Consider the following 115343-nt stretch of genomic DNA (forward strand, 5'->3'; position numbering starts at 1 on the left):
CGCTAAAGATTGATAATCATGAAGGTTCACATTTTGTAATTAAAGTGAAAAATAAGTCAATTGTTTTAACAGATAATGATCGTTTAATTGATCACCAAATAACAGATGGAGATATTTTGCAAGTTTTATAAAGAATATTTTTTACTTTTAGTTATTTGAAAATAAGTTATTACGGGTTATAAAGAAAAGGAGAAGAGGATAAACATGACGGAAAAAATAATTCAAATTGATGCAATGAACTATCAATTTCAAATAGAAAAAGAAAATTGGAAATTGGAGATGACCAAATCTCAAACACGTATAAAAGACTTCCGTCAATTCGATATAATTACGGGCGAATCATCTGAATTTGTACCATTAACAATAGAAGAAACGGATGATATGTTTACGTTTCTATATCAAGTAGATAAAAAATTATATAAGTGGGACGATCTTAGCCGTTTTGGAAGAAATGAGAAATTAAGACTACTTCGGAATGTTGCGCAGTTTCGTAAATATTTAAATAAACGAATCACGTTCTTTTTACATCCAGACAATATAGTTTTTAATGCTAATTTAATACCAAGTATTATACATAGAGGAATTCGAGATATTGTTCCGCCAACCCCGTTATTAGAAGAGCAATTTTTAACACAATATAAGTGTCTAATTATTGCTTTATTCTCCCAAAAACATAACTTTGATGATTTGTATGCTGGGTTACTAAAAGATGCAAAAGAAACAACATTTGAACAGACCGTTGCTCAAATGGAAAGCTTAGATGCATTACTGCAGTTTCTTGATGACAGCTTTGAGAAGGAACAAACAAAAACAGAAAAAAATATGCAGTTAGTACCTAAAAAAAGCTACAAATCATTTAAATACTTAGCTTTTTCCTTCATAGCGGCGACAGTTATTTTAGCTGCTCCTTTAATATATTTCACTTTTATAAAATTTCCTTATCAAAATAAATTGTTAGAAGCAAATGCAAGTTTCATAGCAACTGATTATGACAAAGTCATTACGCAATTGAATGAAGAGGAGTTTGAATCATTACCGATTGCATCTAAATATGAGTTAGCATTTGCATACATTACAGCTGAAAAACTAGGTGAAGCTCAAAAGAAATCGATTATGAAAAATATTAGTTTGAAAAGTGATGAAAAGTATTTGCTGTATTGGATGTATAACGGAAAAGGTAATTTTGATAAATCATTAGATTTAGCTAAGACACTTGATGATCCTCAGCTTATTATGTACGGCCTTGTTAAACAAATTGAATCACTGAAAAATAATCCAGATTTATCAGGGGAAGAACGTGATCAAAAGTTAAAAACATATGAGCAACAATTAGATGAATATAAAAAGAAATATGGCAATTCATCAAACGATAAAAATTTGTCGGACACAGAGAAAAAAGAGTAAGCACTTGATGAGACAGTTGAAAAGGAGCAGTGAACACGGATGGAGCAACTATTAGTATTGACTTATGGAGACAAAATATATAAGTGCACATTACATCCAAATGAGCAATCAATAGTGTCGATTGGAAAAGAGTGGACAAATGATATTACGAATCCAAGTTTAGAACAAGAAGTAGAGTTAAAGTGGAATAATGAAGTAAATGCTTGGATGGTACAGGATCAATTAATAGAATTCAATAAGGAAATTGAGATTGGGAAAACAAGAGATATGAGCTTGAAAATCTTTATATCTATTGTTGGCACAACTAAAGTGTTTGATATTGGAACGAAACATTCTCTTACAGTGAGTCAAAACGATTACGATGATATTTCTATTACCGGGACTAGTGTAGATTTAATGCTATCTCGCGAAACGTTGTACGATTCTTTTAAAGTGAACGTGTATGGCGGGGATGTATTTCATAATTATACGAAGTTAAAAGATAGCGTTATGTTGGAATCAGGAGACGTATTATATTTTGATGGTATTTTATTGGAGATTGGTAGTGAAGACATTCAAGTACTTTCTTCAGAAGATAAAGTGAAATCTGCGTTACCTATTTTAGTAGAATCAGAAACGAATTATCAAAGTGGTTATCCAGACTATCATCGTTCACCACGTATTATTTACCGTGAACCAGAAGAGAAAATGACAATTGCAAAGCCTTCAAGTATGCCATCAAAACCAACGGAGCATTTAGCAAGAATCATTGCACCTTCACTTGTCATGATTGTCGTAACCGTATTACTTGCAATTTTCATGAAATATGGAATGTTTATTATCGCATCGATTGCGATGACCTTAGTAACAATCATTGTTTCTGTCACATCGTATATAAAAAATTTAAAGCAATATAAAGTCGACATTGTTGAACGAGATAAAAGCTATAGAGAGTATATAAAACAAAAAACGAAAGATTTACATGCAGAAAGTGAAAAACAGCGTCACGCATTACATTATCACAATCCAAATGTAGAAGTAATACGTAATATGGCAGTTCAAGTAAATCCTAGAATTTATGAAAAAACAATGTTACATCATGATTTCTTAACATTTAGCGTTGGAACAGGACAAGCTAATACGAGTTTTGAAATTCAATTTAATGAAGAAGAATTTAGTCAAACGAAAGATGAGTTAATTGATATAGCGCGTGAACTAAGACAGCGTTATCTATCATTAGAAGATGTACCAGTTGTAACAGATTTAATGAATGGACCAGTCGGTTATATTGGCCAACGCTCTTTAGTGTTAGAGCAATTACAATTATTAGTTGCACAAACGGCTTTATTCCATAGTTATTATGACTTGCAGTTTATTACTATTTTTCCGGAAGAAGAAAAAGAAAAATGGGATTGGATGCGCTGGTTACCTCATGGAAGTGTTCGCGATATAAATGTACGTGGATTTGTATACCATGATCGTAGCCGTGATCAAGTGTTAAATAGTTTGTATCAAATATTGAAAGAACGAAAATTAAAACTAGATGAAAAAAGTTCTACTAATGAAAAAATGTACTTTGCACCGCACTATGTCGTTCTCATTACAGATGAAAAACTAATATTAGACCATGTTGTTATGGAATTCTTTAATGATGATCCGAGTCAATTAGGTGTATCACTTGTATTTGTACAAGATGTTATGCAAAGTTTACCGGAGCATGTGAAAACGGTAATAGATATAAGAGATGCAAAACAAGGGAACATCATCTTAGAGCAAGGAGAGCTTGTTAACCGTCAATTTAAACTAAATCACGTACCGAAAGGGTTTAATTTAGAAGATATTTCACGGGCATTAGCACCATTAAATCATTTGCAAAACTTAAAAAATAGTATTCCAGAAAGCGTAACATTTTTAGAAATGTACGGCGTTGAAAAAGTAAAAGAACTGAATATCACAAGTCGTTGGGAGAAAAATGCAGCGCATAAATCTTTAGCTGTACCACTTGGATTACGTGGTAAAGAAGATATCGTAAACTTAAACTTACACGAAAAAGCACACGGACCACACGGATTAATAGCAGGTACAACCGGTTCAGGTAAATCAGAAATTATACAATCGTACATTTTATCTCTAGCAGTTAATTTCCATCCGTACGAAGTAGCCTTTTTACTAATTGACTATAAAGGCGGCGGTATGGCGAATTTATTCAAAAACTTACCGCATTTATTAGGAACAATTACGAACTTAGATGGAGCACAAAGTATGAGAGCGCTCGCATCAATTAAAGCTGAATTACAAAAAAGACAACGATTATTTGGGGAAAATGATGTAAACCATATTAATCAGTATCAAAAACTGTATAAAGAAGGCTTAGTAAGTGAACCGATGCCACATCTATTTTTAATTAGTGATGAATTCGCGGAACTGAAGTCAGAACAACCAGAATTTATGAAAGAGTTAGTTTCAACAGCGCGTATCGGTCGTTCACTCGGGATCCATTTAATATTAGCTACGCAAAAACCGAGTGGTGTTGTAGATGATCAAATTTGGAGTAACTCGAAATTCAAACTAGCACTAAAAGTTCAAAATACGTCAGATAGTAATGAAATCTTAAAAACGCCAGATGCCGCTGAAATTACATTACCAGGACGTGCTTACTTACAAGTTGGGAATAATGAAATTTATGAACTATTCCAATCAGCTTGGAGCGGAGCAGACTATGTAGAAAACAAAGAGGATAAAGAACATTTAGACGCAACAATCTATGCAATAAATGATCTAGGACAATATGAAATATTAAGTGAAGATTTAAGTGGCCTTGGTAGCAGTAAAGAAGTAATAAGCGTACCATCTGAACTGGATGCTGTTATTGACTACATTCACGATTACGCAGAAATAAATGAAATTGAAGCGTTAGCAAGACCGTGGTTACCACCACTTCCAGAAAGCGTATATTTACAAGACTTACATGCTATTCAGTTCACAGAAGCATGGACGAAAGAAAAGAAACCATTACAAGCAACAGTTGGTCTACTAGATCAGCCAGAATTACAATCACAAACACCATTAACACTAGATATTAGTAAAGACGGACACGTAGCGGTCTTCTCAAGTCCAGGCTACGGAAAATCCACATTCTTACAATCAGTCATTATGGATGTAGCTCGTCAGCATAGTCCGGAGCATTTGCATGTGTATTTAGTGGACCTTGGAACAAATGGTCTTCTACCTTTGAAAGGATTACCTCATGTAGCGGATACGATTACGATTGATGAATCTGAAAAATGTTTAAAGTTTGTTGAAAGATTAACTCAAGAAATGAAAAATCGTAAACGATTATTAAGTGAATATGACGTTGCAAATATTGAAATGTATGAAAAGGCAAGCGGGAAAGAAATACCACATATTATTATTGCAATCGACAATTATGATGCAGTAAAAGAAGCGAAGTTCTATGAAAGCTTTGAAATGCTAATTATGCAAATTGTCCGAGATGGTGCAAGTTTAGGAATTCATACCTTAATTAGTGCAGGGCGACAAAATGCACTTAGAATTCAATTGTACAATAATATTAAAATCCAAACTTGCCTATATATGATTGATCAAAGTGAAGTAGCTAGTATTGTAGGGAGATCTGATATAAAAGTGGAAGAAACAGCAGGAAGAGCGTTAATAAAACTAGAATCTCCTACATTATTCCAGGTTGCACTACCTACGAAAGCAGAAGATGAATTACAGCAAATTCAATTATTACAACAAGAAGCAAATGATATGGATCGAGAATGGGATGGAGAACGTCCGAAGGCAATTCCAATGATGCCAGAAGTGATTGATATTGCTACTTATCGTAAAAATAAAGACGTTACAAAAGCTCTACAAGCAGCAAGAATTCCAATGGGGCTTGATTTTGCAAACGTAGAAGTTGTAGCTCATGATATTGCAGTGAATGATCATTTAATGATTTATAGTGTAGATGATAGTATGAGAAAGCAAATTGTATCTAGCATCCTATCTCAATTGAATAAAGATTATTTTGAAAGTGTGACGTTGGTGGATACAGCAGAGTATAGTTTCGTTCAATATAAAGACGATGTGACGCACTACATTGTAGACGAAAATGAAATCAATATGCATGCGAAGTATTGGATGGAAGTAATTCGTGAACGAGCTTTTGAATTAGCACAAGCAAGACAAGAAGGTAGAGAAATTCCTGCATTCACAAAACAACTCATTATCATGACAAATGTTGAAGAGTTTAGTAAATTTGTTTATTTAGAAATGGAGGATGCAGCGACTTTAATTGATTTATCTCGTACAGTAGGTATTTACTTTGTATTAGCAGGTCACCACGACTACATGGACCGAAATCGTGAAGCTCTACCTATGAAAATGAGAAGTAAACTAACAGCAGCAATTATCGCAATGCCATTAAATGATCAAAGTATCTTCAATATAAAATATATAAGCAACGAAGCACCATTAGGTAAAGATGAAGTGTATTACTATCAAAAAGGGAACATAATGAAACTAAAAATGCCTAGAGTAACTAACGAGGTGACAGTATGAAATTAAAAAAGAAAGCTAAGGTGATGATAGTCGTGTCAATAGTGGCAAGTTTATTAAGTGGATGTGGTTTTGGAGAAAAGCAAATAGATTATAAGCCATTTGTCAAAGCTTTGGATGAAGGGGATATGGGGAAGGTAATGTCTGCTAGTGATGATGGATACGCGTATGTGAAACAGAGAGGTATATATAGTACATATGAACAAAAGGAAGATGGAGAGCACAGTAAAACAATCTATCAGACTTCGAAAGGTATATATAATACGAAAGATAAAAGTTTATATGGAAATACAACACAAGAAATTACCTCAGAAGTAGACAATAAAAATTATAAAGAAGAAGTTAATTATAGTACAAATATTAGTTATAAAAATGGACGGGTACAAAGTCCGGAATCGAATCTGGACGTTTCATATGTGAACTTAATTGTAGATCGTTTAAAAGGAATAGGGAAACTAAAGATGAAGCCCAAAGGTGATATAAAAAAGTTTGATCAACCTAGTACTGTTGGATACAAATTAACTGAATCAGATTTTCAGAGCATTATTAATGATAACTTGAAAATACAATATGATGAATATGGTGGTGGATCAATTGTACTGCATATTGATTCTAAAAATGGCTTAGAGCAGATATTACAAGTAAGTATCGTAATGAATTATAAGAAGAGAAATGATGAAGGCAAGTTAGTAAAATATATATCACAGATACACACATATTTTGATAGTCAGCAAGGTAATAATCAAGATGCAAAAAAAGAGTATATAAATTACAAAGAACAGTATAAAAACTATAAGTGATTAGGAGGGAAGAATATGAGTAAGGATGTGGAGCTAGATAAAAAACTAAAGATAAGTTCTGATTGGGGAAAATTGGAGCTAGCTGGAAAGGATATTTATCTATTTAAAGCTGGGGAATATCCTTATGACCAATCAAGTGAAACAAATAAAGAAACATTAAAAAAGAACTTTAACGCAGAACTTATAGATGATAAAGTTGATGAAAATACAGGATTTGCTGCATATGCTTTTAAAGATAGGTCTACAGGAGAAATTATAATAACATATGTAGGAACGGAAGATGCAACGGATGCAATAACAGATGGTGAAATTGGGGGACATAATATAACGGGTGCAAATAAAATGGTGTTAGGTAATTGGGAACACGATTTTACAGTTAGACAGTATGATCAAGGAGAAGAATTTTATTTGAAGGTTAAACATGATAACCCTTCTGCCAAAATTAGTGTAACAGGGCATTCATTAGGTGGTGGTTTGGCTAATACGGTATCGTTAAGGCACCAAGAAGATAATATTGAATCATTAACATTAAATCCAGCACCTGTATTAAACCGAGATATTGATAAATTTGGTAATGGATTTGATATGAATAATATTAGGAATGTTATTAACGAAAAGGATCCATTACATCTCGGAATAAAAGTGGCAGACTTTACAATCCCTGGGAGAATGTATATAATTCCAAACCAAGCATGGCATTCTTACGTTTTTTCTGAGAAAGATTATGATAATAATGGCAAGTTAATATGGTTTGATAAATTAACCAGTACTAATGATACTGGAGGGGATATAATTCCAGGTTTTGTAGAGTTTACCCAATCGGCAGGTGCTTTTTATACAGGACTTATAAATAAAAAGTTTGGAAGAAAAGTTTCTTTAGCGGAAGAACAAGTCGCAGGTATAGGAATAAACTTTATCATACAAGGAACACCGATTTCACCGATTTTATGGGCGGTACTTACTTATTCAGATGCTGTACAAGCTGAGAGAGAGTATAGAAAAATAAAGGATCAAGTGACAGAAAGTATTTATAACCTCAATAAAAAGTATGAAGGACTAAAATCTCAAATTACAGGAGAAGCAATCCAATTTAGTATAATGGCTACAATTGAAATAAAAGGAGCGGTAGATATCGCTGTAGAATGGATTGAAACAACTTTAGCGAAATGTAAGGAAAAAGTTTTAGAAGTATTAGAGTCTGTATTTAATACTGCTATAAATTTTTTAGCTGGAAGTGTTGTAGTATATTTAGCTACAAGTGAAATTTTAGAAATTGCAAAAGAAGTTGCAGCTTCTTACGTGCAAGATTTACTAGATTTGTTTAAAGGAGATTTTGTAGTTGATACAAATGTAGCTGCAATTGTATCTGAACATATATTAAGTCATCGTCACTCATTGTTAAATCTCTTTATGAATGACAACAGCAGGGGGATAAACCGTTCTTTATTAGGTGAAATTGCTAAAGATGTAAAGGAGTTATCAAAAGATTTAAAGCAATTAAACGACGATGTTTCAGAAGCGGTATTTTCTATGTTTGCAAAAGACGAAGAATTAGGAGCAGTTTCATATTATTAAAACTCCAAGTTTATAAATTTAAAAGAGAGGGGAATGAAGGTGGATTTACATACAATAATGTCAAGAGTTCATAGTACATTTCCAGCTAGTGGTGGACGAGAACAAATTATAAACGTTGTAGTGCAATTGGAAAAAGCAGCTGCATCTTTAACGGGGGATATTAGAAGGTTAGAGAGTAGTATTGATAGCACATTACAAGGAAAAACACGTGAGGCATTTATTGATCGTATCCGTCAATTAGAGAAAAAAAGACAAAAAATAGAAGAGAAAATTAGCGTACTAAAAGGGACAGTGAATTAATATGAAAGACTATATGGATAAAGTATTACCTTTAGGCAGTGTTGTAAGATTGGGTCTTAAAGAAGAGGAAGATGCGGAGTATGTAATCACTACGAGAGGTTTATTACTTGATGAAAACACATTCTATGATTATGGTGGAGTGTTGCATCCAGTGGGTTTAACCGAAGAAACGTATAAATTATTTAACCACACGGATATTGCAGAGGTTAAATTTGAAGGGTATCGAAATAAAATTGAAGGTCAATTCGCAGCTAAGTTTAAAATGTGGCGGAATGAGTTTGTTGAAAAAGTAATTGAAAAAAATAAAAAGCAACAACAAGCACAAGAGTTAGAAATAAAGGGAAAAAAATAAATTTAAAAGGAAATAAGCTTTCCTCTTCCAAAATGGAAAGAGGAAAGCTTATTTTGATTGAATAAGGGTGTCAGTATGAAGTTCAAGAAGAAAGCTAAGATGATGATAGTACTGTCAATAGTAGCAAGTTTATTAAGTGGATGTGATTTTTGGGGAAATCAAATAGATTATAAGTCATTTGTCAAAGCTTTGGATGAAGGTGACATGAGAAAGGTTATGTCTGCGAGTGATGATGGGTATGCGTATGTGAAGGAACGGGTTATTGATTTTACGACAGAAAAAAATGGTGATGACAGAATTCATAATACACTATATCAAACTACTGAAGGTATATATAATTTGAAAGAAAATTTATTGTATGGAGAGACCACTCAAAAAATAACAAGTGATATTAAGAACATAAAAGATAGACATAAGGATAATAAATATAAAGAAGAAGAAAAATATAGCACTAGGTTCATGTATAAAGATAGAAAGGGTTACAGTACTGATTCGAGCTTGGATGTTTCACATGTAAAACTAATTTTTAATAGATTGCAAGGTGTTGGGAGTTTACAACTGAAAGTAGATGGAAATAAAAAGAAATTTAATGAACCAAATACAGTTGGTTTTACGTTAACGGAATCACAATTTCAAGAAATAATTAACGATAAATTGAATTTGCAATATGATAGTTTTGAAACAGCATCAATTGTATTTAATTTTAACGATTTTAAAGATACGAAACAGCATCCAATGCAAATAATACAATTAATAATTTCAATTGTATATGAAAAGAAAAATAGTGAGGGGAAATTATTCACACATACTCAGCAAATATCTGTGAATTTTAGTAGTAAAAAGGATAATGATCAGGAAGCTAAGCAAGATTATATGAATTATGAAAAGTCTTTTCAAAATAATAAATCATTCTAAGGGATCTGATTTGTTTTGAAGAATTGAAGGTCAATTTGCAGCTAAGTTTAAAATGTGGCGGAATGAGTTTGTTAAAAAATAAAATAGATGTTTTGAAAAATGGTATTAATGAGAATTTATACCTTTTATCCTGTACGATGAAAATGGGGATATTTCGGTATTTTTATAGTTAGGAAAAAGTTATTCTAAAAGGAGTAAGTTGGGTGAATCATAGACGCAAGAAAAAGAAACCGAAACAAATAAGAAAAGAAGCTGTTCAGATAAAACCGATAGTAGAAGAAAAACCACTAAAGAAGAGTAGCAACAAGTTAGTTGATATTCTCCTAGGTATTCTTCTTTTTCCAATTCTTATATGGGCTGTCTTGGAAGGTTGTACAACACAAGTAAGCAAAGGGAAGACTTTCCTTATTATCGTTTTCTTTCTCTTAATTGCAATAGGGTTATCTATGATAGGAAACAAATAAGGGGGAGTGCAGATGTTTAAGAAGAAGGAGAAAAAAAACATTTACGTTAGATTGGTAAACACACAAGGGGAAATCATTCGAGAGTTTAATTGTACAGAAAAAGACTTGCGAAAAGTAAAAGAAAATGGTACTGAAATTCGTTTGGTTGGAGATAACTCATATGAGATGGTAGCAACCGATGAACAATTACAAAAACTAGCAAGAGCTGAAGCAGAAATCGAAGCGGAAATTAAGGCATGGGAAGATGCTTTAAATGAGAGTTTGGATGAACGCGAAGAAAGAGAAGCGAGACAGAAAGAATTGAAAGAAAAGAATAAATGGAGTACAAAGAAGAAAGTAATCGTATTTGGACTGATATTTTTTGTATTTATTGGATTACCTATTATCGAAGGGTATCAAAATAGTAAATTAGTTGAAGAAGGTACATCATTAAATGCAGAAATTGTAGGTAGGCATGTAGAGAAGGAATTCATGTTTACACACCCCACATTAGTAGTTGAGGTAGATGGTAAAAAGCATAATGTATGGGTAAGTGAAGAGACATATAACGGAGCAGAGTGGTTAGGTAGACTAAAAGTCATCAAAACAAAAGATGGTAAAGTTGAGAAAGACCCTAGATATGAGGGGAAAGACTTAATTACGAGTTATTAAGCAGTATGTTTTTAGTATTCGCTTCTCTCAAATTAAATAACATTATTATTTGCAAAAATCGAATCCATTAAAATAAAAATCAAATTTTAAATAACTGTAATAACCTCCTAGCATATTGTCGATGGGAGGTGATCAACTTTCTGAAGATACAATTGTGATAACAGTAACGTTTTTACTAAGTGAGTGCAATTTCAGAGAAACAAAAATAGAGTATGAGGGATATGGTTAAGTGAAAGAGAGAAGAATATTTAGAGCTTTTGAGGAGAAAGAAGGCTATTTGTACTATCAAAAGCATTTGGATTATGTACGGTAATTAATGTAGTGATGATATACATAAAAGATTATCTAAATTTAGTTACACAAAGATGAATGTACTTAAAAAATTAGGAATGTAATGGGATTTTAGTGCCTGGAAATTATTTAAACTGTATAGAAGGTGAAAAACTGAATGTGGAACATAAAAGAAGAAGATTTAGATGAATTTAAAATAACATGTAGAAATCGTTTAAGTCCAGAACGCTCCATGGTGTTTATACTTGGCGCAACTGTTTATAGTTCATTATTCATGCTTTTTATTTTTGGAGCATTAGTTAAATTTGGCTGGGGTTATTATCCAAATCTCTTTGACAAAATAATTGTTTGTATTGAATTAGTTTTATATACCTTGCAAGTAATCTTTTTAATTCTATATCTATTTCCAAAAGTTCGTTTTAAATGTCAAAAGTTGCAAGCGCTTGTGATATTATTATGTACATTTCAGCTGGGAACTATAGGATTCACATTGTTTATACTTCCAGCAATTTCAAATTATTCGATTGATCAAATTACATTATTGTATGTGGGTTTATTGTTTCTAGGAGCAGTTTTTGTTCATCTGGTGACCACAATTGATACCTTTAAACAAGCAGAGAGTGGAGTATTTAGTATGGATGAAAGAGCAGCTTCATTTTTTAGTAAAACAAAAAACAACGTAATGATTGGTGTTACGGTATATGCACTAATCCTTCTTATTTTAATTTATTTTCATAATGATTATGAAACAGAGATATTAGTAGGGTATATAGCAGGAACTCTTGTAATGTACGCGGTAGCCATAGGTGCAGCAGAGTTCCAATTATTAGCCTATTGCAGATTTAAATTTCCATCATTTTATATTTCGTGGGAGGAACATGAAAGAGAGCGTCAGAAAAGACTAAAGCTTTATGAAGAGAAGGAAAAAAAGAAAACTAAAGAAATAAAATAAGTTTTGCGTCGAAATGGGGAAAGATGAATGCTTAAAATAAAGGAAGAAGATTTAGGTTTTTTTCAAATTACAAATAAAAACCGATTAAGTCCGGATTATATAAGAATCTTTTATGGGGGAGTTTTTGCATATACTTCTATACCAATGCTCATCATGTTTTTAGGTGTTTTGCTGAACGGTGATAAGATTTCTCTAACTCCTTTTGAAAAGATAGTTGTACAAACTGAGGTTAAGTTGTATGTTTTGGAGTTCGTTTTTTTAATATTATTCATGTCTAAAAAGATTGCTTTTAAATTACAGAAACTACAAACAATCGTAACTGTATTTTATGCTTTTCAGTTAGCGACATTACCTTTCATAGTTATGGTTGTTGAAGGAATATATGATTTTCCATGTGACAATAAAACATTGGTTTATATCGGTTTAATACTATTAGGAGCAATCTGTACCCACATTGTAGCAACGATCGATGTTTTTAGAAAAGCAAAGCATGGAGGATATAAATTAGAAGGACCGGCTGTCTCATTTTTTACTAACACGAAATTATATTTATTGATCGGAATAACGATCGGTGTAATAGTTCTACTTGTATTAATTTTTTTAAACCTTAATTATACATTTGATGAAATGGCAATTTATGTGACACAAACAATAATATTATATATATTCGCTGTAGTATCAGCAGAATTCGTCCTATTGGTGTATTGTCGCTTTAAATTTCCATCATTTAATATTACGTGGGAACAACATGAAAAGGAACGCCAAGAATTTATAGCAAATAGAAAAAGAATAAGAGAGAAAGAACAAAAGCGAAACAAAAACTGAAAAGAAAGTTATAAATGATACTCGTAAACTTATATTGAAGATAGAATGAATACATTATTCATAAATTAACTAGTAAAGGGAGGAATGTAATATCTTGAATAAAGATTCTAAAGCTGTAAAAAAAGAAAAAGGTTTATTTGAAAGTGTAATAGCACCTATTATTGTCGGATTATGTTTATTTTTTTATACCAGAAAGAATATGGAGGTGTATTGGTTTGTGGAATAGGCTTAATACTAATGCTATCGCTGTATTTTGTGTTTGTTAAAAAAAGTAAAAAAGGTTAGTTTAATATGAAATACCAAAAACATTTATTTACTCTCAGTTTGTCTACAAAAATAGAGTTATTACATGATTTTAGAAAAGATGGTGTAATTATATGTGGAATATAAAAGAAAAAGATTTAGATGAATTTAAAATAACATGTAGAAATCGCTTAAGCCCAGAAGATTCTATGGTGTTTATGTTTGGAGGAATAGTTTATAGTTCATTATTCATGCTTTTTATTTTGGTAGCATTAATTAAGATTGGCTGGGGTTACTATCCAACTCTCTTTGACAAAATAATTGTTAGTATTGAATTAGTGTTATATGGTTTGCAAGTAATCTTTTTCATTCTATATCTAATTCCAAAAGCTCGTTTCAAATATCAAAAGTTGCAAGCATTTGTGATATTATTATTTGCATTTCAGCTAGGAACTATAGGATTCACATTATTTATACTTCCAGCAATTTCAAATTATTCAATTGATCAAATTACATTATTGTATGTGGGTTTATTATTCCTAGGAGCAGTTTTTGTTCATCTGGTGACAACGATTGATACCTTTAAACAAGCAGAGAGTGGAGCATTTAGTATGGATGAAAGAGCAACTTCATTTTTTAGTAAAATAAAAAACAATACAATGATTGGTATTAGGATATATGTACTAACCCTTCTTATTTTAATTTATTTTCATAATAATTATGAAACAGGGGTTTTAGTGGGGTATATGGCAGGAACCCTTGTAATGTACACAGTAGCCATAGGTGCAGCAGAGTTCCAATTATTAGCCTATTGTAGATTTAAATTTCCATCATTTTATATTTCGTGGGAGGAGCATGAAAGGGAACGTCAGGAATTCTTAAAACGTTATAAAGAGAGGGAGGAAAAGAAAGCGAAAGAAATAAAATAAGTTTTGGTTTCTGAAAATTCGAATAGAATATATAAGCAATTAAGGATTGTATATAAATCAATGCTATTAAAAATTAAAGTATCTTCAATATAATCTGTACGAGTAAGTAAATATCAGTAAGTAAAGGTGAGATGTATTACTTTCCAAAAAGGAACATAATGAACTTAAAAATGCCTAGAGAAATCAACGGGGTGTCAGTATGAAGTTAAAGAAGAAAGCCAAGATGATGATAGTTCTGTCAATAATAGCAAATTTATTAAGTGGATGTGGTTTTGGGGAGACGAAGATAGAGTATGAGAGATTAGTAAAGGCATTGGATGAAGGTGATATGAAGACGGTTATGTCTGCGAGTGATGATGGATATGCATATGTGAAAGAAGAGACTAGCGACAGTACTTATGAAGAAAAAGAAGATGGTGAACATAGCAGGATAATATATCAAACAACCCATGGAGTATATAATGTGAAAGAAGACGACTTATATGGGAAAACAACTCAAAAGGTTGTTACTGATATAAAAAATGATAAAAACGTTGGTAGTAATCAAAATTACAAAAAAGAAACGGTCTATAGTACAAATTTAAAAAATGAAAAATCCCGTTCAGTAGCCCAGGATCAAGCTATGAATGTTTCATATGTAAAATTAATGTTTAGAGGATTAAATGAACTTAGTAAATTGAAACCGAGTGAAGATAAAAAAAGATCTAGTGAACCGAGCATAATAAGCTATGATTTAACTGAATTACAGTTTAAAAGCATAATGAATGATAAGTTAAATTTAAAATATGATAAATTTGATTCTGCAATATTGATGATTGAGTTTAATACGCCTAATGATACAAAAGAAAATCAAATGAGAATAACACAAATAACAATATCGGTAAATTATGAAGAAAAAAAGAAGATAAGCTTATAAAATGCAATCAAGAGATTTCAACATATTATCATACCAGGGAAGATAATAATCAAAGTTCCAAAAAAGAATATGTAAATTATGAAAAAGAGTATATAAATCAAAAATAATATATTTTAATTGAATTTTGAGAACGATAAATGTTGTGAAGATATGAGTAAAGGGGTAGTAAAAAATAGTTATTGTGATAACAGTTATGTTTTACTGAGCGCGTATAGTTCTGGTAAATCAAAATAGAGTATGAGAGTCTAATAAAGGCATTGGATGAAGGTGACATGAAAACGGTTATACTTAATCGAAAGAAGAATATTTGGAACTTTTGAGGAAAAAGAACACTACTTGAACCATCAAAAGGCATTCTGGTTAGATGATTATGGTAATTAATATGGTAATGATATACCTAAAAGATTATCTGAATTTAGTTGTACAAAAATCTATGTACTTAAAAATATTAAGAATGTAATAGAATTTTAGTGAATGAAAATTATTTAAACTGTATAGAAGGTGAAATGTCAGGGTGTGGAATATAAAAGAAGAAGATTTAAATGAATTTAAAAGTACTTGCAACAATCGCTTAAGCCCCGATTGGGCTACAGGGTTTATGTTTGGAACGATGTTTTTTATTTCATTAATAATGTTTTTTCTTATTGGAGGGTTAATAAGGTTTGGTTGGAGTTATTACCCGACTCTCTTTGATAAAATAATTGTTAGCCTTGAGTTAGTGCTTTATAGTCTTCAAGTAATTTTTTTAATTATTTATCTGTTTCCTAAGATGCCATTTAAATTTCAGAAACTACAAACACTTGTGGTACTGTTATATGCGTTTCAGCTAGGTACTATTACATTTACAATGTTGATAATCCCGGGAATGTCAAATTATTCAATTGATCAAATTACATTAATGTATGTTGGGTTATTATTTTTAGGTGCAGTCATATTACATATTTTAGCGACTATTGATACTTTTAGACAGGCAAGTAAAGGGGCATTTAATACGGGAGAAGAATCCTCATCATTTTTTAGTAAAACAAAGAGGATTGCAATTAAGTGTGCTCTAATTTATGTGTTAACTCTTCTCATTTTAATTTATGTGCATAATGATTATACACTGAAGATTTTTGGATTGTATGCGGGAGGAACTTTAATAATGTACGCAGTAGCCATAGGTGCAGCAGAGTTCCAATTATTAGCCTATTGTAGATTCAAATTTCCATCATTTTATATTTCGTGGGAGGAGCATGAAAGGGAACGTCAGGAATTCTTAAAACGTTATAAAGAGAGGGAGGAAAAGAAAGCGAAAGAAATAAAATAAGTTTTGGTTTCTGAAAATTCGAATAGAATATATAAGCAATTAAGGATTGTATATAAATCAATGCTATTAAAAATTAAAGTATCTTCAATATAATCTGTACGAGTAAGTAAATATCAGTAAGTAAAGGTGAGATGTATTACTTTCCAAAAAGGAACATAATGAACTTAAAAATGCCTAGAGAAATCAACGGGGTGTCAGTATGAAGTTAAAGAAGAAAGCCAAGATGATGATAGTTCTGTCAATAATAGCAAATTTATTAAGTGGATGTGGTTTTGGGGAGACGAAGATAGAGTATGAGAGATTAGTAAAGGCATTGGATGAAGGTGATATGAAGACGGCTATGTCTGCGAGTGATGATGGGTATGCTTATGTGAAAGAAGAGGTTAGGGATAGCACGTTTGGGGCGGAAAATGATAATCGCATTAGCGTTGTATATCAAACAACAGGAGGAGTATACAATATTAAAGAAAAAAAGTTCTATGGAACAACTTTGCAAGAAATTGCTAGTTCATTAAATAGTGAGCAAAAAAAAGAAGAGATTGTATATAGAACTAATATTAAATATGAAGATAATCAATCAAAAAGTCCAGATCAAAATTTGGATGTTTCAAATGTCCAATTTATATTTAATAGATTAAAGGGAATAGATAGTTTAAGACCCAAAAAAGATAAAAAAAGATTTAGTGAGTCATCCAAGGTAACATATTACTTAACTGAATCGGAATTTCAAGAAATAATTAATAATAAGTTAAAGGTGGACTACGATAAATTTAATGAAGCAATATTATTAATGGAGTTTAGTTCGGCGAAAGATTCAAAAGAAAATCCACTGGAATTCACTACAATAAGCATCACAATGGGATATGAAAAAAAGAATAAAGAAGGCCGATTAATAAGGCATGATCAAAAAATAGCAATCTATTTAAATAGTAAAGAAGATAACGATAAAGCTTCTAAAACCCGATATGAGAAGTATGAAAAACAATATTCGAATAGCAAGTAATGTATAAAATAAGGGGAAAGGTGTAGTCATGGTATGAGTAAAAGGTTAGTTGAAAAAATAGTTATTGTAATGACTGTAACGTTTTTACTAAGCGCGTGCAGTTTCGGGGAAACAAAAATAGAGTATGAGAGATTAGTAAAGGCATTGGATGAAGGTGATATGAAGACGGTTATGTCTGCGAGTGATGATGGGTATGCTTTTGTGGAACAAAGAGGTATTTATAGTACGTTTGAGCAAAAAGAAGATGGAGAGCACAGTAAGACAATTCGTCAAACTACGGAAGGTGTATATAATACAAAAGATAAAAGTTTATATGGAGAGGCGATACAAACAGTTGCGACTGATATAGAAAAAGACAAGGGAAAAAGGACAAATGAGAATTATAAAAAAGAAACTATTTATAGTACTCATGTTAAGTATGAAAATGGACAGGTGAAAAGTTCGGATTCAAATCTAGATGTTTCATACGTAAACTTAATTGTAGATCGTTTAAAAGGGATAGGGAAACTAAAGATGAAGCCCGGGGATGATATAAAAAAGTTTGATCAGCCTAATTCAGTAGGATATCGACTAACTGAATCCGAATTCCAAAGTATTATTAATGATAAGTTAAAAATTAACTATGATGAATATGATGGATCAACAATTTCACTTAGTTTTGACTCTGCAAAAAATCCAAAACAGATATTACAATTAAGTATTGATATAGATTATAAGAAAAAGAATGGGGATGGAAAATTAGTAGAAAATATGTTCCAAATTATAACTTATTTTAATAGGAAACAGGATAATAACAAAGATGCGAAACAGGAATATATTGATTTTAAAGCAAAGTATAATAAGACGCAGTAATATTTAGAAGGGCATTTGTACGTAAAGATAATAGCGACATAAGTGTGATAAATGTTTCATAAATATAGTGGAAAGAATTTGAGGATAAACGCCCCAATTGCTGGAGTAGATGCAACAACTGGGGCGTTTATCTGTCTAAATTTAGCTTGAATACATGACATGTTTTAGTTAGGGGCACGGCTTTACAAGTAGTTTCTCCATCTTCATAATAACGGTGTGAGTTATTTTGTAATTTGCTTGTATTACTAAGTTACGACTATTTCCTCTTATAGAGTTACTTCTTATTATCGATACATCGTCCACATTCCAATGTCTTTAAATCCTAGTCGTTTATAAATTCGTCCAGCAACTGGATTGTTATAAAATAAACAAAGTGTTCGGCTTTCTTTCGTAAAGTCTTGAATCATTTTTTGTAATATGAGTGAAGCAAATCCATTTCCACGATAATTCGGGTGTGTACATACACCAACTACCATAGCGGATAATGAATTTTCAGCGGAAGTAGAGGTGGATGCGATGATCACGCCGTCTTTTTCAATATAGTATGTGCGTCCTGTATTCGTTTCGATAGCCTGCCTTAATATTTTCTCTGATTCATTGGTAGTCGGAAATTCAGCAATGTCACTTCGTAATTTCATAATTCGTTCTATATCATCGAGTGACGCAAGTTTAATCGTTTCATGAATAGGCGTGTCAGGTAAGTTGTTGTCATTTAGACATTCACAAAAATACATTTCATTTTTGACGCCTAATTGTAGACTTGGAGCAGTTTCAAACTTTTCTACAATGGTGTTGACTTACCAGAGAGTTTAAGTGGCTTATATGCGGAAAGAAGTGCCTCATAATCAGTGGTAACAAAGTCTTCTTTACTATATGGTATAAATGAATCGTGGAATCGGAGTAAAATTGATTTTAATGTTCCATTCTCTTTAAATACTCCCCATAGTTCTTGAAAATCTGTGTCATAACCGAAAGCTTCAATATCTCCAATAATAAACAAGTTAAGGGCTGCTTCTTCTTTTAGATAAGCGAATACTTGTTCATGATCTTTCTTTGTTAATTTTCGCATCATAACGAATCGACCTCTTTTTTATTTTTCTAAATATTACAACTTAAGTTTTTTGAAATCAATATAAAATTTTATGTTTAGTTCACAAACTTTCGGAAAAACTAGGAAAGATATGACAAAGGAGGTTATGAACGGTGGATCATCCAATTCAAGGGTTAATGAAAGCAGCAATGGAAAATTTAAAAGAAATGGTTGATGTAAATACGATTGTTGGAGAGCCTGTTCAAACGGCTGACGGTGGTGTGGTGTTAACGGTTTCTAAAGTAGCGTTCGGTTTTGGAGCAGGAGGTTCTGATTTCCAAACGAATGATGGACAAAGAGCAAACGGTAACGCTGCATTTGGTGGCGGTAGCGCGGGTGGTGTTTCTATTACACCAGTAGCATTTCTTGTGGTGAATAAAGATGGAGTAAATATTCTTCATTTACAAAATGCGACACATTTAGCAGAAAAAATGATTGAATTAGCTCCACAAACAATTGATAAAATTCAATCGATGTTCCAAAAAGAAGAAAAGAAAGAGGGAAATCATCATCCTCAAAACCCTGATGAAATCCTTTAAAAACGCCTGCTTATGAGCAGGCGTTTTTTCTTGTAATCACTATGTAATAAAACACATGAAATTGTAAATAGTTTTTGAAGTTTTTTCTATGTTTCTAAAATTTTTCATGTTAAAATATGCTATAGAATTGAAACATATAAAACGAAGGTGGCTAGGTGCTTTGTCTGGAGGATCTGACCAAGTAAAGAATATGATATATATTAATGGTAATCGTCGAGGTCATTGTTTTATTACATCAGGAATTACGTTTAAAGAGTTTGCGAGTAACATCCCTTCACCGCTTCATCAAGTGTTGCTTTTGAAGCACAACTTTGAATGGACGGATTTTCATTATCATACTTTATTTGAATATGTTGAGGAAGAAAATATACATAAGTTAATTCAAGCAGAGATTGATGAATTTGATGAATTTTGTTGGGTAGATTTTGATGATGCAAGCGATTTAGATGAATTAGAGCCGAAAGAAATTGCAGAATTATTATATTTGGCTCACAAAAAAGAACCACTTGCAAGAACATTCTTTCCGCTGTTGAAAAATCGATTTGTTTATTTTTCACATGATGACGGATGGTACAACAAAGTGTATTATCGTAGAATTGCTGATTTTGTAGGAATGTTAAGTAAAGTCATTCCGTATAAACTCGGTGCTTTCGGTAAGAAACGTTTTTCTTTCTTCCAAAAATCAAAAATTTTCCCAGCAATTTCAAAAGAATTGATCATGGGACTGATTCCACTAATGGAAGATGGTCTTTACATAGATCTAGCAGGGAAGATTGAGTCAAGAAGAGGTCTTGAAATTCCGGTATATGTAGTTGGTTCGTATGAAAGTACGGATGAGGTGTTAGATAATATCGATGAATTGAAAGAGGAAGCAACAGAAACAGGTTGGCTCATTTTTGATAAGAAAGAACAAGAGTGGCAATGGGTTGTTGACTAAGAAAACTTGGCGTATGAAGTCAAGTTTTCTTGTCATTTGAAAGGAGTACAAATGAAGAAATATTATACAATTGTGGGTATTATAAGTATTATTCTCGTGGCAATATTACTTATAACTTGTCCGAAAGAATCAGATTTTAAAGTGTATGTAGAGGATAAGTATGCGTTGAATTGTAATGAGAGTAGTTTTGAATGCACGCAAAATGTAGATGGTAAAAAAGAAAAACTACAATTTGAAAGTACAGATGCACGAAATGGTGTATTCTTTATGACTGTAAAGCAAACATTTAAAACAGAAGCTGGTGTTTCAAAAGAATATAGCGGAGTAGGAATGTTTGGTACATTTCTTTTTGTTTCAGAGAAGACTTTCTAGTAATAGAAGGTCTTTTTTTTATGCTTATGTTCATATAGATGAAGTAAGACAAGCATAGGAGGGGTAGCGATGAAGAACACATGTATCGTTTGCGGTGGTGAGGAGTTTTTTTCCTCAACGTTATATGCACGTACGAAACAAGATTGGGCATATGCACCAAACATGTATCGATTTGAAAAAGTATTTATTGAGCATCGAGATGAAGAAAATTATCCAGTGTTTCAAGAAATTACAGCGAAACATTGTTGTGGATGCGGTCATATTATGTTGTATCATGAATGAACACACCAAGTATAACTTGGTGTGTTTTTTTAAAACGCTGACAAAGCAAGCGGATAAAGTAAAGTAAATAAAACAGAAAAACTACCAAAACCAATTGCTGTATATCCAAGTGTTCTTGCTCCGAAATTGACAGCTAATAGGCCAACTAAAATTGCTAGGGAGCCGAGCGTAACTGGATAAAAAGCAATGGAGAATAACGAAAGAAATAAAGCGACATAGCCTACCATTGTGCCGGTATTTGTACCTTCTATCTCATTTGCAATTTCTTTACGCTTATGTCTAATTGGAATGCCAGCTGGTGATATTTCAGCAGCATACTCTTCGTTTTTTTCACCACTTTTAAAATGATGATTTCTCTTTCTTCGCATGTACATCCCTCTCTTTCAATTGGGTGTATCTATAGTATCTTTCAAAATGAGAAGAGCATGAGTATGAGTTAAACCCAAGTAAAGCAAAAATTGGAGAATACGCATTCCATCGTTAACATATCCATCTCCTATTGAAGATAAAGTGTGGGATTTTTTCCACTAGGACTGATTATCAGCCAGCAACAATTGGATTTTTATGAGCAGTTCTCTCCCATTAACTGATCCGCATCCATTGAATTTTGAGGTAGGTGTCTTACTGCAAGCGGGATAAAACAGGAATTTTGGAAAATGATGTAGAATGAAATGAATGATAATACGTGAAGGTAGGGGAATGTATGACGAAATTTAATTGGCACGAGTCAGCGGAGAAGAAATGGGATAGTAGCGCAGAGTTTTGGAATCAAAATAGTCAAGAGATGTGGGACAGTGGTAGCAGAAGTACAATTATTCCGTTTTTTGAACAATACGTGAAGAAAGAAGCACAAGTGCTCGATGTTGGTTGTGGTGATGGCTACGGTACATATAAATTAAGTCGCGCAGGCTATAAAGCAGTAGGAGTAGATTTATCGGAAGTGATGATTCAAAAAGGTAAGGAACGCGGAGAAGGACCGAATTTATCTTTTATAAAAGGAGATCTTTCTGCATTACCATTTGAAAATGAGCAATTTGAATCAATTATGGCAATTAATTCTTTAGAATGGACGGAAGAGCCATTACGAGCGTTAAATGAAATAAAGCGTGTGTTAAAGAAAGATGGATATGCATGTATTGCAATTTTAGGACCGACAGCAAAGCCACGAGAGAACAGTTATCCTCGCTTGTACGGAAAAGACGTTGTTTGTAATACGATGATGCCTTGGGAATTTGAACAGTTAGCGAAAGAACAAGGTTTTAAAGTTGTAGATGGCATCGGCGTATATAAGCGCGGAGTAAATGAGAAGATGTTAGGTCAACTACCTACAGAGTTACAACAATCGTTAACATTCTTATGGGTATTTATGTTAAAAAACGTATAAAGAAATGAAAGAATTTTTAGGAGGTAAATAAGTGCAGAAAATACAAAAAACTGATACAATATCATCAGAACCAATTAAAGGGGGACTAGGGTATATGACAACTACTACAACAGTGAAATCCGATATTGAAATCGCACAAGAAGCGAGTATGAAGAAGATTCAAGAAATTGCAGCTGATTTAAATATTTTAGAAGATGAATTAGAGCCATACGGGCATTATAAAGGTAAGTTATCTCTTGATATTTTTAAGCGCTTACAAGATGAGAAAGACGGTAAAGTTGTTTTAGTAACAGCAATTAACCCAACTCCAGCTGGAGAAGGTAAATCAACAGTAACAGTTGGTTTAGGTCAAGCTTTTAACAAAATTGGTAAGAAAACAGTAATTGCACTTCGTGAACCATCTCTTGGACCGACGATGGGATTAAAAGGTGGAGCAGCAGGTGGCGGTTTTTCACAAGTCGTACCAATGGAAGACATTAACCTTCACTTTACTGGAGATATCCATGCGATCACAACTGCCAATAACGCATTAGCAGCGTTTATTGATAATCATATCCAACAAGGAAACACACTTGGAATTGATACGCGTAAAATCGTTTGGAAACGCTGCGTTGACTTAAATGATCGTGCCCTTCGTAACGTAGTAATTGGTCTTGGTGGACCTGTACAAGGTGTACCACGTGAAGACGGTTTTGACATTACAGTAGCATCTGAAATTATGGCCGTGTTCTGCCTTGCAACAGATATTCAAGACTTAAAAGCACGTTTATCTCGCATCGTAGTTGCCTATAACTTTGCAAATCAACCTGTAACGGTTAAAGATTTAGGTGTAGAAGGTGCGTTAACACTATTATTAAAAGACGCATTAAAGCCGAACTTAGTACAAACGTTAGAAAATACACCAGCTATCATTCATGGCGGACCATTTGCGAATATCGCTCACGGTTGTAACAGTGTTATCGCTACAACAATGGCAGCAAAATTAGGTGATTATGTTATTACAGAAGCTGGATTCGGTGCTGATTTAGGCGCTGAGAAGTTTTTAGATATTAAAGCTCGTGCAGCTGGCATTAAACCAGAAGCAGTTGTTATTGTTGCGACGATTCGTGCGCTTAAAATGCATGGTGGCGTTGCAAAAGATCAATTAAAAGAAGAAAATGTAGATGCATTAGCAAAAGGTATGGAAAACTTACAGAAGCATGTTGAAACAATTCAAAGCTTCGGTGTGCCTTTCGTAATTGCAATTAATAAATTCATTACAGATACAGATGCAGAAGTTACATACTTACAAGAGTGGTGTAATGAGCGTGGCTATGCAGTATCCTTAACAGAAGTTTGGGAGAAGGGTGGCCAAGGCGGAGTTGACCTTGCTGAAAAAGTACTAAAAGAAATCGAAAAAGGTGAAAACAACTACGCACCACTTTATGAATTAGAATTACCCTTAGAAGAAAAAATTCGTACAATTGCTCAAAAGGTATATGGCGCAAAAGATATTGAATTTGCTCCGAAAGCACGTAAGCAATTAGCTCAATATGAAGGAGAAGGTTGGAGTAACCTACCAGTTTGTATGGCGAAAACACAATACTCTCTTTCTGACGATGCAACAAAATTAGGTCGTCCATCTGACTTTATCGTTACAATTCGTGAGTTAAAACCATCTATCGGCGCAGGCTTTATCGTTGCGTTAACAGGTACAATGTTAACAATGCCAGGTCTTCCAAAACAACCAGCAGCACTTCAAATGGATGTAAATGAAGATGGAAAAGCAGTAGGTTTATTCTAAAAGGTTGTAATTCATCTCGTTTATCTGTAAACTATATATACATCAAGTGGCGCCTTTCCATCGAAAGGCGCCTGTTTTTTGGAGGAAATTATGTTTGATCCAACTGCTTTTGACAATTTAAAAGTAATCGTAGAAGGTGCTGTGTATGATTTTGATCTACATGGAGATATTCTTGTAACAGATCGAAAAGATATGATGGATCTTGCTTCATTAAGTCGTATATATCATATCTCATTTCAATTAACAGAACCGTTTGAACCATTAGTAGAAGCAACATTTTCATTATCTGTGGATGCAAAGAACTTGTCTGGTGAAATACTAGAAGTGCCTCAGTTTACACCAGGTTGTGAAATGAAGCTAGCATTTTTATTCCCGTTAGAACAACCAGAAGTAAAATGCGAAGGAATTGAAACATTAATGCGTTCTATATGGGGAAAAGAAAGAATGATTATGCAGAAAGTTTCATACGAATATAATAAGCAAGCGATTTCATATCATAATAAGGTAGAGGTTCTATTTCAAAAAGCGATTACAGAAGACCATGTTGATGATTTAATAGCTGTTATTTCACACATGATAGAAACGGTGCGAACAATACAGCATTTTCTTCAAAAATAGAGATAAAGGAGAAAAACAAATGATAAAAGATATGCAACCATTTTTACAACAAGCTTGGGAGAAGGCTGGTTTTAAAGAGTTAACTGAAATTCAAAAACAAGCGATTCCAACTATTTTAGAAGGACAAGACGTTATAGCTGAATCTCCAACTGGAACAGGAAAAACATTAGCGTACTTATTACCACTTTTACATAAAATTAATCCTGAAGTAAAACAGCCACAAGTTGTTGTTTTAGCGCCAACACGTGAACTTGTAATGCAAATTCATGAAGAGGTTCAAAAGTTTACAGCAGGAACTGAAATTTCAGGTGCATCTTTAATTGGTGGTGCAGATATTAAGCGCCAAGTTGAAAAATTAAAGAAACACCCAAGAGTAATTGTCGGTTCACCAGGCCGTATTTTAGAATTAATTCGTATGAAAAAGCTAAAAATGCATGAAGTAAAAACAATTGTATTTGATGAGTTTGATCAAATTGTAAAGCAAAAAATGATGGGCGCAGTGCAAGATGTAATTAAATCAACGATGCGCGATCGTCAATTAGTATTCTTCTCGGCGACAATGACAAAAGCGGCAGAAGATGCGGCACGTGATTTAGCAGTGGAACCACAATTAGTACGTGTAACACGTGCAGAATCAAAAAGCTTAGTTGAGCATACGTATATCATTTGTGAGCGACGCGAAAAAAATGATTACGTAAGAAGAATTATGCATATGGGCGATGTAAAAGCAGTTGCTTTCTTAAACGATCCATTCCGTTTAGATGAAATTACTGAGAAATTGAAATTCCGTAAAATGAAAGCGGCGGCTCTTCATGCAGAAGCAAGTAAACAAGAGCGTGAAGCGACAATGCGTGCTTTCCGCGGAGGGAAATTAGAAATTCTACTTGCTACTGATATTGCAGCGCGCGGTATCGACATTGACGATTTAACACATGTAATTCACTTAGAATTACCAGACACAGTAGACCAATACATTCACCGCTCAGGACGTACTGGACGTATGGGTAAAGAAGGAACTGTCGTATCTCTTGTAACTCCACAAGAAGAGCGCAAATTACTGCAATTTGCGAAAAAACTAGGCATCGTATTTACGAAGCAAGAAATGTTCAAAGGATCATTCGTAGAAACGAAACCGAAAGCACCAAAGAAAAAGAAACCAGCATTTACTGGGAAGAAAAAGCCTAGATAAATGATGGAGAAGGCGTAACTATTTGTAGTTACGTCTTTTTTGTTTGTAAACAAGTGATAATGGGAATTGTATTAGTGTTTTTAATGTGCCTATCATATATATGCTTCTACTGGGAGTATCGAAAAAAGGGTAGTTTATTTATTTGGTTTATACGAGGAAATAATATAAAAAAGTCGAATATTAAAATGATGCGAAATAATAAAAAGAAGGTACACATATGGATAGGAAATTAGGAATGTTTTTGAATACAAAATATATTGAAGTAAACGAAGGAATACAAAAAGCAAGGGAATGGGATTTAGAATATATTCAATTATATGCTATGAATCCGACTTTCAACTTAGCTAACATCTCAAAGATACAATGGAATACATTAAAAGAAAACTTATCTTTTAATGAGATTCAAGTCCCGTCATTAGCAATTAGCTTCGGAGAAAATGGAATAATAGGAACTGAAGCTGAATGTGTAATAGAGAGTTTTAAATATATTACTGATAAAGGGTTAAGGTTAGGAGCTAACATAGTAACAGCCCATATTGGGAAAATCCCTGATGATGAAAATAGTGAGTACTATGATAAAATGCTACGTGTTTGTAATGAAATAGGGGACTTAGCGTTCAGATTTGGAGGATTCTTCGCCATTGAGACGGGATCTGAAAAAGCAATAGTATTAAAACGATTTTTAGAAACTGCAAACTCGAAAGGACTAGCTGTTAACTTTGACCCAGCAAATTTAATAAGTGATGTAAATGAAAATCCGGGAGAAGGTTTATTACTATTAAAAGATTATATAGTACAAACTCATATTAAAGATTGTAAAGAAGTGAAAAGTGATCGTTCAACTAAGTATATAGAAGTCGCAGCAGGGAATGGTGAAGTAGATTTCGATATATTCTTCAAAGTATTAGATAAAATTGGATTCGACGGATATAACATGATTGAAAGAAATGATTATTTTGATGAACTGGATGGGATGAGTCAGTCGATAAATTTTGCAAAGAAGTACATACCAACTCAAAAGGAATAACGATAGTATTTGTAGAAAGCTACATAGAATATAAAAACCATTAGGGGGAAATGTAATGATCCATAAAGTAGGACAAATTATGTTATATGTAAATAATCAAGATGAGGCAGTAAATTTTTGGACGGAGAAGGTAGGGTTTCATGTAGTTGCAGAGGAAGATAATAAGCAAGGAATGAGATGGATTGAAATCGCTCCGAAAAGCGGTGCGGAAACGAGCATTATATTACATAATAAAGAAGTTATTTCGAAAATGAGCCCAGAATTGAATCTTGGTACACCGTCTTTAATGTTCTTCTCAGAAAATCTTGATCAACTATATACAGATTTAACAAATAAAAATGTTACTGTTGGAGAAATGGTAACTATGCCTTCTGGTAAAGTGTTTAACTTTGCTGATAGCGAAGGGAATTATTTTGCGGTTATGGAGAAGAACCAATAATAATATTGCTATGTGAAAATCCCCCTCAAATATATTTGAGGGGGATTAAATTTTTGAAGTGGATTTTTCATTAGAGAGTTGTTTAATAAAAAATACTCCTTTTTCAATAGCTGTCTCAATATAGCCAACGATTTGATCAAACGTAAATACTTGTAAGTCTTCATGCAAATGTTGCTTTGGATACAACATATCTTCAAAAAGATACTTTCGAAAAGCTAAAACGTTTTCTTTAGAAACCTCTTCAATATCCACAATGTGAGCCTCTTGATTGAGAAGAGAGAAAAGCTGTTGTTCTTGATCGTAATGATGAAGCAACTTTGCATTTAACAATTTAAAATCGTTATAGTACAGGGGTGCGATAGTTTCGTCATTCTCTATTCTATTTTTTAGCCAAGGTAGAAAAAATCCACTTAGCCAATTATCATCGGCAATGAGGTGGGTATAATAGCCTAAAATAAATGGGGAATCTATATGTGATTCATATTTATGAAAAAATGAATCATAATCTATTCTTCTCGTATAGTTCTTCGTTGTACCGGCATAAAAATGTGAGGTTCCTTTTTCTTTTTTTGAATGAACAGCATCAGGGGCTACAGCTCCAAGTAAGAAAGAAGTCTTATCGTGAATTGATAGTTTCTCAGCAATACCACTAGCGATAATAACATGCATAATTCGTGATCCCATGAATGCCACCTCTGTTTCCAGTATTCATTTCAGGAAGAGGACTAAACAGCTAGTATTACTTTCCCTGTACTTTTTCTACTTTCGACCCATTCATGTGCTTTCCCTGCATTTTGAAGTGGAAAAGATTTCGTAGCCTTAATTTGTAAACGTCCGTCACGCAAATAACGGAAAACTTCATTTGCAGTTTCTTGGAGCAGTTCAGGACGCTTTTTTCGTGTGGTTCCAAAGCTAAAACCGAGTATAGAGCGGCAACTTGCATGTAAATCTTTCGTTTGAAAGTTACCAATTTCACCGCTAGCATTACCGAAATGAACGAGGCGACCGTAATAAGCAAGGCAGTTTAAACTTCTTTCAGAAACCGTTCCAGAAATAGAGTCTAAAATTACATCAACCCCTTCACCATTTGTCAGTTCATTGACTTTCTCTACAAAATCTTCATCTTGATGACAAATAACATAATCAGCTCCAGCATCTAAAGCAATTTCTTTTTTTGCTTCACTTCCGACAGTGCCTATAACTGTTCCAGCCTCTAATAGTTTAGCAAGTTGAATAGCAGTAGTGCCAATTCCGCCAGCAGCCGCATGAATGAGTACAGATTCACCTTGTTGAAGCCTTGCAACATTTGCGAGTAAATTATAGCTTGTAAAAGATACGATTGGACAAGCGGCTGCAGTTTGAAAGTCAACTTCATGGGGTAATACGAAAGTAAGATTTTCATTTGCAACAACGTATTCTGCGTAAGATCCATTTTGAGGAAAAGCAATGACACGTTGTCCAGGGTGAATATTTTTCACATGAGAACCGACACGTTCTACAATACCAGTGGCATCTATACCTGGAATAAAAGGTAGTGCTTTATTTCCTTTTTTACCATAACGTGATTTAATATCAGCGAAATTTACACTAGTAGCAACAACGCGAATTAAAACTTGATCTTCTGAAATAGACGGTATATCCAAATCTGTATATTTCATCACTTCAGGACCACCGAACGACGTTACAACGATAGCTTTCATCATATATCCTCCTAAATTTGACTATATAAATTATTTTAAATCTTTATCAGAAATTGGAAAAATATATAATAGTTATGTGTGGTTATAAGTGAAGCTTATGAACTCAATGAATCATAATATTAATTTATATAAAAAAACTTTAAAAAAATCGAACGAAATATGAATTACCTGCCAATATATAGTGTAAGACAAAGGAGGGCTGGAATATGAAGGGTGAAATAGATTACGCACATTTAATCCAATTAACTTTATCAGGAAATAAAGAAGCATATAGCAAGTTGTATGATAAAACGATTCAAGAAATATATAAAACAGCACATTTTTTAATAGAGGATAAAACGGATGTAGATGATGTCGTTCAAGAAATATACATACAACTATATGAATCGCTTCGTAAGTATGATAGCGAGAAGCCATTTCGTCCTTGGCTAATTGGACTTGCGATTAAACAAATTCACTCTTATAGAAGAAAGAGGTGGATACGACTACGAATTATAAAAAAAGCAGAAGAGCAAAGAAAGTCAGTGCAAATTGATTTTTCTAACGATGTTGTAAGTAAAATATCAAACCAAAAACTAATTGAACTCATTCATAAATTACCGTATAAATTGAAACAAGTTATTATCTTAAGATACTTACATGATTATTCACAAGAAGAAGTAGCACAAATATTACATATTCCAATTGGTACTGTGAAATCTAGAATTCATGCGGCATTAAAGAAACTACGTCAAAAAGAGCAAGTAGAAGAAATCTTTTTAGGAGAGGTAGGGAATGTGAAATGAGTTTAGATTGTAGAGTTAGAGAATCTATACAAGAAGAATCGAAGGGAATTGTTGCCCCGCCGGAGTTAAAAGAAAAAGTAATTGTTCAGATTAAAATGAATCGCGGAGGGAACAAAAGGAAGAAGCGTCTTATTGCAGGAGTGCTTGCAGCAGCTCTTTTAATCCCGACGACTGGTTTTGCGTATCAATCTATTATGGCGGATGGTATATACGGATCTTTCGAGAATTTAAAAAAACATGCCGGAACGATGACATTAGAGGCGTATATGCGTTTTAGTGCAAAATTATCAGAGGCGAAAGATGAAATGGGTACGAAGGAATATGAAGAGTTTACAAAAGAACTAAAAAAATTAACAAATGCAAAACTTACGTACGGAGATTCGAACGGTAATATTGATTATGATCAATTATTACCGGCTAAAAAAGAGGAATTGAAAAAGGTGGTAATGGAGCTTCATCCGTATTTTGATAAATTAAATGGCCATAAGTCTAGTAAAGAGGTATTAACTCCTGAAGAGTATGAACAATATATGGAAGCATTAATGTCATATCAAACCGTTTTAGTAAAAACGAAATCGAGTGGGGGGATAACAATAGAAGAAGTACCTGAAGCGTACAAAGAAAGATTTATTAAAGCAGAGCAGTTTATGGAATATGTAAATGAAAAGGTGCAATAATTAGAAAAGCTCATAGCCTTAGCTTTGAGCTTTTTTATTGAAACAAAAAAGAGTGTTCAATTATACTTTTTCATATTTGCATTATCTTTTTGTATAAAACAATCTAAAAGGGAATAACCAGCTATTAAACTAATTATCGTAACAAAAGTTGTATTTATTAGAATAATATTAACTAAATAAGGTAGGTATTCTGCAAGTGGTGAAAAGAGTAGTGCTGGGGAAAAGGAAATGAATAGTGTAGGCACTGTAATAGCAATAAATTTATCCGGTTGAAAGCTCCAGTTTTGTTTACTTGTTTCGCGATTAATAGATTGAAGGAATCGTAATAAAATGCCAACTATAAGAGGGAAGAGTGTAAAGTAGAATAATCTTGGATAAACGTTAAAGTTCACTTGCGTGTCTGTATCTAAATAAAATTGAATTTTTACTCCTACAAATAATAATAAGACGATAAATAATGTAAAGCAGAGGTATAGCATCACTTTTTGCATTATATTCCACCATCCTTTACTCAAAATATATTCAAAAAAAGAAGAGATATACAATAACTACTGTTGTATATCTCTTCTTTTACTGTTAGTTAATAGTGGAGTTTGCTTTTTCTTGCTTCGTGAAATAATCAATAATGCCCATTGCACTAATTTCTATATCTAGATGTAAAATATTATAAACGGAATGATCTGATGGAACGTTTAACTTTGTAAGATGAGAAGAGATTTTATCCATTAACAAAGTTTGTAAAGCTTTAGTCGCTTCATCGAAATCATTATACTTTTCAAAGACTTCCTTACCAGTCTGAACGAAAATAGGTAGCCAATGTTCCAGTTGATTGTATACTTCTGTAACATGAGAGGATGCGCCGTAATGACCGAAATAAATAGTATCTACATCCATACTTTGAATATGATTTTTAGAAGCAATCATCGCATCTGGTTGGAATTGTGAAGGGGACGTTGATGGTAGATATAACTCTACACCAACGTTTGCGAGTTCTCTATAATAAATTCCAATTGTATCACCAGTGAAAATCCCATTTGTTAATGAATCATGAATGCTAATATGGTGCTTCGCATGTCCTGGTGTATCATAAAATGTAAGGGTGCGGTCTTTTGCAATTTTTAACGTATCACCATGTTGTACAATATGAACACGTTCTTCTTCAATTGGAAGAATTGGATCGAAGAGTTTATCGAAATCTTCTTTGTAGACAGCTTTTGCACCCAAAATAAGTTTTGTTGGATTAATCATATGACGAGCACCACGAGAATGCACATATAACGTAGCATTTGGGCACTTTTCCATCATTAAACCAGCAGCCCCTGCGTGATCTAAATGAACGTGTGTAACGATAATGTTTTTAACTGCGTTTAAATCAATATGTAATTGTTGTAAGCCTTCTAAAATATACGGAAGAGAAGGGGCTGCACAAGTTTCAATTAAAGTAATATCGTCACCTAATAAAACGTACGTACCAGTTCGTTCATTATGTTGTAAATCGAAATCATCAATCAGATATAGGTGAGAAGATAATTGCTCTACTTTTTTCATATTTACCACTCCTTATATACTGCATGTTTCTATTATACGCTAAAATAGAAAAAAGGCAGAAAACGAAGCTCGTCTTCTGCCTTTTTGTAATATTATTATTTCGTTTGTTGTTTATTAATAGACATAATGAACAGTCCAACAATCCCGCCTACTAATGGAAGCATAATTTCTCCTGCTAAATTAAAGTAGGAGCTTAAGAATAAACCATTTACATCGATTACCCAGCCAGTAACATACAATAACATCATATATAGTACGAAATAAAACTCGCGATTTGAAATCGTTTCATGTTGTGCAGTTTTCATAATGGACACCATCCTTTTCTTTTATAATGGAATATAAACTGTCACATTTTGTTCACATTTCAATTGTAAAACTTTCCATCATAAAAGTCTAGTAGTATGTGTCGAATTTTGAACGGAAATAAAGCGCTATCATTATATCTTATAAGTACGTAATAAGAGATGTATATTCACGAATGTAGTATAGTATAAACATAGAATGATAGTGAAGAGAGGGGCAAAGACAATGACAGTTTATGATTTTTCAGCTAAAACAATTACCGGTGAAGAAAAATCGTTAAAAGATTACGAAGGAAAAGCACTTCTTATTGTAAATGTAGCTAGTAAATGTGGTTTCACACCGCAATATAAAGGATTACAAGAGGTGTATGATAAATATAAAGACCAAGGACTTGAAATACTCGGATTCCCTTGTAACCAATTCGGAGGACAAGAACCAGGTACAGAAGCGGACATTACTAGTTTTTGTGAATTAAACTACGGTGTAAACTTCCCAATGTTTGCAAAGGTTGATGTGAAAGGTGATAAGGCTCATCCTTTATATACATACATGACAGAACAAGCACCAGGTTTACTCGGTATGAAAGCAGTGAAATGGAATTTTACGAAGTTTTTAATTGGAAAAGACGGGAAAGTAGTAGGGCGTTTTGCGCCACAGACGAAGCCGGTAGATTTAGAGGTTGAGATTGAGAAGGTACTTGGAGAATAATTAGGAGTTTCACTTTATTAAAAAACGTCTCAAAGAACAATGTAGTTCTTTGAGACGTTTTCTTTAAACTCACATTTTCAAGATTAAATAACTGTATCAAAGCCATCTGATTTAGGTAGAGAACCTGCTTTTTTCATAAGCACTTCCCATAAGTGTACGGATTTCTTCCATTCTGCTGCAGCCTGCCCCTGTTTATACATAGCGTTCTCATAACTGGCAGTAAGTTGTTGCATATCGGCCGAGTTGTAAAGTGTATCGATATGGAGAGCGTATTCTCGGAATGTTTGACTTTCATTCCGTGGTATGCCAATTCTCGCAAATTGTTTTAAAAGTGCACCGTAAGCTTTTTGATAAACAGCATCATTTTTTCGGTATTTATAGAAATGAATAATAAGAAATGTCCTCCATATCATTCTAGTGGTGAAGAGAATGTATCCCATAATACTAATTAGTATCGTAGAGAGGAATACGTACCACCAAGAAAAACTAGTTTGAGAATTTGTGACCTTTTTAGTAGAAGCTTCTTCTGTATTTTCTATTAAACTTTTAAGTTTTGCTTCATTATTTCGTTGTTGTATTTGCGTGTTATTAGAATTATTTGCTTCGCTATTTTGTGAAATAGGAGCAGGCGTATTATTTATAAAATTATAGGGATTAGTAAATCCTTTTGTTGGTTCGAATGGAATCCATCCGTATCCTGGGAAATATACTTCGACCCAAGAGTGTGCGTTATCGTTCGTGATTGTATAAACATCCTCACCTTCTGCAGAGGCAAGTGTATTGTCAAGAGTTCCTTCTGTATAGCCTTTTACCCAGCGAGCAGGAATCCCGGCAGAACGAAGTAGTACAATCATAGACGTCGAAAAATTATTACAGTAGCCGCTTTTTGTATCGAAAAGGAATTGATCTACATAATCTTGGCTTTTGGCAGGGAATAAGACATTCGTTGATTCGTATGTAAAAGAGTTGTCTGTAAAGTAATTTTCAATAGCTAATACTTTATCATATCGGTTGTCTTTATCATTTGTAAGATTGACAGCCAAGTCTTTTACGCGCTGTGGTAATGACTTGGGAAGTTGTGTGTACTTTGTCATAAAATAAGGATTTGTTTCTTGACCTTCATTTGTTTTTACAGCTTTCAAGGTTTCTATGGAAAACTCAGGGATCTCATATGTTACTTTATACGAATGTAAAGTAGTAGAAGAGTCTCCATTCATTGTATAAATTTTTTCTGAAAACGGGTCAACACTGTATGATACATCAGAAGCAGCCTCAACTGATACTAATCCTGCTGGATAGGTAAGGTGAGGGTAACTTTTTTGCATGGTAATTGTTGCCTCAGTCGTTTTCGTTTTTGCATTTTGTTCGTACCAGCTTACGACGTCGTTTTTATTTTTAAAAGAAATCTTTTTCGGATTTTCAGAAATTTCCCAGCCTTTTCCTGTATAAAAATCTTTTGTTTCTACTCTCCAATATTGTTTGTTTTGCGTTCGTGCTGTGAAAACAATTGTAGGATCCGCCTTAAAAGGACCGCCTAATCGCGAGTCATCTAAACCATACCCAATTGTAGAAATTTTTTGTTCTTTACTTGCTTCAGATGTGTTGAATTTTAAAAAATCCATTGGGTTTGGCCATTGAGGGCCAAATTTTGGAGCAAAGTATGCAATGGTTGCTAATAATACGATAAATATTGTAAGTGGTCTAAGTAATTTTGAGATTTCTCTAGCATAATTTTGTAAGTGTTCACGTTCTTTTATTCGTTCTACTTGAAGAAGACTAAGCATAAAAAAGCCGATGACAACAGTACGAATAATAGCGTAGTTTGCATTGTATAAATGTAAGTTATGAAAAGTTGCGATATAAATAATAGTCAATACAAGGAATAGAAACCCACGTTTTTTATGAATAATCCAAAATGAAGTGAAAGAACTCAAAAACCAAAATGAGAGAAAAAATAAAACCGTCGGAAAAACTGGGGAAATATCTAGTAAATTCCCTTGGAAAAACAGGGAGGAATTTCGTAACATATCAGAAAAGAATGTTGTTAGCCAAGATGGATTTATAAAAGCATTTTTATAATATAGGGAATGAATGATAAATAAGACTGTGACAATTTTTATAGGAATCTGCCACCTCGTTTGAAAAAAAGAGAGAGCGAAGCAAATTCCTATAAATGTTACGAAAATATCTAATCTACCTACATTTGTAATACCTATAAGAGGTCTTAGCCATTCTAGTAAAAGAAGAAATACACATGCATGCATGAAGAATCTGTTCGTATCCCACTTGTATTTTGCTTGTAATATCATCATTTGCTCACCTCAAAAAACACGTTTGTATACCGGTTTTCATAAACCGTGTTTACAAATATTTGTCGTTTTTTTAGAGTTTCTAGTATACTGAGTTCTCGGTGTGAAAGTTGATTCGCTTTTTCTTTCACGACAAAAACCATACATTTTCTATTTCTTATAGCAGCACAATCAGCCGCCTTTTGAATATCGGGAGAAAGATTACTGGTCACGAGTATAACCGTGACGGGCTCATAAATTTTTCTTAGTTCCATGTCTACACTCTGGGAGAGCGGAAATACACTGTCTGCTTGTACTTTTGCTAAATGACAAAGGATTTGTTGTAACTGCGTATCTCCATTGTCTAAAGGGAAAATAGTTTGTTCTTTTCCGATAGACACGAATGATGCTGGTGAATTTTGTTTCAAGACAGCCCTTACGATAGAGGCAGTAAATGTGACGACTGATTCGAATAGAGGAGACTCGGTTCTGTCTATGAATATCATGATATTATGGCTGCGCTGTTGTTCAAACTCTTTTGTCATAATATTGTTTGTTCGTGCAGTTGCTTTCCAATCAATCCATGAAAAGCGATCACCAGGTTTATAGTCTCTGACACCGACAGAGATTGTAGAGTCTTTTGCTGAATTTATATTTGCTGAAAGCGCTCCTTGTTCGAAATGATTTTCCAATTGTCGATACGCTATATCTACATACTGGGGATAGACTAAAAATGTATTTGGAACTGAAAAAGTTGCTTCTTTCTCTATCATGCCGAATAAATCGCCGGTTTTGACACGTACGCTTGAAAAAGTGTGCTCGCCTCTAGGGATTGTGTCAATAACATATTGAAACGAAATATTTCGTTCCAATCCTGGGAAGAGTACTACCTTATTCATCTTTATTTGTTTACAACTTATAAATTGTGGTGGCAGTTCATCTTCTATAACTAAATAAAGTAAGGGAAAAGGAAATTTTCTTTTTATTGTAATCGTGCTTACAAATTGTTCTCCTACTACATATCCATTCTGGTTTGTTATTCGCTTTACTTCAGCGTCCCGTAAAGCGTAGAAGGGGAGTAGTAGCGAATAAAGAGCAATGGGAATTATGCTGTAAAACAAAAACCAACTGACAAACCCGCCTTGAAACATAGCGTACATAAATGTTAAGACTAGGCATAAAGGGAGTAGCGATAACTTCATAACGTGATATAGCGCTCGCAGCATTCGTTTCATCAAGGGTTCATCGCCCTTTGAGTAGGCACGGTAGTTCGTGCAACGATTTTTGCGATAACTTGTTCGCCAGTTATTCCTTCAAATTTTGCTTCCATTTTTAGAATGAGCCTATGCGCTAAAACGTAAGGAGCTAAAAGTTTAACATCGTCTGGAATAACATAATTTCTGCTATGGATAAATGCATAAGCTTGTGAAGCTTTCATTAAAGCAATTGAGCCACGTGGACTTGCACCTAGCTGTATAGAACTGTACGTACGAGTCTGATTAACAAGCTTTACAATGTAATGCTTAATTGCTTTGTCCATACTTACTACCCGTACGCTTTGTTGTAAATAAAGTAATTCTTCTATTGTAGTAATGGTCTGTAATTGAGAGAGTGGATTCGTTTTTTCCATCCGGTTTAAAATTTCAAATTCTTCCTCTGGTGTAGGATATCCCATTTTTAGTTTCAATAAGAAACGATCGAGTTGAGCTTCTGGTAGAGAATATGTTCCTTCATATTCGACCGGATTTTGTGTAGCCATGACAAAGAACGGCTTTGGTAAAGGTCTTGTAATACCATCTATTGTAATATTGCCTTCTTCCATACATTCAAGTAAAGCAGATTGTGTCTTTGGAGATGTACGATTAATTTCATCAGCAAGTACAAAATTCCCCATAATTGGTCCAGGCTTGAACTCAAATTGGAGCTCTTTCGGATTATAAATAGAAACTCCTGTTACATCTGACGGCAATAAATCAGGTGTAAATTGAATTCGCTTATAATCAGCATCAATGGATTTAGAAAGAGCACGTACTAGCATTGTTTTCCCGACACCAGGAACATCTTCTAATAGCACATGACCTTCAGCTAAGAGAGCTGTCAAAACTAAGATGGTTTCTTTTCGTTTTCCGACCATTATTTTTTCAATATTATTGATTATTTTTTCTACAGTGGGATGTAATGAATCAAGCTGGGGCATCGTAATCCTCCTAATGTTATTATCGTTTTCTAATCAATTTAGTGGACATATTTCTAATTCTATATGTAGACAGTAAAGGTCTACCTTAAATTCTGAGAATATTCAGATTATTTATTTCGATTACATCTAGTATAATTGTTTCCGTAACTAAGGGCAATACAGTAAATAATGATTTGTAGTTTTATGTAAAATCAGACTCGATATAAAATAATAACATTGGGAAAAATTTTTTTACATACAATTTATACTCTTTTCCTTATAGCAGTTTTGAAATAATATCAAAACTCTTTTTCTTTTGCAAAATAGTCGATACCTCAAAATACCATTCTCCTAATAATCACGATTAACCATAACCTTCACAACGGAACAAAAGGTTTTCTCACAAACTTATTCTCTAATAAATTTTTGACAATCTCTTGAACTGTGCGAAATGTCACATCTGTATTTTACAACCTCTCTTATAGTAAGGGTATGTAAGAGAGACGTATTAAAGGAGTGAACAGTATGAAGAAAAAAACTTCAGCACTAATGAGACGTTTAAAATATTTTTCACCAATAGATCGTTATAACGATAATCATACACAAGAAACATATGAAGATCGCGAATGGGAAAATGTGTACAGAAAGCGTTGGCAGCATGATAAAGTAATTCGTTCTACACACGGCGTGAACTGTACTGGTTCATGTAGCTGGAATATATATGTGAAAGATGGAATTGTAACTTGGGAAGGGCAGGAGCTTAACTATCCGACTACAGGTCCTGATATGCCAGATTTTGAACCGCGAGGATGCCCACGTGGAGCAAGTTTTTCTTGGTACATTTATAGTCCACTTCGTGTGAAATACCCGTATGTACGTGGTGTTCTTTGGAATATGTGGCAAGAAGAATTGCAAAATAACGAGTCACCATTAGAGGCTTGGAAAAGCATTGTGGAAAACCGTGAAAAGGCACGTACGTATAAGCAGGCGCGTGGTAAAGGGGGATTCATTCGTGCGAATTGGGATGAAGTATTACAACTCGTTTCAGCCTCTCTACTTTATACAGTAATTAAATACGGGCCAGATCGAAATGTTGGCTTTTCACCAATTCCAGCTATGTCGATGTTAAGTCATGCTGCTGGTAGTCGCTTTATGCAACTTATGGGCGGACCGATGCTTAGCTTCTATGATTGGTATGCGGATTTACCACCAGCTTCTCCTCAAATTTGGGGCGATCAAACAGATGTACCGGAAAGTAGTGACTGGTATAACTCTGGTTACATTATGACATGGGGTTCAAATGTACCAATGACGAGAACACCAGATGCACACTTTTTAGCAGAGGTTCGATATAAAGGAACGAAAGTTGTTTCTGTCAGTCCTGATTTCGCTGAATCAACAAAGTTTGCGGATGATTGGATTAGTGTGAAACAAGGTACAGACGGTGCACTTGCGATGGCAATGGGGCACGTAATCTTACAAGAATTTTACGTAGATAATCAAGTGGAATATTTCACAAAGTATGCGAAGCAATATACTGATTTTCCTTTCTTTGTCACATTGAAACAAAAAGGAGATCAATTCGTTGCTGATCGGTTCTTAAATGCTTCTGATATTGGACGAGAAACGAAGTTAGGGGAATGGAAACCTGTTCTTTGGAACGAGAATACGAATGATTTTGCAACACCTCACGGCACAATGGGGTCACGTTGGGATAATGAAAAGAAATGGAACTTGCGTTTAGAAGATGAAGAAACAGGTGAAAAGATTGATCCACGTCTTTCTTTACTTGGAATGGAGGATAGTGTTCAAACTGTACAAATTCCGTACTTCTCTGATGATGGAAACAAAATATTAGAACGTACGATTCCAGTGAAAAAGGTTATGACAGAAGAGGGCGAATTGTTCGTTACAACTGTATACGACTTAACGTTAGCAAATTACGGTGTGAACCGCGGGCTTGGCGGACAAGAACCGAAAGACTTCAATGATGACATACCGTTTACACCTGCATGGCAAGAGAAAATGACAGGAGTAAAACGTGAGCTTATTATTCAAATCGCTCGTGAGTTCGCACAAAATGCTGTTGATACGAATGGTCGCTCAATGATAATTGTCGGAGCGGGTATTAACCATTGGTTTAACTCTGATACGATTTATCGCGCCGTTTTAAATCTTGTTCTTCTCGTTGGAGCACAAGGTGTAAACGGCGGTGGTTGGGCTCATTATGTTGGTCAAGAAAAATTAAGACCAGCAGAAGGATGGCAAACAATCGCGATGGCAAAAGATTGGCAAGGTCCACCGAAATTACAAAACGGTACATCCTTCTTCTATTTCGTAACAGATCAATGGCGTTATGAAGATACACCTGTTGGACATTTAGCATCACCAGTTGAAGGTAACTCTCGTTATCAACATCACGGTGATTACAACGTATTAGCTGCACGACTTGGCTGGTTACCTTCTTATCCAACATTTGAGAAAAATGGAATTGAATTATATAAAGAGGCTGTTGCTGCTGGTGCAACAACGCAAGAAGAAATCGGAAAATATGTTGCACAAAAATTAAAAGAAAAAGAACTGAAATTTGCGATTGAAGATCCAGATAACAATAACAACTTCCCGCGCAATTTATTCGTATGGCGTGCGAATTTAATTTCGAGTTCTGGTAAAGGACATGAATATTTCTTAAAACATTTATTAGGTACAACAAACGGGTTAATGAATGACGACAGTGATTCATTACGACCAGAAGAAATAAAGTGGCATGAAGAAGCGCCAGAAGGGAAGCTTGATTTACTCATTAATTTAGATTTCCGTATGGCTGGAACAGCACTGTATTCTGATATCGTCTTACCTGCTTCAACTTGGTACGAAAAACACGATTTAAGCAGTACAGATATGCATCCATTTGTACATCCATTTAATCCGGCAATCGGTTCACCGTGGGAAGCGCGCTCTGACTGGGATATTTTCACTTCACTTTCTAAAGCTGTGTCAGATTTAGCGAAGAAAATTGATCTTGAACCAATGAAAGAAGTTGTTGCAACACCACTTCTTCATGATACACCGCAAGAATTAGCGCAACCACTTGGCAAGATTAAAGATTGGAGTAAAGGTGAATGTGAACCAATCCCGGGTAAAACGATGCCACAAATTCACGTTGTTGAAAGGGATTATAAAACGATTTATGACAAAATGACTGCGCTTGGACCAAATGCCGGAAAACAACCGATTGGTACGAAAGGGATCTCTTGGTCAGCAGAAAAAGAGTATGAGCAATTAAAGAGCAAATTAGGAGTCGTTCGAACGGATTCTATCGCGAAAGGTTGTCCAGACATCAAAGAAGCAATCAATGCTGCTGAAGCGGTATTAACACTATCTTCTACAACAAACGGTCATATGGCAGTAAAAGCATGGGAAGCACTTGAAAAACAAACAGATTTAAAACTACGTGATTTAGCAGAAGAACGTGAAGAAGAATGCTTTACATTCGAACAAATTACAGCACAACCGAAAACAGTAATTACTTCTCCGGCCTTTACAGGTTCAGAAAAAGGTGGACGACGTTACTCACCGTTTACAACAAATGTGGAACGTCTCATCCCTTGGAGAACGATAACTGGTCGACAATCTTTCTACTTAGACCATGACATGATGAAAGAATTTGGTGAAACGATGGCAACATTTAAACCAATTCTGCAACATAAACCGTTCCGTAAATCACGACCTGAAGTAGAAGGGAAAGAAATTACATTAAACTATTTAACACCGCATAATAAGTGGTCGATTCATAGTATGTACTTCGATTCATTACCGATGTTAACGCTATTTAGAGGTGGTCCAACTGTTTGGATGAATAAAGAGGACGCTGCTGAAGCGGGTGTTGCAGATAATGATTGGATTGAGTGCTTTAATCGTAACGGTGTTGTTGTAGCGCGTGCTGTTGTAACGCACCGTATACCGAGAGGAATGGCATTTATGCATCATGCGCAAGATCGTCACATTAACGTACCTGGTACGAAATTAACAAGTAATCGCGGGGGAACGCATAATAGTCCAACTCGAATTCACGTAAAACCGACACATATGATTGGTGGATATGGTCAATTAAGTTATGGATTTAACTATTATGGTCCAACTGGGAACCAGCGTGATTTAAATGTTGTAATCCGTAAACTGAAGGAGGTAGATTGGCTTGAAGATTAAAGCACAAGTCGGAATGGTAATGAACCTAGATAAATGCATCGGCTGTCATACTTGTAGCGTAACATGCAAAAACACCTGGACAAATCGTCCAGGTGCTGAATATATGTATTTCAATAACGTAGAAACGAAACCAGGTATTGGTTATCCGAAACAATGGGAAGATCAGGAGAAATATAAAGGCGGCTGGGAATTGAAAAATGGTGAAATTCAGCTAAAATCCGGTTCGAAAATGAAACGTCTTATGAATATTTTCCACAATCCAGATCAACCAACGATTGATGATTACTTTGAACCTTGGAACTATGATTATGAAACGTTAACAAATAGTCCGCAGCGTAAGCATCAGCCAGTTGCTCGTCCGAAATCAGCAATTACAGGCGAATTTATCGACAAAATTGAATGGGGTCCAAACTGGGAAGATGACTTAGCAGGCGGACATATAACTGGATTGCAAGATCCAAACGTAAAGAAAATGGAAGAAGAAATTAAAACAGATTTTGAAAACGTCTTTATGATGTATTTACCACGCATATGTGAACATTGTATGAATCCATCTTGCGTATCATCTTGTCCATCTGGTGCGATGTATAAGCGTGAAGAAGATGGAATTGTTCTTGTAGATCAAAATGCATGTCGCGCATGGAGATTCTGCGTATCATCTTGTCCATATAAAAAAGTGTATTTTAACTGGCAAACGAATAAAGCTGAAAAATGTACAATGTGCTTCCCACGTATTGAAGCTGGTATGCCAACAATTTGTTCAGAAACATGTGTAGGACGTATCAGGTATATTGGAGTAATGCTATATGACGCTGATAAAGTAAAAGAAGCAGCTTCTGTTGAAGACGAAAAAGATTTATATGAATCGCAGCTTACTGTTTTCCTAGATCCAAATGATCCAGAAATAGCAGCTGAAGCGAAAAAACAAGGCATTCCTGAAGAATGGATTAAAGCAGCACAACAGTCACCTATCTATAAAATGATTATCGATTGGAAAATTGCTCTGCCTCTTCACCCGGAGTATCGTACAATGCCGATGGTTTGGTATATCCCTCCGCTTAGCCCAATTATGAACATGGTGGAAGGGAAAGGTAGTAACTGGCAAGCAGAAGAGGTTTTCCCTGCAATTGATAATATGCGTATTCCAATTCAATATTTAGCGAATTTACTCACTACAGGGGATGAATCACACATTCGTCTTACATTGAAAAAAATGGCTGTTATGCGAACATATATGAGAGCACTGCAAATTAATAAAGAGCCAAATGAAGCTGTATTAAAAGAACTTGGTTTAACGAAACAGGATGTAGAAGATATGTATCGTCTTCTTGCCATTGCGAAATATAAAGATCGCTTCGTTATCCCGACATCTCACCGTGAACAAGTGGCAGATTTATATAGCGAACAAGGAAGCTGTGGTTTATCATTCACAGGTGGTCCAGGCTCTTGTATGACAATTTCTTAAATAAAGGGGGCAGAAAATTATGAGACAAAGTTTACAAACAGCTTTTTCTTGTTCTTCTTTTCTTCTCTCCTATCCTGAACTAGGGTGGAGAGAAGCTGTAACTGAATTGCAAGAAGAGGTTGAAACAATAGAACAGGAAGACGTTAAAGCGTCACTTACAGCCTTTATAAAGCAAGCGCTAGATAAAACGAATGATCAACTCATTGATAGTTACGTATATACATTCGATTTTGGTAAGAAAACAAATATGTATCTTACTTATATGAACACTGGTGAACAAAGAGAAAGAGGTATTGAATTACTGGAGTTAAAACAGCATTATAAAAAATCTGGTTTTGAAGTAACAGATAAAGAATTACCTGATTATTTACCGCTATTGCTTGAGTTCTTTGCAAATGCAAATGAGATAGACAGTGAACCAATTATGAGTAAATACACGGAGAATATACAAGCGTTACACGTTCAATTAAAAGAAGCAGACAGTATGTATGAACCAATTCTTGCGGCTGTTCTACTCGCTATCGAAACATGGGGTGTACAGACAAATTAGAAAGGAGAGTTGTTAAAATGATGGATCAATTTCTATGGGTATTGTTTCCCTATATCATTTTTGCAATCTTTATCGGTGGACATATTTTTAGATACAACTATGATCAATTTGGATGGACATCAAAATCTAGTGAACTATTAGAAAAGAAAATGCTCCGACTCGGAAGTCTATTATTTCACTTTGGGATCATGTTCGTAATTGGCGGTCATGTTATGGGGATTTTAATTCCAGAAGCTGTATACCGTTCAGTAGGTATTTCTGAGCATGTGTACCATGTAGTAGCAATTAGTTTCGGACTTCCGGCAGGTGTTGCTTCTATTATCGGTTTAATTATATTAACGTACCGCCGCGTAACTGTAAAACGTATCATTGCAACGAGTACAAAGGGAGATTATATTGCGCTTATTTTATTACTTATCGTAATGCTAGCAGGACTTTCTTCAACATTTTTAAATATCGATTCAAAAGGATTTGATTATCGTACAACGATTGGCCCTTGGTTCCGAAGTCTCTTTATTTTCCAACCGAAAGTTGAATATATGATGGAAGTACCAGTATGGTTTAAAATTCACATTCTCGCAGGGATGGGGCTTTTCGCAGTGTGGCCATTTACAAGACTTGTACATGTATTTAGTGCCCCAATTAAATATGTAAGCCGTAGTTATGTGATTTACAGAAGACGTATTCCTAATGAGTTGAAAAAATAATACTGCTGTAAACGGATAGGAGCTAATGGTTAAAACGAAACGAGGTCTAATATGGAAGGCCTCGTTTTTGTTTACATAGGGAATAAACGTTAATAAGTAGTTTAAATTGAAAAAAGATTAGCATCTAAATAAGATGCTAATCAATGCTACAAACAGAAGCAGAGCAATCTTCACAAGCAATTTCACATTTTAAAAATTGTAAATCGTGGATTGTAATCTTTCCTTTATGAATTGAAATTGTACCTTGCTTTTTTAATTCATTTAACATTCGATTTACACTTTCACGTGAAGTTGCACAGAAATTAGCGAGTTCTTGATTCGTTAATGGTAAATCGATGAGAATACCATTTTCTTTTAATACACCGTAACTATTTGTCATTCGTATAAGAGTAGAGTACAGGGCACCTTTTTTGCCGTGTAATACTAAATCTCGGAACTTCGTTTGCATTCTTCTTAAATGTTCACTAATCCATTTCATAAATTCAAATACAAGAGCGGGTTTTTGGAGTAATGCTTTTTCTAACGCTTCACGTTTTATTACACCTACTTCAACATCTTCAAGACATTTTGAGTTTAATAAATATTTTGCATTATCCGTGAACAATGTTAATTCTCCAATAATGTCATATTCCGAACAAATTCGAAGTGTTAATTCTTGTCCGTCAGCACTAAGTTTACTAATTTGTACTTTCCCTGAGTGAATGATATAGAGTTCTGTTGCCTCCATACCTTCTTGAAAAATAAAACTACCTTTTTTTATCTGCATTTTATATTCAACAGATGCAAGTAATTCTTTTAAATCTTGAGATAATGTCATACTGTTTGCCACAGTGATCACCTTTCTTCTTATAAGCAATACATTTCCTATTTTGAGTGTAAGTATGATGAAAATGCAAGAGCTATTTAAAAATAAATTGAAATTTCAATGACCGTAAGGAGGAGTGGCTAAAGATGTGAACAAAATGCGAACGGATTTGTGAAAATTTTTTGAATGGGGAAAGTGATGTGAGAAAAGTCACATTGAATATGTAGCTTCTTTTTTATAATGAAGGAAAATAAAAAAATGAAAGCTTACTAAGGATTGCAGCAGAAAAGAAGGGATAGAGATGCACGAGAATATGAAAGATTCTTTAAAGCGGCCACTTCAAGATTTACGCATTTCAGTTATTGATCGTTGTAATTTTAGGTGCATATATTGTATGCCTGCTGAAGTGTTCGGACCTGATTATGCTTTTTTACAGGAAGAGTGTTTATTAACATTTAATGAAATAGAAAGGTTAGCGAGATTATTTATAAGTATGGGAGTTAATAAAATTAGGCTTACTGGCGGTGAACCTTTATTGCGTAAAGACTTACCGAAGTTAATTGTAAGACTTACAAATCTAGAAGGCTTAAAAGATATTGGACTTACAACAAACGGAATTCATTTAGCAAAACAAGCTAAGGCGCTAAAAGACGCGGGATTAAAACGTGTAAATATTAGTTTAGATGCGATAGAGGACCATGTCTTCAAAAAAATTAACGGAAGAAATGTAAGTACAAAACCTGTACTGAAAGGAATAGAAGCAGCAAATGCTGCTGGATTAGAAGTAAAGGTAAATATGGTCGTAAAAAAAGGGATGAATGATAGTCAAATTCTTCATATGGCGCGTTATTTTAAAGAAAAAGAAATTCAGCTCCGTTTCATTGAGTTTATGGATGTAGGCAGTACAAACGGATGGAATTTTGAAGAAGTCATTACGAAGGAACAATTAATAGAGAAAATTAATCGTGTATATCCAATTGAGCCCGCTCAGCTTCGTTATTTTGGAGAGGTTGCGAAATTGTATCGATATGTAGGGAGTAATGCAGAAGTTGGATTTATTACTTCTGTTTCTGAGTCATTTTGTTCTTCTTGTACGAGAGCTCGTATTTCGGCAGACGGCAAGTTTTTCACATGCCTATTTGGAGCGAAAGGAACGGATTTGCGAACGCTTCTTCGAGAAAATATTTCTGATGCATCACTATTAAAAATTTTAAATGATACATGGCGATATAGAACAGATCGATATTCAGATGAAAGAACGGTTGAGAATACAAGTAAACGTCCAAAAGTTGAAATGTCTTACATTGGTGGATAGTGAAAGGAGGATTTCTTATGCAAGAGCGTTATTCAAGACAAGTGTTGTTTTCTGGAATTGGTGAAATGGGACAAAGAAAAATAAGAGAAAAGCATGTGCTCCTAATCGGTGCGGGTGCGCTAGGAGCTGCGAATGCAGAAGCACTTGCTAGGATGGGAATTGGGAAATTGACAATTGCTGATCGTGACTACGTCGAATGGAGTAATTTACAGCGGCAGCAGTTATATACAGAAGAAGATGCGCAGCAGTGTAAACTAAAAGCAATTGCAGCAGCAGAACATGTAAGAAAGATTAATTCTGAAGTGGAAATTGTACCAGTTGTAACAGATGTCACAATGCGAGAAATAGAAGAGTTAACAAAAGATGTGGATCTCATATTAGATGCGACTGACAATTTCGATACGCGTCTACTTATAAATGACATTTCACAAAAAGAAAATATACCTTGGATATATGGCGGATGTATTGGGAGTTACGGTGTAACGTATACAATTCTTCCTGGGAAAACACCATGTTTTCGCTGTCTAATGGATCATCCTATGGGCGGTGCAACATGCGATACAGCCGGAATCATTCAGCCAGCTGTACAAATGGTCGTTGCTCACCAAGTTACAGAGGCGATGAAAATATTGGTGGGTGATTATGAATCATTAAGAGGGACGATGTTGTCATTTGATATTTGGAACAATCAATATCTCTCATTAAAAGTAAATAGACAGAAGAAAAGTACATGTCCTTCTTGTGGGAAATCACGAACGTATCCAAGCTTAATATTTGAAGCGCAAATGAAAACGGAAGTGTTATGCGGACGGAATACAGTTCAAATCCGTTCAGGAATAAAGAGAAATCTTAATTTAACCGAAATTCAAAAACGATTACAAAAAAGTGTACATGTCAAAAAAACGCCTTACTTACTATCATTTCTAGTTGATGAATATCGTTTTGTTTTATTTATAGACGGTAGGGCATTTATTCATGGGACAAATGATGTGAAAATAGCAAAACGATTATACGCCAAATATATAGGATGAACAGAAAAATCGTTTTTTCCTTATTAAAACGAGGTGAAAAAGAATGTTAGATAAACGTATACCAATTCCAGTAGCAGAAGCAGTTGCTCGTGTAATGAAATATGCCTACCAAGGTGAAATGGAAAAGGTTTCTCTTATAGAAAGCTACGGTAGAACACTTGGAGAAGATGTTATTGCAGATCATGATGTTCCGCATTTTGATCGCTCTCCATACGACGGGTTTGCGATTCGAGCGGAAGATACAAAAGAAGCGAGTAGTAGTAACCCCATTCAATTTGAAGTAATTGGCGAAATTGGAGCAGGCTTTGTTTTTACAGAAGAAGTGAAAGAATTTCAAGCTGTCCGTATTATGACAGGTGCCGCAATTCCGGAAGGGTGTAATGCGGTTGTTATGTTAGAGCTAACGGAAGGATTTGAAGAAAACGAAAAGATTTATATGGTATTAAAACGCTCTTTCTCTTCTGGCGATAACATTTCTTTTAAAGGAGAAGATGTAAACCAAAATAGCATCCTTGTGAAAAAAGGGACTGTTATTAATCCTGGAGTAGCAGCGCTTCTTGCTACGTTTGGTTATAGTTCCGTACATGTTATAAAACAGCCGGTTATTGGAATTGTAACAACAGGAAGCGAACTGCTTGAAGTACATGAACAATTAAAGTTAGGGAAGATTCGAAATAGTAACTCTTATATGATTGCTGCTCAAATTGAACGAGCCGGCGGAGTTGTACAGTATTATGGGCAATTCGCTGACGATTTAGAGACGTGTTATAACACTGTAAAAAAAGCGATGAAAGAAGTCGATATTTTAATTACAACTGGTGGCGTTTCGGTAGGAGATTATGACTATTTACCTGCTATTCATAAGAGGTTACAAGCTAATATACTTTTTAACAAAATAGCGATGCGACCAGGAAGTGTGACAACTGTAGCTGAGGTAGAAGGAAAACTACTATTTGGTTTATCTGGTAATCCTTCTGCTTGTTATGTCGGATGTGAGTTATATGTTCGACCAGTCATTGGAACATATTTGCATAGGAAAGATCCACACATTTATCGTGCAGAAGCAATTTTACAAAAAGACTTTTCGAAAGCAAATCCGTTTACTCGTTTTGTAAGAGGGAGAGTGGAATTTGTAGATGGTCAATTACAAGTTACACCAGTTGGTTTAGATAAATCTAGCGCAATTTCTTCACTTGCAGAAGCGAATGCATTTATCGTTTTGCCGGGGGGAACGAGAGGATTTGAAGCCGGAATAATCGTTTCGGTACTGTTATTAGAATCAAACGTCGGAAGTGAGTGGCCGTGGGATGAACCGCTTCGATCATATAAATAATAGAAAATAGATTGCTAACTTATACAAAGATAAGAGGTGCAAAATGACACATACGTATTATGAAGTAATTGATACACCTATTTCAATTGAGGAAGTTACAAACAAAGTAATTCGTCGTGAGTGTGGCGCAGTTACTACTTTCGTTGGTACTGTTAGAGAATTTACGAAAGGGCGTCGTACGCTACATTTAGAGTATGTAGCATATAAAACAATGGTAGAAAAACAACTTGAGAGAATTGGTACTGAAGTAGGAGAGAGGTGGCCTGGGACATTTGTCGCCATTACACATCGCATTGGTACATTACAAATTTCTGATCTTGCTGTTGTCGTCGCTGTTTCTACACCACATCGGAAAGCAGCCTATGAGGCGAACGAATATATTATGGAGCGTATAAAACAAATCGTTCCAATTTGGAAGAAAGAATTTTGGGAAGATGGTGAATCATGGGTTGGTGATCAGTTAGAGAATGTAGCATATGAGAATGGTGAGCCTGAAGAGGAGATGAGAATATGATTGAAGTACTATTATTTGCACATTTACAAGAAGAAGTAAGTAAGCCAGCATTACAAATCGATTGTGAAAATATTACAGTTGCTGAACTAAAGAAGGTACTCATTAAGAAATACAACGTAGCGATTTCAAATGAAATCATGGTGGCTATAAATGAAGAGTATGCAAATGAGAATGACATCATTCAAACTGGTGATACTGTGGCGATGATTCCGCCAGTAAGTGGTGGTTGATTCTTTTCGACCTAATCATGTTACGACGTGATTAGGCTGGAGAGAATGAATATAACTATGCATACATAGGAGGGAACAGGATGAAAAGTCCTAATTTTCAATTAAGTTTACAAACTTCTAATCTAATTATAGGTTTTATGGTATGGGTCATTTTATCATCATTAATGCCTTATATTAAAGTGGATATCCCATTAACTGCGGGGCAAATTTCTATGGTCACAGCAGTACCCGTTATTTTAGGTTCTGTTCTTCGCATTCCAATTGGTTATTGGACAAATCGTTTCGGAGCAAGAAAATTATTCTTTATTAGTTTTATTCTATTATTACTTCCTGTCTTTTATATTAGTGTTGCCAATTCTATGATGGATTTAATTATTGGTGGATTATTTGTAGGAATCGGTGGTGCTGTATTCTCTGTAGGAGTAACTTCTTTACCAAAATACTTTCCGAAAGAGAGTCATGGTTTTGTAAATGGTATTTACGGTGTCGGTAACGCCGGAACAGCAATTACTTCATTTTTAGCGCCTGTTATCGCAACTTCAGTTGGCTGGAGAACGACAGTACAATGTTATTTAGTTTTACTTGCAGCATTTGCACTTATGAACTTTTTATTAGGTGATCGTAGGGAGAAAAAGGTGAATACACCATTAATGGAACAAATAAAAGGTGTATATAAAAATGAGAAACTTTGGTTTTTATGTATCTTTTACTTTTTAACATTCGGATCATTTGTCGCATTTACAGTATACTTACCAAACTTTTTAGTATCTCACTTCGGATTAGAGAAAGTAGATGCTGGTATGCGAACTGCAGGATTCATCGTACTCGCAACAATTATGCGTCCGATTGGTGGTTGGCTCGGCGATAAGTTTAATCCATTTAAAATATTAATCTTCGTATTTATCGGTTTAACACTTTCAGGTATTATTTTATCATTCATGCCTAGTATGAACGTGTATACATTTGGTTGCTTACTAGTCGCATTTTGTGCAGGCATTGGTAATGGTACAATCTTTAAACTCGTTCCAATGTACTTCTCAGAACAAGCAGGTATTGTAAATGGACTCGTTTCAGCTTTAGGTGGACTAGGAGGGTTCTTCCCGCCCCTAATTTTAACATTACTATTCCAACTAACAGGCCATTATGCAATTGGATTTATGGCATTATCAGAAGTCGCACTTGCTTGTTTAATCATTACAGTGTGGATGTATAGTCAAGAAAAGCTGTTAGTGATGTTAAAGAATCATTAATAAGGAAAAAGAACCATCCCAAAGTATTTTGGGATGGTTCTTTTAGTAATAGGCTTCAACATGTTTTTATTGATCTCTCAATAAACGCTTATTTTCTATAAGAATGTGCTTTTAAAATGAAGATGTCAAAAGTTATTCAATTAAAGGGCAGATTAGTTAAGGAAATCTTAAATCTATTCTAAAGATCGAACTCATTTTTAGAATGCAAATATTTAATTGAATCGGGATGTTTAGATGAAAAAAATATAAGTCCACTCAAGATAAACAAGTATCAGGTGTGTTAGGTAGTTTAAGCGACAAGTATAGGATTGATGCAAGTATCCTTCGCATAGTAACTGCATTATCAGATTTTTTTAGGGCCAAATTTTTTGGTAAGGTTAATGGATATTGTGAAAAAGTATACTTAAAATAAAGAAGATAGTTTAGGTCAATAAGATAAAATTATGAATTTGTATAAATAATCCATAATTTTCTTTATGAGTTATATTTGGTATGTTAAAGAAAAGAGAGGAGAGGGGAAATGAAATAAGAATTTTTGATGCACATTTTCATATTATTGGTTTAAGTTTTCTGATTATTGAGAATTGAAGGGGTTTCCGACTAATTAAATGTGATTCATATTTAGTAAAGTGTTTAATCCAACTAAAATATATTTAGAATGAGGTTTTAAATGTTTGTTTTTATTATACTAGACGTAATATTACCAATATTAATATTAATGCTGATTGGTGCAATCTTACAAAGAAAGTTCCAATTTAACTTAAAGCAGCTTTCTACACTTATTACTTATTGCTTAATGCCAGCGGCTGTATTTGTGAATATATATGATATTAGTATAGAGACAGGTTTGTTGCTCCAAATAATATACTATTTAATGCTTTATAGTCTGAGTCTGATCATAGTAAGTCATTTCATTTCAAAAACATTAAAGTTAGAAAAAGGAGAAAGTGCAGCTCTAAAAAATAGCATTTCGTTAATGAATTCCGGTAATTATGGGTTACCAGTAAGTCAATTGATTTTCAGTCACAATCCAGTGGGGGTTTCCATTCAGATTTTTATTGTGATTTTCCAGAATCTTTTAACTTATTCATATGGGATATATAACTTACTATCAGCAACAAAAACAATCGGAGGTATTATTCAATCATTTCTAAGACTGCCTGTATTTCATGCGCTCGTATTAGGGGTTCTCTTTCAATCTTTTAAAATTCAAATACCTAATTCTATCTTGCTACCTCTTAATCAGCTTGCGAATGGTTTTGTTGCAATAGCACTCATATTGCTAGGGGCGCAATTATCCAACATTAAACTTAATTTTTTCCATCGAGTCATAACATGGGCTTTAATTGGAAGGTTACTGATGGGACCATTATTAGCACTTGCTGTAATATACATACTAAACATCGATGGTATTGTTGCACAATCGTTATTTATTGCAAGTTCTTTTCCTACTTCAAGAAATACATCAACCATTGCTATGGAATATCAAATAGAGCCTGAATTACATGCACAAATCGTTTTATTTTCAACAATTTTCAGCATTATTACAGTAACTGTCGTTATTTATTTATCATATATTTTGTTTTGAATATACGTGCAAAAACGAAAAGATTTGAGGCGGTAAATGATGGACAGAAGTCCTATAGATATGAGAAGAAAGCAGTCTTTCATATATTGGGTGTCGTTTACAATTGTACCATGTTTCAAAATCTAGTGACTTAATTCAAAAAAAGAAACTTATTAGGGTTTATTTCGTATGGAAATCTTTAAAGTATTTACATATAGACTTGCGAAAAAAAGACACAATCTCGCTTATAATTAAAGTTATATGAGCTTAGGGTGATAGCGATGGGGTGGGAGTGTCAAGTAAGAATTTTATGCATAATTGCCACTAAGGGAGATGATTAAAAGTTGAGTAAACAGAATATCAGCACAATAGTTTCAGGAGATTTGATTGTTACCCATCTAATTGGCCAGATTAATACAGAGGATGTGTATGAATGGTTTAATGATTTTGAGCAGGTTTGTCAGCAATTTATTTCTGAGGGTCGGAAATACAAATTGTTGGTGGATAGAAAAGGGTATACCCCAAATCATTTTTCTGTTCAAAAAGTATGGAAAGATAAGTTCTTCAATGAAACCATTTTGAATCATAGTAAGGCAATTGCATTTCTTCTTGAAGAAGGAGAGGTACTGAAGTATTTGCAACAATCCAATACAAAAGAATCCGTGGAGTTTTTTGATGATTATGAACAAGCGCTAATTTGGTTGAATGAATATCCAATATAAAAACTGAATAGAAAGAGTTGCTCGTAATGTTACACTTGTCATGAAATTTATTTGTTTACAAGTTGCAAACACCATTTATTTTCTTCATAGATTGCTTGTGAAATAAAAGAACGGAACTACAACAAAAAGAACAAACGTCCCCTAAAAAACGTTTGTCCAAAGGTAATTACTATTTTAACTAAGAAATAGATTACAATTTATGTGTACGAGAAATCTTTTTTATAAGTTTAGGCAATATAGATGTTAGTTCTTGCTTCAAACGCTTCGTAAATGATGGATCTTTACCAGAAGTTGAAATAGTGACAACATATTCATTATTTCTTATAACGCCAGGTGTGTGAAAAGATGATTCTGTACCATCACTTACAACGTTAACCCACTGGAAATCATGAGCGGCCTGTTTGACCATCATATTTACAGCGTGTTGATTTGTAGCTGCATAAATAAGGTGAGCATCTTTAATATCATCATTACTAAAAGCTTTTTGCTTCCAAGTAATATAAGAAAGTTCCTTCATTTCCTCGCAAATTTCTGGACTGACAACAGTGACGAAAGCGCCTGTATCTTTTAATCCAGACGCTTTTCGATATGCAATTTTACCTCCACCAATGATAACAACCACTTTATTTTGTAGATTAAACATAAGAGGGTACATGTTATACATATATGCATTCCTCCATTCGTTCTAACAATGTTAGTTTCATATATGTATCAAACTGAAGACAGTTACAAGTCGTAACATGATTGTATTTTTTTGTATGCAATTCAATTTTTTGAAGTAATAATCCGGTAAAGAGAAGGTATGGCATGACATATACATGGGACGCAGTCGATGTTATATCCTTGAGCTCAACAGCAAAAGAGGGAGTTCCTTTCGTTAAAAAGGAACAGGATACTGGCATACCAAGTTTTCGTTCGATGGCTGCTCCGATTTGTTGTAACTCATGTATCGGTTGTGTATCACTACTGCCTCGTCCTACGAGTAAAATACTACTATTTTGCATTGGCATAGCTTCACGTATTCTTTTCACTACAAGTTCCACCATATGTGGATGTGTACTAAAAGGAGGTACAACTGAAAATGTTATTTGTGGATATTTCTTTTGTAGTTGTTCTATTTCAAAAGGAATATCACGTTTATAGTGAGCTGCTGCAAATAATAAAACAGGTACAATCATTATTTCAGTTGCGCCCTCTAGTAATGTTTCTGTAACTGCATCCGAAATGGTAGGTGTCGTTAGTTCTAGGAAAGCAATTTTTTGAATTCTTTCGTTACGTTCTTTTATAACAGATTGAACAAAATGAATGAATTGTTCATTACCTTCTTGTAGCCGGCTCCCATGCCCAACATATATAATTCCTTTCATCGCAGCACCAAATCTTTCTTCATAATCATGTTTTGTAATTGCTCATCTACATGATGAAATCCAACTTTATTCGCATAGTGTAAAGTTGGAACGTCGGTATACGAGAAAGGGAGAGTAAGGATATCGATAAAGCCAAGTCGTTTTATTTCTGATAAAAATGTATCAATTGAGGCACGCCCTTCAAACACAATGCTTCCCCATGAGAATTCAGAAAGCATACGAGAATGAACTTCATCGAAGCGATCGTCAATAGTATACGCATGAGTCATCATATAAGAACCGGCACCAATTTTTTCTTGAATAACAGCAATTCGGTTAATGTTTCGTCCTAAATAAATCGTTGAATTCGAAGAAAATTGCGCAGGTTTACTTAACAATCCATATTGCATGAGCTTTTCTTGAATAGAAAGATTCATATACTGAAGTTCTGCCTGTAAGGAACGAATATCTTTATGATATTTACTGCATGATTGCATTAAGATGTCTACACTGTCAGCGGAACAAAATACAAGACGATCAACGGTAAAAATCATATTGATTTGTTCAGAGGTTAATGTGTATTCTTTCTTTTTGAAAGTTGGAATTTGATATATTTCTGCACCGGACTCTTGTAACATTTGCTTTATTGCGCTTTTTTTATTTGTTGCAGATGCAAATAAAACTTTCTTGCCGTGCAATGGCTTGCGTTCTTTCCAAGAGATTTGATCCCGTAAGGAAACGACATCACCAACAATTGTCATAGAAGGATTAGAAATATTTTCGTTTTTGACAATAGAAACAATGGTAGACAGTGTCCCTGTGACAACGCGCTGTTTACCAGTTGTACCCCATTCAATGACTGCTACTGGCGTATCTTCTTTTTTTCCTGCTTGTAGTAAGTTTTCACAAATTGTAGGTAAGTTTTTTATACCCATGTAGTAGGCAATCGTGTCGCTATTGTAAGATGAATTATATTTTCCATGATCGGTTAAAGGACCTTTTGCATGTCCGGTTAATAAAGTGACACTATTACTGTAGTCACGGTGGGTGAGGGGAATACCTGCATAGATACTAGCGGCGATGCTAGATGTAATACCTGGTACAATTTCATATGGAATATTTGCTGATGCTAAAGTTTCTGCTTCTTCACCAACACGGCCAAAAATAGATGGATCTCCGCCTTTTAAGCGGACTATGATTTTTCCTTCTTTCGCAAATTGAAGGAGGTGTGAGTTAATCATTTCTTGACGCATAGTATGATTCTTTGGCATTTTTCCGCAATAAATAAGTTCACATGTTTCTTTTGTATAATTAAGAAAGGAAGGGTTTAATAAGCGGTCATATAAGACGATATCTGCACGATTTAAGCACTCTATCGCTTTTTTTGTAATAAGCCCTTCATCACCTGGTCCTGCACCAACTAAATATACATATCCGTTCATATTCGCACCTCGTCTATTTTTATTTAAAAGGAAGCCAGGGGAGGCTTCCTTTTTTAAATTACATGTATATATAAATATCCCCGTCAATAACTTCTACTTCATACGTTTGAATACAACCGTCATCAGGTTTTTGAACTTCACCTGTTAGTAGTGAAATTTTCCAATCATGTAGGGGACAAAAGACGAATTCTCCAGATACAATACCTTCCGCTAATGGCCCTTTTTTATGAGGACAACGATTTTCTACAGCTCGAATATCGCCATTTGAAAGGCGGAATAGGGCGAAAGACATACCTTTCATTTGCACCTCTTTACCGATTTGAATAGGAAGGTCTTCTGCACGCATAACTTTTATTTTTTCTTTCGTTTGTATCATATAGATCACAGCTCCTTATTTCACAGTTTCTACTTCATACATCGCTTTTAATGATTTCGTTTCTAGTGCTTGTCCCCATGCTTCTTTATATGTGCCACGAGCTTTTTGGAAACGTTCATTTAACTTAGTGACCATATTTGCATCTTGCAGTATTTCCTTTATGTGATCGAAGCCTAATCGTTCTGTCCAGTAGGCAGTACGCTCTCCATAAATACCAGTTTCACGATAATATTGCATGTAAGCTGTAGCGATGCGAAGGACATCATCTTCAGTAGGGACAATCATTACAAAATCAGCTTCGCGTACTTCCGTACCACCATTTCCGCCAATATAAAGTTGGTATCCATTTTCGACACAAACAACGCCAAAATCTTTCGTCAGTACTTCCGCACAGTTACGTGGACAGCCCGTTACACCCATCTTCATTTTATGAGGTGTATCTACCATTTCTAATGATTGTTCAAGCAACATACCAAGTCCTAATGAATCTTTCGTACCGAAACGGCAGAAACGAGAGCCAACACATGATTTTACATTACGAAGAGATTTTGAATACGCATATCCAGAAGCCATATTTAATTCAGCCCATACGTTAGGTAAATCTTGTTTCTTAACACCGTATAAGCCAATTCGGCTCGCACCTGTAATTTTCACAAGTGGAACATCGTACTTTTTCGCAACTTCAGCAATTTTCATTAAATCATCTGCTGTTGTAACGCCTCCGTACATACGTGGAATAACAGAGAAGGTACCATCGTGCTGGATGTTACCATTCATTCTTTCATTCACGAAACGGGATGATTTATCATCTTCATATTCTTCTGGAATCGCCATACGTAAATAGTAGTTTAAAGCAGGACGACATTTCGAACATCCATCTTCATGTACAAAACCAAGAACGTTTCGTACTTCTTTTGGAGATTTTAAACCTTTCTCATGAATGGCCGCTACGACTTCATCACGTGATAAAGGTGTACATCCGCACATACCGGTAGACTGTGCAGAAGCATCAAAAGCATCTCCAAGTGTATGAGATAAAACTTGTTCTACAAGCGGACGACATTTACCACAAGACCCTGCGGCTTTCGTACAGGCTTTAACTTCTTCAAAAGTCTTTAACTCCTGTTCTAAAATGGCGTGAACGATTGTGCCTTTCGTAACACCATTACATCCGCAAATTGTGTCATCCGCACTCATAGTAGCAACGTCAAGTTCACATTCTTCACCAGCTTTGTGAAGAATGGAAGCTGGTGTATATTCTTGTATATCTTCTTCTTTCTTTAATATGCTAAAGAGGCGGGTACCGTCAGCTGTATCACCGTATAAAACGATACCGACGACTTTATTATCACGAATTAATATTTTTTTATAGGAACGTTTACATTCATTAAAGATGGATATTGCTTTCGTTTGATCATCTTCATAAATTTGGCCAGCAGAGAATAAATCACAACCAGCAACTTTTAATTGTGTACCGACGATACTGCCCGAATATCCATCAGTTTGTAAATTTGTTATATGTTTTGCTAATATCGCACCTTGTTCATAAAGAGGAGCAACAAGTCCATATGCGATACCGTCATGCTCTGCACATTCTCCAACTGCATAAATGGACTCATCATTTGTTAGCATATAGTCATTGACTACAATACCGCGATTTACAATTAGACCAGCATCTTTTGCTATTTGCGTATTTGGCCGTATTCCGACAGCCATTACGATTAAATCACAATCTACAACTTCACCGTCTTCAAATTGAATGCCCTCAACATGGTCTGTACCAAGAATTTTTACAGTTTTCTTTTCCATTAAAAACTTCATGCCTTGTGCTTCTAAATCTTCACGCAGAAGAGCAGCTGCTTTCGTATCTAGTTGTTGCTCCATTAAGCTAGGCATTAAATGAACAACATGTACGTCCATTCCTAAATCAATTAGACCTCTTGCGGCTTCTAAACCGAGTAACCCGCCACCAATGACAACGGCCTTTTTCTTTTCTTTAGCGGTATCTATCATAAATTGTGTATCTTCAATAGTTCGAAATCCTGTTACACCAGAAAGTGCGGAACCTTCAACAGGTAAAATAAAAGCACTAGAACCTGTTGCGATAATGAGCTTGTCGTATGTAAGAGTACGCTTCTTTTCTGTAATAATAATTTTTTCTTCTCGGTTAATACTTTGAACTCTTTCATTCGTATACAAAGTTATTTCGTTTTCTTCATACCAACTGTATTCATTCATAATGATATCTTGTATATTTGTTTTGCCTTGTAAAACATGAGAGAGCATAATGCGGTTGTAGTTTGGATGCGGTTCATCTCCAAAAATAGTAATCTCATATGAATCACTATCATGTTTTAAGATTTCTTCCATACAGCGAATGCCAGCCATACCATTTCCGATCATAACTAAACGTTTTTTCATTTTCGTTTCCCCTTTTTATGTGAAATATTGAACAAAGGATTATATTTTTATTATAGAAAATCAAATAAGGGGGAGATGTGATATTTATCACATCTTTATAATGATTCACAAATTGTTAAAATTCGGTTTTATGTGAAGGGGATGTGAATATTTTTCGCGAAACGAAAAAGCAGGCCATAAGTATTTACACTCATGTCCTGCACTTGATTTATGCTTTCGTAATGGCACGCGGAAATAAAATATTATTTTCTAAATGAATATGCTCAAATAAATCAGACTCTAGCGCTTCGAGGCGTTGGTAAACAAGTCGATAAGTACCGCAAGCACCTTCTGGAGGAGTAAAGTCATTTGTCACTTTACGAAGTTCTTTTATAATATTTCCAGCATGATTGTGCTCATTTTCTAGTTCATTTACTACTTTACGTAACTTAGCATAGTTTTCATTAGTTGGATTTTGTTCAAATTCTAAAATTAATGGAAAATCTTCCATTTCTTCTTTAATTAAATGCTGTTCTAATTCCATTCTAAGTTCATGAAATAGCTTATGAATTTGAGCAAAATGAGGCTGACTTGCCCCATGAACACGTAATACTTTTGTCACATATGGACTTAACTGTGGTAATTCTTCATTTAAATAGCGGTGATGCTTATTTATGACATAATCAATCAATTCACGATAAGAAGCATTTTTCCAATCAATTTCCGATTCATTTAATCGTTTCGTATTATGATAAAGCGTATTTAACTCTGTAAGCACTTCAGTAGCTGATAAATTTCTTTCATGAATTGCATCAATAAGTGGCTTATTACCGCCACAACAAAAATCTATTCTATATGATTTAAAAAGATCACTAGCTTTCGGAAATTGTGTAACAATCTCACCAACAATTGAAGTTTCAGTAAATGTATGTTCCATATGAATGCCTCCATAAAATTTTAATGTAATATCTGAATTAAGAATAGCGATAAATTAAAATCTATGTAGTGATTGAAATCACTTATTCTGTGTCGTTTTTGAGAATAATAAGAAGAATGTTATTAAAATAAGGGGGAAAGTAATAAGTGGTAATATTTTACGTTAATAAAAAAGAAGCTTAGTAAAAGCTTCTTTTTTATTACTATTTTTCACATGCAATTCCATCGCCATCACGATCAAGATGAGAGCTATAACCTGGTTGCCCTTTATGTAAAGGAGCTTTCCCAGCTGCTCTAACTGCAGCACAATTTTTGTAGTATGCACTATCAGTATTACCATTAGCTGGTTGTGTTTGAGCTTGCTGTGCTTTTTGTTCTTCTTGTTGTTTACGAGCTTGTTCATCAGCCTGACGTTTTTGTTCTTCTTGTTGTTTACGAGCTTGTTCATCAGCCTGACGTTTTTGTTCTTCTTGTTGTTTGCGAGCTTGTTCATCAGCCTGACGTTTTTCATCCTCTTGCTTACGAGCTTGTTCATCAGCCTGACGTTTTTCATCCTCTTGCTTACGAGCTTGTTCTTCGGCTAGACGCTTCTCATCTTCTTGCTTTTGAGTTTTTTCGTCCGCCTCTTTCTTTTCTAGCTCTTTTTTCTGTTCGCTATCTTTTGGCTCTTCATTATTAGAGGCAACTTTTGTACTAGTTGCTGTCGTTTTTTCAGAAGAAGGAGCTGAAATACCTAATAACGCAACAAAAATGACAAATAATACAGCTGTAATAATAAATTGTTTTTTCGCTACACCTGTTTTCTTAATAACAGATAAGATTGCTAGAACAAGGAAGAATATAAATAGAATGAAACTTAAAGTAGAAAAAAACTCGACGACGGGGTGTTCCGATTTTGTTGTACCGGCCGTTATTAATATAATAGAAATCATAAAAAGAATAACGGTAGGACGTCCATATTGTTTTGCTTTTCCATTTTTCTTAAAGAATGAAATGATACATAAGATTAAAAGAATAAAAGCAATAAAAAATAAAGCTGCACCAATATTACTTAAAATCGATATTTTCATACCTCCATTTGTAAGATTCTTCTTATTGATTATATAGGAATTTATTGGATATTACACGTTTTGTATAAATTTAGAAAATTAATATTTTTAATAGACTCATAAACATTTATTTTATATCTAAGGAAAAATAGATATATTTCCTATTACTTTTTGAAAGAGATTTCATAAATTATAGTATATCGATTGAAAGGAGGAGATTTGAATGGAATTTCAATTGTTGGTAACTTGTATATTACAAGAAGGTAATGCTTACTTTTTAGTAACGAAGGTAGATGATGTTATTACGTTAAAAGTACCGATTACTGCGGGAGTAGCAGGTTTATTTTTAGCTTTAGGTGTACCAAGATGTTCTTAATTTAAATCTATAGTAGAAGAGGAAGGGACATGCCTTCCTTTCCTACTATTACATAATATAATTATGTAAACTTAAATATCATATTTGTGATAGCACGTTTGAAATGGACATGCATATACTATAATGTTTCATTGGATGTTAGCGGTGAAAGGTAGTTTTAATAAGTGCATCCAGTGATATTTTTAAGCTATGAAAATAAAAGAGGTGCTATTATATATGAAAAGAAAAACATTGGATATTCCAGTTACATTGCGAAGAGAGTGGTTTTTAATAGAGTTAGCTCATTTAACGAAAAAATATGGAATTGAAATTGCAACTAGTAAAATGGATGCTGCACCGTTTTTAAGAGATCAAGTTACGGAGTCAAAGATAGGGAAAGGGCTACAATACGATAAATATGATGATGAGTATATAATTGAAAATTAAAGGGTAACAACAAAATTAAATTAATTTATAACAAAATATAAAATAAAGCAGATTCTAAATATAGAATCTGCTTTATTATGAAATACTTGTAGTTAACTAGCCTCTTTCTAGTGTTTTTCCTACATATTTCTCTTGCGTTATTCCAAAAGAGTCACGAAGAATGCGAGCATAATCTTTAGATTCTATTGGTCGTTTATTTTTGGTGCCTTTAAAGGTTTCTGTATAATTTTTATTTGTTAATGATATGTGACCATAAGTAGTTAATTTACAAGTGATAGCTCCTTTATTAAAAGGAGATTCTTTATGCTCTACAATCACTTTTTGAATCTTATTCACTTTTTTCTCATCTATTGGATCTACAGTGAAAGCATAGCCTATTTTCCATTCGTTTGAAGGTTCAGATTGTAAGAAACTTGTAGATTCCCCGTTAGCTCCTTTTCTCATTTCTAAAATATGCGTACCTTTTCGAGTATTTCGCTTACGAATTCGATATTCTCCTGTTTGAGAGGAGATGACTTCTCCGTTAAAAGGGACTGGATGTAAAGGGAGATGAGATGCAAAACCTGCATCCACAACATAATCTTTATCCTCATGACTTAATATGATAATGACATGACCATCATCGGGTTTCCATTTATTATCGTAAAGGTCATAAACAGTACCGGCTACTTTGTATACTTGAAACCCACAATCAATTAAAAAATAATACAATAGGGAGTTTAATTCATAACAAAGTCCACCTCGTTTTTGAATAAGTAACTTTTCTATTAAGTTATCTTTTGAGATATTCTTAATAGTACCAGCCATAATATCAAGATTTTCATAGGGGAGAATCATTCCCATTTTTAAGAGAATTTCATCTAAATCATCAAATGTTATTTCTTTTGCAGGAATTTCTAAGCGTTTAAAAAACTCCTTTTGTAATTTGGTCATCATAAAGTATTCTCCTTTCTTTTTACAGAATTTTCTTCTGCTCACCGATAGGTTAGTACTTCTAAAAAGTTAATTCAAGTGTGCGGAAATTATCATAATATATGTTTCTGGAAATATGATTTTCTATTCGGAAATTTCAGTTTAATTTTTAATCGTAGGAAAGTCTTATAATACAAGCTCCTTTAAAATTAGTTTGTATTTAATGAAAAGAAAGTACATATCTTTATTATATTTTTAAATAACTAACTAGTAATAAAATGTTTTTTTACTAAAATTTTTTCAAGATTTGTATGCTTTATATAAACAATAATGATTTAAAAAATATCTGGGTGTAGCGAAGTTAACAATTATTGAGAAACTTTTTTGTCGTATTCTATCAAAAGGAAGAGGTAGAAACAAAGAGAATAACGAGAGTTAAGGAAGAGGGTATACAACTAGTAACCTTCTAAAAATAGGGTTAACATCTTTTAAACATAAAAGATTAGCTATTATTAAGGAAGGGAAAATATAAAATATTATAAAGAACACCTTCTTTCAAAAAAATAGGGGGGAGTAATATGCGACTGATGAGAAGATGTGTGGCCTTACTAATTGTATTTTTTATCATGGCTCCAACGATTAGCACAAATGTACAGGCAGAAGTTGTAAAAGAGCTTGGAAAGGGGTTTCCTGATACAGAAGTATTCACACCTGGAGAATGGTTTTTAGGCCAAAAACCTGCTAATTATGATGAGAATAAACCGCCAATTCTCTTTGTACAAGGAAGAAATGGTAATGCTGATAGTTGGTATGGAAAGACAGTATATCATGATATAAATGATATGTATGATTATGCTTTAAAAGCAGGCTATCAAACAGTGTTTATACAATTGTATGATGCTGCAGGGAAAGGTTCGGCTAGTCAGTGGGATAACGGAAAATTGTTAGCACAAAAACTTGAAGAAATATATAATTATTTCGGTAAAAAAGTTAATATTGTAGCGCATAGTAAAGGTGGTATTGATACACAAGCCGCATTAGTTGAATATGGTGCGAATCGATTTGTTGGAAATGTTATTACACTTGCTACACCGCATCACGGCTCAAATTTAGCAGATTTGTCATATAGTTGGTGGGCAGGTTGGCTTGCTTCTATATTAGGTCAAAAAGATGATGGTACGTATTCGTTACAAATAGGTGAAATGGCAAAGTTTCGTTCAATAATAGATAACAACCCAGCAGCTAAATTAAACCGTTACTATACGGCTACTGGAACTAGCTGGGGGCCAACATTTTCTGCATTATCTATGGGCGGGTTATATTTATCATCGTACGGTTCAAATGATGGACTAGTAAATGAATGGAGTGCGAAGCTATCGTACGGTACACATTTATTTACAGATTCCAGATTTGATCATGACAATATAAGAAAAGGATCAGCTGTTTTTGCACGAATTGAACCATATTTACGTACGACAAATGTGGGATTACCAGCTTTAGTAGCATCCAGCACTAGTTCAAATGAAAATCTAGAACAATTAAATACAACTTCAAATCAAAATATTTTAGGAGGCGAATTACCACAAAATCAGTGGATAGAGCAAAGTATTTCTGTTGATAAAAAGGCTGAAGGAATAGTTTCTGTACTAACTGCTTCTTCTGATGTAGAAGTACAAATGGTATCTCCAAAAGGAAAAATCTATGCAAATAAAGATAGCGCTATAACTACTGGTGAAGGCGAATCTTTCTTTAATGGGGCGACAATTAGAACATTTAAGTTTGATAAATTGGAAGTAGGCGAATGGAAAATCAAAATGATGGCGAAGCAGTCGAAAGATGCATATTTAGTTGTAAGCGATTACAAGGATGACGCACCATTTGTTCTTCGAATGCCTACAAAAGTTAAAGTAAATAAACCTGAGTATAAACTGAAAAAATCACCTGTGGCACCTGAAATGAAAGGGGATCTTTCCATAACAGTAAGAGTCGTTAATAAAGAAGGTAAGTTAGTCTCTGAATTTAATGAATTACAAAATGTTAATACGAATACATTTACAGGTGCTTTGAAAGATATAAAACAACCGGGAGTATATAACGTTACGATGGATATAAAAGGGATGAATAAAGAAGGAAAACCATATAATCGTACGATTGTTAAGTCGGTTTATGTAGAGAAATAAGGAAGAATAAATAAGTATAATAAAAAAGTGCAGAAATCTTGTGTTAGAAAGAATTCTGCACTTTTTTATGTGGGGAGAGATAATAAAAGTTGAAAAAACTGTTATTCAATAAAAAAAGATGCTGAAATAGCATCTGAATGTGAAGAAATAATTTTAACTTAGTTTTGTAACTGTTAATTCAACTGAATTTATACCATTGTCACAAGTTACAATACTTTGACGATTAAAACCACTATTATTTCTAAGTTGAAGAGTTGAATTAGCAGGCACTGTAACAATCGTTTCGCCAACGAGTTGAAGACATTCGTTATTTGATGAAGTATTCATTTGAATAGCGAAGTCACCTTGACTATTAGCAAGTGGATTGTTATTTAAAAATATAGTTATGACTGGGATATGTGGAAATACAGGATTTAAAGTAGTATTAATACTGGAAATGAACGAAACTCTATAATCACCAGCTTGTCTAAAGTGTATAGTAGTAGGATTTAGTAAGGAAACACCTCCTGCTAAAGGTCCAACGTGATTAAATGGAAAAGGATCTCCAAAAGGAACAGTTATAAATTCAGTTTGCCAAAAAGTTCCGTATGCAGGACAGCTTCGTTTATGTGAATGGTCACATGAACATTTTTTATTTGAACTGGAAGAAGATTTGCATGAGCATTTTTTATACGAGTTTGAAGAATGATAGTATGAACCCAAAATATTACCTCCTATTCTTAATAAATTTAAACCACATAGTAGTTTATGAAGGTGAATCACAATTGGCGTGTATGCTTGTACTATAAAAGGAAATAGATTTGGAATATAAAGTGATCAAATGATGAAGTGTAGTATTTGGGTATTACCTGTAACACCTTTTGAAGATGATAAGGTTTATAATTTGATAGAAAAATAAATGGAATTTCTAAATAGATTGAAGTAACGAGGAAACGTTTATCCCGCTATTTTCCGAGCAGTAAGACTCCCATCTCAAAATTCAGCGAAAGCAAAGAAGTTAGGTGGGGGATGAATTAAACCCCCACTCATTAAAATTTCACTTTACTATATTTATTTAGTCTGACAAAACAGAAATATTACCTTTAGCTGTATGGATGTTATCATTTGGTGAAGTTATAATATTTAGCTATATTTATATTAGGTTATTCAGTTTATTTTTTATTTGCGTAGCTGAGCAGGAAAAAGTCAGAAAATATAGAATAATATACATATGAAGCATCGTTTGTTTTTGGTGTGAATAGTAATTAAAGATACGCTAAAATATTTAAAATTGTAACGAAAGAGAGATTAAATAATAGAGGGAGCAACTTACATGGAAAATATATTAAAGGTATCTTCAAAATCAAGCCCAAATTCAGTCGCAGGTGCAATAGCAGGAGTACTAAGAACAAGTGGTAATGTGGAAATTCAAGCGATTGGGGCTGGAGCTATAAATCAAGCGATTAAAGCAATTGCGATTGCAAGAGGGTTCGTCGCTCCAAGTGGTATTGACTTAGCTTTTGTTCCAGCGTTTCAAGAGATTTCTATCAATAATGAAGAAAGAACAGCGATTAAATTAATTGTAGGCCCTAGAAAGAAAAGGTCTTAGTAGAAGAGAGCGTTACTATAAGGGAAAAAGGCCAATAGACTTCCCAGGTTAGATACGCTATTTTATGTAACCGATCCTTGGGTGTGGACACGGCATTATACCGGACTCATGTCTGTTAATTTCTCCTTAAATTTAGCGCGTGTTCTAGATACTTAAAAATGCCAAATCCTTTGTGATATAAGGGATTTGGCATTTTTGATGTTTTTAAAAATAAACAACCTTAAAACTGCTCATTTAGAAGATTTAGTTTTAGTAGCGGCCATTGAACGTTTTTATGATAGTTTACCTGATAAATAGAAGAGTTTACCAATGAAAAGTAACTGGGGGATTCAAAAAATGAATCAAACTATTTTAGAGAAAGTCCTAAAATTTCGGGACGATAGGAACTGGAAGCAGTTCCACAATCCTAAAGATTTAGCTATTTCTCTTTCTTTAGAGGCGAGTGAGTTGTTGGAGAATTTTCAGTGGAAAAGCAGTGAGGAAGCTGTAGAAACAAAAAAAGAAGACATGAAAGATGAGTTGGCAGATCAATTGGATATTGATTTAGAAGAGATTATTATAAACAAAATAGAAAAAAATAATAAAAAATATCCAGTAGAGAAATCTCGAGACTCTAAAAAGAAATATAATGAAATTTTAAAAAGGTGGAATTAAATATGTTATATCTTTTTACTGCAAGTAATGATAGTGCTATAAAAAATTTGGAAGCTACTATTGAAAAACCATATCCTATTTCTAAATGTTTAGCAGGTTTAGATGCCGATACAGTAACTAAACTTAAAGATAATGAATTACATGAGAATGTATGTGGGGAGCAACTCCTGGTTCTTCAAATGTTGATAGATGGGAAAAGTTAAAAGAGGGTGACGGGATTTTAGCATATTCTAAAGGGGAATTTAAGTTTTTCGGGACAATTTTTGCTAAGACTCATAACCCAGATGTAGCTAGGGAAATTTGGAAAACAAACGATAATGATGAAACTTGGGAATACATCTATTTTATTAAGGATCTAAAACCTGTAAACATTAAAGCAATCGAATTCGCAGCTTTCTTTGGCTACAAATTGAACCATACACCACAAGGATTTACTAATATTGATTCAACAAAATTAGAAATTAAATTAGCAAAATATAAATCTATTGATAATATTATTAAAGCGTTGAATGAGAGCTTTATTCTTTCTGAGGATGAGCAAGAGGAAGATATGTATCAGGCTAATATTGATTCGGATTTTAGTAAAGTAAAGATTGCAGAAGAAGAGAAACCGGAAAATCGAAAAAAAACTAAAATGGAATCTGGTAGGGAAGTATGGCCTCGTGATCCGAAAAAAGCTAAACAAGCTATTAAACAGGCAGAATTTAAATGTGAAATAGATGACACACATGAAACATTTGTATCGGAAGCCAGCCGAAAAAATTATATGGAGGCCCATCATCTAATACCGTTAAGAATGCAACATGATTTTGAAAATAGTTTAGATGTTGTTGGAAATATAGTTAGTATATGTCCGAACTGTCATAGGTTGATTCATTATGGAAGAGACAAAGATAAGAAAAAAGTTTTAGAACTTCTCTTTGAACAAAGAAAAGATTCTTTGAAGAAGTTCGGTATTGAGGTATCTCTCAAAGAGCTATTTGGATACTATGGAATTCTAAAATAAGAATATTCATAGCTATAGTGAAGGTAGAATGTTTCATACTTAAACATAGCTATTATTGTGATGGAAATTTAAATTTCGTCTTTTGAAAGTATCAATAATTTGTATTATTTTTATAGGGTTATATATTTTTCTTTTGCTCTGCTGTATAGCAGAGCTCTTTTTTTTTTGTCGTACAAAAGCCACCTATATATGTGAAGTGCACCCCAATTGTTAGGCTGTGTCTAACAATTGGGGTGCACTTCAGTCCTGTCGGGCGGCTTCTTTTAATTTATATTCACCAATTCATCAAACTTAAACTTAGTATTCAAACCAAAGGCATCTGTACAATATATAGTTTTCGTCATCGGTTCAATATGTAATACATTTATGTACATGTCTTGCACCATTCCATCACGATAGTATGAGATATGTATTTCTTCTTCCTCGTGAAAAGATTGCATTAACGCTCTTTCTATTCGTTCCATAGTATCTTGTGTTAAAAAAGGTTTAGGTACTTTATATTGTTCCTCAAACATTCTATGTATTTCCTCGTATTGCTCCGGTATTGAAGCAAACGGATTCCATTTCACCATACCTCTTCCACGTACTACAGGAAAGCTGTTATATCCCATGATGTAATACCTCACTTTTGTTTTTTTAACTCCACTACAAACAAACATGTGTTCTTTTTTAAGGTTTGAAAAGGGACCATTTTGTTAACATGAATATTCAAAAATAATTTTTTCAAGTTAGAATATTCAAAAACTTATTTATGCAAACAAGCATGTCATGATAACATTTAACAAAAGGGGGTAGAAGTAGATGAGTGTTGACATTATTTCTAAAGAAGAAATCACAAAATTATTAAACGAATGGTATCAAGCTATGATTTCACAACGTGTATTACAGTCTCAGAAAATAAAAGAAGATATTGCAAATAAAATCAATAATATTAAGGAAGACCAAACAATATTAGTCTACTACGCTTTATTGAATGCACGGTATAAACTGCTAATTCGGGATATGGATAGTACAAAAGATATTCTGGACAAAATCGAGCCTTTACCAGAGTCTACAGAAACATTTTTAGAGTACTATCATCATTTATTTAAAGCAATTTACGCTATTAATAAAGCAAACCATAGTGAAGCAAGAATGCAATTTGAAAAAGCTGAAACGTTTTTAGAATACATGCATGATGAAATTGAAAAAGCAGAATTTAATTATTGGTTTGCAGTCCATTACTATCACGTATTAAAACCGATCCTAGCAGTTCAATTTGCTACAAAGGCGAATGAAGTATTTTCAATTAGTCCAGGGTATGAATTAAAAACTGCAGCATGCTTAAATACTTTAGGAATGGCACACATTCGACTAAATGAATTCGAAAGTGCAGAGGAATATTTACTTTCAGCACTAGGTACCTTCCAAAAATCTAATGATGAACTTCTTATTAAACGAGTTAAGCATAATTTAGGACTTTTATACGCAAGTCAAAACATGCCAGAGTTAGCAATTAAACACTTAGAGGATTCATTAGAAAATAACGCTAAAACTATGTTTCTTTTAGCAAGAGAACATTTTAAGTTAGGTTATAGTGATATCGCTAATGAATATATTGAGAATGGCTATAAGATTAGCGACTTATGTTATCGTCATCATTTCCGAATTTTAAAAGCAGTACATAACTATGTACCGCAAGAAGAATTAGAAAATGTGGTTATAGAAGGTATTTCGTATTTTGAAAAAGAAGAATTATATGATTGGGTAAAAGAATATGCTTCTCTTTTAGGTGAAAGATTCTATGGTTCAGAAAATCACAGAAAAGCAAGCAAGTATTTGCACATCGCTTTAGATGCAGACAAAAAGAGCATAGAAAGAAGGGCGCTAAAATGAAAAAAGCAATCTTATTAATGATGATGTTATCCGCTGTTTTTACTTTTGGTCTTACTAATGTAAAAGACATACCACAAAACGAAGCAATTGAAGTGTTTATGGATCATGGAGAACATATTTAAAACCTAAGGAAGAGGGCGCTTATAGTGTCCTCTTTTTAATATCTATTATTTATATGATGAGGTTGCAGGTACGTCTTTTGGTTATTGTTTGATAAACGTAAGATGTTTCTAAAAATGTGTATACAAAGGTGTAATTTTGTACTGTATATGTTCACGTACTATATAAAAAAGTATGAAAATCTTTAAAAATAATTATTTCAATAAAATTTGTTTTAGATATTAAAAAGTGCCAAAACCCTTGTGGTATAAGGGGTTTGGCACTTTTGTGTTTTTTATATTTTATCAAATAAACAACCCTAAAACTGTTCATTCTTCTCCCAAGATTCAACGATATAATGTGCGATCGTCGGATTGAAGCCTTTACCAACTAAAAACATAATCGCAGCAACTTCTGTTAATGCGTGTTCATGTGATGTATGTTTTGCTTCATTTAAACCGTAATCTACCCATGGTTTTACGAAATCTAGTACGGGTTTCTTGAAAGGTAAAAACTGTGTACCGACAACTTGTTGAATTTGTTGTTGTGTTGGTTCAGTAATTGGTCCAGGTGGTAAGATTTGTGGTTGTGTAATGTCTAGTGTTGGTCCAGGTGGTAAGATTTGTGGTTGAGTTGGATCTATTGTTGGTGGTTTAGGTGGTGAGACACGTGCGTCGTAGTTTGGTTGATACATTTGTTGTTGGTATTGCGGTTGTTGTGGTTGAGTTGTGTATGGGTTTTGTGGTGCTGCATATGGATTTTGTTGATATTGTTGTTCTTGGTTTTGTGGTGCTGCATATGGATTTTGTTGATATTGTTGTTCTTGGTTTTGTGGTATTACATATGGATTTTGAGGATATCGCTGTTCTTGATTTTGTGGTGCTGCATATGGATTTTGAGGATATTCATAATTTGGACGTGTGTCATATGGATTTTGTTGAAATTCAGTTTCTTGGTTTTGCGTTGTTGCATATGGGTTTTCGTCATATTGTGGTTCTTGCTGTTGTAACTCTTGTTCTTCGTATTGTTCTGTGTATCTCTGTTCTTGTTGTTGAGGATACAATGGTTGCCTTGGATAAGGCGGTTGATTATTATAGAACATGTTTATTCCTCCTTCATGATGATGCCTACCACCTAGTGTATGGGCGGACAAGAAAATATGTGATGAAAAAATGCGGGCGTGTTACAATAAGTAACTGGGTGAAGATAAAATGACAAAACAAGAAAAAATTCAAAAAACAATTACTTTTGTAAAACATATTTTAGAAAAAGATGCGAGTGGGCATGATTGGTATCATATTGAACGTGTACATAAAATGGCGATTTCTTTATCTGAGCAAGAAGGTGGAAATCGTTTTATAATTGAAATGGCAGCATTACTTCACGATGTGGCAGATGAAAAGCTAAATGAAAGTGAAGAAGCAGGAATGAAAAAAGTTTCTGATTGGTTAGAAGAGCTACGGGTTGAAGAAGAGGAAAGTAAACATATTCTTCATATCATCGCCAATATGTCTTATAAAGGTGGCCATGGCGGCACAGTAGAGTCACTTGAAGGGAAAATTGTTCAAGATGCGGATCGTTTAGATGCTCTTGGTGCAATAGGAATTGCTCGTACATTTGCATATGGTGGGGCGAAAGGGAGATTAATGTATGACCCAACTATTCCGCCGCGTGAAGAAATGACGAAAGAAGAGTATAGAAAAAATAATGATCCATCTTTAAATCATTTTTATGAAAAACTTTTGAAATTAAAAGATTTAATGAATACGAATGCAGCAAAACAAGAGGCTGAAATTCGTCATCGTTATATGGAACAGTTTATTGAACAATTTATGAAAGAGTGGAATGCACAAATATGAAAATGTTAACTGTGGAGAACTTATCAAAATCATATGGAGAAAAGCCGTTATTTGATGGATTATCATGTAGTATTACAGAAGGACAACGTGTCGGAATTATTGGTGTAAACGGAACTGGTAAATCGACATTATTAAAAATTATTGCAGGATTAGAAACTCCTGATACAGGTGATATGACGCATTCACGTGGGTATACAATTAGTTATTTATCACAGCAACCAGAGTTTGATGAGAAACTGACAGTATTAGAGCAAGTGTTCCATGGTGATACACCTTTAATTCGTCTTCTTCGTGATTATGAAAAAGCACTATTAAATATTGAAAAAGATCCAAGTAATGAAAAAGTACAGGAACAATTATTTGCAGTGCAGCAACGTATGGATGCAATGAGTGCATGGGAAGCAAATGCAAATGCGAAATCTCTTTTAACGAAATTAGGAATTACGGACTTCACTGCAATTGTTGGGAATTTATCTGGTGGACAGAAAAAACGTATCGCAATGGCACAATGTTTTATTGAAACACCGGATCTATTAATTTTAGACGAGCCTACGAACCATCTTGACCATGAGACAGTTGAATGGTTAGAAGAATATTTAGCGAGATATACAGGTTCGGTATTACTTGTAACCCATGATCGTTATTTCTTAGATCGTGTGACGAATCGTATTTTTGAATTAGATAATGGTAAACTATATAGCTACGAAGGAAACTATAGTACATTTTTAGAAGCGAAAGCACTTCGTGAAGAGCAAGAATTGGCACAAGAATCGAAACGCCAAAATTTATATCGTCGTGAACTTGCTTGGATTCGTCGTGGTGCAAAAGCCCGTTCTACGAAACAAAAGGCGCGTATTCAGCGTTTTGATGAGCTAAAGGCACAAGAAGGACCAGCTGCAAAACAGTCAGTTGATATTGCACTAAGCGGAAGTCGTCTAGGAAAGAAAGTACTTGAGTTAAAAGATGTAACGAAAAAATTTGGCGATAAGACGGTATTACATAATTTTAATCATATTGTGAAACCGGGTGATCGTATCGGAATTATTGGGGCGAATGGAAGCGGGAAATCTTCCCTATTAAATATGCTTGCAGGTAAGTTATCTCCTGATAGTGGTGAAGTGGAAGTAGGACAAACTGTAAAAGTTGCTTATTATACGCAAGAAAATGAAGAGATGAATTTAAATCAGCGTATGATTGAATACATTAAAGAGATTGCAGAAGTTATTCATACGACAGATGGAAAAGTAATTGGTGCATCTCAAATGTTAGAACGTTTCTTATTCCCGACGCATTCACATGGTACACCACTTGGTAAACTATCTGGTGGTGAAAGAAGACGTTTATATTTATTACGTATTTTAATGGGAGAACCAAACGTACTTTTACTTGATGAACCTACAAACGATCTAGATACACAAACATTAACAGTACTAGAAGATTATTTAGAAGATTTCCCAGGTGTCGTTTTAACTGTATCGCATGACCGTTACTTCTTAGATAAAGTAGTAGATGAACTGTTCATCTTTACTGGCGGAGGCGAAGTGCGTGAGTTTCTAGGTAGTTATACAGATTATTTAGAAATGGAAAAAACGAGAGAACTTATGGAGAAAGCGGAAGTTCAAAAAGAGAAAAAAGTTGTAGAAGAAGCTCCAAAACAACAACGTAAACGTAAACTTTCATACAATGAACAGCGTGAATGGGAAACGATTGAAGATACAATTGCCGAACTTGAAGAGAAAATTGAGTCAATTGGAGAAGAACTTGCGAAAGTTGGATCTGACTTCACAAAGGCACAGGAATTATCTGAAGCACAGCAGAAAACAGAAGAAGAGCTAGAAAAACAGATGGAAAGATGGAGTGAACTATCAGACATCGTTGAAGGATTAAAATAAAAACAAGCTGCATATATTGAAAAGTAAAGAGAAAAACTTTACACTATTGGTAGAACCTATTTTAGGAGGGAAAAAATGAGAACATCTAATCCAATGTTGAAAAAAGAGGCATTCCGTAAAGAGGGAGCAAGCGCTTCTGCGATGACGATTGGCGGAACAGTAGGCAAAACGTTCATTATGCTTATCTTGCTACTTGCAACGTCTGTCTATTCATACATACAGATGATGCAGGGGACGATGAAGATGCCAGTATTAATTGGTGCTTTAATCGTTGCGGCAATCATCGCATTTGCGTCTATGTTCTTCCCGCGCATTTCACCTTTTGGTGCACCAATCTATGCAGCGGTAGAAGGGGTTGTGTTAGGAAGTATTTCAGCAGTTTATACAATGAAATTTGGCGATTCTATCGTTTTAAATGCTGTATTACTAACAATCTCAATTCTATTTGCAATGTTAGTGTTATATGCAACACGCGTAGTAAAAGTAACGGATAAATTCCGTACAGGCGTGATGGCAGCAACACTTGGAATTATGGTTATGTATTTAGTCGTATTCCTACTAAATATGTTTGGCGTAACTGTTCCATACATTCACCAAGGTGGTACAATCGGTATTATTATTAGTGCAGTTGTTATTGTAGTTGCTGCATTAAACTTATTACTAGATTTCGATTTAATTGAAAATGGTGTACGTAGTCAAGCTCCGAAATATATGGAGTGGTACACTGCGATGGGACTAATGCTTACATTAGTATGGTTATACTTAGAAATTCTTCGTTTCGTTTCTTACTTTACGAAAAATGACTAATAAAAAATCCTGCATGAGAAATGCAGGATTTTTTTATTTTTAAAGATAAATTGATTTTATGGTATAATATGGATATTGGTAACTTGAGTTAAGGGGGGATGGAATATGATGAAAGAGAAGAAAGGGATTATGAAAAAGCTATTTTCTAAAAGTTTTTTCATAGAACTAGATGATGCTTTAACGTATCCATCATCAAAAGTCATTACTTCAGCAATAGAGAGATATGCGGCTGAATGCAATGAAAGACTAAAATTTGAGAGTAAAGTTAAATCGATTACTTTCTACTTAGAAAATGTAATGTACCGTGCTGAAATAAAGATGGCTCGCGGAGGATATTACATATCTTGTACTGAAGTGTAATAAATTTTGAAACTATACATGTTTGAACTATGTATGGTTTCTTTTTTTGTTTTGTAAGGTCCAAAATAATACTTTCTACTTACGGATATATCATTTTGTGCTTTTTACCATTCAAACATTTCTCCTTACAATGAAGAAAAACATGTGAGGTGGTATAACTTATGATGAATCGAGTTGTATTAATCGGTAGATTGACAAAGGAGCCAGAATTATACTACACAAAACAAGGCGTCGCTTATGCACGAATATGTGTTGCGGTGAATAGAGGATTTCGAAATAGTTTAGGTGAACAACAAGTCGATTTTATTAATTGTGTCGTTTGGCGCAAATCGGCTGAGAATGTAACTGAATATTGTAAGAAGGGATCACTCATTGGGATTACAGGGCGTATTCAGACTAGTAATTACGATGATGAACAAGGCAAGAGAATATATAGAACTGAAGTTGTGATTGAGAGTATTACCTTTTTGGAGAGAAGGCGGGAGGGGGCATCGTAATAAAAGGTGATTTTAAGTAATAGCTTCGGAAAAAATTGTGGAAAGTATTTTAATAAACTTAAAGAGGGGATACCGCCAGCTTTTTTGAAAAAACAAGTAAAGAGTATACAAAATTTTATAACGTTTTTTGGCTAATCCAGTAACAAACGAGAACCATAAAACCCATCACAGGATAGGAATGTATAAAAAGATGAATCGAGTGATAGAAAATAAAAAAGGGATTCCTTCTGAGAGTAAGGAATCCTCCTTTTTGTTGCAACCGATAATGAGACGTTATGTTAATTAGAAATGTATACGATATTCATAAAATCCGAACTGTTCAATTTGTTAAAAAAAACTATAGTTGAAATTCTTTCTTTATAATTTCAGCTACTTCTGTAGCATTTAAATTCGTATTATTGATCCTTATATAATTTTTCTCTGTAATTTCTCCTTCTCTTGAATTTAATCTAAAATTTTCAAATGTGCTTAATAAATTTTGTTCAGATTGTTCAATCTTTCTTTTCGTTGGCTTATGTTCAAGTCGATGAGGTGTTTTATTTCGTTGAAGTCTTTCTTCTACATCAGCTTCTAATTCAACAAAATAAATATCAACCCCTTGGGAACGAAAAATATTACATATACTTTCAACATCATCCCAATCTTTCTTTTCATTAAACGCCCATACGTATGTAAAAATCATTCCATAATGTTCACTCTTTGAAAATGATTGAAATATTTCCTTTCGGAAAAGATGGGTTAATCGCCACATTTCCGAAGAGAATCCATACAATGGCTCCAATAAATCAATTGTCATATGGTTATGAAATAATTTTAAATCAGTCATCTTTGCTAGTTCTTGTCCAACTGTCATTTTCCCAACTGCTTGTGGCCCAAATATCAAAACAAACTTTTTCATCGAATTCCCTCCAAAAAATAATAAGACATTAATTATAAAATAAGAGATTCTGTAAATGTATCACAATCAAAATATTTTGTAGAATCTATATACTTTTCTGCCTTTTGTATTTATAAAAATAGTTGTCTTCCAATAACGAAAATTATGTAAATAAGCTATCCATATGGATAGCTTATTATATTTTTTTGTTTAGCGTGTTTTTTTCAAAAATAATGGCGATGCCTCAAGAAATGGATAAAAAATAAAAATCATCGGAAACGAAAGCTTTTAAAATCCCGTTCCTAATTTAAAATGTAAAAAGAATGAAATAGTATGGTAGCGGGAAGAAAGTAGTAAAATTAAGCATCCGAGTAGGAGTATAGAGTGATAACATGTTACAATACAGCTAAGAACATGCAATAAAGGAGAGTTTTTTACGTGAAGATTAAAGCAATTGAACCGACGCCAAGTCCAAATACAATGAAAGTTATTTTGAATGAAGTATTACCATCAGGAGCGCGTAATAATTATACAAATGAAAATAAAGAACAAGCACCAATGCAAGTGCAAGAAATTTTGAAAATTGAAGGCATTAAAGGTGTATATCATGTAGCCGACTTTTTAGCAGTGGAGCGAAATGCGAAGTATGACTGGAAAGTTTTATTACAACAAGTTCGTGCTGTTTTCGGCGAAGAAGTATTGGAAGAAAGTGAAGAACAACAACTTGCTCATTTTGGAGAAGTGAAAGTGTTTGTTCAAATGTTCTTTACAATTCCAATGCAAGTAAAGTTAACAGATGGAACGACGGAAGAACGTGTTGGTTTACCAGATCGTTTTAAAGAATCAATTATGAAAGTGCAAATGTCTGCACCAAACGTTGTAAAAGAGCGTAAATGGGTAGAACAAAGTACACGTTACGGTAATTTTGAAGAAATTGGGAAAGAAGTAGTGGAAGAGATTGTTGCTGCTTATTCAGAAGAACGTGTAAATGAAACGGTTAAAGAATTATTAAATCAAGCAGGTGCTGTTGAAGTAACGATTCAAAAGCGTGAGCCATATAAAGTAACAGAAGAGATGATGAAAGATTCTGACTGGAAAAACCGTTTTGCAGCATTAGAACAAATGGATCCTACTGAAGAAGATATTCCAGTGTTGAAGATGGCGTTAGATGATGAAAAAGTTTCAATACGCCGCTTAGCAACAGCGTATTTAGGTATGGTAAAAGGTGATGAAGTATTACCGTTATTATATAAAGCGTTGTTAGATCGCTCTGTAAGTGTTCGCCGTACTGCAGGAGATTGTTTATCAGATGTAGGTGATCCGACAGCGATGTTCGTTATGATTAAATCTCTGAAAGATCCAAGTAAATTAGTACGCTGGCGTGCAGCGATGTTCTTATTTGAACTTGGAGATGAAAGTGCGATTCCAGCATTAAAAGCAGCGCAAGATGATCCAGAGTTTGAAGTAGCGATGCAAGCACGTCTAGCATTAGAGCGTATTGAAGGCGGAGAAGAAGCAAAAGGTTCTGTATGGAAACAAATGACGGAGTCACGTAAAGGGGAATAATGTATGATTGTTTTCTATGATAGTTGGTGTCCGATGTGTACGGCCGTTGCAGAACGTACGAAAAAATTAGATAAAAAGGGTAAGATGAAATTTGTTTCATTTCGAAATGAAGATGTAGTTGAGAAGTATGAGCTTTCTCAAGAACTACAAAGTAAGATGGAACAAAGACTGTATATTTTTAAAAATAATAAGTGGTATGACGGTATTCAGAGCATAGATGTATTAGCAAAGGCCGTTCCATCTTATTGGTTTGCAGTTCCTTTTATAAAGCTATCTATCGTACTTGGTTTTGGAAGTAAAGTATACGATTATATCGCTAATAATAGAAAACTTGTTCCAGTGGGACATTGCCGCGGTGGGGTTTGTGAAATCCCTACAAAAAAATGAAATCATCGTTATCTTTCTTTTGCACCTATTAATAGAGCGTGATATGATGAATTTGGAATGAAAGTTGAAGGAGAGATTACAAGATGTCAAATGCTTATGAAGAATACATGCGCCAAATGGTAATCCCAATGCGCCAAGAGTTAGTGCGTTCTGGGTTTGAAGAGTTAACTACAGAAGAAGCTGTAACAGAATTTATGGAAAATACATCAGGTACAACTTTAGTAGTTGTAAACTCTGTTTGTGGTTGTGCAGCTGGTTTAGCACGTCCATCAGCAGGTCAAGCGGTTGTTCGTGCTGAAAAACAACCTGATCATCTTGTAACTGTATTCGCAGGTCAAGATAAAGATGCTACTGCAAAAATGCGTGAATACTTCGGAGAAATTCCTCCCTCTTCACCATCTATGGCATTATTAAAAGGAAAAGAAGTTGTTCACTTCATTCACCGTCATGAAATTGAAGGTGCAACTATGGACGAAATTATTACGAACTTAGAACAAGCTTTCGAAAAGAATTGCTAAAGAAGGGGGAGAGTAAATCTCCCTCTTTTCTTTATATAGAGGTGAAACAATGATCGTAACAACAGCAGGAAGAACGAATAAAGAAATGACAGATTATGCAAAGCAGGTAGCCGCAGAATTAAATCGTTCATTCGTTAAACGTAATGACATACCAGTACATAAGCTACATGAGCAGTATGAACAAGATGTGCTTGTCGTAGGGAAGAACCGATTAGCTATTTATCCAAAAGGTACGGAAGAATCGTTTTTCTTTCATCCGAACTCAGCGATGTTTCGTGTGAAAAGGTTAATGCGTGGAGAACACGATCCGTTTGTACAAGCCACGCAATTAGAGAGAGGAATGACAGTGTTAGATTGTACGCTCGGGATGGCATCAGATAGTATTGTAGCTAGTTATGTTGTTGGTGAAAGCGGAAAAGTAACAGGACTTGAAGGCAATGAGTATATGGCTTATATTATGGAAAATGGTTTGAAAACATGGTCTTCATCCGTTTCTGAAATTGATGAAGCAATGCAAAGAATTCAAGTAAAGAAAACGGAGCATTTTTCATTTTTAGCGCAATGTGAAGACAATAGTTACGATGTCGTTTACCTTGATCCGATGTTTGAAGAAACTGTCATAGAATCCGACGGAATTAAAGGATTAAAACACTTCGCTTTGTATCATGATATTACTGACGAAACAATTGCGGAGGCAAAACGAGTGGCGAGAAAACGTGTCGTTTTAAAAGATCATTTTCGTAGTTCTAGATTTGAAAAACACAATTTTTATGTATACAAAAGAAAAAGTGCTAAGTTTCACTTTGGTGTAATTGACCCTTGCTAATTGTTTGAAAAGATGTATAATAAGCAATAATTAATTAAATATACTGTCTGTGATGAAGAGAGTAGTCTTTTTTAGAAGGAAAGCGAGCTAGGGATGGTGTGAGCCTAGTACGGAAGAAAAAGATGAAGCGCACTTCGGAGATGCTTCTTGAACGAATAGTAGAGAAAGCCGAGGCCCCCTGTCCTCGTTATAAACGGGAAAGTGGTTCGTAACGAACAACAAGGGTGGTACCACGGGTTAAAACTCGTCTCTTTTTTAGAGACGAGTTTTTTGTGTTTTAAAAAATAAGGAGGTTGTATCATGGATTATAACATGCAGTTTGTGGAAAGTTTATCTAATATTTTCACGAATGAATTAACGCAAAAACAAATTTTAGATTTAATTGAAACACCGAAACAAGATGAATTTGGAGATGCAGCGTTCCCATGCTTTTCATTAGCGAAGCAATATAAAAAAGCACCAGCTCTTATCGCAAAGGAAGTTGCTGAGAAATTCAATGATCCGTTTTTTACGAAAGTAGAAGCCGTTGGTCCTTATGTAAATGTATTTTTCAATCGTGAAACTGTAAGTGATGCAGTATTAAAAACAGTTTTAGCGGAGAAAGAAGAGTTCGGTCAAAACCACTTTGGCTGTGAAAAAACAGTAGTAATTGATTATTCCTCTCCTAATATCGCGAAACCTTTTTCGATGGGGCATTTACGTTCTACAATGATAGGAAATTCGCTGAAACATATCGCTGAAAAATGTGGCTATGAAGTTGTAGGGATTAATTATATAGGAGATTGGGGAACACAGTTTGGAAAGTTAATTACGGCTTATAAAAAATGGGGAAATGAAGCAGTAGTTAAAGAAGATCCAATACGTGAGCTATTTAAGTTATATGTCCAATTCCATGAAGAGGTAAAAGACGACGAAGAACTAGAAGAAGAAGGACGTGCTTGGTTTAAGAAATTAGAAGAAGGTGATGAAGAAGCGGTAGAGCTTTGGAATTGGTTCCGTCATGAGTCCCTTAAAGAATTTTCTCGCATTTATGAACTTCTCGGCGTAGAATTTACTAATTTTCAGGGAGAAGCATTTTATAATAATTTAATGGAAGATTTTATTGGGATTTTAGAAGAACATGAGTTGCTTGAAGAATCAGAAGGTGCATTAGTCGTTAATTTAGAAGAAGAAGGAATGCCGCCTTGTTTAATTAGAAAATCAGATGGTGCGACGATTTATGCAACGCGTGATTTAACGGCAGCTTTATATCGTCAAAACACTTATGGGTTTGATAAAGCGCTATATGTTGTTGGTCCAGAACAAAGCTTACATTTCAATCAATTTTTCACCGTATTAAAAAAACTTGGCTATACTTGGGTTGATGGTATGGAACACGTACCGTTTGGCTTCATTTTAAAAGATGGTAAGAAAATGTCGACACGTAAAGGAAGAGTTATTTTACTTGAAGAAGTACTCGAAGAAGCAATCGAACTTGCAAAACAAAATATTGAAGAGAAAAATCCAAACTTAAAACAGAAAGAAGAAGTAGCAAAGCAAGTCGGTGTTGGTGCAGTCATCTTCCACGATTTAAAAAATGAGCGTATGCATAATATCGAATTCTCATTAGAAAATATGCTGAAATTTGAAGGAGAAACAGGACCTTACGTACAGTACACACATGCACGTGCTTGCTCTATTTTAAGAAAAGAAAGTGTAGAATTTGAAACATGTACGTTTGCTTTAAAAGATGATTATAGCTGGAGTGTCGTAAAATTACTTAATAAATTCCCTCAAGTAATTGAAGCAGCTTTCAATAAAAATGAGCCTTCTATTATTTCGAAATATATATTAGATGTAGCACAATCATTCAATAAATATTACGGTAATGTTCGTATATTAGAAGAGAGCGAAGAAAAAGACAGCAGACTCGCATTGGTTTATGCTGTGACGGTTGTATTAAAAGAAGGATTACGTTTACTTGGGGTGGAGGCACCTGAGGAGATGTAACATAGTAGTAAACTGACAAACTGGGTCTAGTATAAACCTGGTTTGTTTTTTTATTGAATATATATTTTTTTTGCAAAATCAATTAAAATCTTTTTAGAGAGGGTGATTCATATTGATTCGAACTTTTATTTTACAAATTCCTTGTCATAGAAGATTAGATAGGAGTTTTTTTAAACTACAAAAGTACATACCTTTATGTGCGCGTTGTACAGGCATGCTTATTGGTATTTTAATGTTTCCAATTTATTTTTATATGACACCTTCATTTCTTTTGGCAATCATACTATCATTTTTTGCTCAAATTCCGTTACTTATCGATGGGTTCACCCAAAAGTGGAAATGGAGAAGTAGCTCAAATTTGCTAAGAATAACTACTGGTGTATTAAGCGGTAATGGTATGGGATTATTCATTTCCTCTAGTGTTATATGGATATTATCTTAAGATATATAGTAATGGAGGTATTTACATAGATGTTCTGGATTTACTTAATTCTAATTTTTATTTCAGGTGGAAGTGGAATTGGTTTTATGATTCAAAATAAGTATACAGAAGCAATAATAGCTTTTGTTATTTGTATACTATTGTTTGGGCTACTGTATTATTATCTTAAGAGAAACAAAAGAAAGAGAAAAGCAGATTGTGACGATTTAGACTGTACGGATTGTTTTGATTGTGATTGTACTTGTTAAATTTTTATTCCAAATAAAAAGCTAGTGTATTATTAAAAATACACTAGTTTTTTTGCTTTGAAATTTTAAGAAAAGTGTAGGAATACGGCTATTATATAGAGAACTTTAGTTTTGTATATAAAAGGAGGCGGGAAAATAATCTGTTTTGAACCACATTGGATTTCTAATATGGCTTCTTATTTACTAGATGGGGAGAAACAATCGGAATTTATTCAGCTAGGTGTTTTGCAGAAATTATTTGAAAGTGATACGCAAAGAAATGGTAAAGATGGCAATATAGGCATGAAAATACCGATATATTTAAGTGAATTAGGTGTGAAAAATATTGAATGTAGAGTAAGCGATAAAGTGAACTTTTTAGATTCAAATATGCATCACAATGATAAAAACGATTTGTATCAATCATTAAAAGAAGAGGGGATTGCAGGTGATCCGGGTGATAAGCAACAATTTGTAGAACGTTTAATAGCCAGAGGATTAACATATGATAATGCGCTAGCTCAATATGAAGCTGAACTACGATTTTTTAAAATATTTCATGTGTATTCTTCTTTTGTATACGCTCCCAATATGAAAATTACATTTGGTGACATAGTTTGTTAAAAGGTATGATGTATAAGGCTTGTCGTTTAATGTCGATAAGTCGATATTCGACATATAATCGCTGATATATTTGAATTATCGCCGATATAATTTTATGTACTAATTTCAGCTTCTACAAGATTAAAACCGCATGTTACGTTATTCCATATAATTAAACAAAATACGGAGAAAAACAATCATTTTTACTATATTTTGTTATAAATTTGAATAATATTAATTAATAACATCTATTATAAGAGATTTTAGTTGAATACATACTATATGGTGTGTAAAATCTAAGCAAGTAGCAGTTTAAATATAAATTCGAGGTGAATGCATGCTAGATTTTAAGCAGTTAGAAACTTGTTTAAAAGACAAGAGATTTGTAGATGGATTACAGGAAATAAATAATGAAATTGCATATATAAAAGAAACGAATACTTTATCCTATGTGAAGAATTGGCTTGCCAATATTCCTTCGCATAAGGAGTTCGATATATTAATTCGCCTTACTGATGAAGGGCTTATGCACCAATACAGTTCATTCCTCATTCGTTACGCTTATAAAAAATTCCCAAATATGAGAACGCTCTCTTTATATTGTGATGAGTTAATTGATGAGCGGAAAATTCTTGAAGCAGAGCAGTTGTTAAAATCTTCTTTAGAAGAGTTAAGTAAAGAAGAAATAGATGCAGATTTTTTAGCGAAAACATATTTTACGTTAGTACGATGTCTTTTAGAAATGAAACGAAACGAAGAAGCGTTAATGTATATGCAAAAAGCAGAGGAGTACAGTGCGCGCGCAGTGTTTGATAAATGGGGCTACGTTTATATGCATACAGGTGAATGGGAGAAAGCGGAAAAACAATTTATTGCTGGCATGCAGCATGAAGATTGTGAAGAGTTATCTACCTATTTATTATCACAATTGTATGCGAATAAAGGAGAACAAAAACGCGCGATACAGTTAATCGATGATGCGATTGTAAAATTCCCACAAGTACCATATTTTCATTTTGAGAAGATAAAGTATTTATTAGATTTAGAGCAATATGAAGAGATGTTAGCGGTAATAGATAATATAAATACTCAGCTGCCATATCATGCCTATAATACTTACTTTGTACATTTACGTGCAGAAGCGCTGTACAAAATGAATAAATTTGCAGATTTACAAAAACTATTAAAAGAAGAAAAGAGTTTAAAAGAATCTTTATATCATAATTTAGAAAAAAATCCGGATGGAAAAAAGGTTCACTTGCCGATAGTTCCTATTGTACAAAAGGATAATTATTGTGTTCCGACAAGCTTAGAGATGATGTTGCGTATATGGGGAGAGAAACGTACACAAGATGAAATAGCAGAGTTTATTTTTGATATGACAGGTTCGAAGTTTTCAGATACTGTTTCTTATTTAGAAGAATTAGGTTATGAATATCGTTATTTTAAAGGGAATGAAGAGAATTATAAGAGACTGATTGACGAAGGAATTCCTGTTTTATTAAGTATAGATATTGAGCATGCTTCACACGTACAAGTTCTATCTGGATATGATGATACATTGCAAGCTTTCTATGTTCAAGATCCAAACTTTATAGAACCAGTTCTTGTGGAATATAGTAAATTACAAGAAAAATATCGTTATACAGGCTGTTTAGCAATCACGTTTGTTCCGAAAGAAAAGAAGGAGCAACTAGCGTTTCTAAGTGAAGAAGAAGATCGTTATTTTAAATCTATTTTTTCTCTTACGGATCATTTAGATGAACATGACAAAGAGGGAATTAGTAACTTAGTACAATTTTTAAAAGAAACGAGTGATAATCCAAATACGTGGTTATATACGATAAAGCACTTAGATGTTGAAGTAGATAAAGAATTTATTTTATATTGTATCGATAAGTTAATGGAAAAGTTTCCGAACTCGGACTTTGTTAAATTGCATGGTGCACAGTGTTTTATTCGTCTTCAGGAAGTAGAGAAAGCGGAGCAAATGCTGACAAGCGTTGAGAAGAAAAATAATCGTGCTTTATATCATTTAATAAACGGAAGATATGCGTTTGAACAGGAAAGTTATCTAGAAGCGATTTCAAGCTTTCGTTCATCGTTACAATTAGACGCAGATCAGCCTATTGCTTGGAGTTTTCTCGCTTTATCCTATATGTATATTGATCAATCTGAAAAAGCATTGCAATACTCTCAAGTTGCGTTAGAGCGTAGTCCTGAAAGGTTCACTTTAACAAATCACGGTTTAATATTAATAGATTTAGAAAGATATGAAGAAGCATATGAAATCTTTAATGACTTGTTAAAAGAGTATAAATATGAAGCGCATGTATGGTATGAACGAGCGAGATGTGCACATCAACTAGGGAAATTATATTTAGCAATAAAAGGGCTTAAAGTAGCGATTCATTTGGATAGTAATGCACCTTACATTTATACGAAACTTTCGGAAATATACGAATCTGATTTGAAGGATGAGGAAAGTGCGAAAGAAATTTTATTAAACGGTATTGAGAATTGTGATGATAAAGCACCTCTTTACGTAAAATTAGGTGACTATCATTTTCAAAATGATAGCTTGGAAGAAGCAGAAGTATTGTATAAGCGTGCTTTAGAAGAAAATGATGAGGATGTTTATTCTCACTTCGGACTTACACAAGTTTATATGGCAAGAGAACAATATAAGGAAGCAAAAGAATATATTCTTGGTCTTGAGAAGCAAATTGAAAAGAGCCAAGATTTCCTCATGAATGCAGGAATGGTTTTATGGGATGCTGAAATTGAACTTGGTGGAAATGAAGAAGGATTTAAAGTAGCGCTATCTAAGTTAGAAAATGGTATAAAGAAAAGTGATTATAATGTAGCAAGTGCGTTAGATGAATATGTGAATCGAATTAAAGGAACGGAATTTGTACAACGAGGTATAGCATTTTTAAGAACGTTACACAAAGAAAGAAATGAAGTAAGTGAGTACGGTTGTTATGCAGGTATTTTGTATGAATCTATTGGACAGTACGGCCAAGCGATGAAAAGATATAATAAGGCGATAGAACAAATGGAAACGGCATTACCGTATTACCGAATTGGCGAAACACTTATGGCATTAGGGCAATTGACGGAAGCAAAGCAGGCGTATGAAACATGTTTAGAGCTTGATGGGAATTTCGTAGGTGTACATTTACAGCTTGCGGAAATATACGAAAAAGAAGAAAACCGTTCTAAAGAACAAAGTCATATGGTTCAGGCGATGAAAGAAGAGCCGTTGCATATTAATATGGAATATTTGGCACAGCTTTCAGTAGAAATGAACCTTCAGGAAGAATTGCTGATTGAACTAGAACAATTAGCGGACGAAGTACCTGAAATATGGCGTTTAGATGCGATTGCATATGTGTACGGAGCGATGAATGAAACAGATAAAGAACAAGCACAGATTGAATACGCGCTACAATTAGATGGTGAGCATATAGAAGTACTATATCATTATGCAAAAGTATTAGTGAAAAAAAGAAATGTAAAAGCAATTGAAGTTGCAATGAAAGTAATACAAAAAGATTTTGATAATGAACGTATATTTGATGTTTATGTAAAAGCAGTAGAGCAACATAAAAAATTGTCTAACATACGAGATTTTCTTCATACATTAAAGGTGAAAAAAGCAGAAAGAAGTGCAGCATTCATGTATGCTGCAGCTGCGGTTACGGAAATATGGATTGAACGCCAGCTGCATGAACAGCCGAAACGATCTATCATTACGAGAGCTTTTTATCGTATGAAAAATCGTGCGAAAGAAATTTCAATGGTTACTATGATAATTGATTTATATGAAATCTCTTTAAAGTTAAATCCGAAAAATAGTATGGCAGCACAGCGATTTGCGCTATTTTATGAGAATGTAGAGATGAATAAAGAAGCAATAGAGATTCTGCACACGTCACTAGAAAATAAATGGGATTATGACGTAGCGAAGCAACTTGTAAATCTTTTCGTTGAGTGCGAGGAAGAAGATATGTTAAGAGATGCTTTGGAATTAACGAAACAAATGGTTCGAGAACTACCAGATGATTATGATACTCTTCTTCTGCAAGCACAAGTATTCTTTAAAGCAGGGGAAGAAAGAAAAGCAGAAAAGATTATCTTACAATTAACAGAGCAAACACCGTTTGTAAGTAGAGCATTTCTTGCTTTAGGAGAAATATATCAAAGTCAAGAAAGGTTTGAAGAGGCAATTCAAGTATTAGAAAATGCTTCTATACATCATCCAAATGAAACAGTAATTCTTCTTTCTTTAGCGTCTTCATATCATGGTGCCGGCCAAACACTAAAGGCAGAAAAAATAACAAATGAAGTATTAACAATGGATGCAAGTGATTTGTTAGCAAGATATGATCGTGCTTGTTATTTAGCACAGTTAAATAGAAATGAAGAGGCGAAGGAAGAGCTTGAAATTGTCCTTCGTGAGGATGACTCGGGATTCTTTGTTGAACTTATTGAGGATGATGAAAATTTAGCAGCATTGCGAGAATTTGAAAAGTAATTGTATAAGAATAGGGGAAAAAGATAAGGATATATTTTGAATTAGTTGACAATTAGTTGCTAAATGGCATAAAATAACTTTTAACAAAGTATACAAATCTGAAGACGAGAAAGAGTAAAATAGTGAGCTGTTCTCCAGAGAGCCGGTATATTGCTGAAAGCCGGTGTGCAGACGTTATTTGAAAATCATCTCCGAGGAGCTGAGGCTGAAAGTAAGTAAGCCCGGACGGATGTCTACCGTTACAAAGAACACGTATGATAGTACGTTGCTAAGTGCTATTAGTGAAAAAGCTAATAGAATTAGGGTGGTATCGCGGGTAAACCCGTCCCTACTTTATAGGGACGGGTTTTTTGTGTGCTTTAAAATATTCAAAGGAGTGATTGTATATGGAAAAAGTAGATGTAAAAGAATCAGCTGTAGGAAGAGAAATGCGAATTCGCAAACAGTGGAACGAACAAAATATTTTCGAACAATCAATTCAGAATCGAGAAGGCGCACAGTCTTTCGTATTTTATGAAGGACCACCAACGGCGAACGGACTACCGCATGTAGGTCATGCACTTGGACGAACAATTAAAGACTTAGTAGCAAGATATAAAACGATGGCTGGTTATAAAGTGTTAAGAAAAGCGGGATGGGATACACATGGTTTACCTGTAGAATTAGGCGTTGAGAAGCAACTTGGTATTTCTGGTAAACATGAGATCGAAGAATATGGCATTGAACCATTTATTCAAAAGTGTAAAGAGAGTGTTTTCACATATGAGAAGCAGTGGCGTGAATTCACTGAAAGTATTGGTTATTGGGTAGATATGGATGATCCATATGTAACTTTAAAGAATCCATATATCGAAAGTGTATGGCATATTTTGGGGACAATCCATGAAAAAGGATTGTTATATAAAGGACATAGAGTTTCACCATACTGCCCAAGCTGCCAAACCTCATTGAGCTCACATGAGGTTGCACAAGGGTATAAAACAGTAAAAGATTTAAGTGCAACTGTGAAGTTTAAAGTGAAAGATAGTGAAAATGAGTATTTCTTAGGTTGGACCACAACACCTTGGACACTTCCAGCAAACGTTGCGCTTGCTGTCCATCCAAATATGGAATACGTTAAAGCAAAACAAGAAAGTCATGTATACATTGTTGCGAAAGAACGTGTACAAGAAGTATTAAAAGAGAACTATGAAGTATTATCTGTTCATAAAGGCGAAGAATTATTAAACACATCTTATACAGCGCCATTTCCGATGAAAGAAGTTACAAATGGTTACCGCGTTATTGCAGCAGATTTTGTAACGGGAGATAGTGGTACAGGACTTGTTCATATTGCTCCAGCATATGGAGAGGACGATTATAGAGTCGTTCAAAGTGAAGGATTGTCATTCTTGCACGTTGTAGATGAAAAAGGTGAGTATACAGAAGCGGTACCATTTTTGAAAGGGAGATTTGTAAAAGATTGTGACGTGGATATCGTTCGTTATTTAGCGAAGGAAGGTTTACTGTATCATAAAGAAAAATATGAACATAGCTATCCGCATTGCTGGCGTTGTGATTCACCACTACTTTATTATGCAGGAGAAAGTTGGTTAATCCGAACAACTGCAATTAAAGATACATTTTTACAAAATAATGATTCTGTTACTTGGTATCCGGATCATATGAAACATGGACGTTTTGGTAAGTTTTTAGAAAATATGGTGGACTGGAATATTAGCCGAAATAGATATTGGGGAACACCATTAAACGTGTGGGAATGTGAAAGTTGTAATCATCAGTTCGCACCGAAGAGCATTGCCGAATTAAGAAAGCATAGTACGAAAGAAACACCGGAAGATTTGGAATTGCATAAGCCGTATGTAGATGAAGTGCAAGTGTGCTGCGAGAAATGCGGAGGAACAATGAATCGTACACCAGAAGTAATTGATGTTTGGTTTGATAGTGGTTCTATGCCATTTGCACAATATCATTACCCATTTGAAAATAAAGAGTTATTTGAAGAGCAGTTTCCAGCGGATGTTATTGCAGAAGGAATTGATCAAACACGCGGCTGGTTTTATAGTTTATTAGCAGTATCAGCACTATATACAGGAAAAGTACCGTATAAACGAGTGTTATCACTAGGGCATGTTTTAGATGAAGAAGGGCAGAAAATGTCTAAAAGCAAAGGAAATGCACTAGACCCAGTTGATTTAGTAGATAAATTTGGTGCAGATGCGCTAAGATGGGCTTTACTTGTTGATAGTGCCCCGTGGAATGCGAAGCGTTTTTCTGAAAGAACAGTACTGGAAGCGAAATCTAAATTTGTAGATACATTAGTCAATGTGTATAGCTTCTACGTTTTATATGCAAATTTAGATGAGTATAATCCGAAAGAAACGTATGATGTAAAGCTTACGAAATTAGACGAATGGGTATTATCAAGATTGCATAGTACAACGAAAAAAGTGAGAACGGCACTTGATGATTATCAATTTACGAATGCAGCTCGTGAAATTGCAGCACTTGTAGATGAAGTGAGTAACTGGTATGTAAGACGCTCACGTAATCGTTTCTGGGAATCTGGTATGAACGCTGAGAAAGCAGCTGCGTATGAGACACTTCATGAAGTACTTGTAACAATTAGTAAATTAATTGCACCATTTACACCATTTGTCGCGGAAGACATTCATCTGAATTTAGAAGGAAGCAGCGTTCATTTAGCCGATTATCCAGTTGTAAATGAATCACTACTTCAGCCGAAATTAGAAGCGGAAATGGATGCTGTTTTACAAGTTGTTGAACTTGGAAGAAGTAACCGTAATCAGCATTCTTTAAAAGTAAAACAGCCGCTAGCAGAACTTGTATTACTTGAGCATAACGAGAATGATATGGATTGGGAATCTTATCGTGATATCGTTATGGATGAGTTAAATGTAAAAGCGTTCCATGTTGAACTCGATGAAACAAAATACACATCATATCAATTGAAGCTTAATTTTAAAACAGCGGGGCCGAAGTTCGGTAAAAATGTGAATGCAGTGAATGGTTGGCTAAAACAATTATCACAAGAAGAAGTGCAAAACTTTGTATCAACAGGAAGAGCAGTTTACGAAGCAACACCAGGAGAAGAAGTAGTTGTAACTGCTGAAGATGTGTTAGTTGAGAAAGTTGCAAAATCAGGATTCTCTAATACGACTAACGGACAATATACAGTTATGTTAGATACGAATGTAACGGAAGAATTGTTGCAAGAAGGAGTAGCGCGTGAATTCATTCGTGCGGTTCAAGAATATCGTAAACAGTTGAATTTACCAGTTAATTTACGAGTCGATGTTATTCTTGATACAGAAGTAGAGCTACAGCGAACGTTAACGAACCATAAAGATTTATTGGAAGAAAACTTACTCGTTAAACAATTTACATTTGGTCACTTAACGAACGAAGACGATGAACTTTCTTTGGGTGAAACAAAACTTAGAATTAAATTAAGTGCAGCTAATTAAAGAAAAAAGGAAGTTGGAATGATTCCAACTTCCTTTTTGTATGATGGAAATTTATCCGGCTAATTTCCTCATAATCCATTCGATAGGACCTCTAGAAAATTTCTTTCTCCATAACACACTAATTAAAATGCTGAAAATGAAAAATGCAGTAGCAAATAATAAAACGAATAGTAGTGATTGATTTTCCATTCTATTTAATAGAATTAATGTCCCAATACCGATAAATACATGACTGACATAATGAGTTAATGTTAATTGTCCTGTTTGCACAATGGAAGTGACAAACCAATTATTTCTATATTTTTCAGCGATATAGAGGCAAATGATTAATATAGCAATAGAGGATCCTGTAGCAGATAAAATATATAATACATTTGGTAAGATGGGTCCTGTATTAAATAAAAATGTGGCGGTCTCTCTGCCGATGTATGGAATAAAAAAGTGTGTAAGTCCTTTTGATAAAAGTTCTGTCAATATTGTGATTGTAATACCGAGTAAGAGTAATCTTTTTTTTATTTTTTTATTATGAAGATCTAACCTGCCAATTAACATACCGATTAAGAAGAACGAGAACCAAGGGAAAATAGGGTGATAGCCATTAAAGAATAAGTTGCGAAGAAAACCCTTTATTGTCCAGAAGTCTACATAATTTATAAATGGAGTTGGACCTACCCAACCCTCGAAAGTATTGAAAGTAAGCTGAAGAGATTGTGCGAACAATAAAATAATGATAGAAAGAAAAAGTAATAGTTTTTTGCGTACTGTCATGAGTAATGCAGCAACGAAAAGGTAAACACCATAGTAGTGTAATATATCCCCAGTCCACTCCATTACATATAGTAGTAATCCTAAAATAAATAAGAAAAGTGATCGTTTCCATATGGTCTTTCGGCTATTAGAAATTTTTATTTGTTCATTGCTAGCAACGGCTGACCTAGTCATTAAAGTTATACCAATGCCAGCAAGTATAACAAACAAAGCAGAGGCTCTACCTTCAAATAGTGACATGAAGGTTATTAAAAAAGGGGGACCATTTCCTTCTGCACCTGTTATCACCATGAAATTAACAAGTAGCATACCAAACATCGCCCAAGCTCTAGCAAAATCTAAGCCGATAATGCGTTTTTTTGTATTCACTTCAACCCCTTCTTTCAAAAATGTTATTTACAGCTTCAATCCAAATTTGTTTATAATCTATCTTTGCACCAATCATCATAAAATTTCCGATATTATCAAGCACTAATGCTAACATATGAGCTTTTGAAACTAGATTTTTATTTTCAATTAATTGAAGTTCATTTGCTTTTATAAGGAGTACTTCAAATCCATGTAAGTATTCTGTTTGCACAGTTAGTAATCGATCTTTGTACATCTTGTTTCTTGAAGATAGTAATACATATTCTTGTAACACTCGGTTAAAATAAGGGTCGTTTCGCTGTTCATCAATTATTTTAAGACCAATTGCAATACATTTTTCAATAAAATTTGATTTTGTAAACTCTTCTGTATGGAAATAAGAAGAGAACTGCATAGCTTTACATAATTCAGTAAAAATACATTCAATTAAAGCATCTTTAGACTTAAAGTAGTAATATATAGATGGTTTTGCGATACCAACCTCCTCACCAATCATCGTATAAGTTGTTTTAACAATACCGTACGTAGCAAAAAGGCGATAACTTGCTTCCATTATTGAAGAGAGTGTTTCTTCACTTTTACTCATATAGATCCTCCTAAAAAAAGGTTATTTAAATCGTATCACTTACAAGTGATTTTTTCAACCTACCGTTAGGTAAAAAATAGTCTATTTTTTTAAACAGTAATATGAAAAGCTTTAGGGATAAGGAATGGATTTAGAAATTTCTTTCTAAAGTATTGTGTTCACTTTACACATAAATATTGAGAAAATTTCACTTACCCTAAATGGAAAGGTAATAGAAGTGTTCATAGAGAATTACTCGTAGATTCAATTTTTATCCATCCGTTTTGCGGGGAATGATTGCCTAGTGGTAATGGGATAAGGTTGAGCTACTTTATTAGGGGGAGTGGTTCTATGTTTAATAAAAAAATGGTGGCAATGGCAATGACCGTGCCGTTAGTAATGGGGACGATTTCTACGGTTTCGGCATTGGAAAAACAACAGCAAGTAAAGTTAGAAGCTTATTCGCCACAGAAAAAAGCAACTGAATATTTAAAAGAAAATGCTGCGCAGTATGGATTGAAAACAGATCTTTCAGACTTGCAATATATTTCTACAACAGAAACATCAGTAGCTTCATATGTTAGGTTCCAACAAGTTGTTAATGGTGCACCTGTATTTTCAAAACAAATAACAGTTACGCTTAACGGAGAGGGAAAGGGAGTACTCGCTGTTTCTGATTATCAGCCTGTTACAGGTGTGAAGGAAGTAACGACAAAAATTAGTGAAAAAGATGCAATACAAAAATCAATGGCGTATGTTGGAGAAGCAAGTGAGCAAAATTTATGGGCTCCTACAGATAAAGAGTTCGGATATATTGTTGAAGAAGGAATTGCTCGTCCAGTATATAAAGTTGTAGTCCATTCTAATAATCCATTTGGTGCATGGGAAACATTTATTGATGCAGAAAATGGAAAGTTAATTAAAAAGGTTGATATAAACCGAAAAGCTGAAGGGTCAGGAAAAGTATTTTTACCTAACCCAGTCGTATCTAGCGGTAGTAAAGTAGGCTTAAAAGATAATAACGATGCAGATTCAACAGCTCTAACGAACCAACTGAAAACTGTTACGTTAAAAGGTTTAGATGGAACAGGATTTTTAATTGGAGAATATGTAACGATTTCTTCAAAAGCGAAAACAAAATCTACGAATTTACAATTTAACTATACACGCGCAAATGATAGCTTTGAAGATGTTATGTCGTACTATCATATCGACACATTGCAACGTTACATTCAAAGTCTAGGTTTTAAAAATATTAATAACCGTTCGATAAAAGTGAATGTTAATGGTACAACTGATGATAACTCATTCTATTCTCCATCAACAAAAGCTTTAACTTTCGGTACTGGCGGTGTTGATGATGCAGAAGATGCTGGTATTATCGCACATGAGTATGGGCATTCGATTCAAGATAACCAAGTTCCTGGCTTTGGTAGTTCAGCAGAAGGTGGAGCGATGGGAGAAGGATTTGGCGACTTCTTAGGTGCTACATATGAAGATGCAGTATCGACTACTGGATATGGTAAAGCATGTGTTGGAGAATGGGATGCGACAGCTTATTCTAGTTCAGATCCAACATGCTTACGCCGATTAGATACGAATAAAGTATATCCGAAAGATATAACGAATGAAGTGCATGATGATGGTGAAATTTGGGCTCAAGGCCAATACGAAATGGCACAAGCTTTTGGCCGTGATGTAGCAACAAAAATCATTTTACAATCACACTGGTCATTAACACCAAACTCTAAATTCAGTGATGGAGCGAAAGCGATTAAGCAAGCGGATGCTCTTTTATATGGCGGACAACATGCTGCTGATATCGATCGCATTTGGGCAGCGAGAGGCATTAGTACGAATTAATATAAAAAGTCGTGGCATTTATAAGCCACGACTTTTTAATTTGCTTAAGAACTGGTACTAGTAAATAAAGCTATATCAATGATAGTGTGAATATATCCGTATCCCATTTACTTTTTAGCTTCTTTAAAAACAAAATGCTCTTTAAATTTTCTAGATTCAACTTTTTGACCATTTCGCATCGATCGGAATGGGTGTTCTTGCCATGTAATAATAACATCAACTTCATCTGCTTTTGTAGCAACGGGTAAATTAGCGTGTTCAAATCCAGTTTTTCCACTTGCCAAACGACTTTCCTTTAGGGAAAAGAGTTCATATTTCGTTTTCTTATTTGGTTCGTTGCGGAATACTTCGACGTTTACATTATATACTTCACTATTCCCGACATTCTTTACTGAAAAATGATATGTTTGAAATTCATCTTTTTTAGTTTGAAGCATATTCTTGTTTGTTTTTTTCGGTTTATCAATATTCACTTGCCATTGATCAGAGTTTTGAGAGATTGGTAAAGATTTTGGTGAATAGGCATACGTTTCGTTTACTACAATTAAGCAAAACAAAAGGAGAAAGAAACTAATTGCTTTTTGCATATACACACCTCGCTTTAAAATTTTTATTAATATGCGTAAATGAATTAGTTTTTATGTAAAAATTGGAAAATATTAAAGGTGTAATTTTGGATGTAATACATAAGAATATGTATTACAAAATTAACTTTTCACACTTTAGAAGAAGTTAGGAGTTATAAAACCAGAATGTTTCAAAAAAAGCTTGCGTTTTATAAGATAAGGAGTTAGAATACTCTGTAAATATAAAAAGTGATGATCAGGAAAAGTACATGGTGCAAAGGTCTACAGAGAGCAGCCGGTTGCTGGGAAGGTTGCGATACCGCATGATGGAAAGACACCTGTGAGTGTTGCTTTGAACGTGATTATTAGTAAAAGCAAACGGTACCTACCGTTATCAGGGCTAAGATGGTCAGTATGACAATTTGGGTGGTACCGCGGAAAAAAATCCGTCCCTATTTATAGGGGCGGATTTTTGTATTCTTTGAAAGGGGGTGAGTGACCGTGGATGATGACGATGACAACAATAACGTAAATAAATATAAAATTACTGGAGGGAAAAATAATGGATTCAATAATGAAGCGTTCACTCACAAAAGAATGTAAAAAGCAAAGTGGAAAGGTTGTATTACTTCAAGGATGGGTAAAAAAGATTCGACATCTTGGAAATGTTAGTTTTTTATTATTACGGGACAGAACAGGAGTAATTCAATGTGTATTAGAAAATGAATTGGCTGGATATAAAGTTGATGTAGAAAGTGTCGTCCACGTAATTGGTGAAATAGTCGAGACATCGAAAACAGAATTGGGTGTTGAAGTACTTGCTCATGAAGTGAAAGTAATAAACGGTGCAGAGCCACTTCCATTTGAAATAAATAAAAAGAAGTTACAAGTTGGCTTAGATCAACTACTTAATGAGCGAGTAATATCATTAAGGCATGAGCGAACCGCAGCGATTTTTAAAGTGAAATCTACACTCGTTCAGAGCTTTAGTGAATTTCTTATAGAGAACGATTTCACACGGATCTTTACGCCGAAAATTGTTTCGCAAGGGGCAGAAGGAGGAGCAAATGTTTTTAAGCTTCCATACTTCCAAAAAGAAGCTTATTTAGCACAATCACCACAGTTCTATAAGCAAATGATGGTGGCAGGTGGGTTAGAACGAGTTTTTGAAATTGCACCTGTATATAGAGCGGAACATCATAATTCTTCCCGTCATTTGAATGAATATATATCGTTAGACGTAGAGCTTGGTTTTATTCATGATTTTTATGAAGTGATGCAACTAGAAACGGATGTTTTACGATATATGTTTCAACAAGTAGCGAAAAAATGTGAAATAGAACTACAACTATTACAAATAGAAGTACCTGTTATTACTGAAATACCTAAAATTACATTGTTAGAAGCACAAGAAATTTTGAAAAGTAAGTATCGTAAAGAATCTCCTGTAGGGGATTTAGATACAGAAGGTGAAAAGTTACTAGGGAAATATGTGAAGGAAATATATAATAGTGAATTTGTTTTTATTACGCATTATCCGAAAAAAGCGAGACCGATGTATACGATGCCGAATAAAGAGAATCCAGCTATTACTGATTCATTCGACTTATTATATAAAGGATTAGAAATAACGTCAGGGGCACAGCGAATTCATAATTATGAAATGTTACTCGCTTCGTTTAAAGAAAAAGGATTACACCCAGATAAATTTCAATCTTATTTAAATACATTTCGATATGGTTGTCCACCACATGGAGGTTTCGGAATTGGGTTAGAAAGGGTTGTATATAAACTTTTAGAATTAACAAATGTACGAGAGGCGAGTGCTTTTCCGAGAGATTGTACTCGTCTCATACCGTAAAAAGAATCTTCGCGATTATCGCGAAGATTCTTTTTTTATAGTTCGTTTAAAAAGGTGAAAATATAGACTCTTTCTTTTTCTAATAAGCTTAGTAAAAGTCAGTTGAAATATGAACTATTTCGACAAAAAAATCAATATACCCTTGACAGTTACAAATATAACAGATATACTTCATATTAATTTCAAAAGAAAATATATTCTAAATATTAAAATGTGTTGAATAGGAGTAGTAAGGTCATGTATTTGTACAGAGAGCTATGGGTTGGTGTGACATAGTCAAATGACATCCTGAACTCGCCTAGGAGCAGTAAGGTGGAACGGAATTACATTCTTAGTAAATCTTAACGGTTAACCTTCGATATTAGGTTTGTAATCAAACGATTACTACTAAGGTGGATTCATAATGGAATCAATAAGGGTGGTACCGCGTTAAGTAAATGGCTTAGCGTCTCTTTATATAGAGATGCTAGGCCATTTTTTTATTATATGGAAGAAGAAATGGAGGGTTTATTTGAATAGGTTTATAAAATTTATTTATTTATATAAAAAGATTTAATTGGGAGGAAAATGAGATGAAACAGACGGAGCAATGGACTTCAAAATTAGGTTTTATAATGGCGGCAGCCGGATCAGCAATTGGACTTGGTGCGATATGGAAGTTCCCTTATATCGCTGGGAAGAGTGGGGGAGGAGCATTCTTTTTAATATTTATATTATTTACTGTTTTAATTGGACTACCGCTACTTATAGCTGAATTTATGATTGGACGCAGTACGCAGAAACAAGCAGTTGGAGCATTTAAAAGCATCGCACCAAATACAGGATGGCATTGGATTGGACGCCTTGGTGTTGGAACTTGTTTTATACTACTTTCGTTTTATAGTGTTGTAGGTGGATGGGTATTAATTTATTTATTCAGAGGAATAACTGGACAACTGATTACTCCAGGACAAAATTACGGTACATTATTTACTGAAACAATTGGGAATCCTGCTTGGGCTATTATGGGACATTTCGCTTTTATGTTCATTACGATATGGGTTGTATCAAAGGGTGTACAAAACGGAATTGAAAAAGCAAGTAAATATATGTTGCCAGCATTGTTCGTTTTATTTGTCGCTCTTATTATTCGTTCGTTAACACTTGATGATGCAATGAAAGGTGTGAAGTTTTTCTTACAACCAGATTTCTCAAAGATTACTTCGGAAAGTATTTTGTTCGCAATGGGGCAATCATTCTTTGCAATTAGTATCGGGATTTCAATTATGGTTACGTATAGTTCCTATTTAAATAAAAAAGAAAGTTTACCAAAATCAGCAATAACAATTGTTGGATTAAATTTATTTGTTTCATTATTTGCAGGTCTTGCTATTTTTCCAGCCGTATTTTCATTAGGAATGGAGCCAACAGAAGGACCTGGATTACTATTTATCGTATTACCATCTGTATTTAGTCAAATCCCATTCGGTGGATTTTTCTTAACAGTATTTCTTGCACTATTTACATTTGCGACATTAACATCAGCATTTTCTCTACTAGAAACTGTTGTTTCAGCATTAGCAAATGGTGAACAAGAAAAGAGAACGAAATTATCATGGCTGATCGGTTTCGGCATTTTCTTGGTAGGTATACCATCAGCGTTATCATTTGGAGTATGGAGTGATATTACGATTTTCGGAAAGAATATTTTTGATGCAGTAGACTTCTTATCTAGTAATATATTAATGCCACTTGGAGCACTATTTATTAGTATTTTCGTTTCATTCAAAATGGAGAAGAAGGTACTAGAAGCAGAGTTTTTTGTAGGTGGAAATTATGGAAAGAAAGTATTTACTTATTGGGCATTTTTACTTCGATTTGTAGCACCACTTGCAATAATTATAGTCTTCTTAAATGTAATAGGGATTATTTAATATTAAATGTTATAATATTCAGTAAAAAAAGGGGTGATGATCATAAAGAAAAATTTGATAGAAGCAGGGAAATATATGAATATTAGAGGGAAAAAGCTATACGTTGAAACACATGGAAATCCTAAAAATAAGCCAGTCTTATACTTGCATGGTGGACCAGGAGAAAGTTGTTATGATTTTTCATTTCATCAATCGGAACGTTTAAAAGATTCTCTATATGTAATTATGATAGATCAAAGAGGTGTTTGTCGCTCAGAAGAAATTACTGAAGACGAAGCTTTTGGATTAAATGATTTGATTGAAGACTGTGAGGAATTAAAAAAAGTATTACAAATTGAGAAGTGGTCTATAATTGGACACTCTTTCGGTGGATATGTAGCATTGCTTTATGCGTCGATATATCCAAGTTCAATAGAGAAAATAATATTTGAAGGACCAACTTTTGATTTTGCATTAACAAGTAGGGCTTTGTTACAAAAGACAGGGCATTTATTAAAAAAGTATGGAAAAGAAGAAGTAGCAGAAGAGTGCTTTGCTTATTCATCTAGCGAGGCTAGTTCAGAAGAGTTGTTAGAAGCTTATATAAGACTAAGCGCTGAATTAGAAGAAAAAAGAATGGAGATTTACAATAATAAGGAAGATAGGACAGATGAGAGTTTATACAGTGATGAAGAGTGGGAAATATTTTCAAATCGCTCCAAAATTCACTTTGATAGATTAAAATTAGAGGGAGCATGTCATACATCATTATTATCAAAAATAAAAGATGTACAAAATCTAATGTTATTAATAGTAGGAAAACATGATGTAGTAACGTGTGAAGAACAAATTAAAACATTTAATAAAGATGCCCGAAACGGCAAGTATATCGTATTTGAAGAGAGCGGTCATTCACCTCATTATGAGGAAGCAGATAGATTTGCAGAAACAGTCATACATTTTTTGAAATGAAGAAAAGGGTGCTTCTATAAATGAGAGGCACCCTTTCTAAATTTCTGGATATGTGATTGTGATGTTAGGCCACTTACTTTGCCAATTCTTTTTTATAACTCTGTTTTTGTACATATGTAATCGTTCTTTCGATTCAAGAAAATGAGCTGTTGGTTTCACTTGTAAGGAAAGGACATCTTCAATACCACATGGGGCTGTTAAGATAACGTTGTTTAGTTCATCAAGTGTAACTCCTAAAGCCGTTGCTGTTTCAGGGAATTTAGAAATAGCATTAACAGAAGAAGAATATGGTGGCATATTATTCACTACATGCATACGAGCTTGATTTTTTACAGACCAAGGGATAGTAGCATCAATATTCATTAATTTCGTTTCTAATGATTGTTCGTATATCTCATCTTGATGTAGACTATCATAATAAATCACATCAACATCAGGCATAGCCGTTTTAGCTTCATAGTCATGTAAAGTATCCCAAATTTTAGAACGAACAAATCCGGCACAAATCCACCAATCAGGTAGCTCTAGTGATTTTGCCATTTGTAATACATTCATCATCCATTCGTCGTTTTCTATTAAGCGAATTATATCTTTCTCTGTTTTGATCTTCATTGATAAATTCACCTTTCTAGTAAATTAATGCATCAGTTCAATAATCCATAAAATCCAGTAAGCACCTGGTACAAATAGCAGTTGTGCTAATAATGTGCCGAGAAGTCTAGAAATCATTAGCCAACCATACATTTTACTCATAGATTCAGCACCGCTTTCTGATTGTAGAGCACGTTCTGTTAAAAGAGCAATGCGTGGATCGAGTAATACAGTTAATAAAATAGTGGCGAAACCATTTACAAGGCCAGAAGCTGTACTTGCATTTGTTGCATAATCTGGATTTAAAAAAGAAGCGTAAAGGGCTGAAAGTACCCCTGCTGTATAAATAGCAGTAGCAAACATGTTAATAAGCATAATACGCTTTGGAATACCACCGATACGCAGTCTATGAATCATTTCTAACTTTGGAAAACGGACATATTTTTTTGTGTACTTTAATTTTTGAATGTTATTCGTTTTCATCATTCGAATGAAAGAACCGTCTGTTTCAAAGTTTTGAATGACATATCCAAATAATTTTGTCAAAGTTGGATAAAGAATGATCGCGATTAATGTACCGATAGAAGCCGATAATAGTACGAGTCGTATAATATGCTCTAAATTAATAGAAGAATCTAGTTTTGCTTCATCGACAATACCACCGATTAAAAAGGCTTGTAGTAAGTTTGATGTTCTTGAAATAAGTAACACCATTCCTACAACAGACAAGGCAACCGCAATCTTCTTTAAACGTACTCCAGCTAATCGAATACTATAAGAGCTTGTTTCAACTGCGTGGATCACAATTGTGAAAGCCATTATAAAAATTAACGTAATTGACATTTGTTTCACCAGTTTCTATTAAAATAATTGTAACTTTTTTACTGTATCATATCTATCGTATTTTGTAACTGAAAGTATGTGACATATGGAAATTGATTTTTCGAAAAAATAGATAATAATAGTATAATAGGGAGAAGTGGAAGAGATGTTAGCACTTATTTATACAGCAAATTAAGTGGAGGAATGAAGCATGTATAAAACATTTCTATTTGATTTAGATGGAACTTTAACGGATCCGAAAGAAGGGATTGTAAACTCGGTTTTATATGCATTAAAAAAAGTAGGAATTGAAGAAGTACATATAAGTGAGTTAGATTCATTTATAGGTCCTCCTATTCAGCAATCATTCATAGAGAGATATAATATGAGTGAAGGAGAGGTTGAACGTGCTGTTTTTTACTTCCGTGAGTATTTAAAGCAGCGTGGATTGTTTGAAAATAATGTATACGAGGGGATTCTGAAGCTCTTGCAACAATTAAAAAGTTCAGGGAATCGCATATTCGTAGCAACTTCAAAGCCCACTGTATTTGCGAAACAAGTTATAGAGCATTTTCGATTAACGAATTATTTCGAAGACATCATTGGAAGTAATTTAGATGGTACGAGAATAAAAAAAGAAGAAATAATTGCTCATATTTTACAAACACATGAAGAACTAAATAAAGAAGAAATGATAATGATTGGTGATAGAAAGCACGATATAATAGGTGCAAATCAGAATGGAATTGCTTCAATTGGTGTTTTATATGGCTATGGCTGTGAAAAAGAACTGACTGAAGTTAGTGCGACCTACATAGTGAAAGATGTTGAAGAACTGTATCATTTTTGTGTAGAGAAAAATTTAATACAGCAGTAAATATAGATTCTAGCAATCCCTTTATAACGTATGACGATGAATTCGTTTCTGTTTAAAGGGATTTTTCATATGTAATCGAATAATTATAATTAGACATTTTTAGCATAAAAATTTGTATGAATAAGAGGAGGGATGTCAGAATTGAAAGGTTAGTAGAAATTTATCAATAAAATTTAGAATATTCTGTTTAATGGAGGGGTAAAATTGGAGTTAGTTATTATATTATTAGCACTAAGTTTACTTATGTTCGTAGCATACAGAGGTTTTTCTGTTATTTTATTCGCGCCGATATTTGCATTATTTGCAGTATTTTTGACAGAACCTAGTTATGTATTACCTTTCTTTTCTAATATCTTTATGGAGAAAATGGTTGGATTTATAAAATTATATTTTCCTGTGTTTTTATTAGGAGCAATATTTGGAAAAGTAGTGGAAATGTCAGGAATTGCAGATTCTATCGCAAAAACAATTATTGAGTTAGTTGGTGAAAAACGTACTATATTAGCGATTGTATTAATGGGGGCTATTTTAACGTATAGTGGTGTTAGTGTGTATGTAGTAGTGTTTGCTGTTTATCCGTTCGCAGCTAAGTTGTTTCGACAAGCTAATATTCCAAAGCGTTTAATCCCTGGAACGATTGTTCTTGGAGCAGTAACGTTTACAATGGATGCGCTACCTGGATCACCACAAATTCAAAATGTAATACCTACAACATTTTTTAAAACGGATATTTATGCTGCACCGATACTTGGGATTGTAGGAGCAATTTTTGTTCTTACATTAGGTTTACTATATTTAGAGAGTAGACGTAAGAAGGCAAAAGCAGCAGGTGAAGGATACTTTGGTTTTAATGATGGAAATACTGAAATGGCAGCATCTGTGCAATTAGAACAAAAAAATATGCCATTAATTAATAACATTGAAATTACAAGAGCACAACAACTTATTGCATTTATACCACTTATTTTAGTAGGTGTAATGAATAAAGTGTTTACTATTATGATACCGAAGTGGTATCCAAGCGGTTTTGATTTTTCTGCAATTGGTATGAAAGCATTTGGAAAAGTAGAATTAAGTGCAGTAGTAGGAATTTGGTCTGTAGAATTGGCACTTATTATAGGGATCTTAACAACGTTATTATTATATTGGAAGCGAGTAGTAACAGGTTTCCAAGCTGGATTGAATACAAGTATTGGTGGAGCGCTACTTGCAACGATGAATACAGGAGCTGAGTTTGGATTCGGTGGTGTCATTGCAGCACTTCCAGGCTTCGCAATTATGAGAGATGGCATCTCTGCTACTTTCACAAATCCGTTAGTGAATGGTGCAGTAACGACGAATATTTTAGCTGGAATTACAGGCTCGGCATCAGGAGGAATGGGAATAGTATTAAGCGCAATGGGAGATAAATTTATTGCAGCGGCCAATCAATTTGATATTCCATTAGAAGTTATGCACCGTATCGTATCAATGGCATCAGGAGGAATGGATACACTACCACATAACGGGGCTATTATTACTATTCTTACAGTAACGGGATTAACACATAAACAGTCATATAAAGATATATTTGCTATTACTATTTTGAAAACGGTTGCTGTATTTTTAGTTATCGCATTCTATACTTTAACAGGACTCTATTAAAAAATTTGAATCGTAAAGATTCATCAAATCGATAATTTATATTATAAAATATTAATTAGGATAAGAAGGGGTGGGGGACTTGCAAGAGGTTTCTGAGTTTCGTATGCCAAAGTCGGTATTATATGGAAGGAATTCGCTTGAAAAACTGGGAGAACAATCAAAAAAGTTAGGGAAAAGAGCTTTTATAGTTACTGATACAATTATGGAGAAATTAGGATATGTTGAAAAGTGTATGCAACAACTAAATAAGAAAGGTATTATTGTTAGCACATATAATAAAGTGGATGCTGAGCCTACAAATATACACGTATTAGAAGCGTTATCTCTTTGTAAAGAGGAAAAGTGCGATTTTATTATCGGTATTGGTGGTGGAAGTTGTATTGATGCTGCGAAAGCGGTAGCGGTTTTATATACAAATGGTGGAGAAGTTGAGGATTATGTCCAAAAGGATATTGAAATAGAAAACAATCCACTACCACTTATTGCAATTCCAACAACTTCTGGTACTGGTTCGGAAGTTACAAGTGTAGCAGTAATTACGAATAAAAAAACAGATGTAAAAATGATGATGAAGCATCCTAGTTTTATACCGAAAGTAGCAATTATAGATCCAGTTTTGACAAGTTCGTTACCACCACAAATTACGGCAGCAACAGGAATAGATGCGTTATGTCATGCGATTGAAGCTTATATTTCTAAATTTTCACAACCACTTACAGATGTACTTGCTCTTTCAGCTATTGAAAGTATTATGAAATATTTACGTATAGCATATGAAGATGGACATAATATGGAGGCAAGAGAAGCGATGATGATTGCTTCCTTACAAGCTGGAATTGCATTTTCGAATGCATCAGTTACATTAGTTCATGGAATGTCAAGGCCAGTGGGAGCATTATTTCATGTACCGCATGGAATATCAAATGCCATACTATTACCTACAGTGTTAGAGTTTACAAAAACAAGTGCAGTGAAAAGGTTAGCAAAAATTGGACGTAACTTAAATAAGGATTTGTATTCGAATTCTGATGAGGAAGTAGCAGACTACACGATTGGGGAAATAAAAAAGCTTTGCTATGATCTTCGTATTCCAAATTTAAAAGAATACGGTATCGATGAAATTGAATTTGAAAATGCTATCTCTAAAATGGCATCAGATGCAATTGAAAGTGGTAGCCCAGCTAATAACCCACGTGTTCCATCATATGATGAAATCAAAGAGTTGTATCGAGAGTGTTTTAATTATAAGTATAAAGAATTTATAAAAATATCAGATTATTAATTTCAGAATATTCTATAAAAATTTCCTTGGAAATGAAAGTACAATTATTCTATATTATTACGTTAAAACAAGACTTTATATTCCAAACTTAAAGTCTTGTTTTATTGTGTATAATATACATAATAAAACGTTGTTATTAGTTTTATAAAAAAAGTTTAGGTAGGTGTTTATATGAAAACGATAGGTCTTATAGGTGGTATGAGTTGGGAATCAACTTCTGAATATTATCGAATTATTAATGAAGAAATAAAAGAGAGATTAGGAGGGCTACATTCAGCAAAATGTTTGATTAATAGTGTGGATTTTGAAGAGATTGAACGATGTCAGTCTAGCGGAAATTGGGATGGTGCTGGAGAAATTCTAGGGAATGCGGCATATTCATTACAAAAGGGAGGAGCAGACTTTATAATCATTTGTACAAATACAATGCATAAGGTAGTTGGAAAAATAAAGGCCAAAATTGATATTCCAGTCTTACATATTGCTGATGCAACTGCAAAAGAAATTAAAAGAAAAGACATTCAAAAGGTTGGTCTGCTTGGAACTAAATATACAATGGAGCAAGATTTCTATAAGTCACGTATTGAAGAGCATGATATAAAAGTAATAGTACCATCAGAAAAAAATAGAAAAGAAATAAATAAAGTAATATATACAGAATTATGTTTAGGAAAAATAGTATCTCAATCTAGAGAATATTATAAAAGAGTCATCGAAGAGTTAGTGCAAAAAGGAGCACAGGGAATCATATTAGGTTGTACAGAAATAGGGTTATTAATAAAGCAAGAAAACGTATCTGTCCCGATATTTGATACAACTCATATACATGCAATTGAAGCAGTCAAGGTAGCTCTAGATAGAGTATAATTATATTATGTAAACTTTATTCGTATATCTGGAAAACATTCAGAAAATATTTTATAATGTAAGTGGTTACATTTAAGGGGGAATGCGTATGTTTTCAGTTCAACCAATCGCATTTGTACATAATGAAAGAAAGGAAATAAAAGATGATGAGTGGGGAGAAGTAAGATCTCGTATAACTTTAACTGAAATGTATGCAGAAGAGAGTATACAAGGGGTTGAAGATTTTTCTCATATTGAAGTTGTTTTTTATTTTCATAAAGTAACTGACGAGCAAATTCAGTATTTTGCTAGACATCCTAGAAATAATAAGGATTATCCTGAAGTAGGTATTTTTGCACAGCGCGGGAAAAATCGCCCAAATCGCATAGGTGTAACAATTGTAAAGGTGATCAAAAGAGAAGGTAAATCAATTATTGTTGAGGGATTAGATGCTATTGATGGCACTCCTATATTGGATATAAAACCAATAATGAAAGAGTTTATGCCGACAGAAGAAATACACCAGCCTAAATGGGCAACGGATATAATGAGACAGTATTGGAAGGGGAATGGAGTAAAATGAGAATATATGAGGCAACAATTGCAGATTTAGATGGACTAGCATCAGTTTTTAATAACTATCGCATGTTTTATAGGCAAGATTCTGATTTAGAAGGGGCAAAAGTATTTTTACGAAATAGAATTGAGAAAAAAGAGTCTGTTATTTTCGTAGCAGTTGAAGACGGCGAATATATTGGGTTCACGCAACTATATCCATCATTTTCTTCTATTTCAATGAAAGAATTATGGATTTTAAATGATTTATTTGTACAAGCGGCGAAGCGTGGAGCCGGAACAGGTAAAAAATTATTAGAAGCTGCTAAAGAATACGCATTAGAAAATGGAGCAAAAGGTGTAAAGCTGCAAACGGAGATTGATAATTTATCAGCACAACGATTATACGCTGAAAATGGTTATTTGAGAGATAATCGTTATTTCCATTACGAATTAACGTTTTAAAAAATTAAGTTGAAAGAGACATTTTCAAGAAAAAGAATTTCTTTGTAATGAGAAATTCTTTTTTATTTTTGCCTAAATTAAAAAACATGACGAAAATAAAACGATATTTGTTTATTGTTAAACAATAAATATTGTGATAAAATTATGTTGCCATTAAATAAGTGAGGTATTGTAAATGAATCTTAAACGAAGTTCAACAACGTTCTTAAAAGTAATTATTTTTCTTGCTGGAATTTCAGTACTTGCTTTATGCATATTTTTAGTGCCGGAAATGGCGAATTTCGCAGCAAATTTGTATCCTAATATTGCTCCGATGAAATATCTTGTTTTCATTGTGATGTATGGAGCAGCTGTGCCTTTTTACGTTGCTCTTTATCAGGCTTTCAATCTTTTACAGTACATTGATGAGAACACAGCGTTCTCGGAATTATCAGTAAAGGCGTTAAAGAATATAAAGCGCTGTGCAATTACAATCAGTGGTTTGTATGTATTAAGTTTGCCACTTTTTCATTTTATAGCGAAAAAAATGGACCCTCCTATTGGGCTAGTGGGACTCATTATCGTTTTTGCTTCGCTCGTTATCGCCGTTTTTGCTGCTATCCTCCAACGACTTCTACAAGAGGCAATTAACATAAAATCAGAAAATGATTTGACGGTCTGAGGTGGCGGATATGACAATCATTATTAATATTGACGTCATGTTAGCAAAACGAAAAATGAGTGTAACGGAGCTTTCGGAGAAGGTTGGAATTACGATGGCGAATCTTTCTATTTTGAAAAATGGGAAAGCAAAAGCGGTTCGTTTTTCAACATTAGAAGCGATATGTAAAGCTTTGGAGTGTCAGCCAGGGGATATTTTGGAGTATAAAAACGATGAGAATACTCAATAAAAGCAGATAACAAATGTAAATAATAGAAGTCAATAAAGAAGGGATAGCCACTAAGCTATTCCTTCTTTACGTTAATTGCTGTTACTAATAAAAAATATAATTTGAATTGCAATGTTTGCGTATCAAAAGGGAACTTGCTACCTTTTGAGGTGATCCGTTTTGTGGAAGACAATTATTTGCCAAAAAGGCTATTTAAACTATGTTTTAAATTATTTCGAGTGAATCAAAAACTTCATTTGTATTATAGTTGATTTAAAACCCAGTTCGTTGCATCTTCAAAGTTATCTGCAATGTAGTTTGGTTCAATATGTGCCCATTTGTCTCGGTACGTATGCAAAGCATCATACCCAGCGCCTGTTCGGACTAGAATCGTAGTCGCATTTACTTTTGCTCCTGCAACAATATCAGTCCAGCGATCACCAACTACAGCACATTGTGTTAAATTAAGTCCATGTTTTTTTGCTGCTTTAAGCAGCATGCCTGTACTTGGTTTACGGCATTCACAACCATCACCGTGTTTATGAGGACATACATAAATATCATCAAAACCGAAGCCTTCTAATTCTTGTACAAAATCGGCTACAGTTGCAATTCCATCTGCGATACCAGGTTGATTTGTGAAAGAGAAAATTTTTATATTTTTAGCTTTTAGTTTTTGCAAGGATGTTTTTGTGAATGGAAATAATGAAAAAGATCCTGGATAATGTATTGTAGTGTCACCACCAATTGTACCGTCACGATCAATGAAAATTGCTTTAATGTTTGTCATAGTTATAGTCCCTTCAATTTATAAGTAGTTTAAAAATGTTTTACAAATCTGTAGCCATTTACTTCATATCCTAATTTTTTGTAAAAAGGATGAGCTTCTACTCTTTTTGTTCCACTAACTAGCCATGTGCCAATGCAATTATGTTTCTTTGCTAATTGCTCGGCATAATCCATCAACACTTGTCCAATGCCTTTCCGTCGTATGTTAGAATCAACGCTAATAATTGAAATCTCTCCATAACGTGTTACATCTTCTAAATTTTCACGTATACGAAATCCAAGTAATCCAAATATAGCTTCTTCTTCCTCGTAAACATATAAAAAATCAAACGGACTCATTTGTACGAATTGTAATCGGTTGTTCATATCTTCATAGGAAATAGAGGAACCTTTTAATTCTTTCGTTAAAGAACAAAGTGCGTCTATATCATCTATCGTTGCTTCACGAATTTGAAAAGACATATTATCCACTCCAATAAAATGTAATCAAACATTTAATATTCTGTTAAAAAATGTTTTTTCCTGCTATGAAAATAAATATTTTATAATGATATATAGATAGTTATATGTTATTCTTTTCCTTGATTGTATTAGAAATGGAAAGAAGGGGAATGCATGTTAAAAGTAAATATCCGCTCAGCTGGATATGAAATAGGCGAAAAAATAATTCATGATATAGCTTTTTCTATCGAAAAAGGTGAACTAGTTGCTCTTATTGGAGCAAATGGTGCTGGGAAGAGTACGACGATTAAAACGATACTCGGATTACTTGTAAATATGGACGGTGAAATATCATTCGGTGAAAAGAAAAATCCGTATGCATACGTACCAGAACATCCAACATACTATGATTACTTGACGCTCTGGGAACATATTGAATTATTAATGGCAGCTCGTGGAAGTGAAATGGGAAGTTGGGAAGAACCAGCGGAACAATTATTACATACTTTTCGAATGAATAAGCATAAACATGAGTATTTATCAAAATTTTCAAAAGGCATGAAACAAAAATCGATGCTAATATTGGCGTTTTTAACTGAGCCAGATTTTTATATCATTGACGAACCTTTTATCGGTTTAGATCCGGTAGCTACGAAAGAGTTTTTAAATTATTTATATAAAGAAAAAGAGCGCGGGGCAGGAATTTTACTTTGTACGCACGTATTAGATACTGCTGAAAAAATTTGTGAAAGATTTTTACTCATTTCACAAGGTACATTAGTCGCAGATGGACATTTAGAATCTATTCAAATATTAGCGGAAATGCCGGGTAGTTCATTATTAGACTGCTTTGATGTAATTGTAAGGCGTGAACAACATGATTAAACAACAATTTTATAAGAGATTACGCCATGAACTTGAGCGGAAATGGAAGTCTATACGTTCGGTAACAGATTGGACAGTCGCATTATATATTATTATTCCAGCACTTATATTTATGGGAATCTATTATCGATCGCTATGGATAAATGAATTATCAACGGAAGAGACGATTTATTTCGGATTAGGATTACTCGCATTTTATCTAGTAGCATATCCAAGAGGAGTTCGTTCATTTTTTGAGCAAGCGGATAGTTTATTTTTAATTTCGTATGCAACACATATGCGAAAATTAGTCCAGTATGGCATGATGTACACATTTGTTCGAATAGCGATAACGAATATAATAGTAGTCGTTATTATGTTACCGGTGTTGATGAAAAGTATCGAAGTAACAGAGATACAAGTCCTATTATTTTGGGTATTCTTTACTATATTTCGATTTATGTTGTCGTTGTTAACGAGATTTGTTCATGTACATGTGGGGAAACGATGGGTTTTATGGATTGTAAAAAATGTAGTATTTTCTATGAGCGTGTCCTTTTTTGGAATTAGTTTATTTTTTATTTATAAAAATCCGTTGTATTCAATTTTATTTATCGGTCTAGTAATTTTCTTAAGTAGTGTATTAGTAAAAGAGAAAATGAATTATAAAAAGTTCTTTTTTAAAGAAATCGAGAAAGAAAAGGAGGAAAGCATGCGCTGGACGAGCGGAATTATGCAAGTTGGTGGTCATGCGGCTAAACCGAGTAGTTCGAATAAAAAACCGTGGATGTTTCCGCGCTCTAAAAGACTTTTAGGGAAAAAAGCTGATTCTCGTATTGTCGAATCTTTTTTGAAAGAATTTTTCCGTACAAGTACTGCACGAATATTTTATATTCAAATTGTATGTATCAGTACTGCAAGTATAATTATGACTCCAAGGTGGATTGCAGCTATTGTTCTCGTATTTGCTGTAGTTGCAATTTCTTGCTATGCACGTGATTATTGGAATGAATTTACGAATAAGATGTTTCTTCGTTTATATTGTGATGAAGGGAAATTACTATTGTTAAGATGGAAGGCAGATTGTTATTTACTACTACCAGCAATACTTTTATATGGAATAGTTATACTTTCACAGTTTTATTTATTGCCAGCTGTGGTAGGCAGCGTTGTTTTTATTTTATTAATTGTATGGATTGTATTTCTACCATTAAAAAAGAGCCATTGACGGCTCTTTTTCTAGTCTGTAACACATTGATAAATAAAATATACTAAAACGAGTATGCTTGCGGCGGAATACATGACATCTAAAGTCATTCAAGTGCCTCCTCAATATCGTGGTATTAATATTGTATGAAATCTTACAATTTCATATTCAAGTGAAAAATATGTGAACGTTAACAAAATTGTAAAGTGCAAAAATTACAATCATTTTGTATAATAGAAGAAACCACCGTTATATAAAAAATAATGAGTGAAAGGGGAGGGAACATAAATGCCAAATTGGTTTAGAAAAACCTTAGTCGCATTAATTACCGTATTTACATTTGGTTTAGTGACGCCTCCTTCCATATTGCTTGATAATGCCAAAGCTGCGGACAAGCCTACGAGCACAGCTGGGCAACAAAGTTTGGAGAGTACGTCCTATACATATGAAGAAACGAATGACAGGTTAACCACCGATACTTTTATTACTTATGCGATGCAAGAAGCAGAGAAGCAGTCGATGCAAAAGTTTGGTACTAAAATTGGTCCAGTAATTGAAGATGAATTTAAAGATGTAATATTACCAAAGATTGAAGAGGCAATTGCTGAGCTTGCTAGTGATGTACCAGAAGATTCACTACAATCATTAGCGATTTCTCAAAAACCAGCTGGTGGGAATAATGAAAAGATTTTTCATGTCTACGATACGAAATCAGGAAATGATTTATTGCGTTTCCATGTAAGAAGAGATCATCCACCGCAAGATGGTTATTATTTTAATTTCCATTATCATCGTTTTGATGATGGATACTCAGGACATCATGAGTTAGGAAATATTTATTGGAATACGAATGTACCGCCGAAATGGCTTTCTTAAAAAGAACAAGAGAAAATCTTGTTCTTTTTTATTTTTATAGAAGGGACAGACAACCATGTTGTTGAATAACATAGGTTTAGAAAAAAGAAGCAAAGGGAGTATGGGAATGCAAAAATATATTGTTTTTGACTTTGATGGCACATTAGTAGATTCACAAAATATATTTGTACCAATTTATAATCAAATTGCTGAAAAGCACGGATATAAAACGGTAAGAGAAGAAGAAATTGAGTATTTACGCAAGTTAACGATGGCGGAGAGATGTAAACAACTCGATGTACCACTGTATAAACTACCGATATTAGCGCTGGAGTTTTATAAATTGTATCAACCTGCTATAAAAGATCTTATTTTGTTCCATGGGATGAAGGAAGTATTAGATGAACTACATAAAAAAGGCTACGGAATTGCAGTCATATCATCGAACTCAGAAGAGCATATTCGGGCGTTTTTACAAAAGAATGATATAGAAAATATACAAGAAGTGTATTGTTCTAAAAATTTGTTCGGTAAAGACAAGATGATAAAAAGATTTTTAAAATCGAAAAAGATAACAGAGAAAGATATGTTATATGTCGGTGATGAACAGCGAGACGTAGCAGCGTGTAAAAAGGCTGGAGTGAACGTAATTTGGGTATCTTGGGGATATGATGTTATTGAAACAGTGAAAAAAGATGCACCAGATTACATGGTTCATAAGCCGATGGAAATTGTGCAAGTAGTACAAGGAGCGTATTCTTAATATGAATACACTGCGAGCAGGCATTCATCATATTGAATTTTGGGTAGCAAATTTAGAGGAGTCCATTTCTTTTTATAATAAGTTGTTCTCCATAATTGGGTGGAGAAAGTTAAATGAAGTAGCATATAGCACAGGAGAAAGTGAAATATACTTTAAAGAAGTAGATGAGGAAATTGTAAGGACGTTAGGGCCTAGACATATTTGTTATCAAGCTATTCATAGAGAAGTAGTTGATGAAGTAGCAGATTTTCTTTCTAGTACGAAAGTGAAGGTAATACGTGGTCCAATTGAAATGAATCATTATTCGGAAGGTTACTATACGATTGATTTTTACGATCCGAATGGATTTATTGTAGAAGTTGCCTATACACCAAATGCAGAAATGTAAGGGGAATAGATATGAAGATAATTACAGCACGGCAAAGCAATATACAAATAGTAAAAGATGCAGCGAATATTGAAGAAATTTCTAAAGGTTTCTCTCCAGATAAGAAATATGTAATTACGAATGCAAATAATGAAAAATATTTATTTCGGACAGGCGATATAAAAGAGTATGAAAGAAAGAAAATAGAGTTTCAAATTTTAAATGAAATGGTAAAACGTAACGTACAGGCACAAAGGCCAATTGAAATAGGTATATTGGAAGAAGAAGGTGTATGCTATAGTATTTTTTCATATTTAGAAGGGGAAGATGCGAAGAAGCTATTGCCTACGTATTCACCAAAAGAACAATATGATATTGGTATAGAGGCAGGAAAAGATTTAGCAAAAATGCATACATTTGAAGCTCCTAAGGATATACTTCCATGGTATGAAAGAGCTATGAAAAAACATAGTAAATATGTAGAGGTATACAAAACATGCGGAATAAAAATAAAAAATGATGATAAAATCATAAAGTTTATAGAAGAAAATGAAATATATTTAAAGAGCCGCCCGAATCGATTTCAACACGATGATTTTCATTTAGAAAATATAATTGTACGGGATGGAAAATATGTAGGTGTTGTTGATTTTAATGGCTATGACTGGGGCGACCCAATTCATGATTTCGTAAAAATTGCACTGTTTGCAAGGGATATTAGTATTCCGTATTCAATCGGACAAATAGAAGGATACTTTAATAGGAAAATACCAGAGGAGTTCTGGAAATTATACACGGTGTACGTTGGCATGACAGTTTTCTCCTCAGTTGTCTGGACATTACGAGCAGCGCCGCATATGTTAGATGATATGTTAGAGCGTCTTACTATAGTTTTAGAGGATCATAATAACTTTGAGTTATCGAAGCCAATTTGGTTTCAACCAGATAAGATTGATATGAAATAGAAAAGGTAGGTGTGATTCGCACCTACCTTTATTTTTTACCATCAAGATACTTATTTAATTTTCTTAAATGTAAGCGGCTGAGTACTTAATGTAGCTGGTACATGTAACTGAAGGGATGGGAATTCACCACTTACATTCATTTCATAAGCGAATAATAAGCTCATTTTCATTTGGAATAAGTCAACTTTTGTAGAGAAGATGTCGTAATGATGATGCCCTAATTGAATATCCATTTCCATAAATTGTACATATAACGAATCATCTCGTTTGTATACTTGTAATGTTCCGTATGCGGGATGTTCAAAAGTACCAGTATAATCCTCTAACTTGTGCGAAGGTGTAGTCCCTTTAATTTGTTCAGGGAGGGATTCAGTTGCTTCTTTCATCATTTCCTTCATTTTTTTAGTATCTTCTACAGCACGTTTATGCCAATCAATGGATTCTAATTCAAGTAGTTCGTCATAAATTTGATTAGCGAGATAAGTAGGAAGTAATGTTCCTCCAGCATTCGTTAAAATGACAAGGCCTATGTTTTCTGTTGGTATGAATGAAACAAGCGCTGAAAATCCATCGATATTACCGCCATGATGAATCACTTTTTTACCACGATAAGCGCTAATAAACCAACCAAGACCGTAACTATTTAATGGAGATTCAGGGAGTGATAAAACCGGTTGGTCTGGAATTGAATTGTGTGGTGTATACATTTGTTGTAATAATTCAGAGGAGATTAATTCATGATCTCCAAATTTTCCTTCATTTAAGTGGAGAAGTACCCAATTTGCCATATCTTCAATTGTGGAATTAATACACCCAGCAGCGCCAACTGTATCGATGTTACGGAATGGAACTGCTTTTATTTCACCGTCATTTTCA

111 protein-coding genes, 8 pseudogenes and 4 other annotated features (2 of these 123 only partly in view) are annotated in these 115343 nt (G+C 34.1%); of the genes and pseudogenes, 88 read left to right on the forward strand and 31 right to left on the reverse strand.

Going from position 1 to position 115343, the window contains the following annotated elements; all coding sequences use genetic code 11:
• From N2V80_RS10135 to N2V80_RS10225, 20 genes and pseudogenes are all read left to right on the forward strand, one after another.
• On the forward strand, positions 1-131 hold the 3' portion of the coding sequence (locus N2V80_RS10135) for an EsaB/YukD family protein (RefSeq protein WP_001007571.1). It extends 121 nt beyond the left edge of the window; only the last 131 of its 252 coding nucleotides appear in the window; its start codon lies off the left edge, out of view; it ends in the stop codon at positions 129-131.
• Between the two features lie 73 nt (positions 132-204).
• Entirely contained in the window at positions 205-1404 is a 1200-nt protein-coding gene (gene essB, locus N2V80_RS10140) for a type VII secretion protein EssB (RefSeq protein WP_000136611.1), read from the forward strand.
• A gap of 39 nt (positions 1405-1443) precedes the next feature.
• Positions 1444-1725: pseudogene (locus N2V80_RS30515) on the forward strand (FtsK/SpoIIIE N-terminal domain-containing protein); the annotation flags it as partial.
• Positions 1720-5949: pseudogene (gene essC, locus N2V80_RS10145) on the forward strand (type VII secretion protein EssC); the annotation flags it as partial. The pseudogenes N2V80_RS30515 and essC, both read left to right, overlap by 6 nt.
• Positions 5946-6746 carry a DUF3952 domain-containing protein gene (locus N2V80_RS10150; RefSeq protein ID WP_000768470.1) on the forward strand — a complete coding sequence of 267 codons (801 nt, stop codon included), beginning with the start codon at positions 5946-5948 and terminating at the stop codon, positions 6744-6746. The pseudogene essC and the gene N2V80_RS10150, both read left to right, overlap by 4 nt.
• A 15-nt stretch (positions 6747-6761) precedes the next feature.
• Entirely contained in the window at positions 6762-8321 is a 1560-nt protein-coding gene (locus tag N2V80_RS10155) for a lipase family protein (RefSeq protein WP_000031234.1), read from the forward strand.
• A gap of 39 nt (positions 8322-8360) precedes the next feature.
• Entirely contained in the window at positions 8361-8621 is a 261-nt protein-coding gene (locus tag N2V80_RS10160) for a hypothetical protein (RefSeq protein ID WP_000363098.1), read from the forward strand.
• A 1-nt stretch (position 8622) separates the two neighbouring features.
• Complete coding sequence (locus N2V80_RS10165) at positions 8623-8973, forward strand: DUF4176 domain-containing protein (protein ID WP_000656382.1); 351 nt, start codon at positions 8623-8625, stop codon at positions 8971-8973.
• A 75-nt stretch (positions 8974-9048) separates the two neighbouring features.
• Entirely contained in the window at positions 9049-9888 is an 840-nt protein-coding gene (locus N2V80_RS10170) for a DUF3952 domain-containing protein (RefSeq protein WP_000669439.1), read from the forward strand.
• Between the two features lie 203 nt (positions 9889-10091).
• Positions 10092-10352, forward strand: coding sequence for a hypothetical protein (locus N2V80_RS10175; protein WP_001016548.1), 261 nt, complete (start codon positions 10092-10094; stop codon positions 10350-10352).
• 12 nt (positions 10353-10364) lie between these two features.
• Positions 10365-11003, forward strand: coding sequence for a hypothetical protein (locus N2V80_RS10180; protein ID WP_000473571.1), 639 nt, complete (start codon positions 10365-10367; stop codon positions 11001-11003).
• A gap of 448 nt (positions 11004-11451) precedes the next feature.
• Complete coding sequence (locus N2V80_RS10185; RefSeq protein ID WP_000267095.1) at positions 11452-12246, forward strand: hypothetical protein; 795 nt, start codon at positions 11452-11454, stop codon at positions 12244-12246.
• 27 nt (positions 12247-12273) lie between these two features.
• Positions 12274-13071: a hypothetical protein gene (locus tag N2V80_RS10190; protein ID WP_000912760.1), complete on the forward strand. Its 798-nt coding sequence runs from the start codon at positions 12274-12276 to the stop codon at positions 13069-13071.
• A 94-nt stretch (positions 13072-13165) separates the two neighbouring features.
• Positions 13166-13356 (forward strand): annotated as a pseudogene (locus N2V80_RS10195) (hypothetical protein).
• A 92-nt stretch (positions 13357-13448) separates the two neighbouring features.
• Entirely contained in the window at positions 13449-14243 is a 795-nt protein-coding gene (locus N2V80_RS10200; protein ID WP_340979787.1) for a hypothetical protein, read from the forward strand.
• 199 nt (positions 14244-14442) lie between these two features.
• Positions 14443-15266, forward strand: a pseudogene (locus N2V80_RS10205) (DUF3952 domain-containing protein).
• Between the two features lie 86 nt (positions 15267-15352).
• A pseudogene (locus N2V80_RS30520) lies at positions 15353-15446 on the forward strand (DUF3952 domain-containing protein); the annotation flags it as partial.
• A 227-nt stretch (positions 15447-15673) separates the two neighbouring features.
• On the forward strand, positions 15674-16468 hold the full coding sequence (locus N2V80_RS10215; protein ID WP_061655340.1) for a hypothetical protein: 795 nt from the start codon (positions 15674-15676) through the stop codon (positions 16466-16468).
• Between the two features lie 199 nt (positions 16469-16667).
• Complete coding sequence (locus tag N2V80_RS10220) at positions 16668-17471, forward strand: DUF3952 domain-containing protein (protein WP_000768456.1); 804 nt, start codon at positions 16668-16670, stop codon at positions 17469-17471.
• A 33-nt stretch (positions 17472-17504) separates the two neighbouring features.
• The gene (locus N2V80_RS10225) at positions 17505-18323 is read left to right on the forward strand and encodes a DUF3952 domain-containing protein (protein WP_061655339.1); all 819 of its coding nucleotides are present in this window, start codon (positions 17505-17507) and stop codon (positions 18321-18323) included.
• A 284-nt stretch (positions 18324-18607) separates the two neighbouring features.
• Here N2V80_RS10225 and N2V80_RS10230 read toward each other — a convergent pair.
• Positions 18608-19395: pseudogene (locus N2V80_RS10230) on the reverse strand (GNAT family N-acetyltransferase).
• A 131-nt stretch (positions 19396-19526) separates the two neighbouring features.
• On the opposite strand from N2V80_RS10230, the gene ytfJ reads away from it, so the two are divergent.
• The 4 genes from ytfJ to N2V80_RS10250 all read left to right on the forward strand — a co-directional run bounded on the left by ytfJ (position 19527) and on the right by N2V80_RS10250 (position 21543).
• Positions 19527-19952 carry a GerW family sporulation protein gene (gene ytfJ / locus N2V80_RS10235; RefSeq protein ID WP_000349986.1) on the forward strand — a complete coding sequence of 142 codons (426 nt, stop codon included), beginning with the start codon at positions 19527-19529 and terminating at the stop codon, positions 19950-19952.
• Between the two features lie 160 nt (positions 19953-20112).
• The gene (locus tag N2V80_RS10240; protein WP_000014087.1) at positions 20113-20889 is read left to right on the forward strand and encodes an oxalate:formate antiporter; all 777 of its coding nucleotides are present in this window, start codon (positions 20113-20115) and stop codon (positions 20887-20889) included.
• A gap of 51 nt (positions 20890-20940) precedes the next feature.
• Positions 20941-21261: a hypothetical protein gene (locus N2V80_RS10245; protein WP_000761171.1), complete on the forward strand. Its 321-nt coding sequence runs from the start codon at positions 20941-20943 to the stop codon at positions 21259-21261.
• A 69-nt stretch (positions 21262-21330) separates the two neighbouring features.
• Positions 21331-21543: a hypothetical protein gene (locus N2V80_RS10250; protein WP_000798747.1), complete on the forward strand. Its 213-nt coding sequence runs from the start codon at positions 21331-21333 to the stop codon at positions 21541-21543.
• A 29-nt stretch (positions 21544-21572) separates the two neighbouring features.
• Here the strand turns inward: N2V80_RS10250 and N2V80_RS10255 are convergent, their stop codons facing one another.
• The gene (locus N2V80_RS10255) at positions 21573-21911 is read right to left on the reverse strand and encodes a hypothetical protein (RefSeq protein WP_001253202.1); all 339 of its coding nucleotides are present in this window, start codon (positions 21909-21911) and stop codon (positions 21573-21575) included.
• Between the two features lie 335 nt (positions 21912-22246).
• On the opposite strand from N2V80_RS10255, the gene N2V80_RS10260 reads away from it, so the two are divergent.
• From N2V80_RS10260 to N2V80_RS10285, 6 genes are all read left to right on the forward strand, one after another.
• Complete coding sequence (locus tag N2V80_RS10260; RefSeq protein ID WP_000160044.1) at positions 22247-22927, forward strand: class I SAM-dependent methyltransferase; 681 nt, start codon at positions 22247-22249, stop codon at positions 22925-22927.
• 94 nt (positions 22928-23021) lie between these two features.
• The gene (locus N2V80_RS10265) at positions 23022-24710 is read left to right on the forward strand and encodes a formate--tetrahydrofolate ligase (protein ID WP_014482011.1); all 1689 of its coding nucleotides are present in this window, start codon (positions 23022-23024) and stop codon (positions 24708-24710) included.
• Positions 24711-24800: 90 nt separating this feature from the next.
• Positions 24801-25328: a hypothetical protein gene (locus N2V80_RS10270; RefSeq protein ID WP_000460206.1), complete on the forward strand. Its 528-nt coding sequence runs from the start codon at positions 24801-24803 to the stop codon at positions 25326-25328.
• A 19-nt stretch (positions 25329-25347) separates the two neighbouring features.
• The gene (locus N2V80_RS10275; protein WP_000588613.1) at positions 25348-26517 is read left to right on the forward strand and encodes a DEAD/DEAH box helicase; all 1170 of its coding nucleotides are present in this window, start codon (positions 25348-25350) and stop codon (positions 26515-26517) included.
• 217 nt (positions 26518-26734) lie between these two features.
• Positions 26735-27544: a sugar phosphate isomerase/epimerase family protein gene (locus N2V80_RS10280; RefSeq protein WP_000375221.1), complete on the forward strand. Its 810-nt coding sequence runs from the start codon at positions 26735-26737 to the stop codon at positions 27542-27544.
• A gap of 55 nt (positions 27545-27599) precedes the next feature.
• Complete coding sequence (locus N2V80_RS10285) at positions 27600-27983, forward strand: VOC family protein (RefSeq protein WP_000581467.1); 384 nt, start codon at positions 27600-27602, stop codon at positions 27981-27983.
• A gap of 45 nt (positions 27984-28028) precedes the next feature.
• On the opposite strand, the gene N2V80_RS10290 is transcribed toward N2V80_RS10285, so the two are convergent.
• Positions 28029-28667, reverse strand: a complete 639-nt coding sequence (locus N2V80_RS10290; RefSeq protein ID WP_000535630.1) for a zinc dependent phospholipase C family protein — start codon at positions 28665-28667, stop codon at positions 28029-28031.
• A 41-nt stretch (positions 28668-28708) separates the two neighbouring features.
• Positions 28709-29683, reverse strand: coding sequence for a quinone oxidoreductase family protein (locus tag N2V80_RS10295; protein WP_061655338.1), 975 nt, complete (start codon positions 29681-29683; stop codon positions 28709-28711).
• A gap of 206 nt (positions 29684-29889) precedes the next feature.
• Between N2V80_RS10295 and N2V80_RS10300 the strand changes: the two genes are divergently transcribed.
• Entirely contained in the window at positions 29890-30468 is a 579-nt protein-coding gene (locus tag N2V80_RS10300) for a sigma-70 family RNA polymerase sigma factor (protein WP_061655337.1), read from the forward strand.
• Positions 30465-31145 (forward strand): DUF3600 domain-containing protein, encoded by a 681-nt coding sequence (locus N2V80_RS10305; RefSeq protein WP_061655336.1) that lies wholly within the window; start codon positions 30465-30467, stop codon positions 31143-31145. The genes N2V80_RS10300 and N2V80_RS10305 overlap by 4 nt, the downstream gene beginning before the upstream one ends.
• Positions 31146-31201: 56 nt before the next feature.
• Here N2V80_RS10305 and N2V80_RS10310 read toward each other — a convergent pair whose 3' ends face one another.
• The 3 genes from N2V80_RS10310 to N2V80_RS10320 all read right to left on the reverse strand — a co-directional run bounded on the left by N2V80_RS10310 (position 31202) and on the right by N2V80_RS10320 (position 32998).
• A complete protein-coding gene (locus tag N2V80_RS10310; protein WP_001174543.1) occupies positions 31202-31636 on the reverse strand; it encodes a hypothetical protein in 435 nt (144 codons plus the stop codon).
• 85 nt (positions 31637-31721) lie between these two features.
• Complete coding sequence (locus N2V80_RS10315) at positions 31722-32693, reverse strand: MBL fold metallo-hydrolase (RefSeq protein WP_061655335.1); 972 nt, start codon at positions 32691-32693, stop codon at positions 31722-31724.
• A 95-nt stretch (positions 32694-32788) separates the two neighbouring features.
• Positions 32789-32998, reverse strand: a complete 210-nt coding sequence (locus N2V80_RS10320; RefSeq protein WP_000844984.1) for a DUF3925 domain-containing protein — start codon at positions 32996-32998, stop codon at positions 32789-32791.
• A gap of 223 nt (positions 32999-33221) precedes the next feature.
• Here N2V80_RS10320 and bsaA point away from each other — a divergent pair, with 223 nt between their 5' ends.
• Positions 33222-33704 (forward strand): glutathione peroxidase, encoded by a 483-nt coding sequence (bsaA, locus tag N2V80_RS10325; protein ID WP_000219434.1) that lies wholly within the window; start codon positions 33222-33224, stop codon positions 33702-33704.
• An 83-nt stretch (positions 33705-33787) separates the two neighbouring features.
• Here the strand turns inward: bsaA and N2V80_RS10330 are convergent, their stop codons facing one another.
• Genes N2V80_RS10330 through N2V80_RS10340 form a run of 3 tightly spaced genes read right to left on the reverse strand, consistent with a single transcriptional unit; the run spans position 33788 to position 38189 of the window.
• The gene (locus N2V80_RS10330) at positions 33788-36016 is read right to left on the reverse strand and encodes a transglutaminase TgpA family protein (protein WP_061655334.1); all 2229 of its coding nucleotides are present in this window, start codon (positions 36014-36016) and stop codon (positions 33788-33790) included.
• Positions 36013-37227 carry a DUF58 domain-containing protein gene (locus tag N2V80_RS10335; protein ID WP_000827545.1) on the reverse strand — a complete coding sequence of 405 codons (1215 nt, stop codon included), beginning with the start codon at positions 37225-37227 and terminating at the stop codon, positions 36013-36015. Before N2V80_RS10335 ends, N2V80_RS10330 begins: the two co-directional genes overlap by 4 nt.
• Positions 37227-38189, reverse strand: a complete 963-nt coding sequence (locus N2V80_RS10340) for an AAA family ATPase (protein WP_001135817.1) — start codon at positions 38187-38189, stop codon at positions 37227-37229. The genes N2V80_RS10335 and N2V80_RS10340 overlap by 1 nt, the downstream gene beginning before the upstream one ends.
• 504 nt (positions 38190-38693) lie before the next feature.
• Here N2V80_RS10340 and N2V80_RS10345 point away from each other — a divergent pair.
• The 4 genes from N2V80_RS10345 to narI are packed head-to-tail and all read left to right on the forward strand — an operon-like array spanning position 38694 to position 45099.
• Entirely contained in the window at positions 38694-42377 is a 3684-nt protein-coding gene (locus N2V80_RS10345; RefSeq protein ID WP_000730780.1) for a nitrate reductase subunit alpha, read from the forward strand.
• On the forward strand, positions 42367-43842 hold the full coding sequence (gene narH, locus N2V80_RS10350; protein WP_000692665.1) for a nitrate reductase subunit beta: 1476 nt from the start codon (positions 42367-42369) through the stop codon (positions 43840-43842). The genes N2V80_RS10345 and narH overlap by 11 nt, the downstream gene beginning before the upstream one ends.
• Before the next feature lie 19 nt (positions 43843-43861).
• Positions 43862-44392 (forward strand): nitrate reductase molybdenum cofactor assembly chaperone, encoded by a 531-nt coding sequence (gene narJ, locus N2V80_RS10355; RefSeq protein ID WP_001249923.1) that lies wholly within the window; start codon positions 43862-43864, stop codon positions 44390-44392.
• Positions 44393-44409: 17 nt separating this feature from the next.
• On the forward strand, positions 44410-45099 hold the full coding sequence (gene narI, locus N2V80_RS10360; RefSeq protein ID WP_061655333.1) for a respiratory nitrate reductase subunit gamma: 690 nt from the start codon (positions 44410-44412) through the stop codon (positions 45097-45099).
• A gap of 136 nt (positions 45100-45235) precedes the next feature.
• Here the strand turns inward: narI and N2V80_RS10365 are convergent, their stop codons facing one another.
• Positions 45236-45928: a Crp/Fnr family transcriptional regulator gene (locus tag N2V80_RS10365; RefSeq protein ID WP_000013866.1), complete on the reverse strand. Its 693-nt coding sequence runs from the start codon at positions 45926-45928 to the stop codon at positions 45236-45238.
• Positions 45929-46205: 277 nt separating this feature from the next.
• Between N2V80_RS10365 and moaA the strand changes: the two genes are divergently transcribed.
• The 9 genes and pseudogenes from moaA to N2V80_RS10410 all read left to right on the forward strand — a co-directional run bounded on the left by moaA (position 46206) and on the right by N2V80_RS10410 (position 53866).
• Positions 46206-47219, forward strand: coding sequence for a GTP 3',8-cyclase MoaA (gene moaA / locus N2V80_RS10370; RefSeq protein ID WP_061655332.1), 1014 nt, complete (start codon positions 46206-46208; stop codon positions 47217-47219).
• Between the two features lie 17 nt (positions 47220-47236).
• A complete protein-coding gene (locus N2V80_RS10375) occupies positions 47237-48250 on the forward strand; it encodes a molybdopterin-synthase adenylyltransferase MoeB (protein WP_001158126.1) in 1014 nt (337 codons plus the stop codon).
• 43 nt (positions 48251-48293) lie between these two features.
• Entirely contained in the window at positions 48294-49583 is a 1290-nt protein-coding gene (locus tag N2V80_RS10380) for a molybdopterin molybdotransferase MoeA (protein ID WP_000884819.1), read from the forward strand.
• Between the two features lie 43 nt (positions 49584-49626).
• Positions 49627-50097: a molybdenum cofactor biosynthesis protein MoaE gene (locus tag N2V80_RS10385; protein WP_061655331.1), complete on the forward strand. Its 471-nt coding sequence runs from the start codon at positions 49627-49629 to the stop codon at positions 50095-50097.
• Positions 50094-50327 carry a molybdopterin converting factor subunit 1 gene (gene moaD / locus N2V80_RS10390; protein ID WP_000573682.1) on the forward strand — a complete coding sequence of 78 codons (234 nt, stop codon included), beginning with the start codon at positions 50094-50096 and terminating at the stop codon, positions 50325-50327. The genes N2V80_RS10385 and moaD overlap by 4 nt, the downstream gene beginning before the upstream one ends.
• An 80-nt stretch (positions 50328-50407) precedes the next feature.
• Positions 50408-51577 (forward strand): nitrate transporter NarK, encoded by a 1170-nt coding sequence (narK, locus tag N2V80_RS10395; protein ID WP_000841858.1) that lies wholly within the window; start codon positions 50408-50410, stop codon positions 51575-51577.
• Positions 51578-51815: 238 nt separating this feature from the next.
• Positions 51816-51944 (forward strand): annotated as a pseudogene (locus N2V80_RS10400) (PspC domain-containing protein); the annotation flags it as partial.
• Positions 51945-52247: 303 nt separating this feature from the next.
• The gene (locus N2V80_RS10405) at positions 52248-53165 is read left to right on the forward strand and encodes an AEC family transporter (protein ID WP_000497508.1); all 918 of its coding nucleotides are present in this window, start codon (positions 52248-52250) and stop codon (positions 53163-53165) included.
• Between the two features lie 323 nt (positions 53166-53488).
• Positions 53489-53866, forward strand: coding sequence for an STAS/SEC14 domain-containing protein (locus N2V80_RS10410; protein ID WP_061655330.1), 378 nt, complete (start codon positions 53489-53491; stop codon positions 53864-53866).
• Positions 53867-54056: 190 nt separating this feature from the next.
• Here N2V80_RS10410 and N2V80_RS10415 read toward each other — a convergent pair whose 3' ends face one another.
• From N2V80_RS10415 to N2V80_RS10445, 7 genes are all read right to left on the reverse strand, one after another.
• Positions 54057-54530 (reverse strand): precorrin-2 dehydrogenase, encoded by a 474-nt coding sequence (locus N2V80_RS10415; protein ID WP_000282595.1) that lies wholly within the window; start codon positions 54528-54530, stop codon positions 54057-54059.
• Positions 54523-55233, reverse strand: a complete 711-nt coding sequence (locus tag N2V80_RS10420; RefSeq protein WP_000676191.1) for a sirohydrochlorin chelatase — start codon at positions 55231-55233, stop codon at positions 54523-54525. The genes N2V80_RS10415 and N2V80_RS10420 overlap by 8 nt, the downstream gene beginning before the upstream one ends.
• Positions 55230-56654 (reverse strand): uroporphyrin-III C-methyltransferase, encoded by a 1425-nt coding sequence (locus N2V80_RS10425; protein ID WP_098283103.1) that lies wholly within the window; start codon positions 56652-56654, stop codon positions 55230-55232. Before N2V80_RS10425 ends, N2V80_RS10420 begins: the two co-directional genes overlap by 4 nt.
• A 58-nt stretch (positions 56655-56712) precedes the next feature.
• Positions 56713-57030: a nitrite reductase small subunit NirD gene (gene nirD, locus N2V80_RS10430; protein WP_000616682.1), complete on the reverse strand. Its 318-nt coding sequence runs from the start codon at positions 57028-57030 to the stop codon at positions 56713-56715.
• A 15-nt stretch (positions 57031-57045) separates the two neighbouring features.
• The gene (gene nirB / locus N2V80_RS10435; protein ID WP_000746918.1) at positions 57046-59451 is read right to left on the reverse strand and encodes an NADPH-nitrite reductase large subunit; all 2406 of its coding nucleotides are present in this window, start codon (positions 59449-59451) and stop codon (positions 57046-57048) included.
• A gap of 208 nt (positions 59452-59659) precedes the next feature.
• Positions 59660-60367, reverse strand: a complete 708-nt coding sequence (ric, locus tag N2V80_RS10440; RefSeq protein ID WP_061654572.1) for an iron-sulfur cluster repair di-iron protein — start codon at positions 60365-60367, stop codon at positions 59660-59662.
• Between the two features lie 202 nt (positions 60368-60569).
• On the reverse strand, positions 60570-61430 hold the full coding sequence (locus N2V80_RS10445) for an excalibur calcium-binding domain-containing protein (protein WP_000025808.1): 861 nt from the start codon (positions 61428-61430) through the stop codon (positions 60570-60572).
• Between the two features lie 208 nt (positions 61431-61638).
• On the opposite strand from N2V80_RS10445, the gene exsG reads away from it, so the two are divergent.
• Together exsG and N2V80_RS10455 are read left to right on the forward strand one after the other, a co-directional pair.
• Positions 61639-61791: an exosporium protein ExsG gene (gene exsG / locus N2V80_RS10450; RefSeq protein WP_000395679.1), complete on the forward strand. Its 153-nt coding sequence runs from the start codon at positions 61639-61641 to the stop codon at positions 61789-61791.
• Positions 61792-62007: 216 nt separating this feature from the next.
• The gene (locus N2V80_RS10455; protein WP_000824207.1) at positions 62008-62217 is read left to right on the forward strand and encodes a hypothetical protein; all 210 of its coding nucleotides are present in this window, start codon (positions 62008-62010) and stop codon (positions 62215-62217) included.
• Between the two features lie 96 nt (positions 62218-62313).
• Here N2V80_RS10455 and N2V80_RS10460 read toward each other — a convergent pair whose 3' ends face one another.
• Positions 62314-63153: an arylamine N-acetyltransferase family protein gene (locus N2V80_RS10460; RefSeq protein WP_000988427.1), complete on the reverse strand. Its 840-nt coding sequence runs from the start codon at positions 63151-63153 to the stop codon at positions 62314-62316.
• 554 nt (positions 63154-63707) lie between these two features.
• On the opposite strand from N2V80_RS10460, the gene N2V80_RS10465 reads away from it, so the two are divergent.
• On the forward strand, positions 63708-65309 hold the full coding sequence (locus tag N2V80_RS10465) for a lipase family alpha/beta hydrolase (RefSeq protein ID WP_061655190.1): 1602 nt from the start codon (positions 63708-63710) through the stop codon (positions 65307-65309).
• A gap of 153 nt (positions 65310-65462) precedes the next feature.
• Here N2V80_RS10465 and N2V80_RS10470 read toward each other — a convergent pair whose 3' ends face one another.
• The gene (locus tag N2V80_RS10470) at positions 65463-66011 is read right to left on the reverse strand and encodes a hypothetical protein (RefSeq protein ID WP_000536153.1); all 549 of its coding nucleotides are present in this window, start codon (positions 66009-66011) and stop codon (positions 65463-65465) included.
• A 610-nt stretch (positions 66012-66621) separates the two neighbouring features.
• Between N2V80_RS10470 and N2V80_RS10475 the strand changes: the two genes are divergently transcribed.
• The 4 genes from N2V80_RS10475 to N2V80_RS10490 all read left to right on the forward strand — a co-directional run bounded on the left by N2V80_RS10475 (position 66622) and on the right by N2V80_RS10490 (position 68557).
• Positions 66622-66897 (forward strand): stage V sporulation protein S, encoded by a 276-nt coding sequence (locus N2V80_RS10475; RefSeq protein ID WP_000427801.1) that lies wholly within the window; start codon positions 66622-66624, stop codon positions 66895-66897.
• A gap of 336 nt (positions 66898-67233) precedes the next feature.
• A complete protein-coding gene (locus N2V80_RS10480; RefSeq protein ID WP_061655191.1) occupies positions 67234-67551 on the forward strand; it encodes a nucleotide pyrophosphohydrolase in 318 nt (105 codons plus the stop codon).
• Between the two features lie 2 nt (positions 67552-67553).
• Positions 67554-67754: a hypothetical protein gene (locus N2V80_RS10485; RefSeq protein ID WP_253859343.1), complete on the forward strand. Its 201-nt coding sequence runs from the start codon at positions 67554-67556 to the stop codon at positions 67752-67754.
• Positions 67703-68557 carry an HNH endonuclease gene (locus N2V80_RS10490; protein WP_229172705.1) on the forward strand — a complete coding sequence of 285 codons (855 nt, stop codon included), beginning with the start codon at positions 67703-67705 and terminating at the stop codon, positions 68555-68557. The genes N2V80_RS10485 and N2V80_RS10490 overlap by 52 nt, the downstream gene beginning before the upstream one ends.
• Positions 68558-68820: 263 nt before the next feature.
• Here the strand turns inward: N2V80_RS10490 and N2V80_RS10495 are convergent, their stop codons facing one another.
• Positions 68821-69168, reverse strand: a complete 348-nt coding sequence (locus N2V80_RS10495) for a YolD-like family protein (protein ID WP_000541073.1) — start codon at positions 69166-69168, stop codon at positions 68821-68823.
• Positions 69169-69358: 190 nt separating this feature from the next.
• Here N2V80_RS10495 and N2V80_RS10500 point away from each other — a divergent pair, with 190 nt between their 5' ends.
• Both N2V80_RS10500 and N2V80_RS10505 read left to right on the forward strand, forming a co-directional pair.
• A complete protein-coding gene (locus N2V80_RS10500; protein WP_061655192.1) occupies positions 69359-70432 on the forward strand; it encodes a response regulator aspartate phosphatase in 1074 nt (357 codons plus the stop codon).
• Positions 70429-70554 carry a hypothetical protein gene (locus N2V80_RS10505; protein WP_000709202.1) on the forward strand — a complete coding sequence of 42 codons (126 nt, stop codon included), beginning with the start codon at positions 70429-70431 and terminating at the stop codon, positions 70552-70554. The genes N2V80_RS10500 and N2V80_RS10505 overlap by 4 nt, the downstream gene beginning before the upstream one ends.
• Positions 70555-70850: 296 nt before the next feature.
• On the opposite strand, the gene N2V80_RS10510 is transcribed toward N2V80_RS10505, so the two are convergent.
• Positions 70851-71633: a hypothetical protein gene (locus tag N2V80_RS10510; RefSeq protein ID WP_000499720.1), complete on the reverse strand. Its 783-nt coding sequence runs from the start codon at positions 71631-71633 to the stop codon at positions 70851-70853.
• 109 nt (positions 71634-71742) lie between these two features.
• Between N2V80_RS10510 and N2V80_RS10515 the strand changes: the two genes are divergently transcribed.
• From N2V80_RS10515 to N2V80_RS10535, 5 genes are all read left to right on the forward strand, one after another.
• Positions 71743-72390 (forward strand): HD domain-containing protein, encoded by a 648-nt coding sequence (locus N2V80_RS10515; RefSeq protein WP_000165966.1) that lies wholly within the window; start codon positions 71743-71745, stop codon positions 72388-72390.
• Entirely contained in the window at positions 72387-74282 is a 1896-nt protein-coding gene (locus N2V80_RS10520; protein ID WP_000783170.1) for an ABC-F family ATP-binding cassette domain-containing protein, read from the forward strand. Before N2V80_RS10515 ends, N2V80_RS10520 begins: the two co-directional genes overlap by 4 nt.
• 75 nt (positions 74283-74357) lie before the next feature.
• Complete coding sequence (locus N2V80_RS10525) at positions 74358-75089, forward strand: Bax inhibitor-1/YccA family protein (protein WP_001260655.1); 732 nt, start codon at positions 74358-74360, stop codon at positions 75087-75089.
• Positions 75090-75194: 105 nt separating this feature from the next.
• Complete coding sequence (locus N2V80_RS10530) at positions 75195-75449, forward strand: DUF4318 domain-containing protein (protein ID WP_061655193.1); 255 nt, start codon at positions 75195-75197, stop codon at positions 75447-75449.
• A 161-nt stretch (positions 75450-75610) separates the two neighbouring features.
• A complete protein-coding gene (locus N2V80_RS10535; protein WP_061655194.1) occupies positions 75611-75946 on the forward strand; it encodes a single-stranded DNA-binding protein in 336 nt (111 codons plus the stop codon).
• A 337-nt stretch (positions 75947-76283) separates the two neighbouring features.
• On the opposite strand, the gene N2V80_RS10540 is transcribed toward N2V80_RS10535, so the two are convergent.
• On the reverse strand, positions 76284-76844 hold the full coding sequence (locus N2V80_RS10540) for an AAA family ATPase (RefSeq protein ID WP_000714950.1): 561 nt from the start codon (positions 76842-76844) through the stop codon (positions 76284-76286).
• A gap of 417 nt (positions 76845-77261) precedes the next feature.
• Here N2V80_RS10540 and N2V80_RS10545 point away from each other — a divergent pair, with 417 nt between their 5' ends.
• From N2V80_RS10545 to ileS, 10 genes and pseudogenes are all read left to right on the forward strand, one after another.
• Positions 77262-78389 (forward strand): conserved virulence factor C family protein, encoded by a 1128-nt coding sequence (locus tag N2V80_RS10545; RefSeq protein ID WP_061655195.1) that lies wholly within the window; start codon positions 77262-77264, stop codon positions 78387-78389.
• A 3-nt stretch (positions 78390-78392) separates the two neighbouring features.
• Positions 78393-78776 (forward strand): thiol-disulfide oxidoreductase DCC family protein, encoded by a 384-nt coding sequence (locus tag N2V80_RS10550; RefSeq protein WP_000634884.1) that lies wholly within the window; start codon positions 78393-78395, stop codon positions 78774-78776.
• 83 nt (positions 78777-78859) lie between these two features.
• On the forward strand, positions 78860-79294 hold the full coding sequence (locus N2V80_RS10555) for a BrxA/BrxB family bacilliredoxin (protein ID WP_000063706.1): 435 nt from the start codon (positions 78860-78862) through the stop codon (positions 79292-79294).
• 49 nt (positions 79295-79343) lie between these two features.
• Entirely contained in the window at positions 79344-80120 is a 777-nt protein-coding gene (locus tag N2V80_RS10560; protein WP_000637449.1) for a class I SAM-dependent methyltransferase, read from the forward strand.
• Between the two features lie 40 nt (positions 80121-80160).
• Positions 80161-80375 (forward strand) — a binding site (T-box leader).
• A gap of 45 nt (positions 80376-80420) precedes the next feature.
• Entirely contained in the window at positions 80421-82109 is a 1689-nt protein-coding gene (gene argS / locus N2V80_RS10565; RefSeq protein WP_061655196.1) for an arginine--tRNA ligase, read from the forward strand.
• A gap of 112 nt (positions 82110-82221) precedes the next feature.
• On the forward strand, positions 82222-82551 hold the full coding sequence (locus N2V80_RS10570; protein WP_000621475.1) for a DUF2085 domain-containing protein: 330 nt from the start codon (positions 82222-82224) through the stop codon (positions 82549-82551).
• Between the two features lie 29 nt (positions 82552-82580).
• Positions 82581-82799 (forward strand): hypothetical protein, encoded by a 219-nt coding sequence (locus N2V80_RS10575; protein ID WP_000498601.1) that lies wholly within the window; start codon positions 82581-82583, stop codon positions 82797-82799.
• Between the two features lie 117 nt (positions 82800-82916).
• Positions 82917-83402 (forward strand): annotated as a pseudogene (locus N2V80_RS10580) (class I SAM-dependent methyltransferase); the annotation flags it as partial.
• Positions 83403-83718: 316 nt separating this feature from the next.
• A complete protein-coding gene (locus tag N2V80_RS10585; protein ID WP_061655197.1) occupies positions 83719-87921 on the forward strand; it encodes a bacteriocin-processing peptidase family protein in 4203 nt (1400 codons plus the stop codon).
• A gap of 92 nt (positions 87922-88013) precedes the next feature.
• Positions 88014-88254: a binding site (T-box leader), on the forward strand.
• Between the two features lie 53 nt (positions 88255-88307).
• Positions 88308-91409: an isoleucine--tRNA ligase gene (gene ileS, locus N2V80_RS10590; RefSeq protein WP_000416540.1), complete on the forward strand. Its 3102-nt coding sequence runs from the start codon at positions 88308-88310 to the stop codon at positions 91407-91409.
• Between the two features lie 51 nt (positions 91410-91460).
• Here ileS and N2V80_RS10595 read toward each other — a convergent pair whose 3' ends face one another.
• Entirely contained in the window at positions 91461-92546 is a 1086-nt protein-coding gene (locus N2V80_RS10595; protein WP_001093123.1) for a DUF418 domain-containing protein, read from the reverse strand.
• 1 nt (position 92547) lies between these two features.
• Positions 92548-93132, reverse strand: a complete 585-nt coding sequence (locus tag N2V80_RS10600; RefSeq protein ID WP_000045223.1) for a TetR/AcrR family transcriptional regulator — start codon at positions 93130-93132, stop codon at positions 92548-92550.
• A gap of 330 nt (positions 93133-93462) precedes the next feature.
• On the opposite strand from N2V80_RS10600, the gene N2V80_RS10605 reads away from it, so the two are divergent.
• Complete coding sequence (locus N2V80_RS10605) at positions 93463-94974, forward strand: M36 family metallopeptidase (protein WP_000482274.1); 1512 nt, start codon at positions 93463-93465, stop codon at positions 94972-94974.
• 107 nt (positions 94975-95081) lie between these two features.
• Here N2V80_RS10605 and N2V80_RS10610 read toward each other — a convergent pair whose 3' ends face one another.
• On the reverse strand, positions 95082-95561 hold the full coding sequence (locus N2V80_RS10610; protein WP_001167918.1) for a hypothetical protein: 480 nt from the start codon (positions 95559-95561) through the stop codon (positions 95082-95084).
• A 222-nt stretch (positions 95562-95783) separates the two neighbouring features.
• Positions 95784-95997, forward strand: a binding site (T-box leader).
• 105 nt (positions 95998-96102) lie between these two features.
• Between N2V80_RS10610 and aspS the strand changes: the two genes are divergently transcribed.
• From aspS to N2V80_RS10625, 3 genes are all read left to right on the forward strand, one after another.
• Positions 96103-97401: an aspartate--tRNA(Asn) ligase gene (aspS, locus tag N2V80_RS10615; RefSeq protein WP_047386050.1), complete on the forward strand. Its 1299-nt coding sequence runs from the start codon at positions 96103-96105 to the stop codon at positions 97399-97401.
• A gap of 207 nt (positions 97402-97608) precedes the next feature.
• Positions 97609-97857, forward strand: a binding site (T-box leader).
• A gap of 116 nt (positions 97858-97973) precedes the next feature.
• On the forward strand, positions 97974-99314 hold the full coding sequence (locus N2V80_RS10620) for a sodium-dependent transporter (protein ID WP_000814538.1): 1341 nt from the start codon (positions 97974-97976) through the stop codon (positions 99312-99314).
• A gap of 75 nt (positions 99315-99389) precedes the next feature.
• Complete coding sequence (locus tag N2V80_RS10625; RefSeq protein ID WP_025966775.1) at positions 99390-100265, forward strand: alpha/beta fold hydrolase; 876 nt, start codon at positions 99390-99392, stop codon at positions 100263-100265.
• Between the two features lie 36 nt (positions 100266-100301).
• Here N2V80_RS10625 and N2V80_RS10630 read toward each other — a convergent pair whose 3' ends face one another.
• Positions 100302-100877, reverse strand: a complete 576-nt coding sequence (locus tag N2V80_RS10630) for a nucleotidyltransferase family protein (RefSeq protein WP_000695357.1) — start codon at positions 100875-100877, stop codon at positions 100302-100304.
• A gap of 24 nt (positions 100878-100901) precedes the next feature.
• Positions 100902-101699, reverse strand: a complete 798-nt coding sequence (locus tag N2V80_RS10635) for a lipid II flippase Amj family protein (protein WP_000028915.1) — start codon at positions 101697-101699, stop codon at positions 100902-100904.
• A gap of 190 nt (positions 101700-101889) precedes the next feature.
• Between N2V80_RS10635 and N2V80_RS10640 the strand changes: the two genes are divergently transcribed.
• The 8 genes from N2V80_RS10640 (at position 101890) to N2V80_RS10675 (ending at position 108237) form a co-directional block, all read left to right on the forward strand.
• Positions 101890-102555: an HAD family hydrolase gene (locus N2V80_RS10640; RefSeq protein WP_030025512.1), complete on the forward strand. Its 666-nt coding sequence runs from the start codon at positions 101890-101892 to the stop codon at positions 102553-102555.
• Positions 102556-102759: 204 nt separating this feature from the next.
• Positions 102760-104199 carry a GntP family permease gene (locus N2V80_RS10645; RefSeq protein ID WP_000424329.1) on the forward strand — a complete coding sequence of 480 codons (1440 nt, stop codon included), beginning with the start codon at positions 102760-102762 and terminating at the stop codon, positions 104197-104199.
• 79 nt (positions 104200-104278) lie between these two features.
• Entirely contained in the window at positions 104279-105481 is a 1203-nt protein-coding gene (locus N2V80_RS10650) for an iron-containing alcohol dehydrogenase (RefSeq protein WP_001158668.1), read from the forward strand.
• Between the two features lie 171 nt (positions 105482-105652).
• Entirely contained in the window at positions 105653-106348 is a 696-nt protein-coding gene (locus tag N2V80_RS10655) for an aspartate/glutamate racemase family protein (RefSeq protein ID WP_030025515.1), read from the forward strand.
• Positions 106349-106436: 88 nt separating this feature from the next.
• Positions 106437-106910: an SAM-dependent methyltransferase gene (locus tag N2V80_RS10660; protein ID WP_000493255.1), complete on the forward strand. Its 474-nt coding sequence runs from the start codon at positions 106437-106439 to the stop codon at positions 106908-106910.
• A complete protein-coding gene (locus N2V80_RS10665) occupies positions 106907-107347 on the forward strand; it encodes a GNAT family N-acetyltransferase (protein ID WP_001223866.1) in 441 nt (146 codons plus the stop codon). Before N2V80_RS10660 ends, N2V80_RS10665 begins: the two co-directional genes overlap by 4 nt.
• A 175-nt stretch (positions 107348-107522) precedes the next feature.
• Positions 107523-108008: a DUF2975 domain-containing protein gene (locus N2V80_RS10670; protein WP_001050149.1), complete on the forward strand. Its 486-nt coding sequence runs from the start codon at positions 107523-107525 to the stop codon at positions 108006-108008.
• Between the two features lie 10 nt (positions 108009-108018).
• Positions 108019-108237 (forward strand): helix-turn-helix domain-containing protein, encoded by a 219-nt coding sequence (locus N2V80_RS10675; RefSeq protein ID WP_000152534.1) that lies wholly within the window; start codon positions 108019-108021, stop codon positions 108235-108237.
• A gap of 241 nt (positions 108238-108478) precedes the next feature.
• Here N2V80_RS10675 and N2V80_RS10680 read toward each other — a convergent pair whose 3' ends face one another.
• Positions 108479-109006 carry an HAD-IIIA family hydrolase gene (locus N2V80_RS10680; RefSeq protein ID WP_000181772.1) on the reverse strand — a complete coding sequence of 176 codons (528 nt, stop codon included), beginning with the start codon at positions 109004-109006 and terminating at the stop codon, positions 108479-108481.
• A gap of 29 nt (positions 109007-109035) precedes the next feature.
• Complete coding sequence (locus N2V80_RS10685; protein WP_000009776.1) at positions 109036-109467, reverse strand: GNAT family N-acetyltransferase; 432 nt, start codon at positions 109465-109467, stop codon at positions 109036-109038.
• 153 nt (positions 109468-109620) lie between these two features.
• Between N2V80_RS10685 and N2V80_RS10690 the strand changes: the two genes are divergently transcribed.
• From N2V80_RS10690 to N2V80_RS10715, 6 genes are all read left to right on the forward strand, one after another.
• Entirely contained in the window at positions 109621-110331 is a 711-nt protein-coding gene (locus N2V80_RS10690; protein WP_061655198.1) for an ABC transporter ATP-binding protein, read from the forward strand.
• Entirely contained in the window at positions 110324-111538 is a 1215-nt protein-coding gene (locus N2V80_RS10695; protein ID WP_098560053.1) for an ABC transporter permease, read from the forward strand. Before N2V80_RS10690 ends, N2V80_RS10695 begins: the two co-directional genes overlap by 8 nt.
• Before the next feature lie 267 nt (positions 111539-111805).
• A complete protein-coding gene (locus N2V80_RS10700) occupies positions 111806-112393 on the forward strand; it encodes a YpjP family protein (protein WP_001134421.1) in 588 nt (195 codons plus the stop codon).
• Between the two features lie 106 nt (positions 112394-112499).
• The gene (locus N2V80_RS10705; RefSeq protein ID WP_001987851.1) at positions 112500-113135 is read left to right on the forward strand and encodes an HAD family hydrolase; all 636 of its coding nucleotides are present in this window, start codon (positions 112500-112502) and stop codon (positions 113133-113135) included.
• Position 113136: 1 nt separating this feature from the next.
• Positions 113137-113523, forward strand: coding sequence for a VOC family protein (locus N2V80_RS10710; protein WP_001094668.1), 387 nt, complete (start codon positions 113137-113139; stop codon positions 113521-113523).
• A gap of 11 nt (positions 113524-113534) precedes the next feature.
• Complete coding sequence (locus N2V80_RS10715) at positions 113535-114467, forward strand: aminoglycoside phosphotransferase family protein (RefSeq protein WP_000692082.1); 933 nt, start codon at positions 113535-113537, stop codon at positions 114465-114467.
• 50 nt (positions 114468-114517) lie between these two features.
• On the opposite strand, the gene N2V80_RS10720 is transcribed toward N2V80_RS10715, so the two are convergent.
• Positions 114518-115343, reverse strand: partial view of a serine hydrolase gene (locus tag N2V80_RS10720; protein ID WP_000034354.1) — the 3' portion only. 632 nt of this gene lie beyond the right edge of the window; the window shows 826 of its 1458 coding nt (coding positions 633-1458); its start codon lies off the right edge, out of view; it ends in the stop codon at positions 114518-114520.

The organism is Bacillus sp. FSL W8-0640 (genome assembly GCF_038007725.1).
Lineage (GTDB): Bacteria > Bacillota > Bacilli > Bacillales > Bacillaceae_G > Bacillus_A > Bacillus_A cereus.

Bases quoted from the DNA above. Each gene is read 5' to 3' on its own strand.
- essB (WP_000136611.1), top strand. From the start codon at position 205: ATGACGGAAAAAATAATTCAAATTGATGCAATGAACTATCAATTTCAA.
- N2V80_RS10150 (WP_000768470.1), top strand. From the start codon at position 5,946: ATGAAATTAAAAAAGAAAGCTAAGGTGATGATAGTCGTGTCAATAGTG.
- N2V80_RS10155 (WP_000031234.1), top strand. From the start codon at position 6,762: ATGAGTAAGGATGTGGAGCTAGATAAAAAACTAAAGATAAGTTCTGAT.
- N2V80_RS10165 (WP_000656382.1), top strand. From the start codon at position 8,623: ATGAAAGACTATATGGATAAAGTATTACCTTTAGGCAGTGTTGTAAGA.
- N2V80_RS10170 (WP_000669439.1), top strand. From the start codon at position 9,049: ATGAAGTTCAAGAAGAAAGCTAAGATGATGATAGTACTGTCAATAGTA.
- N2V80_RS10180 (WP_000473571.1), top strand. From the start codon at position 10,365: ATGTTTAAGAAGAAGGAGAAAAAAAACATTTACGTTAGATTGGTAAAC.
- N2V80_RS10185 (WP_000267095.1), top strand. From the start codon at position 11,452: ATGTGGAACATAAAAGAAGAAGATTTAGATGAATTTAAAATAACATGT.
- N2V80_RS10190 (WP_000912760.1), top strand. From the start codon at position 12,274: ATGCTTAAAATAAAGGAAGAAGATTTAGGTTTTTTTCAAATTACAAAT.
- N2V80_RS10200 (WP_340979787.1), top strand. From the start codon at position 13,449: ATGTGGAATATAAAAGAAAAAGATTTAGATGAATTTAAAATAACATGT.
- N2V80_RS10220 (WP_000768456.1), top strand. From the start codon at position 16,668: ATGAAGTTAAAGAAGAAAGCCAAGATGATGATAGTTCTGTCAATAATA.
- N2V80_RS10225 (WP_061655339.1), top strand. From the start codon at position 17,505: ATGAGTAAAAGGTTAGTTGAAAAAATAGTTATTGTAATGACTGTAACG.
- N2V80_RS10245 (WP_000761171.1), top strand. From the start codon at position 20,941: ATGAAGAAATATTATACAATTGTGGGTATTATAAGTATTATTCTCGTG.
- N2V80_RS10250 (WP_000798747.1), top strand. From the start codon at position 21,331: ATGAAGAACACATGTATCGTTTGCGGTGGTGAGGAGTTTTTTTCCTCA.
- N2V80_RS10255 (WP_001253202.1), bottom strand. From the start codon at position 21,911: ATGCGAAGAAAGAGAAATCATCATTTTAAAAGTGGTGAAAAAAACGAA.
- N2V80_RS10260 (WP_000160044.1), top strand. From the start codon at position 22,247: ATGACGAAATTTAATTGGCACGAGTCAGCGGAGAAGAAATGGGATAGT.
- N2V80_RS10265 (WP_014482011.1), top strand. From the start codon at position 23,022: ATGACAACTACTACAACAGTGAAATCCGATATTGAAATCGCACAAGAA.
- N2V80_RS10270 (WP_000460206.1), top strand. From the start codon at position 24,801: ATGTTTGATCCAACTGCTTTTGACAATTTAAAAGTAATCGTAGAAGGT.
- N2V80_RS10275 (WP_000588613.1), top strand. From the start codon at position 25,348: ATGATAAAAGATATGCAACCATTTTTACAACAAGCTTGGGAGAAGGCT.
- N2V80_RS10280 (WP_000375221.1), top strand. From the start codon at position 26,735: ATGGATAGGAAATTAGGAATGTTTTTGAATACAAAATATATTGAAGTA.
- N2V80_RS10285 (WP_000581467.1), top strand. From the start codon at position 27,600: ATGATCCATAAAGTAGGACAAATTATGTTATATGTAAATAATCAAGAT.
- N2V80_RS10290 (WP_000535630.1), bottom strand. From the start codon at position 28,667: ATGGGATCACGAATTATGCATGTTATTATCGCTAGTGGTATTGCTGAG.
- N2V80_RS10295 (WP_061655338.1), bottom strand. From the start codon at position 29,683: ATGAAAGCTATCGTTGTAACGTCGTTCGGTGGTCCTGAAGTGATGAAA.
- N2V80_RS10300 (WP_061655337.1), top strand. From the start codon at position 29,890: ATGAAGGGTGAAATAGATTACGCACATTTAATCCAATTAACTTTATCA.
- N2V80_RS10305 (WP_061655336.1), top strand. From the start codon at position 30,465: ATGAGTTTAGATTGTAGAGTTAGAGAATCTATACAAGAAGAATCGAAG.
- N2V80_RS10310 (WP_001174543.1), bottom strand. From the start codon at position 31,636: ATGCAAAAAGTGATGCTATACCTCTGCTTTACATTATTTATCGTCTTA.
- N2V80_RS10315 (WP_061655335.1), bottom strand. From the start codon at position 32,693: ATGAAAAAAGTAGAGCAATTATCTTCTCACCTATATCTGATTGATGAT.
- N2V80_RS10320 (WP_000844984.1), bottom strand. From the start codon at position 32,998: ATGAAAACTGCACAACATGAAACGATTTCAAATCGCGAGTTTTATTTC.
- bsaA (WP_000219434.1), top strand. From the start codon at position 33,222: ATGACAGTTTATGATTTTTCAGCTAAAACAATTACCGGTGAAGAAAAA.
- N2V80_RS10330 (WP_061655334.1), bottom strand. From the start codon at position 36,016: ATGATGATATTACAAGCAAAATACAAGTGGGATACGAACAGATTCTTC.
- N2V80_RS10335 (WP_000827545.1), bottom strand. From the start codon at position 37,227: ATGAAACGAATGCTGCGAGCGCTATATCACGTTATGAAGTTATCGCTA.
- N2V80_RS10340 (WP_001135817.1), bottom strand. From the start codon at position 38,189: ATGCCCCAGCTTGATTCATTACATCCCACTGTAGAAAAAATAATCAAT.
- N2V80_RS10345 (WP_000730780.1), top strand. From the start codon at position 38,694: ATGAAGAAAAAAACTTCAGCACTAATGAGACGTTTAAAATATTTTTCA.
- narJ (WP_001249923.1), top strand. From the start codon at position 43,862: ATGAGACAAAGTTTACAAACAGCTTTTTCTTGTTCTTCTTTTCTTCTC.
- narI (WP_061655333.1), top strand. From the start codon at position 44,410: ATGATGGATCAATTTCTATGGGTATTGTTTCCCTATATCATTTTTGCA.
- moaA (WP_061655332.1), top strand. From the start codon at position 46,206: ATGCACGAGAATATGAAAGATTCTTTAAAGCGGCCACTTCAAGATTTA.
- N2V80_RS10375 (WP_001158126.1), top strand. From the start codon at position 47,237: ATGCAAGAGCGTTATTCAAGACAAGTGTTGTTTTCTGGAATTGGTGAA.
- N2V80_RS10380 (WP_000884819.1), top strand. From the start codon at position 48,294: ATGTTAGATAAACGTATACCAATTCCAGTAGCAGAAGCAGTTGCTCGT.
- N2V80_RS10385 (WP_061655331.1), top strand. From the start codon at position 49,627: ATGACACATACGTATTATGAAGTAATTGATACACCTATTTCAATTGAG.
- moaD (WP_000573682.1), top strand. From the start codon at position 50,094: ATGATTGAAGTACTATTATTTGCACATTTACAAGAAGAAGTAAGTAAG.
- narK (WP_000841858.1), top strand. From the start codon at position 50,408: ATGAAAAGTCCTAATTTTCAATTAAGTTTACAAACTTCTAATCTAATT.
- N2V80_RS10405 (WP_000497508.1), top strand. From the start codon at position 52,248: ATGTTTGTTTTTATTATACTAGACGTAATATTACCAATATTAATATTA.
- N2V80_RS10415 (WP_000282595.1), bottom strand. From the start codon at position 54,530: ATGTATAACATGTACCCTCTTATGTTTAATCTACAAAATAAAGTGGTT.
- N2V80_RS10420 (WP_000676191.1), bottom strand. From the start codon at position 55,233: ATGAAAGGAATTATATATGTTGGGCATGGGAGCCGGCTACAAGAAGGT.
- N2V80_RS10425 (WP_098283103.1), bottom strand. From the start codon at position 56,654: ATGAACGGATATGTATATTTAGTTGGTGCAGGACCAGGTGATGAAGGG.
- nirD (WP_000616682.1), bottom strand. From the start codon at position 57,030: ATGATACAAACGAAAGAAAAAATAAAAGTTATGCGTGCAGAAGACCTT.
- nirB (WP_000746918.1), bottom strand. From the start codon at position 59,451: ATGAAAAAACGTTTAGTTATGATCGGAAATGGTATGGCTGGCATTCGC.
- ric (WP_061654572.1), bottom strand. From the start codon at position 60,367: ATGGAACATACATTTACTGAAACTTCAATTGTTGGTGAGATTGTTACA.
- exsG (WP_000395679.1), top strand. From the start codon at position 61,639: ATGGAATTTCAATTGTTGGTAACTTGTATATTACAAGAAGGTAATGCT.
- N2V80_RS10455 (WP_000824207.1), top strand. From the start codon at position 62,008: ATGAAAAGAAAAACATTGGATATTCCAGTTACATTGCGAAGAGAGTGG.
- N2V80_RS10460 (WP_000988427.1), bottom strand. From the start codon at position 63,153: ATGATGACCAAATTACAAAAGGAGTTTTTTAAACGCTTAGAAATTCCT.
- N2V80_RS10465 (WP_061655190.1), top strand. From the start codon at position 63,708: ATGCGACTGATGAGAAGATGTGTGGCCTTACTAATTGTATTTTTTATC.
- N2V80_RS10475 (WP_000427801.1), top strand. From the start codon at position 66,622: ATGGAAAATATATTAAAGGTATCTTCAAAATCAAGCCCAAATTCAGTC.
- N2V80_RS10480 (WP_061655191.1), top strand. From the start codon at position 67,234: ATGAATCAAACTATTTTAGAGAAAGTCCTAAAATTTCGGGACGATAGG.
- N2V80_RS10485 (WP_253859343.1), top strand. From the start codon at position 67,554: ATGTTATATCTTTTTACTGCAAGTAATGATAGTGCTATAAAAAATTTG.
- N2V80_RS10490 (WP_229172705.1), top strand. From the start codon at position 67,703: ATGTGGGGAGCAACTCCTGGTTCTTCAAATGTTGATAGATGGGAAAAG.
- N2V80_RS10495 (WP_000541073.1), bottom strand. From the start codon at position 69,168: ATGGGATATAACAGCTTTCCTGTAGTACGTGGAAGAGGTATGGTGAAA.
- N2V80_RS10500 (WP_061655192.1), top strand. From the start codon at position 69,359: ATGAGTGTTGACATTATTTCTAAAGAAGAAATCACAAAATTATTAAAC.
- N2V80_RS10505 (WP_000709202.1), top strand. From the start codon at position 70,429: ATGAAAAAAGCAATCTTATTAATGATGATGTTATCCGCTGTTTTTACT.
- N2V80_RS10510 (WP_000499720.1), bottom strand. From the start codon at position 71,633: ATGTTCTATAATAATCAACCGCCTTATCCAAGGCAACCATTGTATCCT.
- N2V80_RS10515 (WP_000165966.1), top strand. From the start codon at position 71,743: ATGACAAAACAAGAAAAAATTCAAAAAACAATTACTTTTGTAAAACAT.
- N2V80_RS10520 (WP_000783170.1), top strand. From the start codon at position 72,387: ATGAAAATGTTAACTGTGGAGAACTTATCAAAATCATATGGAGAAAAG.
- N2V80_RS10525 (WP_001260655.1), top strand. From the start codon at position 74,358: ATGAGAACATCTAATCCAATGTTGAAAAAAGAGGCATTCCGTAAAGAG.
- N2V80_RS10530 (WP_061655193.1), top strand. From the start codon at position 75,195: ATGATGAAAGAGAAGAAAGGGATTATGAAAAAGCTATTTTCTAAAAGT.
- N2V80_RS10535 (WP_061655194.1), top strand. From the start codon at position 75,611: ATGATGAATCGAGTTGTATTAATCGGTAGATTGACAAAGGAGCCAGAA.
- N2V80_RS10540 (WP_000714950.1), bottom strand. From the start codon at position 76,844: ATGAAAAAGTTTGTTTTGATATTTGGGCCACAAGCAGTTGGGAAAATG.
- N2V80_RS10550 (WP_000634884.1), top strand. From the start codon at position 78,393: ATGATTGTTTTCTATGATAGTTGGTGTCCGATGTGTACGGCCGTTGCA.
- N2V80_RS10555 (WP_000063706.1), top strand. From the start codon at position 78,860: ATGTCAAATGCTTATGAAGAATACATGCGCCAAATGGTAATCCCAATG.
- N2V80_RS10560 (WP_000637449.1), top strand. From the start codon at position 79,344: ATGATCGTAACAACAGCAGGAAGAACGAATAAAGAAATGACAGATTAT.
- argS (WP_061655196.1), top strand. From the start codon at position 80,421: ATGGATTATAACATGCAGTTTGTGGAAAGTTTATCTAATATTTTCACG.
- N2V80_RS10575 (WP_000498601.1), top strand. From the start codon at position 82,581: ATGTTCTGGATTTACTTAATTCTAATTTTTATTTCAGGTGGAAGTGGA.
- N2V80_RS10585 (WP_061655197.1), top strand. From the start codon at position 83,719: ATGCTAGATTTTAAGCAGTTAGAAACTTGTTTAAAAGACAAGAGATTT.
- ileS (WP_000416540.1), top strand. From the start codon at position 88,308: ATGGAAAAAGTAGATGTAAAAGAATCAGCTGTAGGAAGAGAAATGCGA.
- N2V80_RS10600 (WP_000045223.1), bottom strand. From the start codon at position 93,132: ATGAGTAAAAGTGAAGAAACACTCTCTTCAATAATGGAAGCAAGTTAT.
- N2V80_RS10605 (WP_000482274.1), top strand. From the start codon at position 93,463: ATGTTTAATAAAAAAATGGTGGCAATGGCAATGACCGTGCCGTTAGTA.
- N2V80_RS10610 (WP_001167918.1), bottom strand. From the start codon at position 95,561: ATGCAAAAAGCAATTAGTTTCTTTCTCCTTTTGTTTTGCTTAATTGTA.
- aspS (WP_047386050.1), top strand. From the start codon at position 96,103: ATGGATTCAATAATGAAGCGTTCACTCACAAAAGAATGTAAAAAGCAA.
- N2V80_RS10620 (WP_000814538.1), top strand. From the start codon at position 97,974: ATGAAACAGACGGAGCAATGGACTTCAAAATTAGGTTTTATAATGGCG.
- N2V80_RS10625 (WP_025966775.1), top strand. From the start codon at position 99,390: ATGAATATTAGAGGGAAAAAGCTATACGTTGAAACACATGGAAATCCT.
- N2V80_RS10630 (WP_000695357.1), bottom strand. From the start codon at position 100,877: ATGAAGATCAAAACAGAGAAAGATATAATTCGCTTAATAGAAAACGAC.
- N2V80_RS10635 (WP_000028915.1), bottom strand. From the start codon at position 101,699: ATGTCAATTACGTTAATTTTTATAATGGCTTTCACAATTGTGATCCAC.
- N2V80_RS10640 (WP_030025512.1), top strand. From the start codon at position 101,890: ATGTATAAAACATTTCTATTTGATTTAGATGGAACTTTAACGGATCCG.
- N2V80_RS10655 (WP_030025515.1), top strand. From the start codon at position 105,653: ATGAAAACGATAGGTCTTATAGGTGGTATGAGTTGGGAATCAACTTCT.
- N2V80_RS10660 (WP_000493255.1), top strand. From the start codon at position 106,437: ATGTTTTCAGTTCAACCAATCGCATTTGTACATAATGAAAGAAAGGAA.
- N2V80_RS10665 (WP_001223866.1), top strand. From the start codon at position 106,907: ATGAGAATATATGAGGCAACAATTGCAGATTTAGATGGACTAGCATCA.
- N2V80_RS10670 (WP_001050149.1), top strand. From the start codon at position 107,523: ATGAATCTTAAACGAAGTTCAACAACGTTCTTAAAAGTAATTATTTTT.
- N2V80_RS10675 (WP_000152534.1), top strand. From the start codon at position 108,019: ATGACAATCATTATTAATATTGACGTCATGTTAGCAAAACGAAAAATG.
- N2V80_RS10680 (WP_000181772.1), bottom strand. From the start codon at position 109,006: ATGACAAACATTAAAGCAATTTTCATTGATCGTGACGGTACAATTGGT.
- N2V80_RS10685 (WP_000009776.1), bottom strand. From the start codon at position 109,467: ATGTCTTTTCAAATTCGTGAAGCAACGATAGATGATATAGACGCACTT.
- N2V80_RS10690 (WP_061655198.1), top strand. From the start codon at position 109,621: ATGTTAAAAGTAAATATCCGCTCAGCTGGATATGAAATAGGCGAAAAA.
- N2V80_RS10695 (WP_098560053.1), top strand. From the start codon at position 110,324: ATGATTAAACAACAATTTTATAAGAGATTACGCCATGAACTTGAGCGG.
- N2V80_RS10700 (WP_001134421.1), top strand. From the start codon at position 111,806: ATGCCAAATTGGTTTAGAAAAACCTTAGTCGCATTAATTACCGTATTT.
- N2V80_RS10705 (WP_001987851.1), top strand. From the start codon at position 112,500: ATGCAAAAATATATTGTTTTTGACTTTGATGGCACATTAGTAGATTCA.
- N2V80_RS10710 (WP_001094668.1), top strand. From the start codon at position 113,137: ATGAATACACTGCGAGCAGGCATTCATCATATTGAATTTTGGGTAGCA.
- N2V80_RS10715 (WP_000692082.1), top strand. From the start codon at position 113,535: ATGAAGATAATTACAGCACGGCAAAGCAATATACAAATAGTAAAAGAT.